Source organism: Sorangium sp. So ce1036, assembly GCF_051369805.1.
GTDB classification, from domain to species: domain Bacteria; phylum Myxococcota_A; class Polyangia; order Polyangiales; family Polyangiaceae; genus Sorangium; species Sorangium cellulosum_F.
Genome location: NZ_JBBMOX010000001.1, coordinates 8108917 through 8223311, shown reverse-complemented (window position 1 = coordinate 8223311; position 114395 = coordinate 8108917). Strand labels below are relative to the sequence as shown.

The following is a 114395-nucleotide window of genomic DNA, read 5'->3' as shown; positions in this document are numbered from 1 at the left end:
CGCCCGCCACGCGCGGATCGACGTGGCCGCGATCTTCAAGCGTGCGCACGAAGACGACCGACAGGATCCACGCGACCGCGAGCTGGGTCACGCGCTCGCGCCGCCAGGGGTCGAAGCCCAGGCCCGTCTGCCCGGCCTTCTGCTCGTCCTCCCATGTCTTCTTCAGGCCGGCCTCGACGCGCTCGGTCTTCGCGCGCGCAAGGAGGTCCTTCTCGAGCGCCTTGAGCGCGGGCTGAAGCAGCTTCGGCAAACCGGTCGGCGCGGTCACTTCGTCGCTCCCATCGCGTCGAGGAAGCGCTTGCCCCACGACAGCTTGCGGATCGCTTCGGGTGAGACCCTCCCGAGCACCTTGAAGGAATGCGAGCCCTTGGCGTACGCACCGGCCTTCGTGGGCCTGGCGGCCGCTGCGAGCGCCTCGTAAATCGCTTTCTTGTCCATGTTCTCGAGCCGATCGAGCGCCGGGAGCTTGCTGTCATCCAGCTTCGGTCCGAAGACGTCCTTCATCGCAGCGACGTCGGCGGCGAGCCACGTCTCCATGCAGACGGTCATCAGCTGGAGCTGGTCGTCGCTCGCGCTGGCTGGGCGATCCCAGCCATCGCCCGTTCGTGCCTTCACGTGGTCCCACGGCGACTGCGCCTTCGGGAGCTCCTCCGCGTCGACGAGCAGCCAGGTGTCGGCCTCCGACGACGCGTGCGCGTCACAGAACTGCTTGTAGGCGAGCCCGCGGCCGCCACACGCGATGACCCTCGGCCTCTGCGTGACGCCCGCGCGCTCGAAGAGCTTGCTGAAGGCCCTCCTGCACTCGCTCGCGAGGCTCGGGTTCTTGTCGCCGCCGCCTTCGACGTAAAGCTCGCGAGCGCGCCGCGGGGTGGGATGGCTGCTCTTCACCATCGCGTCCCTCCGATGCGCCCGGAAAGCCAGAGCGGACCGAGCGAGCCGAACTCCTTCCAGCGCGCGATCCGGTCGGCGTCGAGGCGAGTCATCTTCGAGGTGCTCCCGTCCTTTTCACAGACGACGACCGCGGCGGCGTGCTCCGTCATCGCGTCGACGAGCTGCGTGGAATGCGTGGTGACGATTAGCTGGAAGCGAGAGCTCGCCTCGACGAGCAGGTCACGCAGCGCCGGCAGCACGTCGGGGTGGAGGCCGAGCTCCGGCTCCTCGATGAGGACCAGGCGCGCGGGGCCAGGATCGATGAGGATCGCCAGCAGCGACAGGAACCGCAGCGTCCCGTCCGACAGCCGGTGCGCAGGCACGTTGCGCTCACCCTCGGTGAGGTAAAGCCGAAGCTGGCCGCCCTCGGGGATGACCTCCACGTCGGTGAAGCCGGGAGCCACCTCCGAGAGCAACTCCAGCAGTCGCCTCTTCGTCGCAGGGATGCGCTTCAGAACAGCCAGCCGGGCAGGCAGGTTCGAGAAGTCCTCCAGGAGCCGGTCGGTCTGCACGTCGGCACCGCACGCCGCGCGAATCGCGCTCTGCGGCCCGAAGCTCCAGGCTCGATAGATGAGGATCTGTTTGAGCCGATCTCCCGTCGCCGCGACCTCTGGAAAGATCTCGGGATCGCGACGCTGCGACAAGATCGACTGCGTACGGTCGATGTCGGCCCGCTCGAGGGCGCGCGCCTCCGTCTTCGTCTTCGCGCTGTTCAGCATGGGGCGTCCGTTCTCGTAGCCGAAGTAGAAGTAGGGCTTGGGCGACCCGTCGCGATTCTCGATACGCTCGTCGAGCACGACGAAGCTTCCTCCCTCGCTCCCGAACGCGACACGGTACCGGACGGCCCCGGACGCGATCGCCGTGGGCACGAAGACGATCTCGATGGCCGCGGAGTCAGCGTGCTCGTGCGCACCTCCACGCCAGAGCCACTCGTCGACACCGCCCCCCTGGCGGATCGGTAGCGGCAAGTCCTTCGGAACCGCGCGCAGCACCGAGAATGCCTCGATCAGGTTCGACTTGCCGGACCCGTTGGGGCCGATCAGCACGTTGAGGGGTTGCAGCTTCAGCGTGTGAGCACCGGGTCCGAACGAGAGGAAGTCGGTGAGAGTAATTTCTTCGATCATGGGGAGCTCTCGGCTCTGTGGGCGTTCGCCAGCCAGGCGTCGGGCATGACGAGCCGCTGGCTCGGCAGCGGCGCGGGAACGGGCAGCCGGCCGTTGATGGAGGGGGCGGCGCCGTCGGCGTGCGACGGCACCACGAGGAGGATCGCGGGCGCGTCACCGCGCTCGGCGCCGTCGACGATGCGCTGGAGCGCGCCGGCGAGGCCGTAGCGCGCGAGTGCGCCGGGCCACGTGAGCACCAGCGTCGGCTCGCGGCGCGAGAGGAGCTCGCCCACGACGCGATCCATCGCCTGGCGCACCAGCTCGACGAGCAGCGGCCAGTCCGGGCCGTCGGGGCCGTGGCGATCGGCGGCCTCGATGTTCGTCCACGCGACGCCGAGCTCCTCGGCGGCCTCGCGGACGGCGGCCGTGAGCGCGTGGTCGAGCGAGATCGCCTGCGTCTTCAGCGCAGCGGCCAGCGCGTCGGTCGCGTGGCTCGCGACGTCGGCGCGCACCTGCACCACCCGGAACCGGCCCGCCGCGACGCCGCGATCGAGCTGGTCCTGGAAGGCCGCCGCGCGCTGGGCCTCGGGGCTGCCCCGCTGCGGAAGGCCCGGCGCCGTGGGCTTTCGCGAGGGCAGCGACACGGTCATCGACGTGTGCGCGCTCTGGCCCGGGCGCGCATACTCGCCCGCGCCGACGTCGGCCATGAACACGAGCCCGTGCGGGGCGAGCAGCGCGTCGAGGGCCGGCCGCTCCGGGAGCGGCGCGGCCTCGGGGTAGCGCGCGGCGACGCGCTTCTTCACCACGTCGGGCGTGAGGCCCGCGCCCGAGAGCGCGGCGAGGCTGAGGGCGAGCGCGCGCGCCGCGTCCATGCCGCGCGGGTAGAGCTCGAGGCGCGCCGAGGCCGCGGCGTTCGTGCTGGCGCGCGCGGCGAGCGTGAGGCGCTGGTCCGCCGGCAGCGTGGCCAGCGGCGTGCCCTGGGCGACCTCGGCGAGCTTGCTGCGCACGACCTCGGAGGAGGGGAGCGGCTCGGTCGCGGCGAGGTGGTCGGCGGCCACGGCGAGCGCGGCGAGCGCGTCGAGCACCTCGGGATCGCGCGCCACCCACGGCGTGCTGCCGATGCGCCGCCACACCGCGGGCGGGCTCGGGCGCAGCTCCAGGGCCACGCGCACGAGCGCGGCGGCGGTGCGCACGTCGTCGTCGGTCGGCGCGCCGTCGGTGCGCGCCCTGGCCAGCGCCGTCGCGAGATCCAGGAAGGGCGTCGCGGGAGCGGCCGCGTCGAGCGCGGACGAGATGCTCTGCGCGAGCGCGCTCGCCGCCGCGTTGTCGGCCCACCGCTTGTTCCGTAGAAACTGGAGGCTCGAGTGGATCTGCGCCGGGTCGATGCCGAAGGCCCCTGCGACCTCGCTCACGGTGCGCGCCGCCGGCAGGCCCGTGTCGGGGCGCTCGTCGGGGAGCGGGTCGAGGCCCACCAGCACGCGAAGGCGACGGTTCGCCTCGCTCGCGCTGGCGCGTCCGATGAGCTCCCGCGACCAGTCCCCCAGCGAGCCCGGCGTGGGCTCGGCGGCGGCCATGGCGACGAGCCGGTCCCGCAGCGCCTCGGCGCGCGCTCTCCCGAGGAGCTTCTCGATGCGCACCGACGGCGCGAGCGCGGCGTCGACCGTGGTCTTGAGGCCCGCGGCGACCAGGCGATCCACCGTGCTGGCGTCGATCCCGGCCTCGGGCTCGTCGAGGACCAGCCGCGGGCGCGCGAAGCCAGGCACCAGGACCGGCCCGCTCTCGACCTCGAAGCGCGGCCGGAGCTCATCGGCGCACCGGATGATCTCGCGGGCGACGTGGGTGCCGACGCCGCGCACGACGGAGAGCTGGTTGCGCGGCAAGAGCAAGAGCTCGGCGACCGTCGACACGCCCGCGCGGTCGAGCGCGTTGCGCGCGCGGGCCGACAGCGGCAGCGCGTCGACGGGCGTCTCGGGGCGCACCTGGTCGAGCGCGATGGCCGAGGCGCCGTCGTCCGTCTCTGCCGGGGCGGAGAGCGCCTGGACCCACGCCTGGCGCATGACCTCCGCGCTGGCGAAGCGGGCCTTCGGGTCGCGGGCGAAGGCCTTGCGGAAGAACGCGGTCAGCCGGTCGCGCACGGCCGCGTCGAAGCGCTCGGCCTCGACCATGACCTCGGCGGTCGCGTCGCCCTGCGGGAGCGTGGGCCGGGCGCCGGTGAGCGCGTGGTAGAGCACGGCGGCGGCGGCGTAGCGGTCGGCCTCGGCGTCCCAGGCGCCGCGCAGGTAGAGCCACGGATCGCGCCACTCGGCCGTGCCCGCCGTGACGGCGGTGGCGTCGGCCGACGAGAGCGAGAAGTCGAGCAAGAGCAGGTGGCTCTGCTTCTTCGACAGGCTCGTGAAGCCGACGTTCGTCGGCTTGATGTCGCGGTGGGTGACGCCGGCCTCTTCGAGGTACTGGACGGCGGAGAGCAGGTCGTCGCCGTACCGGCGCGCCAGCTCGAGCGGCAGCGTCCCCTGCTCGCGCAGCACGTCGCCCAGGCTCCGGTCGCCCGCGAACTCGAGGAGCAAGCACGGGAGCCCGCCCAGCGTCACGACGTCGCGCAGCGCGACGATGTGCTCGTGGCGCAGCTCGCGCAGCGCCTTCGCCTCGGAGAGCAGGCGCTCGCCGCAGCCGGCGTCGTGCGGGACCTTGAGCGCGAAGTCACGCCCCTCCCGGCGCACGTGCAGCACGAGCGCCGTGCCGCCGGAGCCGAGGCGCCGCTCGACGCGGAAGCCGCCCTGGAGCGTGTCGCCCTTCTGCGCCTCGCGCGGATCGGCGCCGGCGCCGATGTCGACGGTCGGGCGCGTGAGCGCTTCGAGGACGAAGGTGTTGAACCAGTCGGAGACGTCGTCGGGGCGCGCGTGGAGGTTCGGCTGCGTCGCGAACGCGATGGCGTCGTCGAGGATCGCGAGGTCGGCGCGGACCGCCGAGGGGCGCAGGCCGCCCTCGCCGTCCCTCACGCCCTGGATACGTTGCTCTCGCTCGGGGAGCGTCGTGGCCGGGTGCTGCCCGGTGAGCACGAGCCACGCGAGGCAACCCACCGAGAACACGTCGCTCTCGTAGGTGGCCTTCTCCGGGTCGGCGAGGACCTCGGGCGCCTGGTACAGGCGGTCGACGGCTTGCGCCAGGTCGTGGAAGTGGCGCGTGCCGACGCTCGAGTGCTCGATCCACGCGGCGGTCTGGAAACGATGGAGGCGCACGTGAACGCGGCCGTCGCTGGCGCGCCGGACGAGCACGGACGCGGGCGACAGGTTGCGGTGCAGGACACCCGCGCGGTGGCAGTGCGCGACCGCCTCGACGATCTGCTGCAGGAGCCCGAGCCGCTCGTCGAAGGTGAGGTTCGGCTCCTGACGGAGGAAGGCGTGCAGCGGCAGCGAGTCCTCGAACGCCTCGAAGAGCACCGCCGGTCCGAGCGGCGCGTCGTCGATGAACGAGCGATACGCGAGGATGCCCGGGTGCTGGCCGATCTGCGCGAGCGTCTGGGCCTCGCGGCGGGCGGCGCGGTGGAGCTGCGCGCGCCGGTCGGCCGAGCTTGCGGCGGGCACGAGGTAGCTGCGGACGCGCGCCTGGTCGCGCTCGACGGCGGCGTTCTTCGCGAGGTGCTCCTGGTAGCCGTCGCCGTCGTCGAGCAGCTCGCCGAGCTGGTAGCCGCCCACCACGCGTGCCGTGATGCTCGGGCGCAGGCCGAGCTTGTGCGCAGCCTGGAGGAGCTGCTTCATCATCGGGCGGTTCACGATACGCCCCGCGTCGCTCCCATCGAGCCCGTTCACGAGCTTGCTGCCCACGTCGTCGGGGAGCAAAAGCCACGGTGGCCGACCGCCGTCGAGGCGAACCTCGGTGACGTTGGAGAGGAAGACCGCCGCGTGAACGTAGGGGCGCTCTTGCCCGAGCTGCCGCCCGAGCAGAGCGCCGAGCACCTTCGCCTTGAGGTTCGCGCCGGGATACGGGCACTCGAGCGTGCGCCGCCGACCGCCCTCCGTGATGGTCCAGTCGACGATGTCGCCGGTGAGCACGCCGGGGTGGCTCTTGATCTCGACGAGGAACAGGCCCTGGCGCGAGAGGAAGAGCAGGTCGATCTCGTAGAGGCGACCCGACGACGGGTCGTAGAGCTCGTGCAGCTCCCACGCCTGGTGCGGGTCGGTGTCCGAGAGGGATGCGTGCTCGTAGATGAGGTCGAGCGCCCGCCGCTCCCACGGATACGGGGTCGCGCGACCGCGATGGATGCGTCCCTCGGAGAGCGCCACTACTTGCCTCCCACCTTCCGCGCGAGCTCGGCGGCCAGAGGCTCGGCGTCGGGCGAGACGACCGCGGCGTCGAGGTGTGCGAAGCCCAGAGCGCGCAGGGCGCTGTCGGCGCCCTCGCTCGGGCGGACGAGGGCGGTGCGGCCGCGCGCGCCGAGGAGCACGGCGGCGAGCCCGGCGAGCTGGCGCCACGCCGCCTTGTCGGCGACGACCACGACCTGATCGGTCCACGAGAGCGCGCGGTCCTCGGCGAACACCCTGGCGACCGAGGCGATCGCCGTGCCGCCCGCGACGGCGAGCTTGGTCGACGGCGTGATCGGGGGAACGGGGACCCCCGCTGTCTTCACGCCGAGCCCGTAGGCGATGTGCTCGAGCGTCGCCGGAGCGTCGGGTTCGGCCAGCAAGCGCTTCGCGGCGTGGTCGTCGATGCCGCCCCAGTCGGGCCCGAACGGCTCGTCGTCGGCGAGGCCGAAGAAGCCGAAGCACTCGGAGGGCGAGAACGCGGCGCCCCACGTTCCGGCGGCGTCGCGCAGCAGGATGTCGATGCGGTCGCCGGCGCCGAGCGCTCCGGCGAACTGCGTCCAGCGCGCCTCGGCATCGGGGCCGAAGCGGCGCGGCGTGGTCTCGCGGGCGTCGAGCGCGCGGAGGCCGAGCACCGCAGCGCCGTAGAAGGCAGCGCGGTCCTGTGGGGTGAGGGGGCTCGTCACGTCGACGCCTCCTCGCCAGCGGCGCGGCGGGTCTTCGCGTCGATCCAGGCGTCCAGGTCCGTGCGGCGGAAGCGCCACGGCCCTCCCACCTCGAACGCTGGCGGCTCCCCCTTTCGGGTCGTCGTGTTGACGGTCTTCTCCGCGACCTTCAGCAGTTGTGTGACCTCAGGCAGGGTGAGGATCTCGTCCGTCATCGAGCGAAGCTCCGGCAGCAGTTGGCAGGATTGGCCAGCCTCCGCGAGAGGTACACCAGGCGCGCACTGGGTCGCAACGGACGCGAGTGTCCCGGCTGCAACAGTGCGGATCGAGGCGGCCGAGCTGATCCACCGAGGCCTGGCGCGATGCGCAGGTGCGCCGCCCGCTGCTCGGCCCACGTCCCGGCGTGGGCCACCGCCGGAGCGTCCGCTCAGCCAGGGGCCCCACGCCGTCGACGGCCTCGAGCTCAAGGACCCGCGCCCGCAGGTCGGGAGCGAGGAGCAGCAGGCGACGAGGGCGCGCAGCAGGCGCCCACGGTTCTCGGGGCCATCTGGACATGGGGAGGGCTCATCTGGACATCCCCCCCGGCCATCTGGACATGGGGAGGGCTCATCTGGACATCCCCCCGGCCATCTGGACATGGGGAGGGCTCATCTGGACATCCCCCCACCCATCTGGACAGGGGAGGGCCCATCCGGACATCCCCCCCCGCCCATCCGGACATCCCACCCCGCCCCCACGCCTCCCAGATCGCCCCACCCGCGTCCAGATCCTGCTCCGTGCTGGACGCCCCGCCGACCAAGCTCATCCTTGCCGCTTTGCGTCGTGCCCCTACGGGCGCGGATCGCAAGAGGAGGGGTCAACGTCATCATGGCAAAGCAAGCAAAGGACTTCGAGCGCTGGGTCAAGGTCGCCGCCGGGTCGGAGCGGACCGACAACCCGCTGAACATTCCGTACGACATCGCCGTGCGCGAGGCGGTCGCCGCCGTGGCGTTCGTGAAGAAGTACTGGGAGCCCGACGGCGATCGCCCGGGCCTCAAGCGGGTCAAGAGCCGCCTGCCCGCCTCGAGCAGCGAGGAGCTGCTCTCCATCGTGCACGCCGTGCAGGAAGCGCAGACGCGGCTGCTCCTCATCGTCGATCCGGCCGTGACCGATCTCGGCGAGCGCGCCCGGTTCGTCGTCGATGAGCTCGAGTCGGCGCTCGAGTTCCTGCTCGACGACGACGTCGACGAGCCCGCCGACGCGCAGCTCGCGCGCATCAAGGAGTTCCACGCGCAGGATGGCCAGCGCTCGAGCGCGCTCTCGCAGGCGCTCCTCGACTACGCGGGGCTCGCGGAGTCGCTCCAGGACCGCCTGGTCGAGGCGGACGAGGCGTTCGACGTGCGCCTGATCGCCGAGGCCCGGAAGCTCGCGGAGGACCTGCAACGGCGCGCGCTGGAGGCGGCCCCCGAGGCCGGCGCCTCGGCCGCCGCGGCCACGACCCGCAACCAGCTCCTGCGCCTGATGGTCGAGCGGGTCGGCACCATCCGGAAGACCGCGGCCCACGTCTTCCGGCGCCACCCCGAGATCGCCCGCGAGGTGACGAGCGCCTACGAGCGGCGCCGGCGCGCGGCGGCGCGGCGCGAGAAGGCCCGCAAGGCCGCCGAGGCCGGCCAGGCCAGCGGCAAGCCGGCGGCGGCCAGCGGCAAGCCGGCGGCAGCGCCCGCGCCCGGGACCCCCGCGGCCGCGCCCACCGCGCCCGCCGCGCCCGCGCCTGGGACTGCCGCGCCCGCGGCCGCGACCACCGCGCCCGCGACCTCCTAGCCAGCGACCCTCGATGGCCCCCCCGGGGGTGACAGGGGGGCCTCCTCGACGCCGTGGCCGCTCCACCCCCGGCCAGGTGGACATCGACGTCCCCAGGCTCGCCGGCGTCCACCTCGACCCCGCGGCCGCTCCCCCACCTGCCCACCTGACGCCGCCTTGAGCGAGCGGCGCCCCCTGCGGGGCACAGCCGGCCTACCGGGTCAGCGACGGCGCCGGAAACGGAGGACGAGCGCGGCGCCCATGCCGACGAGCACGAGCAGCGTCACGCCGACCCACACCCAGTCCCGGGGATCCGAGCTGAAGGAGACGGCCATCGCGCCGCAGCCGGGAGACCCTGCTCTTCTCATCAGGCAGCCCATCCTCTCATGAGCCGCCCCGTCCGGTCCGCCGGAAGGTGCGGACCTCGCCGTGGCGCTCCTCGACGCCGCGGCCCTGCTATCTGCTCGGGCGTCCTGTACGCCAGCGCGGTCGCGAGCCCGCCGGCGCCCATGCCGCGCCTGGGCCGAGCTCGACCAGGTTGACGGCGACGGCCCTGTGCTCGCGCGGCGCTTCTACCCGGAGGAGATGATCCCCTGCCGACGGGCGAGCCGTCCGAGCTCACCCCGGCTCGTACCGCCACGGCCGAGCCGCCGCAGGGGGGCGCCGCCGAGCTCGCCTCGAGCTCCTCGCCGTCCACGCGCCCGACCCGGCCACGTGGACGGCGGCCGCCAGGGAAGGGCTACACCGGATCTACCCAAGTCCACACGACCGAGAAGAGGCACACGTAAATCGTCGCCTCGCCCATCGATACCCCGTCCATGTCCACATCCGGCACCACCTCGTTTCCGATCTCCGGGGGGATGGGTCGGTAGCCGGGATACGTGGCCTCGATCTCCTGAGCGATCTCGCGCGCCACCGGCTCTTCCTCGGGGATGCCGGGGAGGTGGATCCCGTAGTATGGCCCGAGCAGGGACACGTGGAAGCTGAGCGCCGTTTCGTCGGTGAGCCAGATGCGGGCCGAGTACGCCGGGTCGATTCCCCCCGCAAACAGGTTGAGCGACTCGTTTTGAAGGCCGTATCGATCCCCCAGTCGGCGGATCATCGCTTTCCACGTCGGGTACTCCGCTCGCCCGCGGTTTGCGGCTTCCACCAGGCGGCGGTGCTCCTCCGTGTCCTCGTAGACGGGCTCGCCCGGAGGTACATAGATACGCATGATCTTCTGCACGCCCCGCGGGTAGAAGCGGTAGATGACATCGAGCAGATCGGGGCGAGTTATTTTCATGGGTTCGTCACCCTGGCGCCGAGCCCCTCATACTTGGTCTTGAACGCGACGTCTACCGCGTCGGCAAATCTTTTGCAAAAGATCCCCGGCGGGAGGTTGTAGTTCATGACATTGGCAACCTCCTCCGTGATCTCTTCACTGTGCTTGGCTGCGCGGAGTGGATCGATTTGCCCCATTTTCTCGGTCCGGAGCGGCATTTTGATGGTGATGGCGCAGTGCCACTCGGTGGTGCCGCCAGGAAATTTATGTGTGAACTTCAGATTTGCCTTGGCCTGTTGCCACCCTCCGCCTTTGTCCGTTCCGTCGTCCTTGACAATGGTGACAAATGGAAAGTCCGACGGATCGAAATCTGCGTATGTGAAGGAGGCCATTCCAGGCTGCGGACACTTCGAGCTGCATTCGTCGCGACAGCTCAAGAAGGTCGCTCCGTCTCCGGCCATGTCGCCGAATCCGGGGCACGGGTCTCGCGGGCTCTCCGGGCGATATGTATATGTCGGGCTCTCCGAGCTGTCGCTCGATCTATCCTCTTCGTCTTCGAGCTCCCACTCGTTGCACGCGATCTTGCGCTCGCCACCACCTTGCGGGTCCGCCCCGTAGTCACCGGTTGCGGAGGAGGTGAAGATGGGGCGGGGCTCCGAGCCTGGACCGGCACCTGCACCCGTGGTTCCTTCCCCGACGGGATAGCAGTCTCCTATCGTCCAGTTGCACGCCGCCAGCGTCCAGACCGACATGGCCACGATCGACAACAGAGCTCTTGTCGCGTTCATTGTGCACGCCATCGAAGCACAGGACCAGCAACAACGACGACGGACACGTAGCCCGGGAGCACCAGACTGCCCCGACCGACCCAATCCACGTTGACGCTCACCGACACCCCCAGCGGTCCGGCAACGTACGCGTTGGTCTGCGCGTGGCCGCCTACGGCCAAGCCACCGACGAGGCCGCACAGGGAGACGCCGCACGCCGGCACGACGTAGAACGCGGCCGAGGGCCCCGCGCTGACGTTGCCGTCCTTCCACGCGTACCCGATGTCCACCGAGGTCTGGTTGTAGACCCCGGGTCCGCCCTCCTGGGTCGGGGGTAGGATCGTGCACAGGTCGTGCACCGTGAACAGGATGTCTCGCTGGATGAGCCACGCTATGCCCGCGTGCGGCCCCACCGCGAGGCGCGGAACGGTACCGGCCTGGAGCCACCCGAGGCTCACACCGGCGCTCAGCTCGTACGCTTCCACGGGCGTCGGAACAAGGAGCGGGAGGACAACCCCTGCTGCCCATGAGATCCGTCGCCGTGACGCCCTCACCGTCTCCCCCCGGTTGGAAGCCCTTGGCCGCTGCGCGCGCAGCGCGCCGAGAACCGCGGGCCATTGTTCTGGTCGCGGGTTGGGCGTCAAAGAGAAACGCTACGGTGAATCGCAATGGATGGGGGCGACCCGTCCCGGGCGTGCGCTTGCGTGGCTGGAGCGTTCGTCAACCCACCGGGACGTACGTCCTCGCTGCGTACAACGCTGCAACACGAGCGCCGACGACATCGTCATCCATGGCTTGCTCCGCGGCTGCGCCCGGAGCGCTCGCCTCTCCGGCATCCCCTCGTTCCACCCGCCGTCCTTGCAGAGCTCGATGCAGGGCTTCGCCTGGGCAGGGATCTCCGCTCGAGCGGCGCGGCGCCCATGCCGACGAGCACGCGGCCGCGGTCTTCACCGATCGGACGCGGGACGCGATGAGCACCGACAGCGGGCGCCCCGCGAGGTCAGGCTCGCATCGAGCGCGCGAACCCGCTCGGAGAGCATCCGACGTGACGCGAGAACGCGACGCTGAAGGCGCTCGCCGACTGGTAGCCGATCCTCTCTGCCACCTCGGAGAGAGGCGTGTGCTCGCGAAGGAGGACGTCCTTCGCGATCGCGATGCGCCACTCGAGGAGGTACTCCATCGGCGGCATCCCGACCGTTCGCGTGAACCGCTCGGCGAACACCGCACGTGACATGCCGGCGGCGCGCGCGAGCTCGGCGACGGTCCATCGGTACGCGACGTCCGCGTGCAGCCTTCGAAGTGCGCGCGCGATGTCGGGATCGGCGAGGCCCGCCAGCAACCCTCTCTCGCGACTTCCGGCTTCTGCGGGCCGAACACGCAGCGCCTCGATGAAGAGGACCTCGACGAGCCGCTCGAGGATCAGCTCACGACCGGCGCGACGTGTGGTCGCCTCCTCGCCGATGAGCTCGACGAGTCGCCGCAGGCGTGCTGCGCCGGGGTCGTCTCGCCGGACGAGGATCATCGCGGGCAAAAACCTCTCGAGGAGCTGCGCGTTCGCTCGATCCACGTGAAAATAGCCCCCGAGCTGGCGCATCGCGGGCGGGCCGGATTGCGTGCCGTGCCGTAGCTCGTTGCCGTCCGCAGCCGTGATGAGCTTCGGCTTCAGCCCGCGGTCACTCGACATCATGAAGCTCGGGGTCGAGGGCAGGAGCACGAAGTCGCCCTCTTCGAGCTTCACCTCACCCACGCCGTCGACGTCGAGGAAGCATGTCCCCTCGAGCATGATGCAGTACCCGGGCTCCCCGTGCGCGGCGTACCGCACGCTCCATGGCCCCGCGCCGCTGATCACCTTGGGAAGGACTGTCTGCGGACGGAGGAGCGAGATGACGGCCGCGAGCGGGTCCGACGGCTCGCGCGTGGACCTCGACGACTCGGACGACTGCGCATTCATGGCGGTTATTCTATTATAGATCGTCTGCAGCCCTCGGGACGATCATCCATGATCTCGGGCGGCGCCCCGAGGCGCGCACCAGGTCGCCCGTGATGGCCACGGCGTCGGGCGCGAGGTCGTTCCCCCGCGCTCACAGCGTCCGTGGCCCTCCGCTCGCCCGTGCCAGCGCGACCGCGTCGGGACCGGCAGGGAAGCGGAGCGTCTCGGACGCGTCGTTGGCGGCGAGCCACACCGCCTCGGCCACGTCGGACTCCTTCGTCGTCAGCGCCGGTTGCGCGAAGGCCGCGAAGATGGGCTGCGCGAACGGCTCGTAGGCCTTCGGAATCAACCCTTGCATGCGCTCGCCGCCGTTCGCCGTGAACCGCGTGCTGGGGCCGTAGCCGGGCTCGACGAGCTTCACGCGCACGTCGAAGGCGCCCAGCTCGTGGGCGAGCGAAGCGGTGAAGCCCTCGATGGCGATCTTGCTGGCCGTGTACACGGCCGCCAGCGGCATCGCCGCGAGCGTCGCGCTCGACGTCACGTTCACGATCACACCCCCCCGGCGCTCGCGGAAGCGCGGCACGACGGCCTGGAGCACCGCCATGACGCCGAAGGTGTTCGTCTCGAAGACCTCACGAATCGTCGTCATGGGCGTGGCCTCGAAGGCGCCGACGACGCCGATGCCGGCGTTGTTGACCACCACGTCCATGGGACCGGCTGCCTCGAGCGCCGCGGCGATGCTCTCGGGCTTCGTCACGTCCAGCGCCAGCACGCGGAGCCGCTCGGACTTCGGCAGATCGCCGAGCCGGGGGGTGCGCATGGTCGCGATCACGTTCCAGCCCTGGTCGTGGAAGTAGCGGGCCGTCGCTGCGCCGTAGCCAGATGAGCAACCGGTGATCAGAACCGTCTTGATGGTCTTCATGGGGGATCTCCTTCTTCCGTCGGTTTCGAGCTCGGGCTCGGGTTCACTTCAGCCGCGCGACGCGCCGCCCAGCGGGACGACGCCGTGGTGCTGGGCGTCATCCGCCACGAGCGGCGCGAGCTTCGCGACCAGCGCTGCGCCTGCGCGCTCGCGAAGCTCTCGGCGTGGGCCTCCCTGGTGGTGCAGCCCTCGGTGACTTGATAAGCCCTCCCAGCAAGACGATCCATGGCTCACCGTCTTAGAAGTTTTAGAGATCGTCTTGGGCGGCCTGCCTCTTCGGCAAGAGATCAAGGAGCGCCCGCGTTCGTCGGGGCGTGGTCCCAGCGGGCGTTTCGCGGAAAGCGATGAGAGGTCGAGGCTGGTCGCCGGCCGGGCAGCGGTACGCCCGCCCGGCGCTCAGGCCACCAGCATCGTGAGGAGCGCCATCACGCGCGTGGCCTCGGCGGGCGTCGCGTCGGAGAGCTCGATGTACACGCGGCCGGCGTCGCGCCCACGTTTGCTCCGTGGCGCGCGCGTGGCCCTCACGGCGAGCAGGGTGAGGCGCGCGAGAGCGACATCGAAGGGCAAGGCCTACAGCTTCTGTCGTTGTAGACGGCCGCCATGGCGGCGTCCAGGTGCGAATGGCTGCAGGATCTCCTTGTGCCTCCTGGCCCCTGTGAGTAATATTTTACTCACCAGGAGGTCGTCATGTCCCGCTTTCAGGCCCTGACCAACAGCGTGCTCGACGCCGAGCTGGAGATGCTGCGGGACCGGCTCGGGCTCGAGCCCAACCAGAGAGCCGACCTCCTGCGCGAGGTCGCCGCGCTCGCCGGATGGGTCGTGCGGCAGGCCGAGCAGGGGCGGGCCATCGAGGCGCGTCGTGGCGACGAGGTGGAGCCGCTCGTTCATCCGGCGATCGAGCGCCTCCGCGCCAGACGGCAGAAGCCGGCGGGCGAGCGCCTCACGCTGAGCGACGCCGAGGCGATGCGCCTGGCCAGCGTCCTCGATCAAGGCTTCGAGCCGCCTCCTGCGCTCCGCGAGGCGCTGGCGAACCTGGCGAGCCCGAAGCGCCGCCCGCCGAGGCTTCGCTGGAAGAAGCCGGCTGTCTGAATCATGGCGCTCCGCATCGAGGCGCTCAGCCGCTCGCATCGTGCGCTGAACGCCGATTTCCAGAACCAGCACGCGTCGCTCGTCGAGTACCTCAAGCGGTTCGCGCTCCGGCATGCCGAGAAGGACATGCTCGCGCGGACGTACCTGGCGATCGATGAGGTCTCGGGTGGAACGCGCCTCGGAGGCTACTTCAGCCTGTCGGTCGTGAGCGTCGAGCGCGCCACGGTCACAGCGCTGCCGGAGCTGGATCGGCTCCCGCGTTTCCCTATTCCCGGGGTGCTCCTGGCGCGGCTCGCGGTCGACGCCCGTGTTCAGGGGCAGGGGCTCGGCCGATATCTCTTCGAGGAGGCGCTCGGCCTGACGCTCCAGCTCGCCCACACGGGGCCGGTGGCGTTCCGCCTGTTCGTCACCGACGCCATCGACCCACGCGCCGCACGCTTCTATGAGCGGTTCGGTCTCGCCCGGCTGGGGGACGAGTATCCCTGCCGCATGGTGCTCGATCTGAGCTCCCTCTTGACCATCAGGGCACCGCGCTGAGGGGCATCCTCCGCTGTCGACCAGGAGTCACCAGCAGCGGCGCAAGCCGGCCTTCGATCGCCATGAGCGACGCAGCAACGTACTGGTTCTCTCCCGCGCCGAGCGAGGTGTCGTCCTCGCGGCTCTCGCTCGACTTCGAGCTGCGCGCGGCCGACCTGTTCTTCCGCGAGCTCGTGGTGCCCGGGCTCGGCCGTATCTGGTTCGCACGGCAGCTCTCGTGGCCCCTGGCCGCGCTCGCGCTCCACGAGGAGCTGGCGAGCCACGGCGCGAACGCGCCGAAGCCGACGGCCATCTGCCACGGCATCGAAGCGCTCGCATGCAAGCTGGAGTACCTCGTCGATCCGCAGGACCCGTCGCGGCGCATCCTCGGACGGCGCGCGTTCGGTCGCGACGCCGAGCGGGAGGTGTGGTCGTTCCGCCGGCTGCGCCAGGCGACGAGCTACGTGCGGAACACGCACCGTCAGGCCGCCACGCGCGCCATCCGGGTCGACGGTGGGCTCGGCTTCGCGCGCGGCGCGCGTTTCGATCTCCTCGAGCTGGAACCGGTCGGGCGCGCCCTGGCCAATGCCTTCCTCGAACAGCGCGTCGGCCGAGGCGGGACGAGCCTCCGCAAGTGGCTGCTCGGATGGATCGACGAGGACCGCGAGATCTCCCGTAGGCCCACCACGCTCCTGCGAGCGCTCTCGCCCGAGCACGCCACCGATGAAGAGCGCGCGCTGGTCCGCTCGCGGCTCCTCGGAACGTCGACGCCGGCGAGTGAGAAGCGGCAGCGCCTGGCTGGCGCGGTCGGGCGCGCAGCGGACGTGCCGGACATCGAGAGGGTCGTCGTCGCTCGTCTTCGCGATGCGGGGCATCGTGCGCAGGCCAGCGAGGTCGTCGCCGCGCGCGCGTTCGGCGCGGTGCTCGACCGAGCCCGCGACGCCGTCGCCAGCCTGACCCGCGCGGTGGAGCCGGGACGCGGCGGCGTGAAGCTCTCGACCCTCGCCAGCGACTCGGCGCTCAGGAAGGCCATCTCGGACGTCCGAGCGGCCGCGAAGAGCTATGTGAACAAGGCGAACACGGCCAGCGTGAGGGAGACCGCGAGCCGGTCGTTCGCAGACGCCGTCGTCGCGGCGGATGACGCGGAGGCCATCCGACTCCTCGTCCGGCGCGCAGGAGAGGTGCTCGGGCTCGCCGATGGCTCCGTCGTCCGTGGTCCACGGTTCCGCGTCGTCGGCGGCACCGACGAGACCGGCGACCTCGAAGACGGCGCGCGGAGCATCGAGCCCGATCGGACGGGCCGGACGTTTCGCATCGCGAACCTGCACTCGCTCCTGCGTGACGTCGACCCGCGAGGTGCCCGATGAGCGACGAGACGCTGCTCGACATCTTCGTGCCGCCCGAGGGCATGTTTGGCCACAGCGCGGCCCTCGTCGCCATGACCGGCGCCGAGGACTTCCTCGAGGACGCCGTGGAGCGGTTCACGGGGCTCCGGCCACGACAGCGCGCTGAGCTGGGGAACGTGCTCGTGTACCTGATGCTCGACGGACATGCGTCATCGTCGCGGCAGGCGGTCTTCCCACCGGGGCGCATCCCCGGTCTTCACGAGTTTCAGCCGCGCGCGGTCGATGCCGGCTCGCTCCTGCACGCGAAGGTCGCGCTGCTCGCGTTCGCGCCGAACCGGATGGGGGCGCCGGTCCACCTTCGCCTCGCCGTGCTCACGGCGAACCTCACGTACGCCTCGGCGCGGCAGCAGCTCGAGCTGGTGTGGGTCGTCGATCTCCCGCTCGATGGCACCGCCCGCGTCGAGGACCGCGCGGACGTGGCAGCGGCCGGCGCGTTCGTGGAGACGCTCCTCGCGCGGCGCTTCCACCGTGACGAGCTGAATCTCCCGACGAAGGCGCGCAAGCTGACCGCGCGGCTCGACGCGCTCCTTACTGCCGCGTCGTCGGTCGCGCCCGCGAACCGCAAGCCACGCTTCATCCACTCGCTCGACCGCCCGCTGTACGACCAGATCCGAGAGCGCTTCCGCAGCGCGATCGACAAGCCGAGAAACCTCCTGCTGTGTGGCTCGGGCTTCTACGAGGAGCCGTCCGCGAAGCCGCGCAAGCCCGCCGTCCTCGGCAAGCTCGAGGACCTCGGCGTGTTCACCGCGAACGTGAAACGTGTGGCGCTCGTCGAGCCCGGCGAAGCCGGCGCCGTGGCAACGTGGGCCAAGGGGCGCGAGACCGAGGGCTGGGAGATCGCTCGGCCCTTCGATGCGCTGGACCATCCCCGGAGGCTGCACGCGAAGTTCGTGTACGCCGGCTATCTCCGCGATGGTCACGCGAGCAACGGCTGGCTCTATCTCGGCTCCGGCAACCTCTCGCGCCGGGGCCTCCTCACGCACGGTGGGATGGTGGAGGGAAACGTGGAGACCGGCGTGGTCTTCGCGGTCGACGAGCGGCTCGACAGCGAGGCGATGGAGCGCCGGCTGTTCTGGACCGACGAAGCTCGGACGGTCGACGACGACGAGTGGAAGGTGGGTCAGGTGGGCGACGCGCCGGACGCACAGCCCATCTTGGAAGCGCCGCCAGTCCTCTCGGCGATCGTCGAGCCGGCGCCGTCCCGACGTCTGCGCCTGCTCTGGCGCGAGGACGTCACGACCGGGGCGCGCGTGCGCATCTCGTGGACGGGGCGCGACTGGTTCGATGTGCGGCGAGCGGACGACGTCCTGCTGAAGGAGGACGAGAGTCCGACGGCCCTCAACGTGCGCGGCGAGAACGACCGCAGGTGGGACGACCGCAGGTGGGTCGTGCCTGTCGTGGACGCAGCCGGGCGCGTCGGCTGGCAGCCGCCACGCTTCGACACCTACGCAGAGGCGCTCGCGGCGCTCCTCGACTTTCCGATCCGTCCAGCGGACGCGATCGACGACGGTGATGACGGCGACGGCGACGGCGGTGGCGCCAGGGGCGCAGGCACAGGGGAGGCGATCGAGCAGGAGAAGAGCTACGCGCTGCACGCAGCCGCCCAGCTCGTCGAGGAGGTCGCCGCGCTCCAGGCGGCGCTCCCGGGGTCGATGCTCGACGACTGGCTCGATCACCTCGACCGGATGTTCCGCGCGTCGTTCCCCGAGGCGCTCATCGCGGCATGGCGAACGCACCGGCTCGACATCTTCGCGCACCTGCGAGAGCCGGAGCTACGTTCCCCGCATCTGACCGACAAGCAGCGAGCCCGGTACTTCGGAATCCTCGACGGCGCGGCGCGCGCATGGGGGCTGCGATGAGCTTCTCCTGGGCCCGTGCTGCCAGCGCGCTTCGGAAGCTCGTCGCGGAGATCGCTTCCAGGCCGCGTGAGGAGCAGCATCTGGACGACGGTCAGCGCGCGTCGCTCACATGGACGGCCGAGCGGCTGCCGCAGGGCGGTGTCGTGCTCGCCGACGAGGTGGGCACCGGCAAGACGCGCATCGCGTGCGCCGTGGTCCACGCGGTCCTCGAAGCAGGCGGGCGCGCGGCCGTCGTCGTTCCGCACGGCCTCATGCACCAGTGGAACGCCGAGTCGCGGAAGCTCCGCGCGAACAGCCCGGCGCCGAAGGAGCTCACGACCTTCACGGAGTTCCTGCGCAAGGTGTCGCCGAACGAGGCGTCGTGGAAGGACCTCAGCCCGCGCCCCGACGAGCCCGAGTGGTGGCTCATCTCCCACGGGTTCCGCGCGCCGCTGGTGCGCAGCAACTCCTATCTCTGGCGTGCGGCGCTGCCCGCGTTCGTCGAGCTGCATCTCGCCTCGCGTGCCGAACGCGAGGACGGGCGGACGAGGATCGGCAAGCTCCAGCGCGAGATCGAGGACGCGCGAGCGTCGTGGTCGGGCTGGAACGGGATGGCTCGGATCGCGAGCGAGGTCGCCCCGCGAGTGCGCGGGCGTCGCGACCTCCGCAAGCGCATCGAGGCCCTGCCACCGCTCAACGTATCGAGCTGGAACAACGACGCGCTCCTCGCCCAGTTCGGCAGCAGCGGCGACGGCCGGCCGCTGACCGAGGAGTTGCTGGGCCTGTGGCTCGGCGAGTTCGACCTCCTCGTCATCGACGAGGCCCACAAGAGCCGTGGCGAGGTGGACGTCGAAGGCGCTGCGCTCGGTGCGGCTTCGGGCACGGTGCTCGCGCGGCTGGTCGATGCGCTGTTGAAGCAGCCCGAGGGCGGGCGTCGGCTCTGCCTCACGGCGACGCCGATGGAGCTTGAGCTGTCGCAGTGGCTCGACCTCTTGGGGCGCGCGCGCAGCGGCCTCGATCAGGAGCGCGGGCGGCAGGTCGTCGAGCGCCTGCACGACGCGGCGGGTCGCGCCGCCGTGGCGCCGGACGAAGGGAGCCGCCTCGACGAGCTGTGCGCGGCAGCGAGGGAGTTCACCAAGACGCTGGCCCCGTACGTGACGCGGCGTCGACGTGACGAGGACCCGCTCGTCACGCGCTTCCGCGCGGGCGCGGCGCTGCCCGATGGACTGCCTCATCCGCACCGACGGGTCCAGCGCGTGCAGATCGGGTGGACCGAGACGGTGGGCCAGAGCTCGCCCTGGCTCGACGTGCTCTTCGCCGCCGAGTGCATGAGCCAGAGCGCTCGCGGGCTGACGCTCCAGGACACCGCGGACTGGCCCCGCGCGGTGCGCGACGCGTACACCAAGCTGTCAGCGGGGCATGTCAGCATCGACCTGTCGGAGACGAGCGAGCCGCTCCGTGTGCCCGAGCCCGGCGTCGTCGACGATCACACGCGCGGGAAGATCGCGCGCGCAGCCTACTGGTATCGACGGCTCCGCGACGGCCGCAAGCGCGTGCTCGAAGACTTCCCCACCATGAACGGCGCCGAGCTCGATCCCGACGCCGAGCACCCGCGCCTCCTCGCCGCCGTGAAGGAGATTGAGCGCTGGACAGTGAAGAACGAGAAGGTGCTCGTCTTCGGCGTCTTCCTGCGCCCGCTCCGGTTTCTTCGTGACGTGCTCAACGTGCGGCACGCGCTGCGCGCGGCCGACGCGGGCAGGCCGATCGCTCACGCGGTTCACACCGACGCCGCGTTGCTCGGGATTGCCCTCCGCCAGCTCGAGCGCCTGCGCGCGGAGGGCGCGCTCTCGAGCCGCCTGGCAACGGGCAATGGCGCCGAGATGCGCCGCGGGCTGACCGACAGCCACAAGGCCTACGAGCGCCTGCGCCGGCGGATCCGTGAGCGCGCGAAGAAGTCGGTCGTTGCTTGGCGCACCGACCCGACACTGCTCGGCGGCGCGCCCGTCGATCGCGAGCTGGAGGGCGCGCTCGAGGACCACCTGGTGTCGTTCATCCTCGACGACTTCCTGGCAACGCCCACCGAGTCTAACGAGGTTTCCGACGAGCGCTTCGACGCGCTGAGCACCGAGTTCGTTGAAAAGCAGCTGCGGCCGCTCCTCGGTGAACACGGCGGCGAGGACGTCGACGAGGAGCAGGCCGTGCTCCGGCAGGAGGCGCTCCGGGCGCTCCTCGAGGACGACGACGGCCGCCAGAGCTTCCACGCGCGCCTGCTCCAGGGCGCGACGCGCTGGGAGACACGGCGCTACCTCCAGGCCGCGTTCAACCGCCCCGGGGCCTCGCCGTGGGTGCTCATCGCGCAGAGCCAGGTCGGGCGCGAGGGGCTCAACCTGCACGAGTCCTGTCGGGTGGTCGTCCAGTTCCACGCCGAGTGGAACCCGGCGGTCCTCGAGCAGCAGATCGGCCGCGTCGACCGCAAGGGCAGTCTCTGGGAGCGGCGAGCGCAGAAGTGGCTCGCCGATGGATCCCGGGATGAGCTGCCCTTCATCGAGGTCCGGCAGCTCATCTTCGAGGGGACCTACGATGCATTTCAGTGGGACCGGGTGATGCGCCGGCAGCACGTCTTCGACGCCAGCCTCTTCGGCTCGCTGCTCCCTGCCGAGGCGTGGGACCGGGTCCCGAAGGCCCGGCTGAAGGAGCTCCTGGCAGCGGCGCCGTCGTTCCGGCCCCCTCGGGTCGAATAGCCGGTTCCAGTAGAAAGCGGCTATTGGAGCCGCAGGGGCTCACCGGTAGATGGCGCGAAACCGGCGAGCCGTCCGGCCCACCGCTCCTCAATTCATGAACAACTCAGGCGTTTGCTCTTGGCTGGACGGTGTATCCTCTCATGAACCGCCCGCTCCGGTCCGCTGGAAGATGCGGATCCCGCCATCGTGCGCCGATCGCCGATTTTCAGAACCAGCATGCGTCGCTCATCGAGTACCTCGAGCGGTCCGCGCTCCGGCATGCCGAGAAGGACATACCCGCTCCTTCGCCGTGCCCGGAGGACCGGTGGCGTGATAGCTTGTGCGGGTGCGAGAGCCAGCCGCCAGGGGCCGAACCGACACCGCGTCGCTCGTCGTCGCAGCCCGGCCCGACGCGATCTACCGTGCCTTCGCCGAGCCCGACGCGCTGATGGCGTGGCTCCCGCCTGACAGCATGACCGGTCGCGTCCTCGACTACGAGTTCCGCGAGGGCGGTCGCTACCGCATCGAGCTGACCTACGATGAGGCGGCGCCCGTCGGCGTCGGCAAGACCACCGGGCGGACCGATGTCAGCGCCGGGCGCTTCCTCTCGCTGGAGCCGGGCAAGCGCATCGTCCAGTCGGTCGCGTTCGAGTCGTCGGACGCTTCGTTTGCGGGCGAGATGGTGATGACGTGGTCGTTCGAGCCGCTGCCCGCGGGGACCCGCATCACCATCACCGCGGAGAACGTCCCGCCCGGCATCAGCCAGGCCGACCACGATGCCGGTCTTCGAGCGTCCCTGGAGAACCTCGCGCGCTACCTGGGGTGACGCCTGCCTCTTGCGCGGAGCGACCGGGCCGCCGTGGCGCGGCGCCCTGGAGGGCGCGCCCGGGCAGGGGAGGCGGGGCAGGGGGGCGCGCCGACCCGATGGGCCAGGACGTGGGCAGGTTCGTCCGCGAGGTGTTCGACTCGCACCGCGGCCCTTCACCGGGCCGGTGGCGGCCTCCTGGCATGGCGGCGGCGGGGCTCCGTGCCGGTGACTCGGACGTGGCGAGGCGCCCTGGGGATGGAACCTGCCGCAAGCCGCAACGGGGCAGGTCGGGCAAAGAGGCCCTTGAGGCGGGGACGCTGACGACGGCCGGGACGAGCGAAGTGCGCTTGCGCGAAACGCGGATCTGTGCGAGGTTCCGCGAAATTCTCAAGATGGGTGCAGGGCCTGGAGGCGCTGCAGGCGCAGAGGGATGGTCGGGCCGCCATCCTACCGGGTATGACCCCCGGCAGGATGATCATGTCAGCCACAGCGACCCCATCGCGATCCAGCCGCGCTCCGCTTGACGTCGCGGGAGCTCTGCCGCGCTCCGCCCGGTTCACGAGGAGCCGGCCGACGTGAAGACCCTCCTTCTCCTCCTCCTCTTCAGCCCGTTCATCTCCGCGCCTCTGCTCCTGGCGCTGGGGCGCCGCTGGGGGGCTCGCGTCGGCTGGGCAGCGCTGCCCGCGCCGCTGATCAGCCTCGGAGCTTGCCTGGCCCTCTACCTCCTTCCGGAGGCCCAGCGCACCACGATCGGCTGGGAATGGATACCGCGTCTGGGGGTGCAGCTCTCCTTTACGCCGGACGGGCTCGCGCTGTTCTTCGGGCTGCTCGTGACCGGCGTCGGTAGCCTGGTCACGTTCTACGCGGCTTGTTACCTCGACGATCACTACAGGCGCCACGGACAGTTCTACTGCACCTTGCAGCTGTTCATGGGCGCGATGCTGGTCACCGTCTTTTCCAGCAACTTGCTCGTCTTGTTCACCGCCTGGGAGCTGACCGGCATCACCTCGTTCTTCTTGATCGGATTCCTGCACGATCGACCGGAGTCTCGACGGGGCGCCCGGATGGCGCTCCTGACCACCAGCCTCACCGGCCTGGCGTTGCTCGTCGGGATCGTGCTGCTCCAGCAGGTCTTCGGCACCCTCGAGCTCCCCCGGATGCTCGAGGCGCCTGTGCCTCCAGGGAGCGAAGGGCTGCTCGCCGCCGCCTTTCTCTTCTGCTTCGTGGGCATCTGCGGCAAGTCGGCCCTCGTTCCCTTTCAGTACTGGCTGCCGAACGCCATGGCGGCGCCGACGCCCGTCAGCGCGTACCTCCACTCGGCCACCATGGTGAAGCTCGGCGTCTTCCTCACCGCGCGTCTCCTGCCGGTGTTCGTCGGGCTCGAGAGCTGGACGCCGGTCTTGATCACGATCGGGTTCCTCACCTTCCTCCTCGGCGCGGGCCTCGCGTGGCTGTCCCACGATCTGAAGGCAGTGCTCGCCTACACGACCGTGGCCCAGCTGGGCCTGCTCGTCGGTCAGTACGGCTGGGCCTCGCAGGCAGGGCCCGCATTCGGGGACCTCCTCCATATCCTGAATCACACCCTGTACAAGGCGTGCCTCTTCATGGTGGTCGGCGTCATCGACCACAGCACGGGCACCCGCGATCTCCGGCAGCTCGGCGGGTTGTTCAAGAAGATGCCGCTCACGGGCGCCACGGCGCTCGTGGGGCTCGCGGCCATGGCGGGGGTGCCTCTCACCAGCGGGTTCATCAGCAAGGAGCTCCTGCTGGAGAGCGGGCTCGCCTTCCAGAGCGGCCATCCGGGGAGCCTCGGTCTCTGGCCGCTGCTCAGCATGGTGGGCGGCTCGGTCCTCCACGCGCTCATCGCCCTCCACATCGCGAAGCGCGTGTTCTTCGGGGCGGTGCCCGACAAGGTCGGCGCGCACTTTCACGCGCCCTCCCTCGGCATTCAGCTACCGGCGCTCCTCCTCGCGCTGGGGGTCCTGTACTTCGGCGTCCAGCCCGCGGTCTTCGGGCATTTCATCGCGTCCTTCGGCCCTCCTGGGCTCGCCGCGCCCCACCTCGCGCTCTGGCACGGCTGGACCCCCGCCGCGCTCCTCAGCCTCGGCGTCTTTTCGACGGCTGGCGCCTCCTTCTGGTTGAGTGAGCGACGGCGCTGGACCCAGCGCTCCGTGCCGCGCCTGCTCCAGCTCGATCGGGGGTTCGAGCGAGCCGTCGAGGCGATCCCGTCGTTCGGCAAATGGCTCGATCGCAGGCTCGGCTTCCCGCGGCCCTCCATCTACCTGTTCATCCTCGTCGCCTTCATCGTGACGGTCTTCCTGGCGATCTTCGTCCAGGCCCGAGACAGTCTGGCGACCCTCCTGGCGCGCACGGAGATCAGGCCTGCGAGCCTCGAAGGATGGATTCGCTGGGGGGTGGTGATGCTCATCTCGACGGGCGCGCTCCTCGCGGCGGCCTGCAAGCGTCCTATCCCCCAGCTGTTCGCGGTCTCTCTCGTGGGATCCGGCGTCGCCTTCTACTACGTGCTGTATCGGGCCCCCGACCTCGCGCTCACGCAGCTCCTCGTCGAGGCCGCCACGCTGATCCTGATCTTGCTCGTGGTGCTCCGCTTCAAGCGCGACCGAGCCGAGTATCAGCCGCTCGCTGTCACGAGGCCGGGCTCGCGTCTGGTGCGTGTCGGGTTCTCCGCTGGCGCGGGGCTGCTCCTGGGCCTGTGTGTCCTGATCTTCCCGAACGACGGGGTCGACCGCGCCGGCTCGTTTTACCTCGTGCACACCCTCCCGCTCGCGAAGGGCGCCAACGCGGTGAACACGGTCGTCGTCGATTTCCGCGGCTTCGACACGATGCTCGAGATCACCGTCCTGCTCATCGCCGCGCTCGGCTGCCTGGGCCTCCTGTCGCGCGCGAGCTCTGCCCCCCGACCCGACGCCGCCCTCCCCGCGACGGATCTCTTCCCTGTCCCTCGGGACTTCATCTTGAAGGCGGTCGCGCTCGGCGCTTTCCTCCCGCTCAACCTCTTCTCGCTCTACGTCTTCCTCCGGGGCCACAACGCGCCGGGCGGCGGCTTCGTCGCGGGGCTCATCACCGCCCTCTCTCTGCTCCTCTTGAGCTTCGTGCTCGGCGTCGAAGGGTTCCGTCGTCGCTTCCGTGTGAGGCCGATGCTGGTCGCCGTCACGGGCATCGCCCTCGCCCTGGGCGCGGCGTTGCTCCCGCTCTGCTTCGGCTTCTCCCCGCTGCACCACCTGCACACCACGGTGGGGCCCCTGGCCATCGGGACCCCGATGCTCTTCGACGCCGGCGTGTTCCTCACCGTCGTGGGGGTGACCTTGAAGTTGATGCTGCCCTTGATGAAGTCCGTGCATGGCCTGCCTGCCTTCGTTCGTGAAGAAGAAGGCAATTTCGCCGCGCTGGCGAGCGAGCCCATCGACATCGATCCGGCGCGCCACGTGGCCGAGGCGCCGAGGAGCGAGCCATGACAGGCCAGCTCGACACCGCCGTGCTCGTCGCCGTGCTCGCCGGCGGGGCCATCTACCTGTGCCTCTCTCGCCGCTTCCTGCGGGTTCTGCTCGGCTTCTTGCTGCTCTCGAACGCGGCCAACCTGGTCGTGCTCTCCATGTCGGGCGATCCGACGGGTCGACGAGCGGCCATGGCGGGCTCGGAGACCACGTCGACGTCGGCGGTCGATCCGGTCCCCCAGGCGCTCATCCTGACGGCGATCGTCATTGGCTTCTCGGTCGCCGCGTACCTCACGGTGCTGCTCTACCGGATCTACGTCGACTCTGGCTCGGCCACGACGACCGGCCTCGACGAGGCGGACGACGCGCCCGGCGAACAGGCTGCCCGATGAACTCGCTCGCTGCAGCTCCCATCGTCGTCCCGCTCGCGGCGGCTCTGCTCGCGCTGCTCGTCCCGCGCCCGTCGGCCGGACGACGCATCGCCATCAGCCTCGTGCTCCTCGCGCTCCTCGGGTTCTCCCTGTGGCTCGTCGGCCATGCGCGGACCACGGGGCCCCTCGTGGTCAGCTTGGGTGGCTGGGTCGTGCCCTACGGCATCGTGCTCGTGGCCGACACCCTCGCGGCCATCATGCTCTGCCTCTCCTCGCTGGCGGGGCTCGCATGCGTGATCTACGGCTTCGCCGAGACGCCGCGGCGCGAGGAGCATCCCCTGCGGCTCCCTCTGCTCCTGCTCCTGATCACCGGCATCCACCTCTCGTTCCTCACGGGCGACCTGTTCAACCTCTTCGTCGCGTTCGAGGTCTTCCTGCTCGCGTCCTACGCGCTCATGACGCTCGAGGCCGACGCGCGCCGTTCCCGTCGAGCGTTGCCCTACGTGACGATCAACCTGCTCGGCAGCGCGCTCTTCCTCTGCGTCTGCGCCTTCGCGTACGGCCTCTTCGGCACGCTGAGCTTCGCGGAGATCGCCGTCCGGAGCTCGGCGATGGTCGGCGACGTCCGCCTCGATCTTCTCGGGCTGCTGTTTCTGCTGGTCTTCGCGATCAAGGCCGGGCTCTTCCCGCTCTACTACTGGCTGCCCATCAGCTACCCCGCGCTCCCGCCTCCCATCGCCGCCTTCTACGCGGGCATGCTGACCAAGGTCGGCGTCTACGTCCTGATCCGGATCTTCGGGACGGTCCTCCCCCCGGAGCTCACGTGGCTCCACGCGGCGATCGCCTGGGGCGCGGGGCTCACGATGGTGATCGGCGTGCTCGGCGCGGTCGCGCAGAGCCGCGTTCAAGCCATCCTGTCCTATCACATCGTGAGCCAGGTCGGATACATGGCCCTGGCCGTCGGCCTGTTCTCGCCCTATGCGTTCATGGCGGCGATTTTCTACATCATCCACCACATCGTCGTGAAGGCGGCGTTGTTCCTGGTGGGCGGCATCATCCTGCGCGTGCAGGGCACCGATCACCTGGACAGGACGGGAGGCCTCTGGGCAGCGGCCCCCGGCCTGAGCGTCGTCTTCCTCCTGCAAGCGCTGTCCCTGGCCGGCCTGCCGCCGCTCAGCGGCTTCTGGGGCAAGTTCATGATCGTCAAGGAAGGCCTCGCTCAGGGCCAATGGACGCTCGTCCTCCTCTCCCTGATCGCCAGCATCCTGACGTTGCTCAGCATGCTCAAGATCTGGCTCGGCGCCTTCTGGAGGACGAAGCCCGAGGGCGCTCCCCTCGCGCTCACGCCCTCGAGCCGTCGCATGACGGCCGTCGTGGGGCTGCTCGCCGCGGTGTCCCTCGGCATAGGCCTGGGAGCGAGCCACTTCGTCACGATCGCCGAGCACGCGGCCCGGGAGACCCTCGACCGCACCGCCTACGTGAACAGCGTCCGAGCGCTGAACGACCAGCCAGAGGAAGGCAAGCACCCATGAAAGCTCCGGCACCCCCTCCTCGAAGACGGCCCTTTCCGCTGCGCGTCCTGGGGTTCTTTCTGTTCCTTCTTTGCTTCCTGCGCGCGCTCGTCCTCGCCAACCTCCAGCTCGCCAGGTCTATCTTGTTCGAGAGGCGCGAGGACCTCGCGCCCGGGTTTCTCACGTATCCAGTCGAGCGGCTGTCGAAGCTGGAGATCCTCGTGCTCTCTCATTGCATCACGCTCACCCCCGGCACGACGACCGTGGAGATCTCTCCCGACTTCACTCGGCTGGTCCTGCACGCCCTCGACGCTCGAGACGCAGAGGCCACGCTGCGCGGCATCAGGGACGAGCTCGAGGCCCCCATCCTCAGGTGGACCCGATGATGTTCGCGGACGTCGGCATGCTCGTCATCTGGGTGGCGCTGTTCGCGGCCATCGGCGCCGGTCTCTGGCGTCTGGGTAGGGGGCCCACCACGCTCGATCGCATGCTCGGGTTCGACATGATCACGATCACGGTCGTGGCCCTCGTGCTCGTCTTCTCGGCCGCGACGGGCTCCGCGGACTACATCGAGTTCGTGTTGATCCTGAGCGGGCTCGGCTTCCTGACGACGGTCGCCTACTTCTATTACTTGATGCACCTCAGCCCCGACGACGACGATTTCGATGCGCGGGAGCGGTCATGAGCTGGACGGAAGCTCTGGGCACGGTGGTCATGTTCGGCGGCTGCTTCTTCGTGGTTGTCGCGGCGGTGGGGACGGTGAAGCTGCCCGACGTCTACTGTCGCGCTCACGCCCTCGGCAAGGCGATGACGCTCGGCATCATGCTGCTCTTGATCGGCTACGGCCTGCGCGTCCCCGGGGCCTCCTGGCTCAAGCTCTCTCTCGTTCTGCTCTTCCAGCTCGTGACGATCCCGGTGGCGAGCCACCTCTTCTGCCTCGTCGCCTACCGGAAGGGCGTGCGTCGGTGGACGAGCTGAAAGCCGGTTGAGCCCAGCGGTGGAGCACTCCACGCGCTCGGCGCCGCGGCTCCGCGCGCAAGGCTCACGCGGGCGCGGACGTCACTCCTCCTCCGCCGCGCCGTGCGCCAGCACCGTCTCTCCACCTCTCTTGCCAAGCTCGATGAGCCGGCAGGGCGTCGCCTTCCGGATCCGCTCCGCCAGTGGGCGGGAGTGCGTCGTGATCCAGAGCTGGCTCCGGGATGCCGCGTGCACGAGCAGATCCCCGAGCGGCCCGAGCAGATCCGGATGCAGGCTCGTCTCCGGCTCGTTCAGCGCCATCAGCAGCGGAGGCCTCGGGCTCAGCAGCGCCGCCAGGAGGCAGAGGTAGCGCGCCGTGCCGTCCGAGAACTCGCGGGCGTCGAGCGGCCGCGACATCCCCGGCAACCCGAGCTCGACCCGGAACCGCCCCCGCGTCGAGGAGACCTCGAGCGACGCGCCCGGGAACGCGCTGGCGACGGCCTCCTTCAAGGCGCCCCGGTCGCCGATGTCGAGGATCGTCGCCAGCGCCGCGGCCAGATCGTGGCCATCGGTGCTGAGCACCGGCGTCCGCACCCCGACCTGCTCGACCCGCAACGGCGCGCCGGGGTCGGTCCGGAAGTGGTGATAGAACCGGAAGTTCATGAGCTGCTGCCGCACGGCCGAGAGCAACGGAAAGCGATGCGGCTCCACCACCTGCGACAGCACCGACTCCGAGCCCCAGAGCGAGAAGGGAAAGGTCACGCGCTGGCCTTCCGCGTCGCGCGCGAAGGCCGAGCCCGCGGCCCGCTCCAGCATCGGCAGGCGGCGGCGCTTGTCGAGCAGCCAGAGCGTCTCTTCCTTGATGTCCGGGTCCAGCTCGAACGGCCCGCCAGGCGGCGGCGTCAGCCCGCACTGGAGCTCGTACACGAGCTCGTCGAGCCGCACCCGCAGCGTCATCCGCACCGGGCCCTTGCTGCGCTGGCCGGCCCAGAGCACCGACGGCATCCCGCCCTCCTCGGCCAGGGTGCGCGCGAAGCTCCCGCTCGCCGCGGCGCCGAGCAGCACCATGGTGCGGTAGAGGTTGGTCTTGCCGACGCCGTTCGGCCCGACGATGACATTGACCTGCGCGAGGGGGAGGGTCATCTCGCGGATCGAGCGATACCCGGCGACGTGGAGCTCCTGGACCGTCATCCCGCCCAGGATAGCCCATCGTGGCCACCCGCCACCCGCGCCGCGATCAGGGGTCGCGGCATCCTGTACGACGCCAACGCAATCGCGCGCCCGCCGGCGCCCCCACCTCGACGCCCGCGGCCGCCGCGGGCCGCGGCGCCGAGCCCGCGCTCGGCCGCCTGCGCCCGTCGCTCGATGCTCAGGTGTCCGCGAACGCGCGTGTCGGGCTCGCGGCGACCGAGCCTCGCCCGGCTCAGCGCATCATCAGGACATCCGACATGTCATCGACGATCCTGCGGGCGTCGCCGACCTCGAGGTTGACGAGCACGGTGATGGAAGCGTCGCTGTCGACCGCGTGATAGGACGAGGACGTGAACCCCCAGATCCCGCCGTCATGCCCGTACTGGGGGCCGAGCTGGGAGCCACGGCGCGACAGCCCGAGCCCGTATCCGGTGACGTCGCCCAGCCTCGCGTCCATCCAGGTGGTCATCTCGGCGAGCTCGGCTGGGCCGAGCAGCTCGCCGTCGAGCACCTTGCGGTAGAAGCGCGTGAGGTCCTCGGCCGTCGAGACCAGGGCGCCCGCGGTGCCGGCCGCCGACGGATCCGCCGCGGAGGTCGTATCGACGAGCTTCCCCCGGTCAATCCCGTAGCCGCGCACGAGGCCCGGCAGGGCCGCCTCGGCGCCGTCGAGGTAGGTGCGCGCGAGCCCTGCCGGCTCGAGGATCCGGGCGCGGAGCAGCTCGCCGACGGGCTCCCCCGACGCGGCTTCGAGGATCAGACCCGCGATGATGTAGTTGGTGTTGGAGTAAGCGAAGCCCTGCCCAGGCGCGAAATACGGCGGATGCGACGCGGCGACCTCGATGAGCTCCCGGGGCGTCCACGCGCGCTCTGGATCGGAGAGGGCCGCGGACCAGAACTCGTCGCTCTGCGTGAAGTCGTAGATACCGCTCGTGTGGTTCAGGATCTGCCGGACGGAGGTCCGCTCGCCGTCGGGGACGCCCTCCACGTACCTGGAGACGCCATCGTCGAGCGACAGGCGGCCTTCGGCGCGCAGCATCAGCGCCAGCGTCGCCATGAAGGTCTTGGTGATGCTCCCTACCCGGAAGAGGTCATCGGGTCGCATGGGGACCTTCGTCGCTGCGTCCGCGATCCCGGAGGCGCCGCGCCAGCTGCACGCGCCGAGGCGCACGGCGGCGGCGGCGCCGGGGAGCCCCTGATCCGCCACGGCCGCGTCGAGCGCGGCCTGGAGCTCGGCCGAGACCTCGTCGCAATCGACGCTCGTCCCGCCGCCAGCGCCTCCGGCGCCGGCGGCCCTTGCTTCACCGCGCTCGATTCCATCGCTCCTGCCGCCCTCACCAATCGAGGTGGCCTCTGCCTGAAGCGACGCGAGCGAGGAGCTGCCGCACCCGGCGAGCAGAGCGGCCCCGGCGCAGGCGAACAAAGCGGTCCGCTGCAAAACACGGCTCATCGATCCGATCTCCACGATCCCCAATGAAGTTCACTGCTGCGCTCCGCCGTGCTGCTCCAGAGAGCGTCGCAGGGCGGCGCTGCGAAGGCGCGCATCAACGCGCAGGTGGTCTGAGGGTGTCAAGACGCGCGGACGATGACGGTGCTCTCCCCGACACGATCACAGCAATGCCAGCCGCGAGCGGCTCCGCCGCGGTAGGCCGCGTCACCTCGATCCCCCTCGTCCCCGGCATCGGCCACATCATGCCAAGAGAGGCCGGCAGCGGAGCCGAGCGCATGGACGGTAGACCCGAGCTGGGTGACCGTGCGGCGCTGGTCGACGACCCGGCGGCGCGTCGGAGCGCCCAGCGTCCGAGAGACATCGAGTTGCACGGTGGCGCCCGTGGCGCACATCAAGCAAGCGTGGCCAGGCGGCTCGCCATGTACCGCGCGGGCGACGCCCCGAGCGCTTTGCGAAACATGGTCACGAAGCTGCTCGCGCTCTCGTAGCCGAGGTCCCGCGCCACGCTCTGCACGGTCGCGCCGCGGGAGAGCTTCTGGATGGCCAGGATGATGTGGAGCTGCTGGCGCCAGCGGCCGAAGCTCAAGCCCGTCTCCTCGACCAGGAGACGGTTCAAGGTGCGCTCGCTGACGCCGATTCGCCTCGCCCACGCCTTCGTCGTCGCGCCGCTCGCCGGATCGGCGGTCATCGCATCCACCAGACGACGGAGCCGCGGATCGATCGGCATCGGCAACCGATGCTTCTCGATCGAGACCGTCGCGAGCTCGTCGAGGAGCACGCTCATGAGGCGCGCGTCCGGTCCCTCGAGATCGTAGAGCGCGGGGCGCGTCGCGAGGCGCAGCAAGAGCTCGCGGAAGAGCGGCGTCACCGACACCGCGCAGCAATCCTGCGGCAGGTTCGGCGCCGCGCCGGGCTCGACGAAGACGCAGTAGCCCTCGAGCGGCGCGCGCGCGCGGATCCGGTGCGTCACCGACGCGGGGATCCACAGCGCCGATCGCGGCGGCACGATCCAGAGAGCGCTCGACGCCTCGCAGATCATCTCTCCGCGCACCAGGTACACGAGCTGCGATTCGCGGTGCGCGTGAGGCTCGCTCTCGAGCCCACCGCTCGCCATGCTGAGCCCGATCGCGTTCGCCGGCCGCGCGACCGCGGTCCTCCAGCGCCCACGCGCATCGAGCACGAAACGGCTCGCGAGCGACTCGAACGACGCCGCCGCGCCGCGGGGCTCGTTCGCCACCTGGACGTCTCCGTGAACCGTCCAGCCCGTCGGATGCGCAATCCGGGGCGCCCTCGAGCCCCGCCGCCTCGCTGCCATGTCCGTTTTGATAAATAAATTGTCCTGATTGCGCAATGCGGTCGACGGCGTCGACTGCTACGTTCTCCTCGACGCCGCCGCCCTCACCAATGCTCCGGTGTTCCGCGCTGGAGGCAATGCCTGCGAGGAGGGCGAGTGAACGCTCCGAGAACGTGTGTCCTTGACCCGAGGCCGACCATGAAGTCCGATCCCATCGCCGTCCTGCCCGATGAACGGGTGCGCGCCGTGCTGCGGCGCCTCCACGACGAGGCCGACCGGCAGGTGCCGGGTGTCCTCCTCCACTTGCTGCCGAAGCTGCCGCGGATGCTCCTCGGCCGCCGCGTCGACGCTGCGGGCACGGAGCTCGACTTCGCCGACAAGTACCTCGCGCTCGGGCGCGACCAGGGCGCCTTCTGCTACCTGACGGCGCGGGCGCTCCGCGCCAGGACGATCGTCGAGTTCGGCACGTCCTTCGGCGTCTCGACGCTGTGGCTGGCGGCGGCGGTGCGCGACAACGGAGGCGGCCGCGTCATCGGCACCGAGCTCGTGCCGGAGAAGGCGCGGCGCGCGCAGGCGAACCTGGAGGAGGCGGGGCTCGCGTCCTTCGCCGAGATCCGCGTGGGGGACGCGACGGAGACGCTGCGGGCGGACCTCGGCGAGGTGGACTTCATGCTCAACGATGGGTTTCCCCTGCGGGCGCTCGACGTGCTGAAGCTCGTCGCCTCGGCCCTGCGTCCGGGCGCCGTGGTGGTGACCGACAACGTCGGTGTCTTCAAGGCCGATTATCGCGACTACGTCGCCTACGTGCGTGATCCGCGCCACGGCTTCGCGTCGATGACGGTGCCCTTCCGCTCGGGCACCGAGTACTCGGTTCGACAGCCGGCGCGCCCGGGCGAGCGCGGCGTCAGGCCGACAGCGCCTCGGCCATGTGATCCATGAACGCGCGGATGCGGTTCACGTTCTTCAGCTCGGGGAGCGTGAGCAGCCAGAGGTCGCGGTCGTATGCCGGGTCGATCGGGCCGATGCGCGCGCCCGGCACGTTCGCCGCCAGCCACGCGTCGAGCCGCTCATCGTGGTCCTGGCCACCCGGTGGAAGCCGCGCCCCGCGAGCGAGGCGCGGGCCCGAGGCCCCGGCGCCCCGCGGACGAGCGGCGCCACATAGCCTGTTGATTTTACTGCAAGTTCGCCAAGAATGGCGACCCGGCCGGAGAGCACTTCCTCGGCCGGATCGATCTCGTAAAACGTCACACGTCGCCTGTGTGAACAACCCCACCGGCGTCCCCGGCGCCCCAGCGAAAGGACACGACGATGAAGGTCATGGTGATCGTGAAGGCAACGAAGAACAGCGAGGCGGGCGTCATGCCGAGCGAGGAGCTCCTGACCGCGATGGGCAGGTACAACGAGGAGCTCGTCAAGGCCGGCGTCATGGTCGCGGGCGACGGCCTCCACCCGAGCGCGAAGGGCAAGCGCGTCCGGTTCTCCGGGAACCAGCGCAGCGTCATCGACGGTCCGTTCACCGAGACGAAGGAGCTCATCGCCGGCTACTGGATCTGGCAGGTCCGGTCGATGGAGGAGGCCGTCGCGTGGGCGCGTCGCTGCCCCGATCCGATGCCGGGCGAGGAGGCCGAGCTCGAGCTCCGCCCGATCTTCGAGGCGGACGACTTCGGCGAGGCGCTCACCCCGGAGCTCCGCGCGCAGGAGGAGCGCCTCCGCGCAGAGGTCGAGCGGCAGCAGAAGGCGTAGGCCGCGCGCGCGGCGTCGAGGACCGCGGCCAGCGAGCGCGGGCCGAACGCTCCGAGGCCATGGGTCGATGACCCGACTCACGCCTCGCCGTCCTGCGCACCCTGCCTCTTGACCACGCTGATCTCGCCGTCCGCCTCGAGGCAGGCAGAGCGCACCATGGCGAGGTCCGTGATCCCTTGCCTGCGGAGGGCCGCCTGCAATTCCTCCTCGGTGACCATCTCCCGGCGCATGTTCCCCCACTGCGGGCAGCCGTCTCGGACGAGGGTCGTCTGCCTGTCGCGCAGGCAACGCCGAAAGAAGGGGACGCGGAACTCCAGGAGGTCGATCACGTAGCCCCAGCCGACGATGAGCGCGATCATGAGCAAGATGTCCGCGGGCGAGGTCGATCCGCTCATGATGCCGTCGGCGGCCAGACCGCCGATGAGAATGAGGGCGAGCATGTCGTTCGGTGAGAGATGTCCGGTGCGTCGCTTGGGGATGAGGCGGATCACGACGACGAGGGCGAAATAGATGAGCGTCGTGCGCGAGGCGATCTCCCAGAGAGGCTTGGAGAAACCAAAGATCCCTTCCATGGGCGTCCTCCCGCCGGTACGGCCACGCGCGTCAGCGCGCGGCGTGGAAGCGCCGGTGCAGATGGCGAACCTCGTCCGCGAGGCTCTCGACGGGCCCTTCCACGGGCAGCCCCGGAACGATGTCGGGGATCGGCAGGCATCGCACCGGAGGAGCCGGTAGGCCCCACCCGGCGAGCCAGCCGGCCAGCTGGGCCGAAGAGCTCGCGTACACGATGCGGCCGAGCTGGACCCAGCCATGGGCCGCGGCGCACATGGGACAGTGCTCGGTCGAGGTGAAGACCGTCGCCGCGGCGCGCTCGTCGGGAGCGAGGTTCGCGGCCGCCCAGCGCGCCAGCGCGAGCTCCGGATGGCTGGTCGGATCGCCGCCGCCCACGCGGTTGTGATCCTCGGCGAGGACCGTCCCATCCGCCGCGACCAGCACGGAGCCGAACGGCTCGTTGCCGGTCTCCAGCGCCAGCGCCGCGAGCTCGACGCAGCGGCGCAGGTGTCGCATCTCGGTATCGCTCGGCATGGTCGTCTCCTTCGGGGGCACGGGAGTCCCGCTTCGTTCGCGCTGGCGGGGCCCTCGCAAGAAAGGGACCGACCAGGAGCCCTCGGTGATCGCGTGCTCGGCCTTGACCCCGCTCGCCTTCCTCCGCACCAGCAGGGGCGGAGGAAGGCACCCAGGGCGCCCCTGGCGTGCCCGATCGCCGGCGTCCTTGACCGAGCGGCACGGAACGCATATCGTCAATCTACGATGAAGCCAGCCTCCCAGGCCGCCGGCCCCTGCTGTCCGCCCGCGGACGAGCAGGCGGATCTGCGACCCATCGAGGGCGACGAGGCCGACGAGGAGCTCGCCGGCCTTGCGAAGGCCCTCGGGCACCCGGCGCGCGTGAAGATCCTCCGCATCCTGGCGCGCAAGGACGCGTGCATCTGCGGCGACCTCGTGGACGAGCTGCCGCTCGCCCAGTCCACCGTCTCGCAGCACCTGAAGGTGCTCAAGGACGCCGGCCTCATCCGGGGCCAGGTCGACGGGCCCCGCGTCTGCTACTGCATCGAGCCCCGCGCGCTCCGGCGCCTGAAGGCGCTGGTCGGGGGGCTCTGAGGGGCCTCGCTCGCCCGGGTTATCGTTTATCTACGATTTGCGATTGGATCCAAGGACCATGACCAGAAGGACCGGCGTCGCCGGCAAGCTCTCGTTTCTCGACCGCTACCTCACGCTGTGGATCTTCGCGGCGATGGGGCTCGGCGTCGCGCTCGGCTCCCTCTCGCCGGGGTTCACGGCGGCGTTCGACCGGATGAGCGTCGGCACGACCTCCATCCCCATCGCGCTCGGTCTCATCCTCATGATGTATCCGCCGCTCGCGAAGGTGCGTTACGAGGAGCTGGGGCAGGTCTTCCGCAACCCGCGCGTGCTGGCCCTCTCCCTCGTCCAGAACTGGGTCATCGGCCCTGTCTTGATGTTCGGGCTCGCCGTCGTCTTCCTGCGCGACAGGCCCGAGTACATGCTCGGCCTCATCCTCATCGGGCTCGCCCGCTGCATCGCGATGGTCATCGTCTGGAACGACCTCGCGAAGGGGGACACCGAGTACTGCGCGGGGCTCGTCGCGTTCAACTCGATCTTCCAGGTGCTGTTCTTCTCGGTCTACGCGTACTTCTTCGCGACGCTCCTGCCGACCTGGCTCGGGCTCGAGGGCGCCGTCGTGAACATCACGATCGGCGAGATCGCGCAGAGCGTCGCCATTTACCTCGGAGTCCCGTTCGCGGCCGGCTTCCTCACGCGCCGCGCCCTCGTCCGCCTGAGGGGGCGAGACTGGTACGAGCGGCGCTTTCTGCCGCGCATCGGCCCCATCACGCTCGTCTCGCTGCTCTTCACGATCGTGGTGATGTTCTCGCTGAAGGGCGAGGCCATCGTCGAGCTGCCGCTCGACGTGCTCCGCATCGCCGCCCCGCTGCTCGTCTACTTCGTGGTGATGTTCGCGGTCTCGTTGTTCATGAGCAAGCGCGTGGGCGCCGGCTACAAGCAGTCCGCCACGCTCTCGTTCACGGCCGCCTCCAACAACTTCGAGCTCGCCATCGCCGTGGCCATCGCGAGCTTCGGCATCCACAGCGGGGCCGCCTTCGCCGCGGTGATCGGGCCGCTCGTCGAGGTGCCGGTCCTCATCGGCCTCGTGCACGTCGCGCTGTGGGCGCAGAAGCGCTTTTTCCCGGACACCCCGCTCGAGGTCGCCGCGCCCGCGTGCGCGGCCGAGGGCGCCTCACCGTCCGCATCGAAGGGTTGAATTCCATGAGCAACGAGCTCAAGAGCATTCTTTTCCTTTGCGTCGCGAACTCCGCGCGCAGCCAGATGGCCGAGGGGCTCGGCCGCATGATCTTCGGCGACCGGGTCCCCGTGCAGAGCGCCGGCAGCGAGCCCTCGGTGGTCAACCCGTACGCGATCGAGGTGATGCGCGAGCTGGGCGTGGACCTCACGACGCACCGCTCGAAGTCGGTGCACACGGTCGACCCCGCGGCGGTGGGCACGGTCATCACGCTGTGCGCCGAGGAGGTCTGCCCGGTGTTCCTCGGGGAGGCGCGGCGCCTCCACTGGCCGATCCCGGACCCCGCGAGCAAGGACCCCTCGATCCCGCGCGAGGAGATGCTCCGGCGCTTCCGCGCGGCGCGCGATACGATCCGCGGCATGCTGGAGCGCTTCGCGCGGGAGTATCTCGTGAAATCGCTCCGGTGACCTGCGTCCATCTCGCGAGGTCCCCGTCTTGATCGGCAGGAGGTTGCCAGGATGAACGAACAGACGAAGGATGACGTCCGCGCCGCCGTGCGCGAGCAGTACGGGAACATCGCGCGGTCCACCGCCGGCGCGGGCTGCGCGCCGGGGTGTTGCGGCCCGCGCGCGGAGGCGAGCCTCAAGCTCGGGTACTCGGCCGACGAGCTCGCGGCGGTCCCGGAGGGCGCGAACCTGGGGCTCGGCTGCGGCAACCCGCAGGCGATCGCCGCGCTCAAGGAGGGTGAGACGGTCCTCGACCTCGGCGCGGGAGGCGGCTTCGACTGCTTCCTCGCGGCGAAGCAGGTGGGCCCCACGGGGCGCGTCATCGGCGTCGACATGACGGCCGACATGGTCGCGAAGGCGCGGGCGAACGCGCAGAAGATCGAGGCGAGGAACGTCGAGTTCAGGCTCGGGGAGATCGAGCACCTGCCGGTCGCCGACGGCACCGTCGACGTCATCCTGTCCAACTGCGTGATCAACCTGAGCCCCGACAAGGGCGCCGTCTTCCAGGAGGCGTTCCGCGTGCTGAAGCCGGGCGGCCGACTCGCCATCTCGGACGTGGTGTGCACGAAGCCGCTCCCGGAGGCGCTCGCCAGCGACGTCGCCGCGCTCACCGGCTGCGTGTCGGGCGCCGCCAGCGTCGAGACCCTCCGCGCGCTCCTCCGCGCGGCGGGGTTCGAGGGCATCCAGGTCCATGTGAAGGAAGAGAGCCGCGAGTTCATCCGCGACTGGTTGCCCGGGTCGGGCGTCGAGGACCACGTCGCGTCGGCGACGATCGAGGCGGTGAAGCCGGGCGGGGAGCCGTGCTGTGGACCCGCCTGCTGCGCGCCGGAGGCCTAGGCGTGATCACAGCCGGGCTCGCGACGGCGTCGCCCGGCTGTCGTCCCGCGGTCGCTCGGCTCAGCGAATCCAGCGGTTGACGATGTTCTCGTACAGCTCCTGCTGACCGCTCGTGAGCTTGACCTCGCCGCCGGCGTTGCCGATCTCGGCGAGCTGCTCCAGCGTCAGCTTGCCCTGCTCGAACTCCGCGCCCTTGCCGCTGTCGAACGACGCGTAACGCGCCTTGCGCATCGACTCGAGCGGCGACTTGCGGAGCAGGTCATCGGCGATGAGGAGCGAGCGAGCGAACACGTCCATCCCGCCGATGTGTCCGTGGAAGGTGTCGATGAGATCCGTCGAGTTGCGGCGGCGCTTGGCGTCGAAGTTGACGCCGCCGCCCTGGAGCCCGCCGCTGCGGAGCAGGATGAGCATCATCTCCACCGTCTCGTTGATGCTGTAGGGGAACTGATCGGTGTCCCACGCGTTCTGGTAGTCGCCGCGGTTCGCGTCGATGCTGCCGAGCATGCCGGCGTCCGCGGCCACCTGCATCTCGTGATCCATGGTGTGGCCGGCGAGCGTCGCGTGGTTCGTCTCCAGGTTGAGCTTGAAGTCCTTGTCCAGGCCGTGCTGACGCAAGAACCCGATCACGGTCTCGGCGTCGAAGTCGTACTGGTGCTTGGACGGCTCCATCGGCTTGGGCTCGATGAAGAAGGTGCCCTTGAAGCCGCGCGCTCGCGCGTAGTCGCGGGCCATGGTCAAGAAGCGAGCGAAATGCTCCTTCTCGCGCTTCATGTCCGTGTTCAGCAGGCTCATGTACCCCTCGCGGCCGCCCCAGAACACGTAGTTCTCACCGTTCAGCGCGATGGTCGCGTCGAGGGCGTCCTTGAGCTGGGCGCCGGCGTAGGCCACCACGGAGAAGTCCGGGTTCGTGGAGGCGCCGTTCATGTAGCGCGGGTTGGAGAACAGGTTCGCCGTGCCCCACAGCAGCTTGACGCCCGACTGGGCCTGCTTCTGCTTGGCGTACTCGACGATGCTCTGGAGACGGCGCGACGTCTCGGCGCGGCTCTCGCCCTCTTCCACCAGGTCGATGTCATGGAAGCAGTAGTGCGTCGCGCCCAGCTTGGTGATGAACTCGAAGCTCGCGTCCATCTTCATGCGAGCACGGGTGAGCGGGTCCTTGCCCTCGTCCCAGGGGAAGTTGATCGTCCCCGGGCCGAACGGATCGTGCCCACGACCGCAGAAGGTGTGCCAGTAACACACGGCAAACTTGAAGTGGTCCTTCATGGGCTTGCCAGCCACGACGCGGTTGGCGTCGTACCACTTGAAGGCGAGGGGGTTGTCGGACTCAGGCCCCTCGTAGGGAATCTTGCCAACACCGGGGAAGTACTCTTTGTCTCCAGTTACGACGGTCATGAGCGAATCTCCAGCTCGTGGTTTGCGTGTGCCTTAGTTCGGAGGGCGCCTTCGACAGTGTCCGCGAGGTGAACCCCAGGGGTCAGGCGTCGGGGTCAGGGCGGAGTCAGCCTCTCCACGTCCAGGTTGTGGGCCTTTGAGGACGCTGAGGTTCTTGTGGCTTCGACTCTCGTTATGTAAGACATCTTACTAAGGTGGCCAGCTGCACGCATGGTGGAATTGGCCGGATAGCAATATCATGTAGACGGGTCGGAGGCTAGGCAGTCAGCTGGCAAGGCGCCCTGCCGCTCGCTGTACCTGGCTGCGCCGCGTCGACATCCCCGCATGGACGCTCCGCGCGGCCCGACCGCGGCTGCCTGCGCTGTCCTCGCTGAACCGCCGCGCTGAATCCGCTGAGGTGCTCGTGCTGTCGCACCCTTATACAGCAACGTGGTACTTCAGCGTACGCTCGCGCAGGCGCCGCGCTCGCTTACCAGGTCAGCGCGTTCGTGTCAACGCTCGTCAGGGACCGCGTGAGTGGCTCCGCGAGGCGCTCGATGACTGCTGCCGCGTCGCCCTCGGTGCGGGCGGGTGGGTCGTGTCGTGCGAGCCGCGCGCGGCCGGCAAGCTCCCCGATGGGGGCTGCGGGGAGCTGAGCGCTCGGGCGCGGCAGGCCTGGCGAGCTGGACTCCACCTCGAGCGGCGCTCGTCCCGACCGATGTTCCTTCCGGGGCCCCGGTCGGCGGTCCATCGTCGGGCGACCCGTCGCCTCGGCGAGCGACGGAGCTGGAGCGGACATTCACGATGACGATCCCGGTGACGATGGGGCCGAGTCCAGACACCGCGGCGAGATCCAGGGAACGCCGAATCACCACGTGACCCACCATCGAGTTGCCGTCGATGCCGAATCCGCTCCAGGCGGGAGAGCACGACTGCGGGAAGTTGCCCCGGATCAGCAGAAGGACCGCCATGGCGCCAACGACGCCAAGGAGAGCGGGGAAGGGTTGTCGCTCCATTTTCCCTTCTACTTCCCTGGCTTCCTGGTGCCCTTGGCGTCACGGCGGTTCGCCTCTCGGCCCGACTTCCCGGAGCGGCGATAGGCGATCACGACGGCAAGGATCTTCGTCGAGGATCTCCTCTGAGGATCTCCTCGAGGAGGCGCCCTGCGGCGCGCGGCCCCGATGGCCGCGCGATCGCCGTCCCCGCGAGGAGCTCCAGGCGAAGGTCTGGGTCGAGCCGATGACCGGGAGCGGGCCGTGGTGCGGCGCCCGTCGAGCCTCCTCGCGCGCAGCTGCGAACGGCTGAACGCGCCCGGCCCTCGCGGGCCCCTGGGCCAGCGCGAGATCGAGGCGCAGAAGGCGAGAGGGCTCGCGGGCCGCTGCTCACCAGCCCGCCGATCCAGCGATTCGTCGACCCGGAGGACATCGCGGCGCTCGCGGTGTCTCCGACGTCGGGTGCCGCGAGACCGCGCTCCGGCCAGCCCTTCGCCGTCGGCGGCGCCTCGCCGCCGCCGCGCGGGACCTGGGCGCCCTCGTTCACGGAAGGACCGTGGGGGTCGGCACAAAAAGCGCGGCGCGCGCGAGCAACTCCGGCGAGGAAGGCGCGGAGCTGACGCGAAATCTCGCTCTTCCACAACTTTTGCGCCATAGAGGGCGGCAATGGCCGCCATCATCCTGACGACCCTGGCATTGTGCCCGGTCGCCGCCTGGCTCGGACGGCGACGCGCCCGCTGGGCCCGGCTCCTGGCGCTCTGGCCGCTCGCCGTGACGATCTGGCTCGCGCTCGCCTTCGGCTCGGTGCTCGACGGCGACATTCGCGTCGAGACGCTCGAGTGGATCCCGCGGCTCGGGCTCTCGCCGTCGTTCCGGCTCGACGGGCTGAGTGGCCTGTTCGCGCTGCTGATCAGCGGCATCGGGACAGGCATCGTCTTCTACGCGGCGCACTACTTCGACGATCATCCGTACAGCGGGCGATTCCAGGCGACGCTCTTCGCCTTCATGGCGGCCATGCTCGGGGTCGTCCTGACCGACAACGGGCTCGCGCTCTTCGTCTTTTGGGAGCTCACCGGGTTCACGTCGTACCTGCTCATCGGCTTCGAGCACGAGAAGCCCGAGGCGCGCCGCGCCGCGCTCCAGGCGCTGCTCGTGACGGGCGCCGGCGGGCTCGCGCTCCTCGCCGGCGCGGTCCTCCTGGCAAACGCGACCGGGAGCCCGTCGCTCCTCGCCGGCGCGGGGGACCCGGCCCGCCTGCGCGAGCACGATCTGTATCTCCCCATCGTGCTTTGCTTCCTGCTCGCCGCGTTCACGAAGTCGGCGCAGTTCCCGTTCCAGTTCTGGCTCCCGAACGCGATGGCCGCGCCGACGCCGGTCAGCGCGTACCTGCACTCGGCGGCGATGGTGAACGCGGGCGTCTACCTCGTGGCGCGGATGACGCCGGCGCTCGGCGGCACCCCGTGGTGGACCACGCCGATCGTCGTCGTCGCGGGCCTGACGATGCTCGGCGGCGCCGCGCGCGCGGTGCGCGAGATCGATCTGAAGAAGATCCTGGCTTTCACGACCATCAGCGCGCTCGGCACGATGATGCTCCTCCTCGCTCTCGGCACGCCGGCGTGCATCGCCGCGGGCCTCCTCTATCTCGTCTCGCACGCCCTCTACAAAGGCACGCTGTTCCTCGTGACGGGCATCGTCGATCACGAGGCGGGGACGCGCGACGTGACGAGGCTCTCGGGGCTCGGCCGCGCCATGCCGTTCACGGCCGCGGCGGGGGCGCTCGCGGCCGCCTCCATGGCCGGGCTCCCTCCCTTCCTCGGCTTCCTCGCCAAGGAGCAGGCGTACACGGCGGTGCTCGATCAGCCGCTGCTCCCCCCCGCGCTCCTCGCCGTGCTCGTCGTCACGAGCGCGCTGCTCGGCGCGGGGGGCCTCCTGGCCGGCTTCGGCCCCTTCTTCGCGGGCGCGCGCGGCGTGCCGCCCGGCGTGCACGAGGCGCCGCCCGGGCTCTGGCTCGCCCCGCTCGTGCTCGGCGCCCTCTCGCTCTCGGGCGTCGCCGGCGCGTGGGGGGCCGGGCCGCTCCGCGCCGCCGCCACGGCGGCCGCGGGCGCGCCGGTCTCGGTCGAGCCGTCGCTCTGGCACGGCTTCACGCTCCCGCTCCTCGCGAGCGCCGTGACGCTGGCGGCGACGCTGCTCGCCTACCGGCTCCGCGAGCGGTGGCGGCGCGTGGCCTGGCCCGAGCGCCTCGGGACCGAGCGCCTCTACGACGGCGCGCTCCGGATCCTCGACGCGATCAGCGAGCGCCTGGCGCCGCCCCTGCAGGACGCCTCGCTCCCGGCCTACGTGCTGAACTTCATCGTGACGACGACCGTGCTTGTCGGCGGGACCCTCGCGCTGACGGTGGGCGGCCTCGAGCCGCGCGGCCTGCTCGCGCCCCGGATCCACGAGGTGCTCGTCGTCGTGCTCATCGTGGTGGCCGCGCTCTCGGCGGTCCGCGCGAAGACCACGATGACCGCCGTGCTCTCGCTCGGCACGGCGGGCTACGGCGTCGCGCTCACCTTCGCGCTGTACGGCGCGCCCGATCTCGCCATGACGCAGTTCGCGGTGGAGACGCTGACCGCCGTCATCTTCGTCTACGTGTTCTGGCAGTTCCCGCAGGTCGTCGAGCGGAGCACCCGGCGCATCCGGGTGCGCGACGGCCTGATCTCGCTCGCGTGCGGGACGATGGTCGCCGTCCTCACGTTCGGCGCCGCGGTGAACCCGACGAGCTCCCGGCTGCGCGACTTCTACGCCGAGGCGGCGCCGGCGCTCGCGCACGGTCGCAACGTGGTCAACGTGATCCTGGTCGATTTCCGGGCGCTCGACACGCTCGGGGAGATCACGGTGCTCGTGACGGCGGCCGTCGGCGTGGGCGCGCTCCTCCGCATCGCGGCGGCCGAGAGGGCGGCGCGATGAGCTCGCTCATCTTCCGGGCCGCCGCGCGCGTGCTCATGCCGCTCCTGCTCGTCTTCGCGATGTTCCTGCTGCTGCGCGGGCACAACGAGCCGGGCGGGGGCTTCGTGGCGGGGCTGGTCGTCGCCGTGGCCTTCGTGCTGCGCGTGCTCGCCGAGGGCACGCCGGCGGCGGAGGCGGCGCTGCTCGTGCACCCGAGGAGGCTGCTCGCCGCGGGCCTCTTGCTCGCGCTCGGGAGCGGCCTCGTGCCGGTCGCGCTGGGGCGCGCGTTCCTGACCGCGTGCTGGACCGAGATCGGGCCGCCCGAGTGGCGGCTGCTCGTCGGCACGCCGCTCACCTTCGACGTCGGTGTCTGCTTCGTGGTCATCGGCGTGGTGCTGACCATGACCTTCGACCTCTCAAAGGACTGATCATGGAGTTGCTGCTCGCCGTCACCGCCGGCTCGCTCTACGCCGCGGGGCTCTATCTCCTGCTGCGCCGCCGGCTGGCGCAGCTCATCGTCGGCCTCGGCCTCCTGACGAACGGCACGAACATCCTGATCTTCACCTCGGGCGGGCTGACGCGCGCGATCCCGCCCGTGGTGCCGGAGGGCGCGGACGCGCTCCACCCGCCGTTCGCCGATCCGGTCCCGCAGTCGCTCATCCTCACGGCGATCGTGATCGGCTTCGGCGTCCTCGCGTTCGCGCTCGTGCTCGCGCACCAGGTCCACCGGACGAGCGGCAGCGACGACATCGGAGACGCGGGTTGATGGCCTCGAGCCTGATCCTCCCGATCGCCACGCCCATGTTCACGGGCGCGGTGCTGCTCCTCGTCTCCGACACGCGGCGGCAGCGCTGGCTCGCGCTCCTCGGCGCTCTGGGCCTCCTCGCCTCCGCGATCGCCGTCGCGGCCCGGGTGGCCACGGGGGGCATCCAGGTGCTCCGGGCCGGGTCGTGGGCCGCGCCCTTCGGCATCACGCTCGTGGCCGATCGCCTCACGGCCGTGCTGCTCGTGGCCGTCGGCGTCGTGGGCGTCGCCACGACCGCGTACGCGTTCGCGGGGCTCGATCCTCGTCGCGAGTCGGTGGGGTACCACCCCGTGATGATGGTGCTGCTGATGGGCGTCTCCGGCGCCTTCCTCACCGGCGATCTCTTCAACCTGTACGTGTGGTTCGAGGTGATGCTCGTCGCCTCGTTCGTGCTGATGGCGCTGTATCGCAACCGGATGCAGGTGCGCGCGGCGTTCACCTACGTGACGCTGAACCTGCTCGCCTCGACGATCCTCCTCACGGCGCTCGGGCTGCTCTACGGCAGCGCCGGCACCCTGAACATGGCGGATCTCTCGCAGCGGTGGTCGACCGGGGCGCTGCCGAAGCTGCACATCTCCATGGCCGCGCTCTTCTTCACGGCGTTCGGCATCAAGGCCGCGCTCTTCCCCTGGTTCTCCTGGCTGCCGGCGTCGTACCACGCGCCGCCGGCCGCCGTGAGCGCCATCTTCGCCGGGCTCCTGACGAAGGTGGGCGTGTACTCGATGTTCCGGGTGTTCACGCTCCTGTTCCGGGACGTGCACCCCGCGGGCCCCACGCTCGTGCTGGCGCTGTCCCTCGTGACCATGGTGATCGGCGTCACCTGCGCGCTCACGCAGCGCGACCTCCGGCGCGTGCTGTCCTTCAACCTCGTCGGCCACATCGGCTACACGACGATGGGGCTCGGCCTCGCGACGCCGCTCGGGCTCTCGGGGGCCTTGCTCTACGTGATCCATCACATCCTGGCGATCACGAACCTCTACCTCATCGCCGGCATCTTCCTGCGCGTGCGGCGCTCGAGCGAGCTCGATCGGCTGGGCTCGCTGTACCGCGCGCACCCGTACGCCGCGATGCTCGCCCTCGTGCCGATGTTCGCGCTCGCGGGCGTGCCGCCGCTCTCCGGATCGATCGCGAAGATCGCGCTCGTGCAGGCCGCGTTCGAGGCCGGGGCGTACTGGGCCGGCGCCATCGCGCTGTTCGTCGGGCTCCTCAGCGTGCTCTCCATCGCGCGCGCGTGGGGCGAGGCGTTCTGGAAGCCCGCGCCCGAGGAGCCGGCGCCCGCGAGGCCCATCTGGCAGCAGCTGCTGCCGATCGGCGGGCTCACGGCGCTCACCCTGGCGTTCACCGTGGCGGCCGACCCGCTGGTCGCGCTCACGTCGGCCATCGCGATGGACCTGCTCGAGCCCGACGCCTACGTGCGCGCGGTGCTGGACGGAGGCTGAAGGATGCTCGTCGCCAACCTCCTCCTCGCGATGACCTGGGCGGCGCTCCAGGGCGAGTTCTCGCTCACGAACCTCGTCATCGGCTACCTGCTCGGCTACGTCGTGCTGGCGGCGCTCGCGCGCGGCGGCGTGCTCCCCTCGACGTACCGGAAGAAGGTGCGCGCCGTCCTCTCGCTCGCCGGCTTCCTCTTCTGGGCCTTCATCGCCGCGAACATCCGGATGGCGATCGACGTCGTCCGCTCGCGGAGCCACCTCTCGCCGGGCATCGTCCGCGTGCCGCTCGACGCCCGCAACGACTACGAGATCCTCATGCTCGTCACGATCATCAACCTCACGCCGGGGACGATCGCGGTGGACGTCACCAGCGACCGGACCGCCCTCTTCCTGCACGTCATGCACGTCACCTCGCCGGACGCCGTGCGCGCGGAGATCAAGGAGTCGTTCGAGCGGCGCGTCCTCGAGATCATGCGCTGAAAGGAGGCACGACGTGCTCTACACCGTGATGCAGATCGTCCTCGTCATCCTCGCCATCTCGCTCCTCATCACGTTCGTGCGCCTGTGGCGCGGCCCCACCTTGCCGGACCGCATCGTCGCGATGGATCTCGTCGCCGTGCTGACGGTCGGCATCATCGTGGCGACGACGGCGGGCACGGGGCAACGCGGGCTGCTCGACGCCGCCAGCCTGATCGCGCTCGTCGGGTTCATGGGGACGGTCGCCTACACATGGTACGTGCTGAAGGCGGGGTCGCGGTGATCGTCCTCCAGTGGCTCACGGCGCTCCTCTTGCTCCTGGGCGCGATCCTCGGCTTCCTCGCGGCCGTGGGCGTCCTGCGCTTCCCCGACACGCTCGTCCGCATGCAGGCCTCCTCCAAGGCATCGACGCTCGGCCTCGCGTGCCTGCTCGCCGGCACGGCGCTCCAGTTCCCGGAGGTCTCCGTCATCATCCGGCTCGGCAGCATCGCGGCCTTCGTCATGCTCACCGCGCCGCTCACGGCGCACATCATCGCGCGCGTCACCTTGCACCGCAGGACGCCGCTCTGGGAGCACACGGTCCTCAACGAGCACGAGCCGGATCAGTGCGCCTCGGAGGACGAGGGCGCGAACGCCCGAGGCTGAGCGCGGAGATCCAGGAGGGGGGCCGGCTCGCCCGGACGCGGCTGAGCCTCGACCAGGCCCACGGACGAGCGGCCCTCGCCGCGCCACGCTGTGCCGAACCAGCACAGAGCGCGCGCTGCCTGGCCTGGTTCTTGAATGGCTCTCGCGGGTGGACATCCAGCGAGGAGCGAGATGCCGCGCGAGATCCGCCACGTGAGCACCCCCGTATCCGGGGCGCCGCACGAGCTCGATCGACAGGTCGTCCGCGCGCTCCGGCGGTCCGACGCGCGCGCCGCGCGCGCCGCCGAGGGCGCTCCGCTGGAGCCCGGGGCGCCTTTGACCCTGTGGAGATGACGTGGAAGCGCTTCGAACCGACGTCGCCATCATCGGGGGGGGACTGGGCGCCTGCGCGGCGGCGCTCGCCGCCGCGCGGCTGGGGTACCGCGTCCTCCTCACGGAAGAGACCCACTGGATCGGCGGGCAGCTCACGAACCAGGCGGTCCCGCCGGACGAGCACCGGTGGATCGAGGACTTCGGCGCCACGGCCAGCTACCGGGCCCTGAGGAGGGGGATCCGCGACTACTACCGCGCTCACCTGCCGCTCACGGCCGAGGCCCGCGCGCGCGAGGCGCTGAACCCCGGCAACGGATGGGTGAGCCGGCTGTGCCACGATCCGAGAGTCGCGGTCGCGGTGCTGCACCAGATGATGATTCCACACCAGCTCAGCGGCCGCCTGGTCGTGATGCTCCCGCACCGGCCGATCGCGGCCTGGACGCATGGGGACCGGATCACCGGGATCGTGGTGAGAGGCATCGAGTCGGGGCGCGATGTCCTGATCGAGGCCCCGTTCTTCATCGACGCGACGCCGTACGGCGACCTGCTCGATCTGGCCAGCGTGGAGCACGTGCTGGGCGCCGAGTCACGCGCCGAGACGGGGGAGCCGCACGCGGCCGAACGGGCGGACCCGAAGGCCCAGCAGGCCATCACGGTGTGCTTCGCGATGGAGCACCTGCCCGGCGAGGACCGCACCATCGACAGGCCCCGGCAGTACGCGCTGTGGCGCGATCTCCGCCCGCCGGGCTGGCCGGGGCCCCTCTTGAGCTGGACCACGATGCGGCCCGAGACGCACGAGCCGCTGACGCGCTTCCTGTTCGAGGCCGAGGACGGCCACCCCTGGTGGCCGTTTCGCCGGATCCTCGACCGCACGAACTTCGAGGAGGGGTTCGCTCGGAGCGACATCACCGTGGTGAACTGGCCGCAGAACGATTACTGGTTCGGCCCCATCGTCGGCGTCGAGCCGGCCGAGCGCGCGCACAACCTGGACGCGGCCAGGCAGCTCAGCCTCAGCCTGCTCTACTGGCTCCAGACGGAGGCGCCCCGCCCCGACGGGGGCGTCGGCTACCCCGGGCTCCAGCTCCGCGGCGACGTCGTCGGCGGCACGCCCGACGGGCTCGCGCCGGCGCCCTACGTGAGAGAGTCGCGACGGCTGCGGGCGGAGCTCACGGTGCTCGAGCAGCACATCGCCTACCCGCTCCGGCCGGACGGCCCGGAGCTGTTCGAGGACTCGGTGGGGATTGGCAGCTACCGGATCGATCTCCACCCGCGGGTCGGCGGCGCGGGCTACCTCGACACGGGCTGCTGGCCCTTCCAGATCCCGCTCGGGGCGATGATCCCGGTGCGCGTGGAGAACTTGCTGCCGGGCGGGAAGAACCTCGGCGTAACGCACATCACCAACGGCGCCTACCGCCTGCATCCGGTCGAGTGGACCGTGGGAGAGGTCGCTGGAGCCCTCGCGGCGTTCTGCCTCGAGAGGAAGCTGACGCCGAGGGCCGTCCGGAATCGCCGAGCGTCTCTCGAGGCGTTTCAATCGTTGCTGCGGCGAGAGGGCGTCGAGCTCTCCTGGCCATCCCTCGCGCCCGTGTGAGGTGCTCATGGAAAACAGGCGGTTGCGGATCGGAATCTCGGGCTCCTACGGCGGCATGAACCTCGGCGACGAGGCGATCCTCGAGGGCATCCTGACCCAGCTCAGGGCGACGGTCCCCGCGGACATCACCGTCTATTCCAAGAACCCCGCGGACACGCTCGCCCGACACCGGGTCGAGCGCTCCATCTGCGCGGGCGCGCTGACCCGGAGGGAGATGGTCCCGGAGATCCAGCAGCTCGACCTCCTGATCCTCGGCGGGGGCGGCATCCTCTACGACCGCGACGCCGAGGACTACCTGCGGGAGGTGGTGATCGCGAACGAGCTCGACGTGCCGGTCATCCTCTACGCGATCAGCGCGGGCCCCCTCACGATGGGGTCGTCCAGGCGAGCCGTGCAGGAGGCGCTGAACGCCGCGCCCTCGATGGTCATCACGGTGCGCGACCGGCTCGGCTACCGGCTCCTCGAGGACGTGGGGGTGACGCAGGAGATCCACCTCACCGCCGACCCCGCGCTCCTCCTCGAGCCGGCCGAGCTGCCCATCGACGCCCTGAAGGCGGAAGGGGTCGAGCTCGATCTACCCCTGGTCGGCTTCTCGGTCCGGGAGCCTGGCCCCGCGGCGCCCGAGATCAACCCCGAGGAGTACTACGCGCTGCTCGCGAACGCGGCGGACTTCATCGTCGAGCGCTACGACGCCGAGGTCCTGTTCGTCCCCATGGAGAAGACCGATGTGCAGCACAGCCACGCGGTCGTCGCCCACATGCAGAACGCGGAGCGCGCCGAGATCCTGAGGCGTCGGTACTCGCCACGTCAGATCCTGGACCTCATGGGCCGCCTCGAGTTCGCGGTCGGCATGCGCCTCCACTTCCTGATTTTCGCGGCGCTGCGCGGCACCCCGTTCGCTGCGCTGCCGTACGCGTCGAAGGTGACCGGCCTGCTCGAGGATCTGAAGATGGCCACGCCGCCGCTCGGGAGCATCGGTATCGGCCAGCTCATCGCGCGGATCGACCGCTCCTGGGACACGCGCGCCGAGATCCGGGCGAGGATCGGCGAGCGGCTGTCCACGCTGCGCGCGAGGGCGCGTCGAACGAACGACCTCCTCCTCGATCTCCTCGAGACGCGCGCCGCGGGGAGGACCGGCGTGGCGGAGCCGGCCGGAGCCGCCGGCCCCCACTGAGGGCGCGGAGGAGCTCCGATGGAAGCCAGGTATGGGCGCCGGGCTGGGGCTCTACATCGCGAAGGAGGACTGGAGGAGCGCTGGAGGGTGGGGGACAATGCGGCATGGAAGACGACACGCCCGTGATCCGGACCAAGCGCGTCTACGATCCTCCGGCGCCCGGCGACGGCCGGCGCTTCCTGGTGGAGCGCCTGTGGCCGCGAGGCATCAAGAAGGAGGCCCTCGCGGCCGACGCGTGGATGAAGGACGTCGCGCCCAGCACCGAGCTCAGGAAATGGTTCGACCATCAGGTCGAGCGGTGGGAGGAGTTCGAGCGCAGGTACCGAGAGGAGCTGGACGCGAACCCGGGCGCGTGGGCGCCGATCCTCGAGGCCTGCGAGCGCGGCGCGGTGACCCTCCTCTACAGCGCACACGACACGGCCCACAACAGCGCGCTGGTCCTCCGCGACTACCTGGCCGAGCGAAGGACCGCGCGCCGCGCTGGCCGGCGCGCGGAGCGCGGCCATGATGTGCCGCGTTGATGCGACGCCGGCGCTGTGCGAAGGACGGTGAATGCGAAAGATCCATGTTGCTCTGGGCGTGAGCTCGTTGACGGACTCCATCGCGGATTACACGCAGCGCCTCTCGGCCCAGCCGCAAGTGATCGTGCCGGATCAATACGCGCTCTGGCGCACGGACGCGGTGAACTTCTCCATTCGTCAGGTCCCCGCCGGCGAGGCGCCGGGGCTGCGCCACCTGGGGTGGGAGGACGACGCCGCCGGCGCCTTCTCGGAGGCGCGGGACTGCAACGGCATCGTCTGGGAGGAGTTCGGTCCCGAGCAGCAGATGCAAGAGATCCTCGGGCTCTGGCCTCACGCCCAGATCAAGCGCTGACGCCGGGGTCGCCGCGAATCGCCCGGAGGAGCTCCCGACGCCCTCGCGCCCGAGGTGCCGGCCTGCTCGTCGAGGTTCGACGGAGCCGGCGCCTACTCGCCCGGAGAGGCGTCCTCCCGGACGCGGGCGTAGAGCAGGACGTCGCCCACCCGGCCTTCCTTGACCGCGTGGCGGCGCAACCGCCCCTCGAGGGTGTAGCCCGCCTTGACGAGCACCCGGGCGGAGGCGTCGTTCCAGTGGAAGACCCCCGCCTGGATGCGCTCGAGGCCGAGGTGCGCGAGGCCGTACCGCGTCATCGCGACGACCGCCTCGGTCGCGAGGCCGCGGCCCCGGAACGGCGCGCCGATCCAGTAGCCGAGCTCCGCGGTGTTCCGGTGCACGTCGTCGAACCGCTCGAGCCCGATCGCCCCGACCACCTCGCCGGTGACCTCGATCGCCAGGTTCCGCGCGGGGTCGTCCTGCTCCTCGCAGAACGCGATCCACGCCTCGGCGTCGGCGCGCGTGTACGGGTGCGGGAAGCGATCCCGGACGTTCTCCCAGATGCGGCGATCGTTCGCGTGCTTCGCGAGCGCGCCGGCGTCGGCCGGCGCCCAGGGGCGGATCGTGAGCGAGGGCAACTCGAGGATCATGGGCCCGTCTCCTCCGGTCGAGCCGCGTCGGCTCGATCCATGGATCGATCGAACAGCTTCACGAGCAGCTCCGAGCCGACGCCGGTCGCGATCATGCGCTCGCGGCGATCCGAGAGCAGCGCGCCGAGCCAGGGCAGGGCGCCGCCGTCGCCGGCCGGCAGCTCGAGGCCGTCGTCCCTGCGGAGGACGAGCTGGATGAACGGCCCGGCGTAGTACCCGAGCCCCTGCAGCCGCGCGAGGTCGTACACGATCTCGACCTCGGGCCGCGCGCGCGCGAGCGGCTCGGCCACCTCGGCGACCCAGCGCTCGGCGCGCGCGACGAGCCCAGGACCCAGGCCGAGCGCGCGCGCGGTCCCCACGAGATCCGCCGCGGCGCGCGGCAGCGCGACGCCGGCCTCGCGGAGGGCCGCCTCCTGGGAGCCGGGCTCGTGCGCCTTCGCCCGCCGCGCCATCGCGTCCGCGTCGAGGCCGCGCGCGCCGAGGCAGGCCCGGATCATGGACGTGTCGGACAGGACCACGCGCAGCCCCGCCGTCCGGAACCCCGAAGCCGGCAGCGCGCGGACCACGTCGGCCCAGACGAGCAGGTGCTCTAGCAGGGCCGCGCGCTCGCACGCCTCGTCGTCGCCCCGGCCCCGCGCGCGGACCGCCGTCAATAGGGCGAACAGCCGGAAGTGCGGCGTGAAGCCCGGCTGGGTGAGCGGCTGCATCCGCACGACGCGCTGGCTCGCGCAGAGCCGCAGCGGCTCGCCGCCCCGGGCCTCGCGCCGGCGCCGCGCCGCGTGGAGCCAGAGCCCCGTCGTCGGGTCCGCGGCGACCTCGGCGAAGCGCACCGCGGCGAGCACGTTGTTCGGCTCGATGCCCGCGCATGCCGTGGCGCCGAGCGGCACGACCGGCGCGAGGTCCACCGCCTCGAAGCGCGCCGCCGCCGCGAGCGCCGCCCCGTCGAACGCGTGCAGCCGCCGGGCGTCCGCGGTCGAGGCGTGGGTCAGAGGCGCCCGCTCGGCGTGCTCGAGCACGTCGGCCGGGCTCCTCCGCAGCGCGCGCTGTCGCAGGACGTGGAGCAGGAGCGTGGTCAGCGCGTTGCCCGGGAGGTCCTCCGCGAGCAGCCGATCGAGCGGCTGCCCCGCGTGCGCCGCGGCCACGCGGCGCGCGATGCGGGCCGAGAGCTCGTCCGTCTTGCTTCCTGCACCGGCCTGCCCCTGGCGGGCGATGGCCGGCGTCGCGCCATCATCGGTGGAAGGCATGTGGGGCCCCTCTTCGACAGGTACCGTGCCCTGGATCGGGCGCGCTGAAAAGCGCAGAACAGCGAGGCCGCCGCAGCATACCGCGGCTCGCCCAAGGGGTGACCCCTTGCTGGAGGAACGGGGCGAGGGGAGCCCCGGACGCGCGGAGCGCGCGGCGGATGCCACGGCGAAAAGTCGGTCGCCACCGAGCCCCTGTGCTGTATCTCGTGGGCCTGCGCGCCGGACGAGGCCGGAGGCTCCTGCCCCTCGCCGCGCCGGGCGCGCGCCGAGCCCGCTCTCCGATGGATCCGATCCGCCCGTGCACCGCCGCAGCCCTCGCCGTCCTGTCCGCCGCGTGCGCCGGTCCAGCCAGGACCGCGCTGCCGGCCGACTCGGCCCCTTCGCCGGCCGACTCGACCCTTCCCCCTCCCGACTCGCCCCCTCCGCCGGCGGACTCGGCCCCTCCGCCGGCCGACGCGCCCGCCCCCCCGGGGCGCCCCGCGGGAGCGCATGTCGCCGGGCCGCTCCCGCCCGCCGCGCCGGGGAGCGCCGGGCCGTCGTGGGCGCCGCCGATCCTGCACTCGCTCGCCGTGTTCACCGTCACCCGCAGCGTGGAGGCGGTGCTGTGGCCCGAGCCGTTCGCCGATCTCCGCCTGGAGCGCTGGGCCCATCACTACGGCGAGGCGGTCACGAAGCCGCCGCTCTTCGACGCCTCGCAGCCCGCCTTCCAGTGGGATCACGACCCGTGGCCGATCAACGTCGTCGGCCACGGCCTGCTCGGGAGCGAGATCTACTTCCGTGCCCGGGTGTGCCGCTTCAGCGCCCCGGCGGCCCTGGCCTTCGCCGTCGCCGGCACCCACCTCTGGGAGTACGGCTACGAGGCCAACGGCGTCCGCCCCTCGGCTCTGGATCTCGTCTACACGCCGCTCGCCGGGGTGCTCCTGGGCGAGCTCCGCCTCGCTGCCTTCCGCGCGGCGGAGGGCATGGGGAGCGCTCCTGCGCGCCTGCTCGTGCGCGCGCTCGTCGATCCGCTCGGCGAGATCGAGCGGGGCATCGGGGTCTCCGGCTGCTAGAACGCGGCGCATGGATCGCCCGCCGGCCGAGCGCCTCCGCGAGCTCTTCGCCAGGGTCGACGCGTTCTTCGCGGGCGCGAGCGCCCGCCACGGCGCGCGCATGGCGTGCCGCACGGGGTGCAGCGACTGCTGCCGGCGGCGGTTCTCCGTGACCTCGATCGAGGCCGACGCCCTCCGCGAGGCGGTCGCGGCGCTCCCGGAGGGCGAGCGCGCGGCGCTCGCGGCGCGCGCGCGGGCGGGCGACCCCGGCGTGTGCCCGGCGCTCGACGGCGACGGGAGGTGCGCCGTCTACGCCGCCCGGCCGCTCATCTGCCGGACGCACGGCCTGCCCATCCGCTTCGCGCCCGCCGGCGAGCGCGCGCTGCCCGTCATCGACGCCTGCCCGAAGAACTTCGTGGGCGAGGACCTCCGGGCCCTCGACGCGGCGTCGGTGCTCGACCAGACGACGCTCTCGACGGTGCTGGCCGCCCTCGACATGGCGCATGCCGACGCGGCGGGCCGGCCGCGCGGGCAGCGGGTCGCCCTCGCCGCGGTGCTCGCGGGCGAGGGCTGACGCGCGCGGCGCTCGTCCGCCGGAGCCCGCCCCGGCAGCGATCGCGGCCTCCGAGCGTCGAACTCCGATCCTTGTGGTCCGCGTCGCATCGCGGCGCGCATCTCCCCTCCAGCTCACAACCCAGCCCACTTTGTTAACACTCATGCCGTCTTGACAGGGTGGTCATCGACGGGATGTCATGGTTCAACGCCTGGTATGTATCCTGGGATGACCGCTGCTTCACATCGCCTGAGCGAACCCGCGTGGGGTCCGTTCATCGCGGTCACCCCGTGGTCAAGGCCCGAGAGGCGGTCGGCTGCCCGCCCCCGTCCCGTGCGACGCACGGCGACGATCTCGCTGCGACCTCGAGCCTCACGCAGGGGACCGCGCGACCGAACGAGCCACGGAAGAGGAGGGATCTCATGACGATGCCTGGACGACGCTGGGGAGCGGCCTTCGGGCTCGCGCTGATGATGACGACGGCGTGCGGGACGAGCGATACCGTCGACGCGGGCCGGGAGGCCACGGCCATCCGGCGGACGCCGACGCCGGACAACGAGTTCACCCCGAGGGAGCTCGAGGCGACGATCGACGACCTGATCGCCGAGATCAACAAGGGGTCGATCGAGCCCATGCAGATGGCGGTCCTGTTGAAGGAGCTCTACGGCTTCTTCGAGCCGATCGCCACGGGCGCGAACCGGGCCATGGGCGAGCTCGAGGTCACGGGGAACGTGCTCGGGCTCAACAACCGGTCGGGCGACGTCCTGGAATCGAGGAAGATGCAGAATCAACAGATCGAACAGATGGTGGCGGACGGCGCCGAAGCGATCGGCGTCTCGCCCGTCAGCGAGGACGACGCGGCCGTCGCCGTCATCAACGAGGCCGTCGCGAAGGGGGTCCACGTGGTGACGCTCGACTCCGACCTGCCGGCCTCGAACCGCGCGCTCTACGTCGGGACCCTCAACGAGGCTGCCGGCGCCACGGCGGCGGAGACCCTGCTCCCGATGCTCCCCCCGGGGCCGGGCACGGTGATGATCCACGGCAACGTCGGACCGGAGTGGCGCGATGGATACGATCGGACGCAGGGGGCCAAGGCGGTGCTCGAGGAGGCCGGTTACACGGCCCTGGTGACCCAGGTCATGTTCGTCGGCGACAGCGACGCCTTCGACGTCGACTGGATGAAGTCCCAGATCGAGACCGCGGACCCGCCCGTCGTGGGCATGCTCGGCCTGTTCAACCTCTCGTACCGGTGCGTGATGGCCGCGGACGCCGCGGGCAAGCCCGATCTCCCCATCGTCGCGTTCGACTTCGATCCGAAGACCGTCGACTACATGCGACAGGGGCGCATCCAGGCGACGCACACGCAGCGGCAGTACTACGAGGGGTACCTCGTGCCCTACATCCTCTACGGCATCAAGACCATCGGCCTCGACGCGACGAGGGAGATCCTCTCTCCGCTGATGGACGAGGGCGACCTGGAGCGCGTCAACATCGGCATCGACGTCATCCCGGCGGACAAGATTGACGCCTACAACGCCTTCCTCGACACGATCGGCGCGATTCAGTAGCGGCGCCGGGGGCCGGGCAGCGCGCCGAGGCCTGCCCCCGTGCCTCGCTCACTTGCCGAGCGCGGCCATCTTCTCGTTCACCCAGTCGTCTCCCACGAGCGGGTGCACGCCGGCCCCGTCCTCCGCGAGATCGATCCCCACGGAGAGCGGCCCGCTCTTCACGAGGAACGCCCCCCGCGCCTCGCGCCCGTCGGATTTCGTGAGCCGCCCGCGGAGCGCGAGATTGTCCCCCTGCGCCTCAAGCAGCCTGAAATCCACGTCGCTCGCCTCCCGCCGGACCGTCGCTGACGCCTTGAGCCCCTCCATCGTCAAGAGGCCCGCCGCCCACCCGGGGAGGGCGTCCTCGGCGTCGAGCAGCGCCACGGCGGGCCGCGCGTCCTTGCACTCGAGCCGTATCGCGGCCTCCAGCAGCCCTCGCGCCACCCTGGCCTCGTCGATGTCGATGCGCGCCCACCAGCCGGGCCACGCCTCGCCCCCGTGCTCGACCGCGAGGTCCTCGATCTCGATACGGCTCTTCCGGACGCGGGCCGACGGGCTCCAGACGTCGGCGGCGTCGAGCGCGAGGCGCGCCGCCGCGTCGCCCTTCACGCGGGTCTCCTTCCACCGGAGGGCGCCGTCCTCCAGCCGCAGGCTCAGCGCGCCCGTCGCGCGCCCTCGCCGGTCGACGTCGACGCTGGCCCGCAGGGACGCGGCGCCGCCCGTGAACCTCGGCGCCTCCGGATCGGGGCTGTCCCCGTTGAGCCAGCGCAGATCCGGGATCGCCGCGGCGACGACCTCCGCCCTCGACGCGAACGCCGGCGGGAGCCGCAGCAGGTGGAGCTCCGGCGCGTCGAGGACCGCGCTCGCCCCCTCCACCACGACGCGCGGCAGCCCCTCCCCGGGGCGCGCGAGCGCGGCGCGGGGCACGCGGAGCGCGAGGCGCGCCTCCCCGCGCGCGCCGACGCGGACGTCCACCTCGCCCTCGACGGTCGCCCGGAGCGCCGGGGCGCCGAGCGCGAGGTGGCGCGTCGCGTACGAGAGCGCGCTCCCCGGCTCGACGCGCCCCTTGTTCACGACGAGGCGCGCCCGGAGCTCCCCGCTCCCGTCCTCGAGCCGCGGCCCGGCGCCCTCGCCCGCGTAGAAATGGACGACATCGAGCCCCGGGAGCTGCGCGTCCACGCGGACGCGCGCGGAGGTGCTCTCGAGGATGTCGAGCCCCTCGATGTCCCGTGGATCGAACGTCGTCATCGTCACGTCGGCGCCGCCGTCGAGCCGCGCGATCACGCGATCGGCGAGGTGGACCTCGCCCTCCCGGAGCTCCAGCGCGACCGGACCGACGCGGACCTCGCGGAGCGGCTTGTAATAGAACCCGCCCCGCACGCGTCCTCCGCCGGCGTACCGGATCTGCTGGATCCAGATCTCCTCGAGCGTCGTGTCCACGCCCTCGAGGTGCACCGTCCAGAGGTCGTAGCCCTCGTCCGAGCGCTCGAGATCCCGCTCCGGGGGCAGCGCCGGCTTGAGCGGTGGATTCGTGAACTCCGGGATGGGCGGCAGCGCCTGGATGTGCGGGGCCTCCAGATCGCGCTCGTTCGTCGGATCCACGAGCAGCCGCACCCGGAACACGAAGCCCCGGGCGCGGATGTCCTCCGCGTAGAACTTCCGGCGGAGGAGCTCCGTGAGGTGGATATCGGCGTCCACCTCGTCGAGCTCCACCGCCCATTGCAGCGTGCTGTCCGAGCCGCTGAGCCGGAATTCCTTGGCATGCACGACCCCTGGCCAGAGGCTCCACGCCGAGCCGTAGTACAGCGTCGCATCGACCGGGTCGTAGCTGACGAGCCTCGCCACGAGGCCCGCGCTCAGCAGGACGTTCACGACCACGACGTAGCCGATCCAGAGCGCGACCGGCGCGATCCCCAGCACCTTGAGCGCCTTGAGGGCGCCTCGGCCGGGCCACCTCCGAGGCACAGGCGGTGACTCCAGCGCTCCCGGTGCATGCATGATCGTCGTCGATGGCACGTGTCATGCCGAGGCCGCCCGGAGGCCGCGAGCGGGCCTGTCGCGCGGCGCGCAGGGCGAGCGCCGTGGCGAACTGCCCCGTTTGTGGCGAACGTCGCCAGGCGCGCGGCGCGACGCACGCGCGAGCTCGTCCTGGATTTCCCGGGAGATCTGCCGCGCCCGCGCGCGGTGTCCTCGCGGCAAGGCGGGGCACCATGCTTGCTTGCGGGCTCTGCTTCGTCGGGGCAGTCGGCCGCTGGCTCCCGCTGGATCCAGCCCTGCAGCGCCCGCCCGAGGTCATCATGAAGCACACGGTCCACCACGATCTGAACGACGATGCGGCGAGGAGGGCCGTTCCGCGGGCGCTTCAGCGATACGCGATGGGGCCTGTCATGCCGAGCGAGAGCGCCACCCCCCGATCCAGGCGTCGCGTGCGGCGCGCCCCGCGCGGTGAGCGGCGCTCCTCTGCGGTCGTCGTCCGGCGGCGCCGCGTCGACCTGTCGGTCGAGTCGGTCACGTCGGTCGAGCTCGCCCCCGGGCCGGGCGCCGGGGACGTGGCCTCGGCGCTCACCCCATCTCCTTTCGAGTCCGCCAGGTCGGCCGGCCTCCGGTACGTGAACGACGGCGAGCCTGGCATCACCCGGCGCAAGGCGGGCAAGGGCTTCAGGTACCTCGACCCCGAGGGGCGCGCCGTCACGGACGAGGGGACCCTCGCGCGCATTCGCCGCCTGGCCATCCCGCCGGCGTGGACGGGGGTGTGGATCTGCCGGAGCGAGCGCGGGCACATCCAGGCCACGGGCCGGGACGCGCGCGGCAGGAAGCAGTACCGGTATCACCCGCGCTGGCGCGAGGTCCGGGACGAGACCAAGTACGATCGCATGCTCGCGTTCGGCGCGGCGCTCCCGGCGATCCGCGCGGCGACCGAGCGCGATCTCGCGCTCCCGGGGCTGCCCCGCGAGAAGGTGCTGGCCACCGTGGTGCGCCTGCTCGACGAGACCTCGATCCGCATCGGGAACGACGAGTACGCGCGCGACAACGACTCCTACGGTCTGACCACGCTGCACGACGAGCACGTGGAGATCGAGGGGGATCGCATCCGCTTCCATTTCAGGGGCAAGAGCGGCAAGGAGCACGAGCTCACGGTGCGGGATCGTCGGCTCGCGCGCGTCGTGAAGCGGTGCCAGGACGTGCCGGGTCACGAGCTGTTCCAGTACATCGACGACAGCGGCGAGCGGCAGCGGATCCACTCGGACGACGTGAACGAGTACCTCCGCGCGATCGCGGGTCAGGAGTTCACGGCGAAGGATTTCCGCACCTGGACCGGCACGGTGCTGTGCGCGTCGTTCCTGTGCGAGGTGGAGATCGAGCGCTCGGTCACCCGCGTGAAGAAGCGCGTCGCGCAGGTGATCGACAGGGTGTCTGCCCGCCTGGGCAACACGCGCGCGGTCTGCCAGCGCTGTTATATCCATCCTGCGGTGATCCGCGCCTACACGGAGGGCGCGCTGCACGCCCTGATCGCGGCGGAGCAGGCCGCCGAGGACGCGGCGCTCGCGGCGCTCCGGCCCGAGGAGGCCAGGATGCTCCGGATCGTGCGCGGCTTCAGCGAGCGCGAGGCCGCGCCGCTCGCGGGCCAGCTCCGCGAGAGCGTGCGCGCGGCCGCGCCGCGGCGCGGCGGCGAGCGCGTGCCGGCGCGGCGACGCGGTGCGCGGGGGCAGGCTCGGCCAGGGAGATCGTCATGGCAGACCGTCGGCTGATCAGCGAGGTGGTGCGGACGCGCGTGGCGGCGGAGGACGCGGTGCTGCGGATCATGGACCGCGGCCACCCGCGGGCCGATCTCTGCGTGATCGTGAGCGAGGCGGCCCGGCGGCGGCGCTTCGCGCCCTCGCGCGTGCACGGCGCGGCCGTGAGCGGTCACGCGCTCGACGCGATCCTCGCCTCGGCGGGCGCCGGCGTGGTCGCCCCCGGCCTGCGGCTCTCGGTGGCCGGCCCCATCGCGGCGCGGCTCGCGGACGCGAGCTCGGGGGCCGCCTCGTTCACCCTGACCAGCCTCCTCGTGAGCGCGGGAGTCCCGGCGCACCGCGCGCGCGCCCACGAGGCCGCCCTGAAGGAAGGCGGGATGTTCCTCGGCGTGCACGCGCGCGACGCCGCGGACGCCGCGGCGCTCGGCGCCATCCTGCGCGACGCCGGCGGCGGTCAGCCCCGCAGCATGGACCGGGGATCGCGCGTGTTCGACGGCCTCGGGGAGGGCGCGGCGGGCCTCGCCGAGCGAGCGGGACGGGCGGACAGGACGTCGAGTGAGATGGAAGAGGGGCTGCCCAGCTCGACCCGGGCGATGGTCTGTCCCTGAGGCGCGATGTCGCGCGCGTCGCTGCGCCCCCGCCGCCGGGGGAGCGGCTCACCCCGTCACGTCGTACTCCGCCTGGACCAGCTTCGCGATCGTCGAGAGCTGCATGTTCGACGTGCCCTCGTAGATCTTCCCGATCTTCGCGTCGCGGTAGAGCTTCTCCACCGGATATTCCTTGGTGAAGCCGACGCCGCCCATGAACTCGACGCAGAGCGACGCGGTCCGCTCGGCCACCTCGGACGCGAACAGCTTCGCCATCGCCGCCTCCTTCACGAACGGCAGGCCCGCGTCCTTCCGCCGCGCCGCGTTGTAGACGAGCAGGCGCGCGGCCTCGATCTCCATCGCCACGCGCGCGTACTGGTATTGCACGCCCTGGAAGCTCGCGATCGTCTGGCCGAACTGCTTCCGTTCGCCCATGTAGCGCATCGCGTGCTCGAACGCCCCGGCCGCGAGGCCCAGCATCTGCGCTCCGATGCCGATGCGGCCCTCGTTCAGCGTCTCGATCGCGATCTTGTACCCCTTGCCGACCTCGCCGAGCACGTTGCCCGCCGGCACCTCGCAGTCCTCCAGGACGAGCTCGCACGTGCTGGAGGCGCGGATCCCGAGCTTGTTCTCCTTCTTGCCGACCGAGAACCCGGGGAACGAGCGCTCGACCACGAACGCCGTGATGCCCTTGTAGCCCTTCGACGGGTCGACGCTGGCGAACACCAGGAACACCGAGCTCTCGTTCGCGTTCGTGATCCACAGCTTTCGGCCGTTCAGGATCCAGCGGTCGCCGCGGCGCTCCGCCCGCGCCGCGAGCGCGAAGGCGTCCGAGCCGGAGCCCGCCTCGCTCAGCGCATACGAGCCGACCCACTCCCGGCCGAGCCGCGGCAGGTATTGCTCCTTCTGCGCGTCCGTCCCCCAGCGGAGGAACGCGTTCGCCACCAGCGTGTTCTGCACGTCGACGAGCACGCTGACGCTCGGGTCGGCCACGGCGAGCGCCTCGATCGCCAGGATCGCGCTGAAGAAGCTCGCGCCAGAGCCCCCGTACGCCTCCGGGATCTCGATGCCCATGAGGCCGAGCTCGAACAGCGAGGGGAGGAGATCGCGGTCGAGCGCGCCCTGTTCGTCCATCGCGGCCGCGCGCGGCGCGACACGCTTCCTCGCGAAATCGAGCACCGAGTCGCGGAAGAGGCGCTCCTCGTCGGATAGCTGGGTGAGCGGGGGGTGAGACACGGCGGTTTCTCCTTGTGAGCTCATGGCGCGGCGCGCCGTCGGGCCGCCACTATGCTACCCGAAGGCCGCGGGCGAAAGCCTTTCCGTCGCCCACCCGGCGGCCGCCGCGAGCGGCCTCAGCCGGCGCGCCGCCCAGGCGCGGCCGCGTCGCGCTTGCGGCACCGGAGCAGCGTGTGGGCGAGGCCGAGCTGGTCGCGCTCCGCCTCGACGATGAGCCCCGCCTCCTCGATGCAGCGCTTGATGTCCGCGGCGCTGTACATGCGGCTGTTCCCGTTGGCGAGGCACGTGAAATACAGGGAAGACCCGTGCAGGCAGTGGACCGCGACCCCGTTCGTCTGCCGATCCCAGAACGTGTCGAGGATCCAGAGCACCGCGTCGTCCGCCATGGCGGCGTGGGCCCGCCGGAGGATCTGCAGGATGTCCGCCTCGGAGAAGCACACGAGGAACTGGCTCATCCAGAGCGCGTCGTAGCCTGTCGGGAACGCCTGGGTGTGATCCAGGATGTCGATGGGCGTGCCCGTGATCCGGCCGAGCAGGCCGTGCCGCGTGACGTTCTCGCGGGCGTCCTCGAGCTGGCCGGGCAGGTCCAGGAGGGTGACGTGCACGTCGGGGTCGTGCGCGCAGCACTGGATGGCCCACCGCCCGGTGTTGCCCCCGATGTCGAGGAGCCGCCTCGGCCTCCGCTCGAACACGAGCGGCAGCGCCACGGGAAAGGCCGAGTCGGAGTAGAGGTGATCGAACGCGAACCAGCTCTCTCTCACCTTCGGCGGGAGCGTGGCCAGCGCCTCGTACACGGTGGGCCACTCGCCGAAGACCTTGAGCCCCGCCGGCTTGCCGCCCTCGATCGCCTCGTCGAGGAAGCGCATGCCCTCGTAGCAGACGTCATGGATGAAATCCATGTTGATGCGGGTCATCCTGTCGTTCTCGATGATGAGCCCCGTCCTCGTGATCCGGTATTGCTCGCGGCCCTCGCCCGCGTGCTCCACCAGGCCGAAGCTCAGGCTCGCCTCCAGCAACGTCTTCGTCGCGTAGGTCGAGAGGCCGGTGTCGTTCGCCACGTCCGCCGCGGTCTTGCCGTGCCGGCCGGCGCGCTGCAGCGACCTCAGGACACCGCGGTTCCGCATCACCCGCGCCACCTGGAACATGACGGGCGCAAACGCGATGCGCTGGGCGGCGAGCATGGCGTCGAGGGTCGAATTCGGGGCGGGTTCGTTCATCATCGAGCTCCGGTCGTCGTCGTCGGGAATCGGGGAATCGGGGATCGGGACATGAAGCGGGGAAGCTAGCGAGCGCCCTCGCGCTTGAGGAGCAGGGCGAAGCCGCCCAGGCCCGTCAGGAGCGCGCACTCGGACCGCCCCTCGTCGGCGAGGGAGATCCCCATCACGGCGCACAGGAAGCCGAACGCGAGGGTCGATACGCCGAGCCGCCGCTCATCGGTCGGGCGGGCAGGCGGGGAGGGCGGTCTCGTCCGGTAGGGGCTTGCCACCGCGGGATGATACCACCGGCGCCGCGATCACACCGATCGGGCCGCGATCTCGGTGAGCTCGTCGTCGGTCAGCGGCAGCGGGTTCGCCTTCATGCTGCTCGCCGCCCTGGCCTTGGCGACGAGCGCGGGGACGTCGGCCGGGCTCATGCCGTAGCGCCCGAGGCCCGGGATCGCGAGGTCGCGGCAGAGCTCCCGGACCCACGCGATGCCCTCCTCGGCGGAGGCCCCGGCCCGCCCGGTGACGAGCGCCGCGAGCTCGTCGAAGCGCGGCAGGGCGGGGTGAGCCGGGCCACGCGCGCGGAGCGCCCGCAGGTTGACCTCGAGGACCGCCGGCAGGAGCGCGGCGCACACGGCGCCGTGGGGCGCGTCGAACATGCCCCCCACGGGCGCGGCGAAGCCGTGCACGGCGCCGAGGCCCGCGTTCGCCAGGCACAGGCCGCCGAGCAGGCTGGCCACGGCGAGGTCGTCCCGCGCCGGGGCGTCTCCGCCCTCGAGGACGGCGCGGCGGAGCGAGCGCGCCGACCTCCGGATGCCCTCGCGCGCGAGGGCGTCCGTGATCGGGTTGCTGCGGCTCGACAGGAGCGGCTCGATGAGCTGCGAGAGCGCGTCGAGGCCGCTCGAGGCGAGCACCTCGGGCGGCGCGCCCGCGAGCAGATCGGGGTCGATCACCGCGAGGCGCGGCAGCATCAGCGGGCTGCGCAGGCTGGCCTTCACGCGCGCCTCCTTCGAGGCGAGCACCGCGTTGCGCGTCACCTCCGAGCCGGTGCCCGCGGTCGTGGGGATCGCCACGAACGGCGCGGACGGGCGCGTGAGCGCCCCGCCGCGGCCGACGACCTCCAGGTAGTCGAGCGGATCGCCCCCGTTCGCGAGCAGCGCGGCGATCGCCTTGCCGGCGTCGATCGCGCTGCCGCCGCCGAGCGCCACCACGACGTCGCACCGCTCGGCCGCGGCCCGCGCCGCGCCCTCGCGCGCGATCTCCACCGTGGGCTCGCCCGCGACGGCGAAGCGCGCCGCGGAGACGTTCGCCCGCTCGAGCGCCGCGAGGAGCGGCGCGGCGCGGGCGGGGCTCTGCCCGGTGACGACGAGCGCCCGCGTCCCGCCGAGGCCCCGCACGGCCGCGGGCACCTCCGAGAGCTTGCCGGCGCCGAAGAGGATGCGCGTCGCGGTGGCGAACTCGAAGGCGAGCGCCTCACCCGGGGCCGTCACGTCAATACCCCGCGTCGTCCGGGAAGACATTGACGTATTTCCGGCTGGTCCGCGGCTCGGCCATCATGTCGGCCACGGTGTCCCGCCATCGCTGGTAATGCGCCGTTTCCTTGTGCTGGGCCGGAGCGTCCTTGGTCCGGTAGATCTCGACGAGCACGAAGCGCGTGGGATCCTCGGTGTCCTGGACGACGTCGAACCGGGCGATCCCGGGCTCCTTGACGCTCTCGCGCGCGTTCTCGAGCGTCGCCGCGCGGAAGGCGTCGACGAGCTCGGGTTTGACATGCACGTGGACATGCACGACGAACAGGCTGTTGGACATGCCCGGGATCTAGCCCGGATGCGCGGCGTCCGGAACCCGGCTCGTGGCCCGCGCCGGCCCGAGCCCGGGCGTCCGCGTCGTCGCGGCGCGGCGCGGAGCGGAGCGGAGCGCGCCAATGGGCGGGTGCGCCCGGAGGGCTCACCTCCGGGGCCTCTCGCTCCGGCGAGCCCCTTTTGTGGCTCGCCTGCACGAAAGCCCCTCCGGTGAGCCCCCCGGGCGCACCCGCCCACTGGCGCCGTTGCAGCGACCACCCGACTTGGCCCGGCCGGCTCGGGCGTTACGATCCCGGTGAGTCGGCGCGTGGCTCGGCCGGTGTCGAGTCCATGAGCGCCGGCGACGAGGAGGGTCGCTATGGCGGATCCGACCAGGGAGGGCCCGCGCCCCGAGGAAGCGGCGGAGGAGGCGCCGACCATCGCGCTTCGTTCCATCGAGTTCCGATCCGATCACGGTCTCCTGAAGGACTGCAAAGGACAGAGCAGGTGGAAGAACGCGGGAGATCCGTGCCCGGTGCCCGAGTGGACGCCCGAGGCCTCGGCCCCCGTGTCGATCTCGATGGGGAGGAACGTCGTCATCCGGCTCGGCCTCGAGTCGCGCGGCGACGCGCGCGCCGCCGCCCCGCGCGAGATCCGCGCCGCCGGGCCGATGGGGCTGTCGTTCGCGAGCCGGAACCTCGTGGCCGGCGGCGGGCCGCTCGATCTCTCCTCCGCGCGGAAGCTCGAGCGGAAGATCCAGAAGATCGACCTCACCCTGACCTGGTCGGCCTCCGGAGCCGCGATGTCGCCCAGGACGACATCGAACGTCGTGTACGTCACGATGGGCCGGCCCCAGACCGACAGACAGCATGTCTGGCAGGAAGACGGGGTGACCTTGAAACGGATGGACACGGCGGTCTCCTGGATCGGGCGGCTCGACACCCTGGATCCCCACGAGATCGTGAGCGGTCTCCTGTCCAGGTTCCCGACGTACACGCTCAAGCCGAGCCCCAGGGTGCCGCGGGAATACCACCATCCGACGTACCTGAACAACGCGGGGGGCGCCTGGGCGATGACCGAGTACGTCGAGGAGACGGGCGAGTGTCAGGCGATCGTCCGCCTCGTCCGCGCCATGCTGCGCCAGCTCGGGATCCCGGGGCGCACCCGCATGATCGTGGTCTGGGGCGACCCCAACGTGGGCGGCGGGCGGCGGGCGCTGTCGGCCGATCTGGAGGAGAAGCCGTGGGCGGGGCTGGACGTGACGACGACCTCGGGCGGCCGCCTGTGGCGCGCGGCGCTCGTCGACGGCCCGGTCGAGGAGGGGAAGACCTATCCCGCCTCCCACACCCGCATGCCCGACGGGCGCTACAGCCCGGGGCTCAACCGGTACGAGGCGTGCCTGGAGTTCTCGCACGGCGGCCTGACCCGGTACTACGCGGGGGGCGCCGGGGTCTTCGGCGACCTCCAGCAGGTCCTGAGCGTCTTCTGGGGCCTCATCTGGTTCAGCGCGGCGGAGAACGACGGGTACCGTGTCGAGAAGATCGTGGCGGTCTACAGGCCTTTCGGAGGTGCGTGATGAACGCTGAGGGGTGTCTCGAGCAGGACGTCGCCGCGAGGATCACCGCGTGGCTCTCGGCGGTGGGGAGCGTGCCCCCGGACGGCTTCACGCCGGTCGAGCGCGTCGAGGACTTGCCGCCTCAGGCGCGCGCCGACTCGTTCTTCTGGTGCGACTCCATCTTCAGGAGCGAGCTCAACCCGTACAACGAGCGCCTCTCGGCGCGGCACGCGCTCCACGCCGCCACGGACGACACGCCCGATCTGCTGCGGCACGAGTACGCGGCGGGCGGGCTCTCGCTCACCGTGACCGAGGGGCGCAATTTCATCCTCATCCAGGTGGATCGCGCCTGCCTCGATATCCTCTCTCTCGGCGGCCCCGATCGCGTCGCCGCGATGCGGCGGGTGGCCGAGGCGCTGTTCAACCCGGGCGGCGACGCGCTCGAGAACCCGGGCAGGCAGGCCACGCCGGCCCGCGCCGCCCCGGTGGGCTGCCCCCCGCCCGGCGTGACGCCGGTCGTCGAGGAGGGCGCCTCGTTCTCCAGCAACCCGGCGGCGGATCCGGCGCTCCTCGCCTACTGGACAGACCGCACCGAATGCGGCGTGCAGGGGGGACGGCTCTACTTCCTCTGTTACAAAAAATCATCACAGCTCGCCGGGTACGCGAACGCCTCGCAGTGGTTCGACGACTGGCGGTCCGGGCAGGGCGCCGGGTGACGACGGGCTGGACGAAAAAGAACGTTTCGCCAGTATTGCGTCTGCGCGCCGCGCGCGGGATCTTGCGAGGGTGGCGGGAGCACCGGAACCCAGGATCTTGATCTTCCCCGGCGCCGCCGCGGGCGCCGTCCTGGCGCTCGCGGCGGCGCGGGGCTACGTCCCGGTGCCGGCGCGGGATACCGAGGCGGGCCTGGATCTCCTGGCGATCCAGCCGTTCGACGTGGTGGTGCTGGGGGCAGGCGGGCCGCTCGACGAGGCGCTCGCGCTGTGCCGCAGGCTGCGCGCCGCGCCCGGCGGCGACCGCGTGGCCGTGCTCGCGGTCGCCGGGGGCTCCGGCGCCGGCGCGACCGCGGCGCTGCTCGAGGCGGGCGCGACGGTCGTGGCGGCGGCGGACGAGGCGTCGATCGGCATCCAGCTCGACGCGGCGGTGTGGTGGGGGCGGCGGTCCGCCGCGCACGCGGCCGACCGGGCGCCCGCGGAGCGCGCGCTGCTCGAGCGCGCGGCGCGGCCGTTCCGCGGCGCGTTCGCGGAGGTGATCGGCCTGCTCGTCTGGGACGCGGCCGGGAACATCCTCGACGCGAACGACGCCTTCCTCGGCATCACCGGCTACGCGCGCGAGGAGGTCGAGGCCGGGCGCCTGAGCTGGGTGGCGATCACGCCGCCCGAGCACCGGCCCACGGACGAGCGGGCGCTCTCCGAGGTCCTGAAGCACGGCATCTGCGCGCCGTTCGAGAAGGAGTTCCTCCACAGGGACGGGCGGCGCGTGCCCGTCCTCATGGCCCCGGCCTTGGTCGAGGGGGCCCGCGATCGCGGCGTCTGCTTCGTCCTCGACATGACGGCGCGCAAGGCCGCCGAGGACGCGCTCCGCGCGAGCGAGGAGCGCATGCGCCTCGTGGTGCGCGCCACGAGCGACGCGTTCTGGGACTGGGACCTCTCGTCCGGGCGCGTCACCGGCAGCGAGCGGATGCGGAGCTTCTACGGCACGGGCGGCGGCGACATCGAGGAGGACGCGGCGTGGTGGTTCGAGCGGGTGCACCCCGACGACCGCGACCGCGTGATGAACGGGCTGCGGCGCGCGATGGAGGGGCGCGACAGCACGTTCGAGCTCTGGTACCGGTGCGCGCTCGCGGACGGCAGCTACGCCGACGTCCACGATCGGGGCATCATCCTGCGCGACGGGGGCGGCAGGGCGTACCGGATGCTCGGGGCGGTCGCCGACGTCACCGAGCGCCGGCGGATCGAGGCGCGGCTCCTGCTCGCCGACCGCATGGCCTCGCTCGGCACGCTCGCCGCCGGGGTGGCGCACGAGATCAACAACCCCCTCGCGTACATGATCGCGAACCTCGATTACGCGCGGAAGGAGCTCCGGTCGCGGGGGGCTGCCGCGCGGATCGACGCGCTGCTGTCGGCGCTCGACGAGGCCGCGGAGGGCGGGGCGCGCGTCCGGCACATCGTGGGCGGCCTGAAGACGTTCTCGCGCGCCGACGACGGCGCGCTCGGCCCCGTCGAGGTCGACCGCGTGATCCAGCTCGTGCTCCGCATGGCGCAGCGGCAGATCCAGAGCAAGGCGCGGCTCGCGCTGGATCTCGGCCCGGTGCCGCAGGTCCACGCAAACGAGGCCCAGCTCGGCCAGGTGATCCTGAACCTGCTCGTGAACGCCGCCCAGGCGCTGCCGGAGGGGAGGGACGCGGAGAACGAGATCCGGATCGCGACCGCCCTGGAGCCGCCCGGCCGCGTGCGCATCGACGTGAGCGACACCGGCCCTGGGATCGCGCCGGAGCTCCGGAGCCGCATCTTCGACCCGTTCTTCACGACCAAGCCCATCGGGGAGGGGACGGGGCTCGGCCTCGCGATCTGCCACGGCATCGTGTCGAGCTTCCGGGGGGAGATCCGGGTCGAGAGCGAGGTCGGCAAGGGCGCGTGCTTCCGCGTGCTCCTGCCCGTCTGGCCGGCGCAGGCGGGCGCGCACGAGCGCGACGCGCCCCCGGGCGCGGGCCTCGACGACTGCCCCGGCGAGGCGGCGCAGTAGGGCGGGGGAGCGCCGCGCGCCGGCCGTCCGGTGACGGCGGGCGCTTGCGAGGACGGCCGCGCGCGTTCAAGTTGCCTCACCGGCCCGCTGCAACGCCCGATCGGTCAGGGCCGCTGCAAGCTGTTCAGCCGCCTGAAGAGCGCTGCGCCGCGCGACGCGGCCCGGTCGAGGGGTCCGAGCATGGTCGAGAACACAGGCCGCATCCTGATTGTCGAGGACGACCTGGATATCAGGAGCATTCTGTCTCAGCTCCTCCTCTTCGAGGGCTATGACGTCGAGGAGGCGGCGGACGGCGCCGAGGCGCTCGCGCTGCTGCGAAAGAGCCGGCCGCCGGCGCTGATCCTCCTCGATCTGATGATGCCCGTCATGGACGGGTGGCAGCTCCGCGCCGAGCTCCAGCGCGATCCGAAGCTCGCGTCGGTCCCGGTGGTGATCGTCTCCGCCGACGTGCGGGCCGAGCAGGAGGCCTCGCGGCTCCGCGTCGCGGGGCTCTTGAAGAAGCCGCTCCAGATCGAGCCCCTGCTCGAGCTGGTCCGCCGCATCTGCGGCGCGCCGGCGCGGTGAGCCGCCGGGCGGCCGGAGAGCGCCGCTCGACTCCCCCCGTCGCCGGGCAGCCGAGGGCGGGCGCGGCACGTCCTCGTCCCTCGTTGCCCTGTTTCAAGGAAACCACGAACCACGGCCAAGCATCGCCGCTCCCTGGGCCTGGACGCTGGTTTATGTGATCTGGGTCGCATGGTTGCGTGGTTTCGGCCTTGGCTCTCCTGTTCAGATGTCTTTACTAATCCTCATGCCATCTTGACAGCTCACTCGTCGTTGCGATGTCATCGTCTCCAAGGCCAATCATGTCCCTTGATCTCGGGATACCTGTCGCTCTGCATCGCTCCGGCCGAGCCCCCATGGGGCTCGCTGGACGCGCGCGACGCGCGCGCCGCGTGACGGCCGGGCTGCTCGCGGGGCTCGTGTCCCTGCTCTCGGCGTCCTGCGCGTCGGAGGCGCCCGGCACCCCCGAGGACGCCGTCGTCATCGGGGGCCTCTTGCCCTTCACCGGCGGCGAGTCGGCCATCGGCCGCAACCTCGAGCAAGCCATGTTGCTCGCGGTCGAGGACGTGAACGCCGCGGGGGGGCTCGACGGGAGGCCGTTCGCTCTCCTGAGCCGAGACAGCCACTCGAGCTCGGAGCGTGGGTTCAACCAGCTGCTCGAGCTCCTGTATACCGACCGGGTCGCCTACCTGATCGGGCCCGAGGAGAACGATCTCGCCCGCGAGATCGCGCAGGACGTGAAGGCGCTCGACCGGCTGCACATGCTGCCGGGGTACGCCGCGCCCTCGGTCGAGCGCAGCGAGACGAGGGGCGGCTGGATACGGCTCGCTCCATCCCCGTTCGCCCTCGGCTGCGCGCTGGCGAAGATCGCGGTCCGCGAGGGCGTCGACTCCGCGAACAGCCTCACCGCGCGGGACGACTACAACGCCAGCGTCAGCAGCGAGTTCACGACGCACATCGCGGCGCTCGGGGGCAGGGTGCTCCCCTCCGTGACGTTCACGTCGGGCCAGTCGACATACAGGGAGAAGATCGGGGTCGCCTTCGGGGCGCACGCCGAGGGCACGCTGCTGGCGGCCTATCCCGCCACCGCCTCGACCATCGTGACCGAGTGGGCCGTCTCCGGGCGCCCGGGCACCTGGCTCCTCGGCCCCGCGCTGCGCACCGAGGTGCTCCTCGCCAATATCCCGGAGGGCTCGCTCGACGGATATTCCGGGGTCTCGCCCTCGCTCAGCCTGCGGAGCGAGTGCCGTGTCGTGGACGACGTCCAGGAGACGGTCGACTGCGCGACCGGGAACGCCGCCGCCTTCATCCGGCGCTTCTCCCGCCGGTGGAGCGGCGAGGTGCCGTTCCCCGCAGCGCACTTCTATTACGACGGTGTCGTCCTCATCGCGATGGGCCTCGTGTACGCGCAGGCGACGAGCGGGGACATCCCGACCTCCGGGCGCGCGCTGCAGGAGATCATCCGCGAGCTCAACAGCCCCGACCACGAGGTGGCCTCGTGGCGAGACCTGAAGACGGCGATGGAACGGCTCCGCGCGGGGACCCCTCTCCGGTACGTCGGGGCGGCCGCCGAGTACGAGCTCGACGAGTACGGGGCGAGCAAGCATCACTTCCTCCAGGAGTGGACCATCGACGGCGACGCGTTCGTCGATCTCGCCCCCATCGCCGTCTCCTGCCAGGCCTGGAGATGATCCCGCGGCGAGCGTGAGCTCGCGCAGGACGCCACGCACGGACGACTGGACGGATCACAAGAGGAGGGATCTCATGACGAGGATTGGACGATGCCGCGCGGCGGCCCTCGGGCTCGCGCTGACGACGGCGGCGTGCGGAGCGCGCGATCTACGTCGGCACCCTCAACCACGCTGCCGGCGCCACGGGAGGGGAGACCCTCGTGCGGATGCTACCCCCGGGCCCGGGTACGGTGGTGATCCATGGCAGCCTCGACCCCACGTGGGCCGACGGGTTGCGTCGAACGCAGGGGGCCCAGGGCGCGATCGAGAGAGCCGGTTACGAGGTCGTGGTGCGTTCCGCCGACTGGTCCCACGAGGGCGAGGCCAATGACGTCGCGTGGATGAAGGACCTGATCGAGACCGCCGACCCGCCCGTGGTGGGCATGATCGGCCTGTTCAACGTCGCGTACCGCTGCGCGATGGCCGCGGAGGCCGCGGGCGAGCGGGACCTCCCCGTCGTCGCCTTCGACTTCGATCCGAAGACCGTCGACTACATGCGAGAGGGGCTCATCAGGGCCACCCACGTCCAGCGGCAATACTACGAGGGGTACCTCGTGCCCTACATCCTGTACGGCATCAAGACGATCGGCCTCGATGCGACCAGGCAGATCCTCGCCCCGCAGATGGTCGACGGCGAACGGTTCAACCTCGGCCTCGACGTGGTCCCGGCGGACAAGGTCGACGCCTACAACGACTTCCTCGCCTCCATCGGCGCGAGTCAGTAGCGGTGTCGTAGCTCGAGGAAGATCTCCCGCGGCGCCAGCGGGTACTCGAACCCCGAGAATCCGGGGTCCGGACCGGTGGCGCCGAGGAGGTTCTTGGCGCGGAGCGCCACGGTCGTCTCGTGACCCGGAATGACCCACAGGTTGCGCGCGACCAGGCTGGCGTTCCACCAGAAGTACGGCGGCAGGTCGAAGCTGCCGCCGTGCTCCAGGATGCTCGAGTCCGCGGCCCGCCGGGGCCCGACGACGATCCCCTGGGTCGAGAGCTCCAGCGGGACGGAGCGCGGCGACGGCAGCTTCACGTAGGCCCCGGCCCGGGCGATCCAGCGCGGGTAGGCGACCATCTCCGGACCGACCAGGTCCGCCTGGTACCCCACCTGGCCGGAGTCCCGCGTGGAGTACACGGTCTCGAAGGAGCCGTAGCCGCCGAGGTCGTCGCCGCGCCGCACATCGGCGCGCGTCGCCCAGATCACGGACGTCTGGCTGGCGAGGTTATCGGCCGTCTCGTTGATGCCGCGCGGGACGAACTCTGCCTTGTCGTTCAGGCGGCTGTAGGATACCCCGGTGCTCGCGGAGAGCCAGGCAGCGGGCCTCCACGTCACCTCGGCGTCCACGGTGTGGATGAACTGAGGCTCCAGGTCCTCGTTCCCGATCACGTCGCCCGGCACGAGCGGCTCGGCGTAGAGCAGGTACGGGGACGGCGCCTTGAAGGCGCTGCCGTACAGCAGCTTGGCCACGACCGTCTTCCCCAGGCGCGAGGTCGCCCCGAAGCGACCGGTCAGCTGACTGCCGTACTTGTTGTGGTGGTCGTAGCGGACGCCGCCCGTCAGCTTCAACCACGGATCGAGCACCTTCAGGTTGGCGCTGAGCAGCGAGCCGATGTCGACCGACTCGAACGTGCGCTCGTCCCGCCGCGGCGAGCCGAAGATCTGGCCGGTGCTCTTGCCGATTCGACGGAAGGTCGGCAGGTCCTCGTTGTCGTAGATGGACTCCAGGTTCAAGATCAGGTTGAAGCGGCTCGACGGGACCCACCGGAGCTCGACGTTCGCGTCCACGCCGCGATACGCCATGTGCCGGTCGATGTAGTACCAGCCGGCGGGGACGTCGACGCGGTCGCCCGGGAGCACGCCGCCGTGGAAGTACATGCCCTGCACCGCGAGCGCGAGCTCCGGGTTGAGCTGAAGGAGCCCGTCGATCGACACGCGGCGCTGGTGCAGGGCGATCACGGTCCCGCTGGCCGGGACACCGGCAGGACCCCCGGCCGTGTCCGCGTTGCCGGTGAGCTGCGCCCATTGCGCGAAGTCTCCGCCTCGCTGGAAGCCCGACCAGAAGGCGCTCAGCACGAGGTGGTGACCGTGCGCCGGATCGCGGAACGCGATGCGCGAGCCGAGGACCGCCGACCTGCGCTCGAGGTTCTGGGCGTCCCGGCGCCCCGCGTTGTACCCGGGGACGCGGGGGGCGGGCGACTCGCGAGGCATCTCCAGCCCGCTCCGGTCGTCGAGCTCCGCCGCGGCCATCAACATCATGTCGAAATAGCCGGTGGACATGCCGCCCAGCACGTCGAGGCGGCCGCTCGGGTGGCTCCTCGTCACGCCGGCCTGCAGCGTGCCGTCGACGTAGGGGATGTCCTCGCCCGACAGCGTGATGATGTTGACGACCCCGAGGAACGCGTCCGCCCCGTAGAGCGCCGACGCCGGGCCGCGGATGACCTCGATCTGCTTGATGGCCGACAGCGGGATCAGCTCCGTCCCGAGCCAGTTGCCGCTGGTGGTCCGGAACGCCACCGAGCGCCCGTCGATCATCACCTTGATCCCGCCGCTCTCGGCGCCCAGCCCGCCCGTCACGCCCTGCACGCTGGCGTTCGGCAGGATGTGGTCGTCGATGAGGTAGAACCCGACGACGTGCTGGAGCACCTCGCCGACGCTCTTGTATCCCCAGCGCCGGATCTCCTCCGCCGTGATCGCCGTGACGAGGGCGGGCGCGTCGTCCAGGGTCTCGAGCGTCTTCGTGGCGGTGGACACCTCGACGGCGAGCAGCCGCAAGAGATCCACGTCCTCGAGCGCGTCGTTCTGGTGCTCACCCCCCGCCGCGCCCGGCGCTCCGGGCGCCGGCGCGGCCTGCGGCTGAGCCCACGCGAACCCCGGCATCGCGGCGATCGCCAGGGCAACAATCCACTTGGTTTCGAGCGAGGCAGATGTCATGCGGATACGGGGGGTCCTGAGATCTCGATTACGGTGAAGTGGGCGCAATGGTCACGTCGCCTTGGCCGTCGCGGCGAGCTCCTCCTTCAGGGCGACGCTGACGGCGTCGAACTCCTGCCGTATCCGCGCCAGGTCGCCGTTCTGCGGCAGCTCGCCCTTGGCGGCGGCGAGCTGCATCTTCTCCGCCAGCTCCGCGACGCGCGCCGCGCCGATCGAGAGCATGCTGCCCTTCAGCTTGTGCGCGCTCGCCATCACCTCGGGGGCGACGGCCCCCTGGATGCAGTCATCCAGGCTGTCGAGCTGGGCCGGGACGTTCTTGAGGACCAGCTCGATCAGCTTCCGCGAGCGCGGGACCTCGGGGTCGAGCACGGGCCGGACCGCCGGATCCTTGGCGGCGCTGGCGAGCGCGGGATCCTGGTCCGGCTCGCCGCGGTGCAGGACGACGTGCCGCCACAGGGTCTTCTGCAGCGACTGAGGGCGCACCGGCTTGGCCAGGTAGTCGTCCATCCCCGCGGCGAGCACCCGGTCCCGCTCGCCGACCAGCGCGTGCGCCGTCAGCGCGATGATCACCGTGTGGCGGTTCCTCCCGCGCTCCCACTCGCGGATCTTCTGGGTGGCCGTGTACCCGTCCATGACAGGCATCTGGCAGTCCATGAGGACGGCGACGTACTGCCGCTTCTTGACGCACTCCAGCGCTTCCAGGCCGTTGCTGGCGGTCTCCACGCGCAGGCCGAGCTGCTCCACCTGCTCCATCGCCACGTAACGGTTGATCTCGTTGTCGTCGACGACCAGGACGGGCAGCTTGCTCGCGATCTTGCCCGGCTCCGCGCCGGGCTTGACGACGGGAGCGACCTTGGCGCCCGTGAGCGCGCTCTGCAGCGTGTTGTAGAGCTCGGACACGCGCAGCGGCTTGGGGAGCTGCGTGACGAGGCTGGAGTCGAGCCCGCTCAAGGCCACGCTCGAGCCCATGTGGTAGAGCGCCACCACGGGCAACGTCTGCAGCTCCGGCACCGACTGGATGGTCCGCACGAACTCCTCGAGATCGAGATCGTCCATCTGCACGCCGACGACGGCGGCGCTGAACGGCCGCTTCTCGAGCAACGCGAGCTCCAGCCGGTTGATGGCGTCTCTCCCGGAGGCCGTGGACTCGGCGTCGAAGCCCCAGGCCACGAGGTGCTCCACGACGACGTCACGCCAGCTCTTGCTGATCTCCACCACCAGCGCGCGGCGCCCGCTCGCCCACTCGGCGGACCGGATCTGCTCGGCCCCGGCCGTGACGCCGACCTTGATCGTGAACCAGAACTTGCTGCCCTGTCCCGGCGTGCTCTCGAGGCCGATCTCGCCGCCCATGACCTCCACCAGGCGCTTGCTGATCGCGAGCCCCAGGCCCGTGCCGCCGTGCTTGCGGACCAGCGAGCCGTCCACCTGCGTGAACGCGGCGAAGAGCTTCTGCTGGTCCTCGTGGGCGATGCCGGGGCCGGTGTCCACGACGACGAGCTTGACGAGCGCCGAGGTCTTGTCCTGCTGGGGCGCCGTGGCGTCGATCAGCACCTCTCCTTGCTCGGTGAACTTGATCGCGTTGCCCACCAGGTTGGTGAGCACCTGGCGGAACCGGTCGGGGTCGCCCACGACGCCGGTGGGGACGTGGCGCTCCACGCGGTACACGAGCTCGAGCCCCTTCTCGTGCGCCTGGCTCGCCATCAGCTCCGCGACCTCCTGGATGACGAGGCGCAGATCGTAGGCGACGTGCTGCGCCACGTACTTGCCGGCCTCCAGCTTCGAGAAGTCGAGGACGTCGTTGATGATCGCCATCAACGTGTTCGCGGAGGCGTCGACGGTCTCCACGTAACGCCGCATCTTGCCGCCCAGCGTCTGGTTCTGCATGAGCCGGATGACCCCGAGGATCCCGTTCATCGGCGTCCGGATCTCGTGGCTCATGTTGGCGAGGAACTCGCTCTTCATCCGGGACGCCTCGAGGGCCTGCTCGGTCTTGACGCGCAGCTCCTCGAACGCCTGCTCGTTCGCCTCGACCATGCTGTTGAACGCCGCGCCGAGCAGCTCGATCTCGTCGCCGCTCTCGATGTTCACGCGCTCCCACTTCCGCCGCGCGACGCCGGTCGTCTGCTCCAGCGGCGCGTCCGAGCGGAGCCCGGCGGCGATGGCGCCCGCCGCGGTGCGCAGCGCGAGCAGCGGCTCCGTGATGTGGACCGCGAGCCGCTTGACGACGACGTAGCTCGCCGCGAAGCTGCCGAGGACCAGCGCCCCGATCAGCCCGAGCGTGGTCATGAGCCGGCTGGAGGCGAGCTTTCTGGCCTGGACCATGCGCTCGACGACGTTCCTCGTGCTGATGCCGTAGATCACGGTCCCGGCGTGGGTCCCCTCCAGGACGACCGGGGCCGCGACCTCCAGGACGTCGTCCCCGCCCATGGGGTTCTCCCGCCGCCGCAGCACGGACCGGGGCGGGTGGTCCGTGCTGATGCCGAGGGCGTGCAGGTCCTTCGTCGTGAGGTTCGGCGCGTCCTTCGCGCCGTCCGCCGGCCGGAGCCCGCTCGCCGCCCAGACCCGGTCCTCCGCGTCGAAGAAGAGCCCGTAGGCGATGTCCTTGTTCTCCGAGACGGTCTGGTGAATGAGCGCCTTGACGTCCCCGAAGAGGTTGTCCGTCACCAGGCTGCGCAGCGCCAGCGCCTGATTGAAGCCGAGCAGGCGAGCCTTCTCTTCGAGGCTCCCCAGGAGCTCCTGCTCGCGCTGGGCCTGGACTTCGCGATCCGTGGAGTAGATGAGCGCGCCGCTCGAGAGGAGCGTGGTCCCGCCGAGGAGCAGCAGCGCGCCGAGGATCAGGCGCAGCAGCTTGATGCGGAGCGATCCCTGGATATTCGGGGTAGCCATCGTTGGTCGATTATCTTGGACGCCTTGTCGACGAAGGGGGGCCGGCGGTGGGGAACGTTGAGGACGACGGCGAGGCCGCGCCGCCCCGCGCGGCGCGCAGCGCCACCGCGCGCTCGACGGCCGGCGCGAGGGCGACGTGCAGCTTGGATTTCGAGACGATGCCGTCGGCGCCGACCCTCTTGCCGATGGCGCTCAGCTGCTCGATGTCACAGCCGGAGACGAGGACGATCCCCAGGTTCGATAGCTGAGAATTGTCCCGGAGCAGCTTGGCTAATTTGTCGCCGTTGATGGTCGGCATGTTGATGTCGAGCGCGACCACGGTGATCCCGTCGCGCTTGATCACCGAGGTCGCGCCGATGGGCGTGGCCAGCTCGGAGACGTCGAAGCCGGCCCTGACCAGGACGGTGCGCATCGCCTCGCGGGCGATGTCGTCGTCATCGATCACGAGCACCCGGATCACGAGCGCATCCTCCTGGTCAGGCCGCGACACGCGCGGGATCCACGGCCCGGCGGGGGGGGCGGAGCCAGGCCCGGGCGTTCCATGGCGCGAGGCGACCCGTAGCTTCGTGACCATGTGTCCGGTGGAAGAGGTATTCGCATGGCTTCTCCATTCCCCCCCGCTACGCGCTCACCGCCCGACGAGGTGATCGACTTGCCCGAACTGGCTCGAATCGAGCCCGAAGCGCCGCGCGAGCCTCACGTCGACCAGCCGCTTCACGGAGATGGGCAGGCGCACGTCGGCCGCGCGGAGCTTCCAGTCGGCGTCCGCGAGCTCGTACAGGAGATCGGCCGCCTGCACCGCGAGCGCCTGGGTGTCCGGGATGGCCGCGAACGTCCCGAACTCCGCGTGCTCGTTCACGAGCGAACGCACGGCCACGACCACCGGCGCGTCGAGCCGATCCACGTAGGGGAGCCATACGTTGGTCAGGAGCCCCGGGCTCAGCAGGCCGTTGTCGTTCGGCAGCCAGATCGCGTCCACGTCCGCGCGCTGGAGGTTCACCAGCGCGGCGCGGAGGTCCTGGACGCGCGGCCTGTTCGAGAGCTCTTGCCTCACGAAGGTCAGCTCCTCGACCTGCATGAGGGCCTCCTGCCGCGCGATGTGACGGGCGAAGCCCTGGCGGTACACGACGCCGACGCGGCGGACGTCGAGGCCGAGCGTGCGGAGCCCCACCATGGCCGTGACCGTCGGCACCTCGTAGGAGATCGCCACCGAGTTGGGGACGGTGCGCTGGAGCTCCTCGGCGAAGGACGCCATCAGGATCAGCGCGACCGGCGGCGCCTCCGCCGTGCGCGCCCAGCTGCGGTAAAGGAGCACGGTGGAGTTGTTGACCAGCACCACCGCCCGCGGGCGATCTCGCGCCATGAGCCGCGCCACGAGCTCGGGGCTCGAGTCCTCGACGCGGATCGGCGAGATGGTGACACGGTATTCGTCAGCGAGCTCGACGCGGAGCGATTTCAGCATGTCGTCGAGCTGCGAGTCCGATGGCGCGATGATGGAGATGACGGGCCTGCCGTCCGGAGGCGGCGCCTCGGGCAGCGGACCCGGATCTCGGGGGCTCTGGGAGGCCGGGCCCGACGAGCAGCTCAGCGTCAGCAAGAGGCCGGCGAGGGCGGAGGCTCGCCGCAGCAGGCGAAGGGCGCGGGGGCGCGTCCACCTCATTTCCATTCGTCCACCCCCAGATCGGCCAGCACGTCCTTGGGGAGCCTCCGGAGCGCGCCCTCGACAGACTGACGCTCGCCGAGGAACGAGACGGCCACCAGCCCGACCTTGGCCGTCGAGAGACTGAGGATAGTGAAGTTCATCTTGCTCTTGGACTCGAAATCGGCGCGAAAGCGCTCCGGGAGGAGCACCGCGTCAGCCGTCTGAAACTGAAGGAGCTGCAGCAGATCTTCGATCTTCGTGACGCGCTGGACCTCCGGCGCGGCGCTCACGCCCAGGAGCCCGGCGACGAACCTCGGGAGCGCTCTCCGCTCCACGAGGTCGATGATCCCGTACCTGAAGGACGAGAGCATGTCCCTGTTCAGCGTCCTCGTAGAGACCAGGAGATACTGCTCCGCGTCGCTCCCCGCCCTCATGCCCTGGAGGTCCGCGGCCCGATTGAGCGAGGCCAGGACCGGCTTCGGCGACAGCGCCGCGTCGGGCGGGTTCGCCTCGAGCGCGACCTTGAAATCGCTCAGCTTCCCGAACACCGTGACATCGACGCCGGGCATCGCGTCCTCGATCTTCTGTTCGAGGGCCCGGGCCCGGAGCGGTGTCACCGCATAAACGTAGAGCGTGGTGTCGGGGCGCGCCGTGGTCGGGGGGCTGAGCAGCAAAAGGCCGCTCCCGACGAGCAGCGCCGCCGCGATGAGGACCGCCGGCACGCGCGCGGGCTGGAGCGCTCGCCGGAGCCACGCGCGGGCTGTGCCGAGGCGAACATGCGCGGCGAGAATCCCGATAATGGAGCGAAATGTTCCGGGCCGAACAGCGGCGGCCAGGCGGTTGTTCTGCGGCCCACACGACAGCATCAGACGGTATGCAAATCGCGCCAGATTGGCGACGTGGCCCGAGGGCATCCTGTCCGCTGATCGCCGTCCCCGCATGGATCGCCTGCGTATTTTCTCCACCCCCGTCATGCCCTCCCGGTCATCCTGAGTAGTTAGCGTAGCCGACGATTAACCCTCCTTGTCAAGCGCCCCATACGAGACGAGCCCGCGATTCGATCGAGCCTGGTGAAAGGGGGATGCTGGAGAGGGCCGTAACACAGGGGAGCCGCTCGCGCGTCACCTCCGGGCCGAGAGGGCCCCGCCGGCGCCGCCGCGCGCGCAGGAAAACCGCATGCGTGCTTGACATGTCCTCCTCTCTCAGGGCCCAATATCGCGCCCCGGGCGTCATGCCCCCCCGCTCGCGCTGCGCCCGTGGGTCGCGGTGTCCCTCTCCGGCGGGAGCAGCGGATCGCAACCGCGAATTCTCGCGGCACATCATGCCTCGTTGTCCCACATGTGGAGCGATGGTGTAGGGGATGCGTGATGATTTCACCTTATCACGCACGAGCAGCGGAGTCGGTGGGTGCGCGCACGCTCTCCATCGCAGCGCTCGAGAGGGGCGCTCCGAGATGCGCTCTTGATACCACCTTGTGATCCAGAGGCCGCGCGGGTCACGCGGCGGGGGCGCGCGCGGCCTCCGCTCGCCGGGCCCGGCGAGCGCTGATCAGACCCCGCGACGCGGCGTCACTCGACCGGCGGCGCCGCGACGGGCGCCGCGCCCTCCGCGGGCGCCCTCTCGCCGGGCTGCTCGAAGTACTCCGCGAGCCGCTGGTCGGCCTCGTCCCCGAACAGGATCCGGCACGCCTCCCGGAGGCCGGGCGATCTCGCGAGCTCCTCGCGGCGGAGCAGCAGCGCGATCCTCGTGCGCCGCCGCAGGAAATCCTCGAGCTTCGCGATCATCTCGGTCCGGGCGGCGTGCGCGACCTCGCACCGGAGGTCGTCCACCCCCTCGATCAGGGCGTCGGCCATCCGCCGGTCGCGCCGGATCTCCTCGAGCATCCCGAGCGCGTGCGCGCCGTACCGGCGCCACAGGCGCTCGCTGAGCTTCTCCGTGGCGCGCGGCGGCGCCAGCGCGTCGAGGTCGAGGGCGCGCGCCCTCTCGAGGAACGCGCGGCGGACCTCCTCGCCCGGCTCGCCGTACCAGCGCTCTCCCGGCCGGGGCAGCGCGACGCCGAGCTCCTCGGCGGCGGCGCAGATCTCCTCGCCCACATTGATGCAATCGGTGAGCTTGCCGCCGAAGATGCTCACGTGGCGCTCTGTCCGGTCGATCTCGATGGCGTGCTTGCGCGAGAGCTGCAGCCAGTCCTCGCCGCCGCCGCCGTCCCGGACCGCGAGGGGGCGCACCCCGCAGCGCTCGGCGATGATGTCCGCCTCGGTCAGCGGCCGGGGCAGGGCGAGCCGCTTGTTGATGTTGGAGAGCACGAAGCGCCGGTCCTCGGGCGTCACCTCGGCGCGCGGGCTCTCGACGCGGGTGTCGGTCGTGCCGACGCACGTCCGCGGGCCCATCGGGATCACGAAGAACAGCCGGCCGTCGTCCGCGAAGAACGTGAGCACCCGCCGGCTCGGCGTGAGCCGATCCACGATGAGGTGGATGCCCTTCGAGAAGATGTGACGGTGGCCCGTCCGCTGGCCCGTGAGCGCGTTGTGCGCGTCCACGAACGGCCCGCACGCGTTCACGAGCACGCGCGACCGGATGGCGAGCTCCCGGCCCGACAGGACGTCGCGGGCGCGCGTGACCCACGCGCCCCCCTCGCGCCGCGCCCCCAGCGACTCGACGTAGTTGGCCGCCCGGGCGCCGCGGTCGAGCGCGGCGCGGACGAAGCCCCACACGAACCGCGCGTCGTTGTCGACCAGGTACGCGTCGGAGTACTCGATGCCGCCGTCGCAGCCGTCGAGGTTGATGAGGGGCTCCTCCCGCGCCATCACCCGGCGGGAGAGCAGGCGCGGGATCCGCGTGAAGAAGCTGCCGATGATCCAGTAGAGCCAGGTGCCCAGGAAGAGCTTGAACAGGCCGTGACGGAAGCCCCGCTCGTGCGCGGTGTAAAACCGGATCTCCCGCACCGACGAGGGATAGCTCCTGAGGAGGAGATTCCTCGATTTGCAGAGCTTGCGCACGAGCCAGAGCTCGAAGCTCTCCATGTACTTGATGCCGCCCCAGGCCAGGTTCGACGACTCCTGGCTGGTGAAGCCGGCGAAGTCGCCCCGGTCGATCAGGGCGACCTTCGCCCCCTTCGCGGCGAGGGCGGCGGCCGAGACGGCGCCGTTGATGCCGGCGCCGAGGACGAGGACGTCGAACGTCTCTCGGCTCAAACTGTCGATGTTCGTGGCCCGCAGCATCGGTGATCCGGCGTCCATCGCGGCGTACGCGCGCACCGGACCTCTATCACGTCCGCGGCGCGCCGTGATGGCGCGCCGCGGCGAAAAGCGATCGGGCGGGCTCGTGGGGACGCTGTCCGAATCGTCCCTCGCCGCGCCCGCCGCCCCCTGCGCCCGCCGGCGGCCCAGCGCGCTGCGGCCGCCGGCCCTGGCGGGGGCCCGGATTCAGCTCATCACCGCGTCGTCGGCGCGAAAGGGCTCCGCCGAGATCGGGTGAGCGCGACGGGCCGCGCTCCGCTGCGTCTGCGGCGCGCCCTCGCCCCCGTGCGCGACGTGGTCGGGGTGCAGGAGCTGCCAGCGCGCCATCCGGGTGTACACGCCGCCTCGCCGGAGCAGCTCCGCGTGCGCGCCGCGCTCGACGATGCGGCCGCGCTCCATCACGAAGACCTGATCGCAGTCGACCACCGTGCTCAGGCGGTGGCTCAAGAGGATGATCGTCCTCTGGCCCTTGAGCGCGCGCAGCGCCTTGCCGAGCGTCCGCTCGTGCTCGGCGTCGAGCCCGTCCGTCGGCTCGTCGAGCACCAGGATCGGCGCGTCGGTGAGCAGCGCGCGCGCGATCGCGATGCGCTGCCGCTGGCCGGCGGACAGGTTCAGCCCGCCGTCCGCGATCTGCGTGTCGTAGCCGTCCGGCAGCGCCTCGATGAAGCCGGCGGCCCCGGCCCGCTGGGCCGCCTCCCGGATCTCCGCGTCCGTCGCGGTGGGCCGGCCATAGGCGATGTTCTCCGCGATCGTGGTCGGCAGGAGGACGCTGTCCTGGAGGACGAGCGCGACGTGCTTGCGCAGGTCGGAGAGGCGGATCGTGCCGATGTCGATGCCGTCGAGCCGGAGCGCCCCGCGCGTGGGGTTGTGGAAGCGAGGCAGCAGGCTGAACAGCGTCGTCTTGCCCGCGCCGGCCGAGCCCAGGAAGGCCACCATCTCCCCCGGCCGGATGGTCGCGTCGATCCCGCGCAGGACCGGGTGCCCGGCGCGGTACTCGAACTCGACGCCCTCGATATCGAGCGTGCGCGGCTGCTGGGGGAGGTGGATCGCGGCGTGCCCGTCGGTCACGGCCTGGTCGCGATCCAAGACGTCGAACACGCGCTGCGCGCCCGCCACGCCGCCCTGCACCGCGGCGCCCGCGCCCGTCAGCTTGCAGAGCGGGTCGTAGAGCATGCCCAGGTAGCCGAGGAACGCCGTCAGCGCGCCCAGCGTCATGCCCGACGAGCCCCCGCTCGTCCGGGCCTCGACGACGAGGTAGCCGCCGTAGCCGAGCACGAGCGCGATCCCCAGCCCGAGGATCGAGCCCATGGTCAGCACGTGGCGGAGCTCGTCCTGGTGGAGCCGGAGCCAGGCCCTCACGCTGTTGCGCAGCGTGGCGTGGAACCGCGCCTCCTCGTCCGCCTCGCGCCCGCACGCCTGCACCAGGCCGATCGACGCCATGGAGCGCTGCACGGACGTCGTGAGCTGGCTCTCGACCTCCTTCGCCTCGGTGCACTTCCGGCGCAGCACGCTGCCGAACCTGGCGTTGGCGAGGAGGAGCGGCGGCACGACCGCGAGCGCGAGCAGCGTGAGCGTCGCGCTGCGCGAGGCCATGATGCAGATCATGACGACGAGCGTCAGCGCGCTCCCCATCACCGCCACGGCCACGTTGAGGATGCCGTGGAACCCGGCGGCGTCCTGGTTGAGGCGGTAGATGGCGTCGCCCTGCGGCTGGGCCCGGTGATAGCCGAGGTGGAGCGCCTGGAGCTTCCGGTACAGGTCGCCGCGCACGCGCATGAGGCCGCCGTAGCCGATGCGGAAGTTGAGCAGGGCGCGGCCCATGCCCACGCACTCCTGCGCGACGCGGAGGACGAGCGTGATCACGGCGAGCCCGATGACGCGGCCGAGCAGGCTGTCCGGCAGCGGCGCCAGCAGGATGCGATGGACGAGGTCGTCCTCGCGCGGCCCCGACGAGATGAGGTCCACGATCACGGCGACGGGCCACACCTGGAGCAGGCTGATCACGATGGAGACGGCGACCAGCGCGAAGAGCGCCCCGAGGCGCGCCCACTCGTCCTTGAAATACGCGCCTACCCGGAGGAAGAACCGGAGTCGCTCCGAGCCCGCCGGGCGGCTGGGTGCGACGAGCCGGAGCGCGATCCTCCCCTGGAGGATGCTCGAGGTGCGGCCTGCCCACCGCGGCAGCGGGGACTTCTGGTACGTGCGCTGGGCGAATGCGCTCATGGGTTGACGAGCTCCCTTGTCCTCTGCGGCTCTCAGGTTCACGGGGGCCCGGGGTCAGGTGGTGCCTGATCGACCATCGGTGCCGGCCCGTATCGAAGTGCGCACAGGTGTATCAGCCCTTCGCGCCGGCGCCTACGGCATGTGCATGAAAGGCGGTGAGTTCCTGCTGATTTCCTGCACGCTCCTCCGGGACTCCAGGGTGGCGGCGCGGGCCGCCGGCGACGCGCGGATACGGCACAGGCTGACAGCGCGGCGCGCTCTCCGCGCCTGCCCGCGACTCCGCCTCTCGCGCACGGCGAGACCGCAGCCGAGCGCGCACGCCGGCGTGCGCGCGGCGCTCGGCCCGTCGCGCTCGCGCCCGCCGGGGCGCCGAGCAGCTCTGTTGAGCCCGCCTTCACCGTGTCTCGGCACGATCGATCTCGCCATCGCGAACGGGCGCGAGGGCCGCGCGGCGGGATTCAAATTGCGCGTCGCAAAGGGGCGCTTTATGGGTACCGCCGATGGGCACCGACGAACGGCGCGGGGACGGCGTCGCCGACGTCCAGCGCGACACCTCGCAGGCGCTCGATGGGGCCGAGGACGACGCTCCCGCCGCGCCGCTCCCGCTGCGCCCGACCGGGCTCGGCGGCGTGCGGCGTGAGCCCCGGCGACCCGGCACGATCTTCATCGTCGAGGACGACCGAGGCGTCAGCGACGCGCTCGCGGGCGTCCTGTCGGACGAGGGGTATGACGTGACGGTGGCCGCGAATGGCGCCGAGGCCCTGGCCAGGCTCCGCGATGCGCCGACTCCGGCGCTCATCGTGCTCGACCTGATGATGCCGGTGATGGACGGGTACGAGTTCCGCGCCGAGCAGCTCCGGACACCCGCGATCGCCGACGTCCCCGTGGTCGTCCTCACGGCGGGGACGGCGCCGCGGGCGAGCGAGCTCGGTGCCGTCGACATCCTCAAGAAGCCCATCGATCTCGTCCTCCTGCTCGACGTGGTCGGACGCTACGCCTGACAGCGCCCCCCGGGGTTTTCATCCGGGAGCGGAAGCGATAGGGTGTATCCTGCGTCATGCCAGGAAGTTCCCGACCACCGCTCTTCACCAATCTCTTGCTTGCCATCGCCGCGATCGGTTGCGCGGAAGCGTCCTCCGAGCGATCCCAGCCCGAAGGGTGGGACAGCGCGGTTCAGCTGCGCCCGGCGCGCGACCTCGACGCGAGCCCGGGGGTGGTCGAGGTCGAGCTGACGGCGCGGGTCGAGGAGGTGGAGATCGTGCCCGGCAAGAGGACGCCTGTCTGGACCTACGACGGCGGCATTCCCGGGCCGCTGCTCCGGGCGAGGGTCGGCGATCGCGTGATCGTCCACTTCCGCAACGACCTCCCCGCGCCCACGACCATCCACTGGCACGGCGTGCGCCTGCTCGCGGAGATGGACGGCGCGCCCGGGCACAGCCAGGACGAGACGCCGCCCGGCGGCAGCTTCACCTACGACTTCGTCGTGCCCGACGCGGGGCTCTTCTGGTACCACCCGCACGTCGACTCCGCCGCGCAGCAGGGCAACGGCCTCTATGGCGCGCTGCTGGTCGACGATCCGGACGAGCCCGCGGAGCTCGGCGACGAGCTCGTCCTCGTGCTGAGCGACATCATGGTGCACGAGGACGGCGCGCTCGGGGACCCGCGAGCAGGCGGCAACTTCGGCACGCTGTTCGGGCGCGAGGGCGACCAGCTGCTCGTCAACGGGCGGCTCAACCCGGTGATCGAGGCGCGCGCCGGGCTCAGGCAGCGGTGGCGCATCGTGAACGCGGCGAAGAGCCGCTATTACCAGCTCGCGCTCGCCGGCCACCGCTTCACCCGCATCGGCGGCGACGGCGGGCTCATGGAGCGCCCGGTCGAGACGGAGATGCTCGTCCTCACGCCGGGCGAGCGCGCGGACGTGCTCGTGACGCCGCGGGGGGCGCCGGGCTCGACGCTCCCGGTGCGCTGGGTGCCGTACGACCGCGGCTACGGCACCACCTTCCAGCGGCCGGAGGTCGAGGTCTTCCGCGTCCGCCTCGCCGACGCGCCCGAGGTGGAGGACGCGCCGGTCCCGGCCATCGCGCGCGCCATCCCGGCCCTCGATCCGGCGGCGGCGGTGAGGCGCGTGGACCTGAAGCTGACGCTGGAGGAGGGCGAGGGCGACCTCGTGATGGGCATCAACGACGTGCCCTTCTGGGAGGCGGAGCCGCTCATGGCGACCGTGGGCGACACCGAGGTGTGGACCGTCGAGAACACGTTTGATTTCGACCACCCGTTCCACCTGCACGGCTTCTTCTTCCAGGTGCTCGGCGAGGACGGGCGGCCGGCCAGGCCGATGGAGTGGAAGGACACGGTGAACGTGCCAGTGGGCGGCGCGGCGCGCTTCGTCGTTCGCTATGACAACCGGCCCGGCATGTGGATGTTCCACTGTCATATCCTGGATCACGCCGACGCCGGCATGATGGGGATGCTGCACCTCGTGCGCTGAGGCTGGGGCTGTCGTCCAGGCTCGCTCCCGACGGCGCGCGCGGGGGCGGCGGGCGGCCGCGATCGGGCGCTATGCGCCGCCCGCCTGGGTCACGGGCGACCTGCTCCAGGCCGCGCGGTGAGCGGCGCCGCCGCTACCAGACCGCGCACGTCTTCGCCGGCCTCATCGGCGTGCCGGGCGCGCACTGGAACGCCTCGCCGAACTCCGGGAGGTTCGCGAGCGGCCCGTTCACCCGGAACCGGGGCGGCGCGTGCGGGTCCACCTGCACCATCATCCTGAGCGCCTCGTCGCGGATCTTGCCGCACCAGGCCTGCCCGTGCGCCAGGAAGAACTGCTGATCTTCCGTGAAGCCGCCCGCGATCGTCTGCTCGGCCGCGCCCCTCCGCATCGCGCGGTAAGCCCGGAACGCGAGCTTCACGCCCCCGAGATCCGCGATGTTCTCGCCCAGCGTCAGCTTGCCGTTCAGCGTGACGCCCGGCAGCGCCTCGTAGGCCGAGTACTGCGCCTCGACGCAGCCGGTCTTGTCCTTGAACGCCGCCGCGACCTCCTTCGACCACCAGTCCTCCAGGTTGCCCTTCTCGTCGAACTGCGACCCCTGGTCGTCGTACCCGTGCGTGAGCTCGTGCCCGACCACCATGCCGATGCCGCCCAGGTTCACTGGCACGCTCGATTTCACGCTGTAGAACGGCGGCTGCAGGATCCCGGCGGGGAACACCATGTGGTTCCGCTGCAGATCGTAATACGCGTTCACGGTGGGCGGGCTCATCTGCCACTCGTCGCGATCGAGCGGCTCGTCGATCTTCCCGAGATCCCAGCTCGTGTGGAACGCGCGCGCCGCGAGCGCGCTCTTCGCGTACGACCTCGGATCGATCTCGAAATCGTACGTCCTCCACCTGTCCGGATAGCCGATGAGGTACGCCATCGCGTCGAGCTTCGCGAGCGCGCGCCGCTTCGTGCCCTCGTCCATCCAGGCGAGCGACCGGACGTCGCGCCGGAACGCCTCGCTGACCTCGCGCACCATCGCCTCGGCCGCCGGCTTGCTCGCGCCGGGGAAGCTCGTCTTGACGAACGGCTGCGCGAGGAGCTCGCCGAGCGCGCCGTCGGTCGCGTCCACGCAGCGCTTCCAGCGCGCCTCCACCTCCCGCTTCCCGGTGAGCGCCGCCTCCAGCGTGAGGCTCTCGTCGACGAACGCCCTGGGCAAGAGCGGCGCCGTGGAGCGCACGACGTGCCACGCGAGGTAGCTCTGCCACGCCGCGGGCTTCACCGCCGTGAGCAGCCGGGAGAGCCCCTCGAAGAAGCGGACGGAGGTCACGTTCACCTCCTTGATGTCCGGACGGCCGATCCCCTGGAAGTACGCGTCCCACGGGAAACTGGGCGCCGCCTTCGCGAGCGCCGCCCGGTCCAGCTTGTTGTAAAGCCCCTTCGGATCCCGCCGCTCGACCCGCGTCTTCGAGATCTTCGCGAGCTCGGTCTCGATCTGCATCACCGCCGCCGCCGCCGCCGTCGCCGCGGCCCCCTTCGCCCCCGCGAGCCGCATCATCCGCGCGACGTGCTCTTCATACGTCCTGCGGAGCGCCTTCGACTTGTCGTCCTCGTTGAGATAGTAGTCGCGGTCCGGCAAGCCGAGGCCGTTCTGGTCGAGCATCGCGATGACGCGCGTCGCGTCCTTCATGTCCTGCGCTGACGAGATGTCGAAGAGCGCCCAGATGCGGCGGCGGTGCAGCTCGGTGATCAGCGCCCCGAGGCCCTTCGGATCCCGCACCTTCTGCGCCCTTTCGAGCAGGTCCGCGATGGGCGCCACGCCGGCGGCCTCGATCGCGGGCTCGTCCATGCACGCGCCGTAGAACGCCCCGATCTTCTGGCTCACCGGATCCCGCCCGCCGGCGCTGGCGGCGTCCTCGAGGATGCGCCGGAGCTCTGCCTTGTTGCGCTTCTCGATCTCGTGAAAGCTCCGGTACCAGGCGCGCTCGTCCCCCGGGATCTCGGCCTTCGCGAGCCAGCCGCCGCAGGCGAACTGGTAGAAGTCGTCGCAGGGGCTCACCGACCGGTCGAGCGCGGCCCCGTCGAGCCCCACCGCCTCGAGCGTCGTCTCGACGACCGGCAGCCCCTGCGGCGCCGGCTGGGGCGACGGCAGCGCGGCGCCGGCGGGGGGGAGCGGCGGCGGGCTCGCGGCGGGGCCGCAGCCCAGCAGCGCAGAGAGGGCCAGGGGGATCGCGAGGGGGGCAGCAAGCTGTCGCTTCGTGCGCATGAGGCGCTCTACCACGGGGCGGCCGCGGCGCCGATCCGGGGGGCGTCTACCGCTGTCCGGCCCGGAGCGAGGTTCGCCCGGAGCGCGCAGCGCCGCCGAGGGAGCGGCCGCGTCACTCCCGGTCGAGCTTGCCCATCAGGCTGAGGGTGAAATAGGCCCCCATGTACTTGAGGTGCGGGCGCACCTCGAGGTGCACCCGATACCAGCCCGCGCTCCCCTCGACCTCGGTCACCGTCGTCCGCGCCTTGCGGAGCGGCCTGCGGGCGCGCACCGTCGGCGACACGACGTCCATGTCGGCGACGAACTGGCCAAGCCAGGTGTTCAGCTCCCGCTCGAGGTCGCCGCGCTCCTTCCACGTGCCGATCTGCTCGCGCTGCATCACCTTGAGATAGTGGGCGAGCCGGCTGACGAGGAAGATGTAGGGCAGCTGCGCGCCGAGGCGGTAGTTGACCTCCGCGGCGCGCCCCTCCTCGGTCTGGGCGAAGGCCTTGGGCTTCTGCACCGAGTTGGCGGAGAAGAAGCAGGCGTTGTCCGTGTCCTTGCGGAACGTGAGCCCGATGAAGCCCTCCTCGCTGAGCTCGAACTCGCGGCGCTCCGTCAGCATGATCTCGGTCGGGATCTTCGTCTGGATGGCGCCCATCGCCTCGTACTCGTGCAGCGTGAGCCCCTCGACCGTGCCGCCTGATTGAGGCCCGATGATGTGCAGGCACCACCGGTACCGGGCGAAGCTCTCGGCGAGCCGCGTCGCGAACGCGTAGGTCGGGGCGCCCCAGCAGTAGGCCGCGTGGTCGCCGACGACGTCCTCCTCGTAGGAGAACGCCTTGACCGGGACGGTGGCCGCGCCATAGGGCAGGCGCAGGAGGAAGCGGGGGAGGAGCAGGCCCACGTAGCGCGCGTCCTCGGTCTCGCGGAACGCGTTGTACTTGATGTACTGCGGCCCCTCGAAGAGCGCCTTGACGTCGCCGAGGTGCGGCACCTTCCGGTAGTCCGTGAGCCCGAAGAACTGCGGGCCCGCGACGGCGAGGAACGGCGCGTGCGCCATCGTCGCCACCGCCGCGCATTTCTGGAGGAGCGCGATGTCCTGTGGCACCGGGCCAAACTCGTAATGCGAGATGATGGCCGCGAACGGCTTGCCGCCGAAGGAGCCGAACTCCGAGGAGTAGACGATCTTGTAGAGACCGCTCCGCACCACCTCCGACGAGTCCTCGAAATCCGCGAGCAGGTCGTCCTTGGAGCAGCTCAGGATCTCGACCCGGATGTTCTCGCGGAAATCGATGTGGTCGACCGCGAACTTGAGCCCGCGCCACGCGGCCTCGAGCCGCTGGAACACCGGGTGATGCAGGATCTCGTCTATCTGGCGGGACAGCCGGCGGTCGATCTCGGCGATCCACAGGTCGACCAGGGCGTTGTCGAGCGCCGCGCCGTCCGGCCGGTGCGCCGCCCTGCCCAGGGCCGCCTCCATGCCCTCCTTCACGTCCTGGTAGGTCGGGTCGGCCGGCGCGAGCCCCGTCTCCGCCAGGAGCTCGGTGAGGAGAGATCCTCCGCTGTCCCTTCCGGGCTCGTCGTGCTGCTGCCCCGCTTGCATGACGGGAAATTTACCACGGTCGCTCGCGCGCTGGAAGCGACGGACACGCGGGCGTCGCCGCGCGCCCGCGGCCCTCGCCGCCCGCGCGAGGCTCGCCCGCGACGCGCGGCGCGGCGGGCGGCGCGCGCCCCGGGCGCCCGGACAGGACGCTCCGCCAGCACGCAAGTCAGGTGTCGATTGGACATGAAAAGCACGTGGCGAGCGGGCGACACCGATGTTACAAACCGCTTGTGGGGACTCTCGCGGAAGTTGCAAAGACGGAGTCTTTCGTTCGAAGGTGCCCTCCCACGTTCCCGGATCGGGCGCTCTCGCCCGCGCGGCGGCGCCCGTCCTGGTCGTGGCCGCGGCGGGACGGCGCCGCGCGGCGCGGCGCCGTTGCGCCGGACCGATCGAGATATTGAAGAGCTGACCCCAGAGGCACAGAGCGCGCAGAGGAAGGATGTCCTGGTTCTGACCCTCTCTGCGACTCTGTGCCTTTGTGGTCCATGAGTCTCTGTCTTGCAGCGGATTGACGTGCTCGGCGCCGGCGCGCGCGGGGGTGCGAGGAGGGGAGGGGGCGATGGAACGCATCGGGCTCGGCATCATCATCGGCGTGGGGCTCGCCAGCCTGGCGAGGATCACCCGCCCGACCGCCAAGAAGGCGTTGAAGCTCGGCTTGACCGCGATCGAGGCGGTCAAGGGGGCGCTCGGCGAAGGCAGGGAGAGGGTCGCCGACCTCGTCGCCGAGGTGAAGGACGAGATGGCCCGGGAGCCGGAGGGCGCCGGGGGAGCCGGGGTGCGCGCCCGGGTCGAGCCGCCCGCGGGCTGACGGGGGACGCGTTCTGGACGACCCGGCCCCGCCGGCCGGGAGGTGAGCCATGCCGACCGATCGAGAGGTCTTCATCATCCATCGCATCCCGGGGCGCGTGCGCATCGGCGTCGGCGCGCTCCGCCGAGACCCGGCGAGGGCGGAGCAGATCGCGGAGATGGCGCGCGAGTGCCCGTCGGTCGTCGACGCGCGGGTGAGCCCGTGGGCGGCCTGCCTCGTGGTCGAGCACGAGCCCGACGCGCCGATCGGGGCCGTCCTCGACGAGCTCGCGCGGATCCCGGAGCTCGCGTGCTGCGGCGGCTCGTCGATCGACGATCTCGCGCCGCCCTGCGCCGCGCCGGCGGAGCCGCCGAGCCCGGGCCGGACCGCGCGCCTCGTGCGCGACGCCGCGGTCCGGCTGAACGCGGCGTCGCAGGTGATCCCGCCGCCCCAGGTCGACCTCACGATCCTGGTCCCGTGCGTGCTCGTCGGCTCCGGGCTGCTCCAGGCGCTGATGCGGCGCGCTCCGGACGCGCCCCACTGGATCACGCTCATCAAGTATGGAGTCGACGCCTTCGTGCTGCTCAACCACGATCGCCTCCAGAGCCTCCTCGCGAGCCCGGGGGCGCCCGAGGGCGGCGAGACGGGGCGATGACGGCGGCGCTCCCGTCGAGCGAGGCCGAGCCCGTCTCGGTGGTCCACGCGATCCCCGGCAGGGTCCGCCTGCGGCTCGCGCGCCTGCGGCGCGACGCGGCGTTCGGCCCGCAGCTCGAGGCGGGGCTCGCCGCCGTGCCCGGGGTCGTGTCCGTGCGCGTCGCCGAGGCGGCGTCGAGCGTCGTGGTCGAGCACGACCCACGGCAGGCGGACGTCGCCGCGATCGTGCGCGCCGCCCAGGTCGCCGCGGCGACCCCGGCCCCGCGGGGCGCGCTGCGGCTCGCGCGCCGGGCCCGCGAGGCGCGCCGGACGTCCGCCCTCGCGAGGGGCCCGCTCTACCTCTCGAGCGCCGGCATGGCCCTGTCGCTCGGCGGCGTCGTCAGCCCGCTGCTCGCGTATCCGTTCATCTTCGTGACGTCGGTCCCGATCCTCAGGCGGGCGTGGGACGCGGTGGTGCGGCGGCGCGAGCTGAACGTCGACCTGCTCGACAGCCTGGCGATCGCCTCGGCCGTGGCCACGGGGGACGCCGTCAACGCGGCCGGCATCATCTGGCTGGTCACGCTCGGCGACCACATCCGCGATCTCACCCAGGCGCGCGCCCGGCGCGCGATCCGCGGCCTGCTCGGCTACCAGCTGGACCTCGCGTGGGTGGTCCGGGGCGACGCGAAGGTGCAGATCCCGGTGGCCGAGCTCGCGGTGGGGGACGTGCTCGTCGTCTATACCGGCTCGGTGATCCCGGTCGACGGGACGGTGACGGACGGCGAGGGGCTCGTCGATCAACAGACGCTGACCGGCGAGTCGATGCCGGTGCTCAAGGGCCCTGGCGACCGCTGCTTCGCCGCGACCGTCCTCCGGGACGGCAAGCTGTACATCCGCGCCGAGCGGGTGGGCGGTGACACGACGGCCGCGAGCACGGCGCGGCTGATCGAGAACGCGCCCGCGCTGGAGACGCGCGCGCAGAACTACGCCGAGGTGGTGGCGAACCGGCTGGTCCCGCCGGCGCTCGCCTGCTCGGCCGTCGTGCTCGCGGCCACGCGGGATCTCGGCCGCGTGTCGGCGATCCTCACGATCGACTTCGGCACCGGCCCGCGCGTCTCGGCGCCGACGACGGTGCTCGCCTCGATGAACGCCGCGGCGCGGCGCGGCATCCTCATCAAGGGGGGCGCCCACATCGAGAGGCTCGCGAGGGTGTCGACCGTGGTGTTCGACAAGACAGGCACGCTGACGTCCGGCGTCCCGGAGGTGACGGACTTCCTCGTCCACGACGCGCTGTCGGAGCGCGAGGCGGCGGCGCTGGCCGCCGCGGTGTCGGCGCGGCAGACCCACCCTGTCTCCCAGGCCGTGCTCCGCCTGGCCGAGGCGTGGCGGCTGCCGATCCCGGAGCGGGAGGAGTCCCGTTATCTCGTCGGCAAGGGGGTGCAGGCGCGGGTCCACGGCCACGTCGTGCAGCTCGGCAGCCCGCGCTTCATGGAGGAGCTCGGCGTCGCCTGCCGCACCGAGGCGGCGGCGAGGGAGGCGCTCGAGGGCGCGGCGAAGTCGCTCCTCTTCCTCGCGGTCGACGGCCGGCACGTGGCCACGCTCGCGTGCCGCGACGCGATCCGGGCCGAGAGCCGCGCGACCATCCGGAGCCTGCGCGAGCGCGGGATCGACGATATCGTCATGCTGACGGGCGACAGCCGCGAGGTGGCCCGGCAGGTCGCCCAGGAGCTCGGCATCACGCGTTTCTTCGCGGAGATGCTGCCCGAGGACAAGGCCGAGATCACGCGCCGGCTGACGCAGGAGGGCCGCACGGTCGCGGTGGTGGGGGACGGCATCAACGACTCACCCGCGCTGTCGTACGCGGACATCGGCATCTCCGTGTCCGCGGGCGCGGAGATCGCCCGGGAGACGGCGGGCGTCGTCCTCGTCGAGGACGATCTGTCCAAGCTCGTCGAGGCGATCGACATCTCGCGCAGCGCGATGCGCCTCATTCACCAGAACTTCTCGATGATCCTCGGCGTGAACGCGGTCGCGTATGCGCTGTCGATCCCGGGGTTCCTGAACCCGGTGATGGCGACGCTCATGAACAACGGCTCGGCGGTCCTCGCCTGCGTCAACGGGCTGCGACCGCTCATGGCGGCGCCGGACGGGGGGCGCGAGCGCAGGCGGTAGGCGGTGGGCGGCGGCGGGTCGTCGGCCAGGTCTTGCCGGGTTGCCCGGCCCCCGCGCCGCCCCACGACACGAACACCCTCTCCGGGGGCCTCCGGCTGTTCCGTGGAGAGCGAGCCTCGGCAATCGGCGGTGAGCGCTCTCTCGGGGGAGCTGGGGAGATATCTCAGCCGCCGCCGGGTTGCTGGGGGACCATCAGGATGTAGGGGGTCCGGGGCTCCTGTCCCGGGGGCACGGGCTGCGGCGCGGGGACGCCCTTCTCTCCGAGGCTCCGGATGAACCGGTACATGGCCACGAGATCGCGCTCGTGCATGGTCGTGTAGTTGAGCCACGGCATGGGCGGGAGGCCGACGCCGGCGCGGAACATCGCCACCCAGGCCTCCTCGCTGAGGCGCTGGGCGGAGAGCCGGAGGTTCGCCGCATAGCTCGTCCCCCACGGCCCCCGGTAACCGATGTCATTGCCAGTGAGCCACTCCGAGGTCGGGAGCCGGCCGCTCGATCGATCCCAGCCGGGCGTATGGCAGTCGTTGCAGCCGCCGACGAGGATCAGGTATCGACCTGCCTCCTCCGGGCTGGACGCGCTCACGTGGGGAGAGCCCCCCGGCTGCGCACCGAGCGCACAGCCGATCATCGCCGCGAGCGCCGCGCCCGGCAGCGTGCGCACAGCCCAGCGCGCCGCGCGCGCAGGCGCCCGCGCCGCGGCCGGCGAGGACAGGTCAGGTTGCGGTCCGGTGCTCATGCGAAGCATGCTACCCGGATTGCAGCGCGCATGCCGGAACACCGCGCGCCGTCGTGCAAAACGGGTCCGCTCACGTCAAAACCGTGGTGAGCGCCCTCTCGCCACGACCGCATCGCCCGGATTCGTCGTGCAACGATGGATCTCTTCGGAACGGCCGTGGCTCCCCGGAGTGAGCGTTCGTGGGACGGACAGATGTCCGTGTGGGTATCCATCGAGAGATCCGCGGGCCCCCGGAGAGGGCGCTCGTGGGGCGGCGCGGGGGACGGACCGAGGCTGGCGTTGTCGAGCAGGCTCGAGCTCACCTGCTCCGGCCTGCTCCTCGCGGCGGCCTCGACGTCGCGTTCGACCCGGGCGACCTCCGCGTCCACGAGCAGGCGCCGCGGGCGGAAGTTCTCCGCGCCGCCCGACCCCCACCGCGCGAGGACCCGCCCCGCTCCGGCCACGTTCCGGTCCGCGAAAGGTGGTCTCGCTGCTCCGCGCCGGGCCGCGCGGCGACGCGCGCTGCACCACCCGGGCCGCCCGGCGCGCGGGCGCGCGGGCGCGCGAGCCGCGCGGCGCCGGCGCCCTCGCCGCCGCGCCCCCGTTCGCCTGTCCCCGGTCGTCAACGCGCGTTGCTTCTGGCGATCTCATCAGGTAGCGCGCGTGGTGTCTGGCAACATGACGAATTCACTGCCTCTCTCGCCGCCACCGCCGGCGCGAGGCGGCCGGAGCGCCCGTGGCGGCGCGCGATGGCAGCCAATCGGCGCACATGCGTGGTAAGATGCTGGACACGCAGGCGCGGGGGTGGGCGGCGCGAGCTCCCACGCCGGGGCGCGCCGCAGGGAGCCTCGATGAACGTGCCTGTCGTCGCAGGGGACGTGATCGCTGAGAAATACCGGATCGATCGGGTGCTGGGCAGCGGCGGCACGGGGGTGGTGGTCGGCGCGAGCCACCTCGTCCTCCCGCAGCGCGTCGCCATCAAGCTCCTGCTCGACGGCTCCAGCAAGGACGTCGCCGAGCGGCTGCTCCGCGAGGCGCGCGCGGCGATGCAGCTCCGGGGCGAGCACGTCGTGCGCGTGCTCGACGTGGGCCAGCTCGGGTCGGGCGTCCCCTACGTCGTGATGGAGCAGCTCGAAGGGCAGAGCCTCTCCGAGCTGCTCCGCGACCGGGGCCAGCTCGATCTGCCGGAGGCCCTCGACCACGTGATGCAGGCCTGCGTGGCGCTGGCCGAGGCGCACGCCGCGGGGATCGTGCACCGCGGCCTCGAGCCGGCGAGCCTGTTCCTCGCGCGGACGCCCGGCGGGACATCGCTCCTCAAGGTGCTCGACTTCGGCGTCTCCAGGCCGCTGCCCGGCGCGGGCGGCGGCGGCTCGCCGGTGCAAGCGTGGCAGATGCCCGGCGCCGCCCCCTACATGGCGCCCGAGCAGCTGCGGTCGCCCGCTGACGCCGACGCCCGCGCCGATCTCTGGTCGCTCGGCGCGATCCTCTACCGGCTCCTGACGGGGCAGCCGCCGTTCGACGCGAGCTCGCCCGCCGACCTCGCGGCGCGCATCGCGGGCGCGGAGCCGGAGCTCCCGAGCGCGCTCCGCAGCGACATTCCCCCCGAGGTCGAGCGCGTCGTCCTCGGCTGCCTCGCGAAGGATCCGGCGCGGCGGCCCGCGAACGTGGCCGAGCTCGCGATCGCGCTCGCCCCGTTCGCGTCGGAGGCGAGCCAGGGGCACGCGGAGCGCGCCGCGCGGATCCTCGGGGCGACGCTCCCGCCCCGCCACCGCGCCTCGCTCCCGACGATCGGGCTCGGGCTGAAGGCGGCGCCGGGCGCCGCGCTGCTCCCGCCGGACAGCGTCGGGCCGAGCTCGCGCGCGCTCGCGCGGGCCGCCCCCCTCGACGCGCCGGCGAGGGGGAGCGCGAGGGCGCGCTTCGGCGCGATCGTGGCCATTGCGTCGCTGATCGCGCTCGCGGCCCTGGTCGCATCGCGCTCCGGGAGCTCCGGCGAGCCAGAGGCGGAGCGCTCGCAGGAGCCCGCGGCGCCCGCCGCGCGGGGCGACGCGCCGGAGTAGGCCGCCCGAGCGCCGGAGAGACCGTGCCCGACGGGCCCCACCGCCGGCAGGCATGGAGAAGCCGGAGACCTGTCGTGGCGCCGTAGGCGCGCGGCGCGGTCCCGGGCGCGGGGCCTCGCGGCGTCGAGAAAACGTGACATCGGCGTACACCGACTGTCGTAGTATCCGCCGCATGCCGCATTCCCTCCCACATTCCGGGGGCGGTTCCGCTCCGCCCGCGCGCATTGGCAAGGTCGCATTCCTCGGGTATGGCCGCTTCGGCGCGGCGCTTGGATCGCTCCTTCGGGATGAGGGGATCGCGGTGCGCGCGCTCGACCCGGGCGCCGACATCCCGGAGGCCACGCGCGCCGCCTCGCTGCCGGAGCTCGTGGACGGCGCGGACCTCGTCCTCGTCGCGGTCCCGGTCCCGGCGGTGCGCGAGGCGATCGTGTCGCTGCGCCCGCACCTCGCGCCGGGGCAGGTGGTGGCCGACGTGGGCAGCGTGAAGACGGTGCCGGCGCGCGCCATGGCCGAGGTGCTCGGCGATGCGCGGCCGTGGGTGGCGACGCACCCGCTCTTCGGTCCGGCGAGCCTCGCCCGCGGCGAGCGCCCGCTGCGCGCCGTCGTCTGCCCGAACCCCGCGCACCCGGACGCGGTGCGCCGCGTCGTCGCGCTGTTCGAGCGGATCGGGTGCCAGGTGCTCGAGCAGGGCCCGGAGGAGCACGATCGGGTGATGGCCTTCACGCACGCGCTCGCGTTCTTCATGGCGAAGGGCATGATGGACGCGGGCGTGCCCGCGGGCGCGCCGTACGCGCCGCCGTCGTTCCAGGGGATCGCCCGCACGATCGAGACGGTGCGCGCGGACGCGGGGCACCTGTTCGCGGCGCTGCACCGCGAGAACCCGTTCGCGGGCGAGGCGCGGCGCCGGCTCATCGACGCGCTCACCGCGGTCGATCGCAGCCTCGACGTCGCGGCGAAGGACGCCGCGCCCGAGGATCTCGCCGCGCTCGCGATCCCCGACCTCGGCGCGCTCTCCCCCGAGCTCCGCGAGACGCGGGAGCTCATCGACGAGGTGGACCTGGAGCTCGTCGGCCTGCTCGCGCGGCGCACCGAGCTCGTCCAGCGCGCCGCGCGCGCCAAGGCCACGATCGGCGCGGCGGTCCGGGATCCGGTGCGGGAAGCGCGGCTGATGGAGTCGCGCCGCCGCGCCGCCGCCGAGCTCGGGCTCGACCCGGACGGTGTGGCCGAGGTCTTCGAGGTGATCCTGCGGCACTCGCGGTCTTTGCAGGAGCGCCGCTAGTACGCTGTCCCCCGAGCTCGTCCCGGGGGCGTCGGCTCAACGGTCCTCCCCGCCGGAGGAACGTTGAGCTGCGGAAACACGGATGACACAGGGAGGATCGAGACGCGCCGCTGCGTCCTCACTGTCGTAATCGAGCGATGCAGTCAGGTCCTTCGGTGTCGCGGCGAGACATGCCGTATCCGGCGCTTCCATTCACGATGTATGTCTCGAAGTGCAACGTACCGCACGGCGCCTCCGCGCGGGCACGGGCCTCGGCGCGCCGGAATCCTCTTTTCAGGCGAGCGCGCTCCAGTGTAGGGTCCGAGTCCGGGGATCATGGAGCGCCGTCAGGAAACTACTTATTGGTACTGCAGGCCAGCCCTGGGTCGCGGGTAAGTTGGCGCATCGACTACGATACCACCTCGTCGGTGCAGTTCAGGGAGGGCTGGAATGGAACAGTCGTGCGGCCTTGCCAGGGGAGCCCAGCATTCCGGAGACGAACGCGAGCGGCATGAGCGCGGCGCGCCGGCGCTGCCCGGGAGGGCGGCGGAGCGCTCGTCCACCGCGGCCGCGGGGTGCGCTCCTCTGCGCGCAAGGAAGGCGTTGGGCCCCCTGGGCCTCCTCGAGCGAGCCCCCTGTCCGGGCAGGGCCGCCTGAAAGCGGTGAACAGAACAGCGTTCCTGATGGTGTTGATGTTGCGAGATCGGCGGTGTCGGTGACGCCGGAGGGGGTGGGGCAAGGAGACACGGGATGAGGGCAGAAGTAGGCAGGGTCAACATCCTGGTCGTGGACGACAGGTCCGAGCAGCTCCTCTCCCTGGGGGCTGTTCTCGAGCCGCTCGGCGAGAACATCATCAAGGCTGGGTCCGGGAGGGAGGCGCTCCGCTGCCTCCTTCAGGAGGAGTTCGCGGTCATCCTCCTGGACATCAACATGCCGGAGATCGACGGGTTCGAGACGGCGAGCCTCATCCGCAAGCGGAAGAGCACGCGGCACACGCCGATCATCTTCCTGACGGCGCACACCGAGCGCGTCTACGTCGAGCGCAGCTATTCGCTCGGGGCAGTGGACTACATCATGACGCCGTTCGCGCCCGAGGTCCTCCGCACCAAGGTGTCTGTCTTCGTCGACCTCTTCAAGAAGACGCAGAAGATCAAGCTCCAGGCCGAGTCGCTGCGCGCGCACGCGGAGCAGCTCCAGCGGCTCAACCGCGCCGCGGTCACCATCAACTCGGCCCGGTCGCTCGACGACATGGTCGCGGCGATCACGGAGGCGGCGCGCGACGTCGCCGGCGCCCATCAGGCCATGACGCTCGTGAAGGTGGAGAGGCCCGGCGAGCCGGCGCGGACGGCGGTGTCGATCTCGGAGCGGTACGCGACGTTCCAGCAGGAGTCGCCGACGCCCATCGCGGGCAGGCTGGGCGCGTTCGTCTACGGCCGGAACAGGCCCCTCCGGATGACGCAGCGAGAGCTCTCCCAGCACCCGGAGTGGCTGGACGACGGCGGGCAGACGCCGCCGCGGGGGTACCTCGCCGTGCCCCTCACGGCGCCGGACGGCCGGAACATGGGGACCATCCAGCTCTCGGACCGTCACGACGGCGAGTTCTCGGACGACGACGAGACCGTCCTCGTGCAGCTCGCGCAGCTCGCCTCCATCGCCATCCAGAACTGCATGTACGCCGAGGCGCGCGAGGCGACCCGCGTGAAGGACGAGCTCCTCGCGACGCTCTCGCACGAGCTGCGCAGCCCGCTCAGCGCGATCCTCGGCTGGACGCACCTCCTGCGCAGCGAGCCGCTCGACGAGCGGCGGGTGGCCCACGGGCTCGAGGTGATCGAGCGCAACGTGGTCGCGCAGACGAAGCTCATCGAGGACCTGCTCGACGTCTCCCGGATCACCGCGGGCAAGCTGCGCATCAGCGCGGCCCCGATGGCGCTCGCGCCCGTCGTGGAGACCGCCCTCGACGCGATCCGCCCCGCCGCCGAGGCCAGGCAGCTCGCGCTCGACGCCTCGCTCGACCCCTCCCTCGAGGTGAACGGCGACGCGGATCGGATCCTCCAGGTCGCCTCGAACCTCCTCTCCAACGCGCTCAAGTTCACGCGCCCGGGAGGCCGCGTCGACGTCTCGCTCCGGCGGGCCGGCGCCCACGCCGAGCTCGCGGTGCGTGACACGGGGGAGGGGATCGCGCCCGACTTCCTGCCGTTCGTCTTCGAGTGCTTCCGCCAGGCGGACAGCTCGAGCCGCAGGGCGCACGGGGGCCTTGGCATCGGGCTGTCGCTCGTGCGCACCATCGTCGAGGCCCACGGCGGCTCGGTCGCCGCCGAGAGCCCGGGGCTACAGCAGGGGTCGACGTTCGTGGTCCGGCTCCCGCTCCTCGGCGCCGAGCGCGGCCGCTCCGCGGGGCCGCTCCGGGAGGCGGGGGCGCGCGCGCGCGTGGCCTGCGCCGGGGCCGCGTGCGATCTCGGGGGGCTCCGCGTCCTGCTCGTCGAGGACGACGCGGACGCCAGGGAGCTGCTCCAGGAGGTGCTGTGTCAGCACCACGCCGAGGTGACCGCCGTGGCGTCGGTGCGCGAGGCGCTCGCGGCGTTCGGCGCGGCGCGCCCGCACGTGCTCGTGAGCGACATCGCGATGCCGGGCGAGGACGGATACGAGCTCATCCGCCGCATCCGCCAGCGCCCGGCGCACGCCGGCGGCGACCTGCCCGCGCTGGCGCTGACGGCCTATGCCCGCAAGGAGGATCAGAGACGCGCGCTCGACGCCGGCTTCCACATGCACGCCGCCAAGCCGATCGAGCCCGCCGCCCTCGTCGCGGCGGTGGCGAGCCTCGCGGCCAGCGCCCGCGCCGGCGAGCTCTCCGGCGACAGGAGCGGGGCTCGGACGAGCCGATAGCGGCCTGAGCGCCTCTCAGCCCTCCCGTCGCCCGGGGGAGGGCACATTCTTCTCCTCGTGGCAACGGGAGAGCAGGATTGTTTACGCCTTCAGCACGTTTTCGTCGGAGGCCGTCTTTCCTGGAAAGTTGTTTGTTGCGGCGGATACGACTCAAGTCCAATTGCCCCCGTTCCTGGCGGGCACAGCCAGAGGATGGGCTTGACGCAGCGAGTGTTCGCGGCTCGTGGGCCATCCGCAACGATGATGCAGCGAGACAAAACGCTTGCCTTGTCCAGTATGGTGGCCTATTGTCCACAATAACGGAATTGCCGTGGTGCTGACACCGAATCATTGCATGCGGAGCGTTCGTGAGGTCCGCGGACGCGGATCTCGCGCAATTTTCTTCGCAAACAGGTCGCATGCGGGGCGGCTGTCGGCACAGGGCGTACCGAGCCATTCTTTGGGAAACAACCCGACGGAGAGAATGAGACCATGAAAGCTTCCATGAGCATCCTTGCCAGCGCGCTTCTCCTTGGTGCGACCGTGATGATCGGCGCCGGATGCGGCGACGATGAGGAGGGCGATACGACCTCCACGTCGGCCACCACGGGTGGCGGCGAGGGCGGCAGCACGGGTGAGGGCGGCAGCACGGGTGAGGGCGGCAGCACCGGCGAGGGCGGCAGCACCGGTGAGGGCGGCAGCACCGGCGAGGGCGGCAGCACCGGCGAGGGCGGCAGCACCGGCGAGGGCGGCAGCACGGGTGAGGGCGGCAGCACCGGTGAGGGCGGCAGCACCGGTGAGGGCGGTAGCACCGGCGAGGGCGGCAGCACCGGCGAGGGCGGCGGGGATGGCGCCTGAGATCAGCTCGCCTGATGCGTTCCTCCCTGGATGGGCCCGCGGTGCGGGGTAGTCCGGGGAGGCGCCCCGCATCAGCTCGATAGGCAATCACCGGAAGGTGGGGAGTGGGCAGGGCGCTTTGCGCCTTCGACTTCCCAGCCTCCGGTGAGGGCCGACCGGTTCACCTCGGATCCTGTGCGCGCCGGTGCCGGCTCATCCCGGCACGGAGGGACTGCGCACCGGGCTGCGTCCGCGCTGCCACGCGTCTTCTGCGGCGCCGCGCGCCTCGCGCGAGCTCCAGCGCGCAGGCGAGCCCGCTCTGGAGCGTCCGGCGCGTGACGAGACCGGACAGATCGACGCCGAGCTCGGCGAGCGCCTGCGCGGTCTCGGGGCAGATGCCGGTGGCGACCACCTGCGCCCCGAGCGGGCGCAGCGCTGCGGCCGCTTGCGTCAACGCGATGGCCAGGCCGGCCTCGACGCGCCTCGCGCCGCTGACGTCGATGACGACGACCCTGGCGCGGCGCGCCGCAGCGCCCGTCACGATCCTCTCGAGCGCCCGCGCCACGCGCGCCGGGGTCATCTCCCCGGCGAGGGGCAACACCAGGATGCGGCCGGGGATCGGGAGGAGCGTCGCGGTGGGCTCTGGCCGCGGCTCACGCCGCGCCTGGGAGAGCTCCTCCATGCTGGCCGGCGGCGGCGCCACGCTGGCCGGAGATGCCACGCGGGCTGGAGGCGTCACGTGGACTGGAAGCGCCACGGTGGCCGGATACGCCAAGGCTGGAGACGCCACGGTGGCCGGGGGCGCGATGGTGGCCGGGGGCGCCATGGTGGACGGGGGCGCCACGGTGGCCGGGGGCGCGATGGTGGCCGGAGGCGCCACGGTGGCCGGAGGCGCGATGGTGGCCGGAGGCGCCACGGTGGCCGGAGACGCCATGGTGGCCGGGGGCGGCACGCTGGCCGGGGGCGGCACGCTGGCCGGGAACACCGACGGTGGCCGGCTGGAGTGCCCGGCGAGCGCGGCCTGCGCGACGAGGTGCGGGTACCTTCGTGACAGCTGCCTCAGCTTGGCCGTGGCGCCCCACCGCAGGTAGCCGTCGTAGGCGTCGCTCATGTAGACGTGGGCGATCCGCTCCCGCCCGCTCGCCAGGTGGAACTTCGCGCAGAGCTCGCTGGCGAGCGCCTCGTCACGGACGAACCCGTTCACCCTCGCCGCCTCGATCGCCTGATCGTAGAGCTTCATCGCCGCGAGCTCCTCGCCGGCGGCGCGCGCGGACTCCGCGCGGACCAGGAGGTGCTTGTGACGGTAGTTGTCGGGGCACTGCTCGGCCCACTCCGCGAGCCGGTCCCGGTAGCTCTGCAGCGAGATGGCGGTCAGCTGCCGGTCGCGCGGCCTCGCGGGCGAGAGCTGCGCGAGGCAGGTGTAGAAGACGACCTCCGTCGCGAGGTGGTCGCCGGCCCCGCCCTGCATCCTGGCCTCGGCGAGGGATCCCATCCGCAGCGCGCCCTCGGGGTCCTCGAACAGAAAGCAGAGCTGCTGCCGCAGCGCGTGGTGGATGAACGCGACGGCGCCGTAGCCCGGCCCCGAGATCGTCTCCTCGTAGGCCGCCTCGTCGGAGGCGCCGCTGCCCGGCGCGCGCCGGGCCGGCGAGGCGCCCGTCAGGACATCGAGCGCCCGGCGCACGCTGGTCAGCGCCGCGGCGGCGAGCTCGTCCCGCGCGCGCTGTACCACCGTGAGGAACCCGTCGACCTCGTCCCGCACCGCCTCGCACTCGTCCCCGAGGCCGAAGCGGACGAGGGAGGCGTGGACGCACGTGTGGGACAGGTAGGTCAGATCGCCCGTCCTGAGCCCGTCCTCGTGGGCCCGCGTGAAGAGATCGAGGCTCGAGAGCAGGTGCTTCGTGAAGACGCTGATGTGCGCGCCGAGCAGGAGCCGAAGCCGGCACGACAGCTCGCGCTGGTCGGAGCGCTCGCTCAGGTCGAGCGCGAGCGCGCCGAGCTCGTAGGCCTCCTCGTACCGCCGGAACATGCGCGCCACGACCCAGGCATAGGCCATGTAGCCGAACGGCGAGGCGCCGCCGTGCCCGCGCTCCAGCGCGAGGTTGACCTGCCTCGCCGCGATGAAGGCGCAGAGCGGCGGGCTCACCATCGCGGCGGGCATGAACAGGGACATCAGGAGCCGGAGCGCCGCGCGCGTCCGGTCGTCCGATGTCTCGGGCTCGTCGAGCAGATCCTTGATCCGACGCCTGCCCAGCGCCGCGCGCGCGGCCGCGAGCTCGGCGTCCACGGCCGCCTTCCGCGCCGGCCCGTCGTCGGGGAGGCTCTCGCCGAGCATCGCGAGCGCCGACCTCCCGGCCCGGAGCGCCTCGTCGAGCCGGCCTTGCGCGGTGAGGATCGCGATCCTGAGCTCGTGCGCCCGGACGCGCTCGAGATCCGAGCGCGCCGCCGCCCCGAGCGCTTCGAGCATCGACGCCGCGCGCTCGATCTGACCGCCGAGGTACGCGCGCTCGGCTGCCTCCGCACACCGCGAGAAGGCGAGGCCGTCGTCCCGGTCGAGGCCATCCGCCGGCGGCGCCGGGGACCTGGCCTCGAAGACGCCACTGGCCCCCTCGCCCGCATCGAGCTCCTTCGCGATCATGGTGGGGGAAGGGATCATGGGAGGGGCCGTCGCCCACGGAAGCGGGAATCTCCGGCGCGACGTTCGCCGGAGCCGTGTGATGGCATCCTACCGGAAGCGGCACGTGTGCGCCACGGTGCGCGCTCCGTCTTGTTCTTGCTCCGTGCGCGTCACGCATTCAGGCGCTCCGGCCGCGCGCATCACGCCCTCAGGCGCTCTGGCCGCGCGTCACGCATTCACAGGCGCTCCGGCCGCGCGCGCCACGCCTCAGGCGCTCGCGCCGCGCGCTCCGGTGAGAGGCCTTGCCTTTCGCGCCAGGGCAGGGTCTTCCACCGCGACTGCGTGTGCTCGCGTGTCCTGCGGTGGTGCCGTGGTTTGGGTGCTTACTGGAGGCGCTTGCGTTCCGGCGAGCCGCGAAAGGGGCGCACCGGAACGCAAGCCCCGGAGGTGAGCCAGCGTGCTGCACCACCGTCCTGTACGGGGCGTGACGAGGGCACGGCGCGGCCTCGTCGCGTCGAGGGTGCCACTCCCCGATGAACCCGCGACGGACGCGACATTCCAGCCCCTTCTGTGCCTCGTGGAACCTTGAAAGGACCTGGGCATCGCGCTGGTCCGCATCGTGCAGCGTTTCCAGTCTGCCCGCCTCGGAGCGGGCGAGGAGAAAGCTGTATGCAGTCTGTCTGGCGAGCGTCGAGCGCGCTCTGTGGGGTCCTCTGCTGGGGCGCTGGCTGTTGTTCAGGACCTGCGGAGGGCGTGATGGAAAGCGTGCCGGAGCGCGAGCGCGCCGAGACGTCACGGGCGAACACGGAGCACGGCGTGTCGCCGAGGATGTGCAGGACGGGATCAGCGGGGCTCGACGGCGTGTGTCAAGATGCCGCGATCCCGGCCGGCGATGGGGAGCGAGCCCAGCCGGCGTGTCAGCACGCGCCGTTCAGCCGGATGTTCCCGGGCAGCGGCGCGACCCTGCGCGGCTTCACGGTCGACCGCGCCGGGAACGCGCTCCTCGCCGGCGCCTTCGAGGGCGAGCTGGCGTTCGGCGCCGCCCGGCTGGAGAGCGCGGGGGACGCGGACGCGTTCGTGGCGAAGGTCGACGCGTGCGGCGTCCCGCTCTGGAGCCGGCGGTTCGGCGACGGGGCGGCGCAGGGCGCGCTCGACGTCGCCGCCGCCGGCGGTCACACGCTCGTGCTCGGCGATTTCGCGGGCACCCTCGATCTCGGGGTGCGCCGGCTCACGGCGTCGCGCGCGGGGGGGGATCTGTTCCTCGTGAAGCTGGGCCCGGACGGCAGCACGCGCTGGGCGGTGCAGCTCTCCGCCGAGGAGGGCAGCATCCTGAGCGGCACCGCGCTGGCCGCCGACGGCAGCGGCGGCGTGCTCCTGCTCGGCCGGCTCGAGGGCGCGGCCACGATCGACGGCGCGCGGATCGAGCGGCGGGCGATCGGCGCCTTCGTCGCGCGGCTCGACGCGGCCGGCCGCCTGCGCTGGGCGAGCATGCCGCCGAGCGGCTCCGACAGCGAGGAGATCGGCGTCGAGGCCGACGAGCGCGGCAACGTGCTCCTGGCGAGCCAGGACGCGCGGGGCACCGCGACGTCCGTGACCAAGCTGGACCCGTCGGGAGAGCTCCTCTGGCACAAGCGGTTCCGCGGCTCGCCGGAGCAGCTCGAGGAGGCGTACGATCTCGCCGTGGCGCCGGACGGCTCGGCGCTGCTCTCCGGCAGCGGCGTCTTCGGCGATCCGGCGCTGCGGGGCGGGCCGCGGACGTTCGTGGCCAGGCTCAGCCCGGAGGGCGACGTGCGCTGGGTGAAGGGGTTCGGCGAGCAGAGCCCCCGCCGGATCACGGCGGGCGACGAGCGCGTGGTGCTGGCGGGCGACGCGCTGTGCGCGGCCACGGACGAGTCGACGTCGTGCAGCGCCTGGACGGCCGAGCTCAGCCTCAGCGGCGAGGAGCGGTGGACCCAGCGCATCGGCGAGGACGTCCGCGTCGCCGGGTTGAAGATGGACCCGTGGGGGAGTCCGATCCTGGCCGGGTCCTTCCAGGGGACGCTCGCGCTGGGGGGCGACCCGCTCTCCAGCGCGGAGGGCGCGCTGTTCCTGAGCCGCCTGCCCGCGTCGCGCTGACGCCGGCGACCCGCGCCCGGTGCGCCGCCGCACGTACTGCGCGCGCCGCGCGGAGTGCGGTCGCGCCGGCGTCATCGGGTCCGGCGCGGTCGGGACCGGCGCCGTGGAGCCCGACTCAGAGGCCGATCGCGCGGCGGATGGCGGCGGTGATCTCGCCCGGGGTCCGGCCGATGTCCACGCGCACCGCGTCCTCGGGCGGCTCCAGCGCGGCGAGCTGCGTCGGGAGGAGGCCGGGGGGCATGAAGTGGTCCCTCCGCGCGGACAGGCGCGCCGCGATCAGCGCGGGATCGCCGGTCAGGTGCACCACGCGCATCCGCGCGGGGTCGACGAGCAGCCGCGCGCGGTGCGCCGCCTTGAGCGCCGAGCAGGCGATCACGGCGTCGCTCCCCTGGTCGAGGAGCTGGGCGACGCGGGCCGAGAGCGCGGCGATCCACGGCGCCCGGTCCTGCTCATCGAGCGGCTTGCCCGCGCGCATCTTCTCGATGTTCGCGGCGGGGTGGAGGTCGTCGGCGTCGACGAACGCCCATCCGAGCTCGCGCGCGAGGCGCGCGCCCACCGTCGTCTTCCCGGCGCCGCTCACGCCCATCACGAGCACGATCACGGGAGCCGCACCTCGGTCTCTCGCCCTCTCCGCACGATGCCATCCATCCTATCACGCGCGCCCGCCCTCCATCCCGCGCAGCGCCCGACCGCGCCGGCGCCTGCCCTCGCGGCCGGCCCCGGCCGCTGCGGGCCGCGCGTCCGGCGCGGTGGGACAGCGGCTCCCGGGGTCGGCCCCGCCCCGGGTCGGCCCCGCCCCGGCGCCCCGGCACAGCGCCTGCTCTGCACGGCGCCATGGGCATTCATCCGATCTCCGCATTCCTGTTGCCGCTGTCCCTCGTGCTGGCCGGCTGCGTCTCGGACAGCACCGATCCGGAGCCGCAGCCCTCGCCGCCCGAGTGCCGCGATCCCGACACCGCGGGCTGCGTCGTCGCCTCCGAAAAACCGCGGGTCCTCGAGCCGTCCGTGCCGGACGCGGACCGCAAGGAGCTCGCCGACGGAAACACGACGTTCGCGCTGGAGCTCTACCGGCGGCTCGGCGCCGAGCCGGGCAATCTCTTCTGTTCGCCCCACAGCGTGTCGAGCGCGCTGGCGATGACCTACGCGGGCGCGCGCGGGGAGACCGCGGCGCAGATGGCCGGCGCGCTGCGGTTCACGCTGCCCGGGGAGCGGCTGCACCCCGCGTTCAACGCGCTCGACCTCGCGCTCGCGAGCCGCGGCGAGGGCGCCGAGGGGCGGGACGGCGGCGGGTTCCGGCTCCACGTCGCCAACGCGATCTGGGGGCAGGTCGGTTATTCCTTCCAGCCCTCGTTCCTCGACGTGCTCGCCCAGAGCTACGGGGCCGGCCTGCGCGTCGTCGACTTCGTGGAGGCGCCCGAGGCGGCGCGGGGGATCATCAACGACTGGGTGGCGAGGCGCACCGAGGATCGGATCCGGGACATCCTGCCCGAGGGAGCGATAGGCCCGTCCACCCGGCTGGTGCTGACGAACGCCATCTATTTCAATGCAGCATGGCAGTTCCCGTTCAAGGAGGAGCAGACGACCCCGGGCGATTTCACGCTGGCGGACGGCTCCACCGTCTCCGTTCCGATGATGGCCGGCGTCGCGCAGCTGCGTTATGGCGAGGGCGACGGTTACCAGGCGCTGGAGATGCCCTACGAGGGCGGCGAGCTGTCGATGTTGCTCGTGCTCCCGTCGGCGCTCGGCGAGCTCGAGGCGGGCCTCGACAGGGCGCGCCTCGACGGGATCCTCGACGCGCTGGGGGAGCGGAGCGTCGCCATCACGCTGCCGCGGTTCGAGATCGAGTCGACCCTCGACCTCGTGCCGCCGCTCAGCGAGCTCGGCATGCCCATCGCCTTCAGCGGAGACGCGGACTTCTCGGGGATCAGCGGGCAGGGAGGGCTGTCCATCACCGACGTGATCCACGAGGCGCTCGTCTCCGTGGACGAGGCGGGCACCGAGGCCGCGGCGGCGACGGCCGTCGTCATCGGCGAGACCGCGGCGCCCGAGCCCGCGACCATCCGATTCGACCGTCCGTTCCTCTTCTTCATTCGCGATCACGCGACGGGCGCGATCCTGTTCGTCGGCCGCGTGGCCAACCCGTCCGGGTGAGGCGAGCGCCCCGTCAATAAACGCCAGGGACGAGCCGCGCGGGGGTCCGGCGCGCGTACTCGTCGTATTCGGGGAAGGTGTCGCGCAGCACGCGCTCCTCGTACCTCATGCGCATGATCTGCAGGATGAGCTCCACCGTGAACAGGAGCAGCGCCGCGAGCGACGGATAGAGCACGACCAGCGCGGCGGCCTGGATCGTCCCGGCGAGGTAGAGCGGATGGCGCACGAGCTGGTAAGGCCCGCCCGTGACGAGGCGGCGCGCCTCGGGCATGACGCTGAACGATTTGCCCAGCCATCCGAGGCAGACCAGGGAGAGCGTCAGGCCCGCGGCCATGATCAACGTGCCCGCCATCTGGCGGGCGGGCGTCGGCTCGACCCTGGGCAACCACGCCAGGCTCCCCGGCAGGAGACCGGCGGCGAGCGCGGTGATCCGCGGCACGACGCCCCCCAGCTTGCGTAGCGGGCGGAGGCGCACCAGCGTCAGCGTCGCGACGAGAAACAGATAGGCCTCCGTGGCCAGGAGCGCAGCCACCGTCGTCCCGTACGTGAGCCCCGTGGGCCCGCGCCACTCGAACAGGTGAACGTAGATATCCCTGCTGACGAACAGGGCGTTATAGAGCATCAGGGCGGCGAGCGGCAGCCGCATCGCGAGATCATAGAGCCGTGCCCCATCCATTGTGAGCCCCCTTACAGTTTAGCGTGAGAGCGGGCACGGGTGCGGTCAAGCCAGCTGCGCAGTTCGTCTTGGCGGTTCCCGATGGTCCATTGTTCATCCGGCGTGGGCGCAGCGCGCGGCGGTCCGGCGCGCCGCGGGCCTGTTCGCGACGGTCGATCCGGGCGAACAGCGCAGGATCAAGGCCTCCGCGACATGGCGGACACACACGCTGCGTTCTGTCGTGACCGCGCGAGAGCCCTTCACCGCCCGTGGCGAAAGGGCCTGTGTCGCTTCAGGACACAGGCGCTCGGGCGGCAGGGGCGTCGGGGCGTCCACGCGCGCATCGTGCCGCGCCCTGGCCGATTCGCCGCGCGCGCTGGGCGTGGCGCTGCACCTCGCCGTTCTCGAGCCGCTCGGCGACGGCGCGCTCCACCGCGTGATCGCCTTGCCGATCAACGAAGGTGCGGAGCGCGTCGCGCGCTCGACGACGGGCATGACCACACCGCCCAGGCGGAGCCCGGGCGGGTGAGGTGAGCGGGAACTCGTGAACTGGAGAAACCCTGCGCGCCACAGTGGATTCGAACCACTGGCCTTCGGCTCCGGAGGCCGACGCTCTATCCAGCTGAGCTAGTGGCGCACGCTCGCGGGGTTCGCGAGGGCCCCGAACCTAGCCGGGGTCGGGCCTCTGCGCAACCCTTTCCAGCAACATCGTGCACCTCCCGCCGCGGAGCATCGGGCCGGCGCGGAGCATCGGGCGAGGGCTGGCCAAAACTTGGCCACGCGCCTGGCTGTCCGGCATCCCCGGAGCATGCACGCCCGACAGCGAAGCTCTGCGCTCCCGGCGGTCTTCCCGCGCGCGGCCCTCCCGGTCGGCCTGGCGATCGCCGCCCTCTCCTTGCCGGCCTGTCAGGACGGCGAGAACGCCCTGCCCGAGGGCATCATCAGCCTCTCCTCGGGGGCAGCCCAGCCCCGGTCGCCCGCGGACGACCCCGCCACCATCCCGCGCGTCGACGGGCCCCGCATCGGGGCGGTGGAGATGGTGGCGCCCATCTACGAGAAGGCGGATCGCCGCTCGACGAAGCTCGGGTACCTCCGCGCGGGAGGCACGATCCCGCGCGGGGAGAAGCCCGTCGCCTTCGACGACTGCCAGGGCGGCTACTACCGCGTGCTGCCCGCCGGGTTCGTCTGCGCCGAAGGCGACGCCACGACCGACATGAAGCACCCGATCCTCCGGGCGCTCACGCGGCGGCCCGACCTGTCGAAGCCGATGCCGTACCCGTACGCCTTCGTCCGGGCGATCGCGCCGAACTACTACCGCATGCCGTCCGAGAAGGAGCAGCTCCGGTACGAGATGAGCCTGGAGCGGCACCTCCGCAGCTACAGGAAGCTCAAGAAGAAGTGGGACGCGATCAAGGTCGGGTCGAACGATGTGCCGCTCGACGAGCAGGGCAACGCCATCGGCGAGCCGCCCGAGGAGCCGCCGGAGCTCAGCGACAGCGAGCTCTACGGCGGCAACGGGAGCGACGAGATCCCCTGGTTCTTCAAGGGCGGGCGGCAGATCCCGAACATCTCGTCGTTCAAGGTGCCGGGCTACGCGGTCATCACGAACCGCATCGCGCGCAAGGCGGGGCTCGCGCTCATCGACACGTTCATGGGCGACGGGGAGCGGCGCTTCGCGATGACGACGGACGCGCGGCTCGTGCCGACCTCGAAGCTCAAGCCGGCGCGCGGCTCCACGTTCCACGGGGTCGACATGACGAAGGGCTGGGAGCTGCCGCTCGCGTTCGTGCACCGGCAGGGCGCGAAGCGCTACGATCTCTCGCGCCTCGCGCTCGACGAGGCCGGCGATCTGCCCTGGCACACGGCCGTGCAGCTCACGGGGCGCTCGAAGCGGCTGGGCGGCGCGCGCCTGGTCGAGGCGAAGGACGGGACGTGGGTGCGCGACGCCGACGTGGCCATCGCGGTGAAGCCGTCGGAGCTGCCGTGGTTCGCGAAGGGCGACGTGAAGTGGATCGACATCTCGATCTACAACCAGACGCTCATCCTGTACGAGGGGAGGAAGCCCGTATACGCGACCGCGGCCGCGACGGGCCGCGACGGGCTCGGCGACCCGAAGAAGACGTTCTCGACGGTGCGCGGGACGTTCCGGATCCGCGACAAGCACGTCACGACGACGATGGACTCGCACGAGGTCGGCAACCAGTTCGAGCTGCGCGACGTGCCGTGGGTGCAGTATTTCGAGGCGGGCTACGCGATCCACGCCTCGCCGTGGCACGACGACTACGGCAAGCCGCGCAGCCACGGCTGCATCAACCTCTCGCCCATCGACGCGCGCCGGGTGTTCCTCTGGACCGATCCGCCGGTGCCCGAAGGGTGGCACGGGGTCAGCGCGGGCGAGGCGACGGGCGAGGGGACCCTCGTCCACATCCACCCCTGAGGGGCAGGTCGGGCCGGGCCGCCCGGCCCTCGCCGAGGGCCCATCGCGGCGCGCGGTGGCCCTCGAGCCCTCGCCGCCGCCCGCCCGCCGCGCGAGGCGCCGCGTCAGTCCTCGTCCGCCTCGGCCTTGAACCCGCTCTCCTTGATCACCTTCTCCTGCACCGCCGGCGGGCAGATCTCGAGGTGCTCGACCTGCATCGTGAACGTGCCTTTCCCCTGGGTCATGCTCTTCAGCTTCGACTCGTACTCGAGCACCTCCGCGAGCGGCACGAACGCGTTCACGATCGTCTGATCGTCGACCGAGTCCGTGCCGACGATCCTCCCGCGGCGGCTGTTGATGTCGCCGATCACGTCGCCCATCGTCGCGCTCGGGACCGTCACCGAGAGCCGCACGATGGGCTCGAGCAGCACCGGCGCGCACTGCGCCGCGGCGGCCTTGAACGCCTTGCTGCCCGCCATCTGGAAGGCCGCGTCCGAGGAGTCGACGTCGTGGTACTTGCCGTCGAAGAGCCGCACCTTCACGTCGACCATCGGGAAGCCGGCCAGGAAGCCCTTCGACATCGCCTTGACGATGCCCTTCTCGACCGAGGGGATGAACTGCCGCGGCACGGCGCCGCCCACGACCGCGTCCTCGAAGACGAAGCCGCCGCCGCGCGGCAGCGGCTCCATGTCGATGTAGCAGACGCCGAACTGGCCGTGCCCGCCCGTCTGCTTCTTGTGCTTCCCCTCGACGTTCGTGGCCTTCCTCGTGATCGTCTCCTTGTACGCGATGTGCGGCGGGCCGAGCCGGCAGTCGACCCCGATGCGCCGGCGGATGCGCTCGACCGTGATCTCGAGGTGCAAGGCGCCGAGCCCCGAGACCACGAGCTCGCGCGTCGCCGGGTCCTGGTGCACGCTGAGCCCCGGGTCCTCCTCCGTGAGCCGGTAGAGCGCGTTGCCGACCTTGTCCTCGCCGCCCTTCGCGTCGAACCGCACGCCGCGCGAGAACAGCGCCGGCGGCAGCTCCGGCGCGCTGAGCAGGAACGGGTGCTTGTCGTCGCTGAGCGTGTGCCCGCTCAGCGTGGTCTTCAGCTTGTGCAGCGCGACGATGTCCCCCGCGCGCGCCTCGTCCACCTGCTTGTGGTCCTTGCCGACGACGTGGTGGATCTTGCCGAGGCGCTCGGCGTTGCCCGTGCTCGCGTTGAGCAGCGTGGCGTCGGGCCGCAGCGCGCCCGAGAGCACGCGCGCGAACGACGTGCGGCCGGCGTGCGGATCGATCGAGGTCTTGAAGACGAACGCCGCCGCCGGCGCGTCCGCCGACGCCGGCCGCTCCGCGGGCTGCGGCGCGGCCCCGGGCTTGCCGGACGGGGCGACGCCGCCCCACGCCGGGTGCTCGGTCGGGGGAGGCACGAGCTCGACGATGCCGTCGAGCAGCGCGGCGACGCCGCTCGGGCGCACCCCGGAGGCGTAATAGACCGGGAGGAGCGCGCCCCGCTGGACCGCGGCGCGCAGCCCCTGGTCGAGCTCCTCCTGGGTGAGATCGCCCTCGGTCAGGTACTTTTCGGTGAGGACGTCGTCGCTGCCCGCGACGTCGTCGACGAGCTTGCCCCGGGCCGCCTCGACGCGGCCGGCGACGTCGGCCGGCACCGGGGCGCCCGCGGCCGCGCTGGGCGCCTCGGGCTTGTCGAGCCAGGCCTTCTTCGTGCGGACCGCGACGACCCCCCGGTACGCCAGCCCCTCGTCGACGCGCTCCTCCATCACCGCGAGCGGCGCCTTGAGGCGGGCCCGGACCTCGGCGACCACCTCGTCCGGCCGCGCGTTCTCGGCGTCGATCTTGGTCACCACGATCATGCACGGGAGCTTCGCCTCCTTCACCCAGCCGAAGACGCGCTCGGTGATCGGCTGCACGCCGTCCTTGCCGCTCACGACGAGGATCGCCGCGTCCACCGCCGCGAGCGCGAGCCGCGTCTCGGCCAGGAAGCTCCCCTCTCCGGGCGTGTCGACGAGGTTGATCTTCTTCCCACCCCAGGCGAGGTGCGCGACGCTCGCCTCGAACGAGCAGCCGTGCTCTTTTTCCTCGGCGGCGTCGTCGAGGACACTCGACCTGTCGTCCACCTTGCCGAGCCTGGCCGTCGCCTTGGCGACGTACAGCATCGCCTCGGCCAGCGACGTCTTCCCAGCCCCCTTGTGCCCGATGATTGCAACGTTCCTGATGTCCCCTGCCTCAGTCGTTGTCATTCCTCGTTCGTATCAATCCCCGTCGAGGACGAGAAGGCCGGCAAGCGATTTTTGCGGCGCTCTCCTCGACGCAGGACGACGGCGACGGCGAGGGGCGGCGGTCGATCGCTCACCCGGGCTCTGCCGCAACGCGCTGCGGCGTGCGCGACGGACACACGCGTGTCCGGCGCCGCGGGGGAGGATCTCGCGCGCGGGCTGCACACGGCGTCGGGGCGCGACATGAGCGCGCTCCGCCTCGCGCTCCAGATGGCGCTCGGCGTCGCGCTGCCGCTCGCATTGCAGCTCTGGGATCGCCGCCGGCTCACGCCGGAGCAGCGCGCGGCCTGCTGGAACGGCGCCACGTGGGGCGCCGCCCTGTACGCGTTCGGGCCGCTGTCCATGCTCGGGTGGTGCTGGATCACGCGCGGCGTCCACCGCGGCCGACCGGGCGTGAGCGGGCGGCGATTCGGGCGCGCGCTCGGGGCGCTCGGGCTCGGCGCGGCGTCGTCCGCGGCGCTCGTCCTGGTCATGAGCGGCGTCGATGCCCTGGTCGCGCTCGCGCTGGGGCTCCCGCCCTGAGGCCTCCAGCCGGCGCCCGGCGGCGCATGTCATGGACAGGATTACCGCGCTATAAATCTGATATTCAGGGGACGGGTTTTGATTCCGCGACGGCGCTCGCGGACACCGAGGCAGTGCGTTGACGTCGCTGAAGCCCAGAGCAGAGGATCGCGTGGCCCCGGGGCAGCGGGCCGACGCCGAGCCCGCGCCGCGGGCGGCCGAGGGGAGCCCGGGGACGCAGGAG

The 114395-nt window shown here is 71.5% G+C and carries 98 protein-coding genes and 1 tRNA gene (2 of these 99 only partly in view); 56 read left to right on the top strand and 43 right to left on the bottom strand.

The annotated features are described in order from the left end of the window. The 6 genes in view from pglX to WMF31_RS30930 are tightly spaced (each overlapping or abutting the next) and all read right to left on the bottom strand, a layout consistent with a single transcriptional unit that may run on beyond the window. A protein-coding gene (pglX, locus tag WMF31_RS30955) for a BREX-2 system adenine-specific DNA-methyltransferase PglX (protein ID WP_436605390.1) crosses the window boundary here: on the bottom strand, window positions 1-268 show its 5' end (the start). 3569 nt of this gene lie to the left of the window's left edge; the window shows 268 of its 3837 coding nt (coding positions 1-268); it begins with the start codon at window positions 266-268; its stop codon lies off the left edge, out of view. Beyond that, the gene (locus WMF31_RS30950) at window positions 265-891 is read right to left on the bottom strand and encodes a DUF4276 family protein (protein WP_436605389.1); all 627 of its coding nucleotides are present in this window, start codon (window positions 889-891) and stop codon (window positions 265-267) included. Before WMF31_RS30950 ends, pglX begins: the two co-directional genes overlap by 4 nt. Next, window positions 885-2054 carry an AAA family ATPase gene (locus tag WMF31_RS30945; RefSeq protein WP_436605388.1) on the bottom strand — a complete coding sequence of 390 codons (1170 nt, stop codon included), beginning with the start codon at window positions 2052-2054 and terminating at the stop codon, window positions 885-887. Before WMF31_RS30945 ends, WMF31_RS30950 begins: the two co-directional genes overlap by 7 nt. Beyond that, window positions 2051-6313 (bottom strand): protein kinase domain-containing protein, encoded by a 4263-nt coding sequence (locus tag WMF31_RS30940; RefSeq protein ID WP_436605387.1) that lies wholly within the window; start codon window positions 6311-6313, stop codon window positions 2051-2053. Before WMF31_RS30940 ends, WMF31_RS30945 begins: the two co-directional genes overlap by 4 nt. Then, a complete protein-coding gene (locus WMF31_RS30935; protein ID WP_436605386.1) occupies window positions 6313-7017 on the bottom strand; it encodes a hypothetical protein in 705 nt (234 codons plus the stop codon). The genes WMF31_RS30940 and WMF31_RS30935 overlap by 1 nt, the downstream gene beginning before the upstream one ends. Then, on the bottom strand, window positions 7014-7211 hold the full coding sequence (locus tag WMF31_RS30930) for a helix-turn-helix domain-containing protein (RefSeq protein ID WP_129345947.1): 198 nt from the start codon (window positions 7209-7211) through the stop codon (window positions 7014-7016). Before WMF31_RS30930 ends, WMF31_RS30935 begins: the two co-directional genes overlap by 4 nt. A 652-nt stretch (window positions 7212-7863) precedes the next feature. Between WMF31_RS30930 and WMF31_RS30925 the strand changes: the two genes are divergently transcribed. Beyond that, entirely contained in the window at window positions 7864-8796 is a 933-nt protein-coding gene (locus WMF31_RS30925; protein ID WP_436605385.1) for a hypothetical protein, read from the top strand. 200 nt (window positions 8797-8996) lie between these two features. Here the strand turns inward: WMF31_RS30925 and WMF31_RS30920 are convergent, their stop codons facing one another. The 7 genes from WMF31_RS30920 to WMF31_RS30890 all read right to left on the bottom strand — a co-directional run bounded on the left by WMF31_RS30920 (window position 8997) and on the right by WMF31_RS30890 (window position 14222). Next, complete coding sequence (locus WMF31_RS30920) at window positions 8997-9143, bottom strand: hypothetical protein (RefSeq protein WP_165373046.1); 147 nt, start codon at window positions 9141-9143, stop codon at window positions 8997-8999. Between the two features lie 371 nt (window positions 9144-9514). Next, entirely contained in the window at window positions 9515-10057 is a 543-nt protein-coding gene (locus WMF31_RS30915; protein WP_129345949.1) for a hypothetical protein, read from the bottom strand. Next, window positions 10054-10794 (bottom strand): hypothetical protein, encoded by a 741-nt coding sequence (locus tag WMF31_RS30910; protein WP_436606623.1) that lies wholly within the window; start codon window positions 10792-10794, stop codon window positions 10054-10056. The genes WMF31_RS30915 and WMF31_RS30910 overlap by 4 nt, the downstream gene beginning before the upstream one ends. Before the next feature lie 26 nt (window positions 10795-10820). Beyond that, window positions 10821-11288 (bottom strand): hypothetical protein, encoded by a 468-nt coding sequence (locus WMF31_RS30905; protein ID WP_242515916.1) that lies wholly within the window; start codon window positions 11286-11288, stop codon window positions 10821-10823. A gap of 515 nt (window positions 11289-11803) precedes the next feature. Further along, entirely contained in the window at window positions 11804-12754 is a 951-nt protein-coding gene (locus WMF31_RS30900) for an AraC family transcriptional regulator (protein WP_129356478.1), read from the bottom strand. 130 nt (window positions 12755-12884) lie between these two features. Next, the gene (locus WMF31_RS30895) at window positions 12885-13646 is read right to left on the bottom strand and encodes an SDR family oxidoreductase (protein ID WP_436606622.1); all 762 of its coding nucleotides are present in this window, start codon (window positions 13644-13646) and stop codon (window positions 12885-12887) included. Window positions 13647-14051: 405 nt separating this feature from the next. Further along, window positions 14052-14222 (bottom strand): hypothetical protein, encoded by a 171-nt coding sequence (locus WMF31_RS30890; RefSeq protein ID WP_436605384.1) that lies wholly within the window; start codon window positions 14220-14222, stop codon window positions 14052-14054. 120 nt (window positions 14223-14342) lie between these two features. Here WMF31_RS30890 and WMF31_RS30885 point away from each other — a divergent pair, with 120 nt between their 5' ends. The 12 genes from WMF31_RS30885 to mnhG (WMF31_RS30830) all read left to right on the top strand — a co-directional run bounded on the left by WMF31_RS30885 (window position 14343) and on the right by mnhG (WMF31_RS30830) (window position 28347). Next, the gene (locus WMF31_RS30885) at window positions 14343-14744 is read left to right on the top strand and encodes a hypothetical protein (protein ID WP_436605383.1); all 402 of its coding nucleotides are present in this window, start codon (window positions 14343-14345) and stop codon (window positions 14742-14744) included. Between the two features lie 3 nt (window positions 14745-14747). Further along, window positions 14748-15281, top strand: coding sequence for a GNAT family N-acetyltransferase (locus WMF31_RS30880; protein ID WP_436605382.1), 534 nt, complete (start codon window positions 14748-14750; stop codon window positions 15279-15281). 62 nt (window positions 15282-15343) lie between these two features. Then, entirely contained in the window at window positions 15344-16627 is a 1284-nt protein-coding gene (locus WMF31_RS30875; protein WP_436605381.1) for a hypothetical protein, read from the top strand. Further along, window positions 16624-18525, top strand: coding sequence for a hypothetical protein (locus WMF31_RS30870; protein ID WP_436605380.1), 1902 nt, complete (start codon window positions 16624-16626; stop codon window positions 18523-18525). Before WMF31_RS30875 ends, WMF31_RS30870 begins: the two co-directional genes overlap by 4 nt. Next, on the top strand, window positions 18522-21245 hold the full coding sequence (locus WMF31_RS30865) for a helicase-related protein (RefSeq protein ID WP_436605379.1): 2724 nt from the start codon (window positions 18522-18524) through the stop codon (window positions 21243-21245). Before WMF31_RS30870 ends, WMF31_RS30865 begins: the two co-directional genes overlap by 4 nt. A 325-nt stretch (window positions 21246-21570) precedes the next feature. Beyond that, window positions 21571-22050, top strand: coding sequence for an SRPBCC domain-containing protein (locus WMF31_RS30860; protein WP_436605378.1), 480 nt, complete (start codon window positions 21571-21573; stop codon window positions 22048-22050). A 557-nt stretch (window positions 22051-22607) separates the two neighbouring features. After that, the gene (gene mbhE / locus WMF31_RS30855; protein ID WP_436605377.1) at window positions 22608-25508 is read left to right on the top strand and encodes a hydrogen gas-evolving membrane-bound hydrogenase subunit E; all 2901 of its coding nucleotides are present in this window, start codon (window positions 22608-22610) and stop codon (window positions 25506-25508) included. After that, complete coding sequence (locus tag WMF31_RS30850; RefSeq protein WP_436605376.1) at window positions 25505-25879, top strand: sodium:proton antiporter; 375 nt, start codon at window positions 25505-25507, stop codon at window positions 25877-25879. Before mbhE (WMF31_RS30855) ends, WMF31_RS30850 begins: the two co-directional genes overlap by 4 nt. Next, on the top strand, window positions 25876-27390 hold the full coding sequence (locus WMF31_RS30845) for a proton-conducting transporter transmembrane domain-containing protein (RefSeq protein WP_436605375.1): 1515 nt from the start codon (window positions 25876-25878) through the stop codon (window positions 27388-27390). Before WMF31_RS30850 ends, WMF31_RS30845 begins: the two co-directional genes overlap by 4 nt. Then, window positions 27387-27755, top strand: coding sequence for a Na+/H+ antiporter subunit E (locus WMF31_RS30840; protein ID WP_165373048.1), 369 nt, complete (start codon window positions 27387-27389; stop codon window positions 27753-27755). The genes WMF31_RS30845 and WMF31_RS30840 overlap by 4 nt, the downstream gene beginning before the upstream one ends. Further along, window positions 27752-28054, top strand: coding sequence for a monovalent cation/H+ antiporter complex subunit F (locus WMF31_RS30835; RefSeq protein ID WP_436605374.1), 303 nt, complete (start codon window positions 27752-27754; stop codon window positions 28052-28054). The genes WMF31_RS30840 and WMF31_RS30835 overlap by 4 nt, the downstream gene beginning before the upstream one ends. Then, the gene (gene mnhG, locus WMF31_RS30830) at window positions 28051-28347 is read left to right on the top strand and encodes a monovalent cation/H(+) antiporter subunit G (protein WP_436605373.1); all 297 of its coding nucleotides are present in this window, start codon (window positions 28051-28053) and stop codon (window positions 28345-28347) included. The genes WMF31_RS30835 and mnhG (WMF31_RS30830) overlap by 4 nt, the downstream gene beginning before the upstream one ends. Before the next feature lie 81 nt (window positions 28348-28428). Here mnhG (WMF31_RS30830) and WMF31_RS30825 read toward each other — a convergent pair whose 3' ends face one another. The 3 genes from WMF31_RS30825 to WMF31_RS30815 form a co-directional block, all read right to left on the bottom strand. Beyond that, complete coding sequence (locus tag WMF31_RS30825; RefSeq protein ID WP_129345969.1) at window positions 28429-29517, bottom strand: AAA family ATPase; 1089 nt, start codon at window positions 29515-29517, stop codon at window positions 28429-28431. Between the two features lie 232 nt (window positions 29518-29749). Next, window positions 29750-30964 (bottom strand): serine hydrolase domain-containing protein, encoded by a 1215-nt coding sequence (locus WMF31_RS30820; RefSeq protein ID WP_436605372.1) that lies wholly within the window; start codon window positions 30962-30964, stop codon window positions 29750-29752. Window positions 30965-31355: 391 nt separating this feature from the next. After that, complete coding sequence (locus WMF31_RS30815; protein ID WP_436605371.1) at window positions 31356-32201, bottom strand: AraC family transcriptional regulator; 846 nt, start codon at window positions 32199-32201, stop codon at window positions 31356-31358. Between the two features lie 255 nt (window positions 32202-32456). Between WMF31_RS30815 and WMF31_RS30810 the strand changes: the two genes are divergently transcribed. Then, window positions 32457-33197, top strand: coding sequence for an O-methyltransferase (locus WMF31_RS30810; protein ID WP_129345973.1), 741 nt, complete (start codon window positions 32457-32459; stop codon window positions 33195-33197). On the opposite strand, the gene WMF31_RS30805 is transcribed toward WMF31_RS30810, so the two are convergent. Then, window positions 33163-33297, bottom strand: a complete 135-nt coding sequence (locus tag WMF31_RS30805) for a hypothetical protein (protein WP_275938703.1) — start codon at window positions 33295-33297, stop codon at window positions 33163-33165. The two genes, WMF31_RS30810 and WMF31_RS30805, sit on opposite strands and share 35 nt — an antisense overlap. A 269-nt stretch (window positions 33298-33566) precedes the next feature. Here WMF31_RS30805 and WMF31_RS30800 point away from each other — a divergent pair, with 269 nt between their 5' ends. Next, window positions 33567-34001 carry a YciI family protein gene (locus WMF31_RS30800; RefSeq protein ID WP_129345975.1) on the top strand — a complete coding sequence of 145 codons (435 nt, stop codon included), beginning with the start codon at window positions 33567-33569 and terminating at the stop codon, window positions 33999-34001. 77 nt (window positions 34002-34078) lie between these two features. On the opposite strand, the gene WMF31_RS30795 is transcribed toward WMF31_RS30800, so the two are convergent. Together WMF31_RS30795 and WMF31_RS30790 are read right to left on the bottom strand one after the other, a co-directional pair. Next, complete coding sequence (locus WMF31_RS30795) at window positions 34079-34573, bottom strand: DUF421 domain-containing protein (protein ID WP_436605370.1); 495 nt, start codon at window positions 34571-34573, stop codon at window positions 34079-34081. Between the two features lie 31 nt (window positions 34574-34604). Continuing rightward, window positions 34605-35084, bottom strand: coding sequence for a nucleoside deaminase (locus tag WMF31_RS30790; RefSeq protein WP_436605369.1), 480 nt, complete (start codon window positions 35082-35084; stop codon window positions 34605-34607). A gap of 225 nt (window positions 35085-35309) precedes the next feature. Here WMF31_RS30790 and WMF31_RS30785 point away from each other — a divergent pair, with 225 nt between their 5' ends. Genes WMF31_RS30785 through WMF31_RS30770 form a run of 4 tightly spaced genes read left to right on the top strand, consistent with a single transcriptional unit; the run spans window position 35310 to window position 38156 of the window. Continuing rightward, window positions 35310-35657, top strand: coding sequence for an ArsR/SmtB family transcription factor (locus tag WMF31_RS30785; RefSeq protein ID WP_436605368.1), 348 nt, complete (start codon window positions 35310-35312; stop codon window positions 35655-35657). A gap of 58 nt (window positions 35658-35715) precedes the next feature. Then, window positions 35716-36834 (top strand): ACR3 family arsenite efflux transporter, encoded by a 1119-nt coding sequence (arsB, locus tag WMF31_RS30780; RefSeq protein WP_436605367.1) that lies wholly within the window; start codon window positions 35716-35718, stop codon window positions 36832-36834. Between the two features lie 5 nt (window positions 36835-36839). After that, window positions 36840-37280, top strand: coding sequence for an arsenate reductase ArsC (locus WMF31_RS30775; protein ID WP_436605366.1), 441 nt, complete (start codon window positions 36840-36842; stop codon window positions 37278-37280). Window positions 37281-37331: 51 nt separating this feature from the next. Further along, window positions 37332-38156: an arsenite methyltransferase gene (locus WMF31_RS30770; protein ID WP_436605365.1), complete on the top strand. Its 825-nt coding sequence runs from the start codon at window positions 37332-37334 to the stop codon at window positions 38154-38156. 60 nt (window positions 38157-38216) lie between these two features. Here WMF31_RS30770 and xylA read toward each other — a convergent pair whose 3' ends face one another. Beyond that, complete coding sequence (xylA, locus tag WMF31_RS30765; protein WP_436605364.1) at window positions 38217-39548, bottom strand: xylose isomerase; 1332 nt, start codon at window positions 39546-39548, stop codon at window positions 38217-38219. Between the two features lie 1637 nt (window positions 39549-41185). On the opposite strand from xylA, the gene mbhE (WMF31_RS30760) reads away from it, so the two are divergent. The 12 genes from mbhE (WMF31_RS30760) (at window position 41186) to WMF31_RS30705 (ending at window position 50757) form a co-directional block, all read left to right on the top strand. Next, window positions 41186-43468 (top strand): hydrogen gas-evolving membrane-bound hydrogenase subunit E, encoded by a 2283-nt coding sequence (gene mbhE, locus WMF31_RS30760; protein ID WP_436605363.1) that lies wholly within the window; start codon window positions 41186-41188, stop codon window positions 43466-43468. Then, complete coding sequence (locus tag WMF31_RS30755) at window positions 43465-43875, top strand: Na+/H+ antiporter subunit B (protein ID WP_129345993.1); 411 nt, start codon at window positions 43465-43467, stop codon at window positions 43873-43875. Before mbhE (WMF31_RS30760) ends, WMF31_RS30755 begins: the two co-directional genes overlap by 4 nt. Before the next feature lie 2 nt (window positions 43876-43877). Continuing rightward, window positions 43878-44213, top strand: coding sequence for an NADH-quinone oxidoreductase subunit K (locus tag WMF31_RS30750; protein WP_129345995.1), 336 nt, complete (start codon window positions 43878-43880; stop codon window positions 44211-44213). Continuing rightward, window positions 44213-45691 carry a proton-conducting transporter transmembrane domain-containing protein gene (locus tag WMF31_RS30745; RefSeq protein WP_436605362.1) on the top strand — a complete coding sequence of 493 codons (1479 nt, stop codon included), beginning with the start codon at window positions 44213-44215 and terminating at the stop codon, window positions 45689-45691. Before WMF31_RS30750 ends, WMF31_RS30745 begins: the two co-directional genes overlap by 1 nt. A 3-nt stretch (window positions 45692-45694) precedes the next feature. Further along, window positions 45695-46165, top strand: a complete 471-nt coding sequence (locus WMF31_RS30740) for a Na+/H+ antiporter subunit E (RefSeq protein ID WP_129345999.1) — start codon at window positions 45695-45697, stop codon at window positions 46163-46165. A 13-nt stretch (window positions 46166-46178) separates the two neighbouring features. Next, the gene (locus tag WMF31_RS30735; protein WP_436605361.1) at window positions 46179-46445 is read left to right on the top strand and encodes a monovalent cation/H+ antiporter complex subunit F; all 267 of its coding nucleotides are present in this window, start codon (window positions 46179-46181) and stop codon (window positions 46443-46445) included. Then, complete coding sequence (gene mnhG / locus WMF31_RS30730; protein ID WP_436605360.1) at window positions 46415-46807, top strand: monovalent cation/H(+) antiporter subunit G; 393 nt, start codon at window positions 46415-46417, stop codon at window positions 46805-46807. The genes WMF31_RS30735 and mnhG (WMF31_RS30730) overlap by 31 nt, the downstream gene beginning before the upstream one ends. A gap of 171 nt (window positions 46808-46978) precedes the next feature. After that, window positions 46979-47140, top strand: a complete 162-nt coding sequence (locus WMF31_RS30725; RefSeq protein ID WP_436605359.1) for a hypothetical protein — start codon at window positions 46979-46981, stop codon at window positions 47138-47140. A 1-nt stretch (window position 47141) separates the two neighbouring features. After that, complete coding sequence (locus WMF31_RS30720; RefSeq protein WP_436605358.1) at window positions 47142-48710, top strand: FAD-dependent oxidoreductase; 1569 nt, start codon at window positions 47142-47144, stop codon at window positions 48708-48710. Between the two features lie 7 nt (window positions 48711-48717). Then, window positions 48718-49884 (top strand): polysaccharide pyruvyl transferase family protein, encoded by a 1167-nt coding sequence (locus tag WMF31_RS30715; protein WP_436605357.1) that lies wholly within the window; start codon window positions 48718-48720, stop codon window positions 49882-49884. Between the two features lie 104 nt (window positions 49885-49988). Beyond that, entirely contained in the window at window positions 49989-50405 is a 417-nt protein-coding gene (locus WMF31_RS30710) for a DUF488 domain-containing protein (RefSeq protein ID WP_436605356.1), read from the top strand. A gap of 31 nt (window positions 50406-50436) precedes the next feature. Next, window positions 50437-50757: a hypothetical protein gene (locus tag WMF31_RS30705; protein ID WP_436605355.1), complete on the top strand. Its 321-nt coding sequence runs from the start codon at window positions 50437-50439 to the stop codon at window positions 50755-50757. Window positions 50758-50849: 92 nt separating this feature from the next. Here the strand turns inward: WMF31_RS30705 and WMF31_RS30700 are convergent, their stop codons facing one another. Further along, window positions 50850-51386 (bottom strand): GNAT family N-acetyltransferase, encoded by a 537-nt coding sequence (locus WMF31_RS30700; RefSeq protein WP_436605354.1) that lies wholly within the window; start codon window positions 51384-51386, stop codon window positions 50850-50852. Then, the gene (locus WMF31_RS30695; protein WP_436605353.1) at window positions 51383-52630 is read right to left on the bottom strand and encodes a hypothetical protein; all 1248 of its coding nucleotides are present in this window, start codon (window positions 52628-52630) and stop codon (window positions 51383-51385) included. The genes WMF31_RS30700 and WMF31_RS30695 overlap by 4 nt, the downstream gene beginning before the upstream one ends. A 281-nt stretch (window positions 52631-52911) precedes the next feature. Between WMF31_RS30695 and WMF31_RS30690 the strand changes: the two genes are divergently transcribed. From WMF31_RS30690 to WMF31_RS30680, 3 genes are all read left to right on the top strand, one after another. Further along, complete coding sequence (locus WMF31_RS30690; RefSeq protein ID WP_436605352.1) at window positions 52912-53682, top strand: DUF3943 domain-containing protein; 771 nt, start codon at window positions 52912-52914, stop codon at window positions 53680-53682. A gap of 10 nt (window positions 53683-53692) precedes the next feature. Then, window positions 53693-54235: a YkgJ family cysteine cluster protein gene (locus WMF31_RS30685; protein ID WP_436605351.1), complete on the top strand. Its 543-nt coding sequence runs from the start codon at window positions 53693-53695 to the stop codon at window positions 54233-54235. Window positions 54236-54636: 401 nt separating this feature from the next. Further along, on the top strand, window positions 54637-55782 hold the full coding sequence (locus WMF31_RS30680) for a substrate-binding domain-containing protein (RefSeq protein ID WP_436605350.1): 1146 nt from the start codon (window positions 54637-54639) through the stop codon (window positions 55780-55782). A 48-nt stretch (window positions 55783-55830) separates the two neighbouring features. On the opposite strand, the gene WMF31_RS30675 is transcribed toward WMF31_RS30680, so the two are convergent. Further along, window positions 55831-57726, bottom strand: a complete 1896-nt coding sequence (locus WMF31_RS30675; RefSeq protein WP_436605349.1) for a hypothetical protein — start codon at window positions 57724-57726, stop codon at window positions 55831-55833. A gap of 422 nt (window positions 57727-58148) precedes the next feature. Here WMF31_RS30675 and WMF31_RS30670 point away from each other — a divergent pair, with 422 nt between their 5' ends. Both WMF31_RS30670 and WMF31_RS30665 read left to right on the top strand, forming a co-directional pair. Further along, window positions 58149-59510, top strand: coding sequence for a DNA topoisomerase IB (locus tag WMF31_RS30670; RefSeq protein WP_436606621.1), 1362 nt, complete (start codon window positions 58149-58151; stop codon window positions 59508-59510). After that, window positions 59492-60103, top strand: a complete 612-nt coding sequence (locus WMF31_RS30665; protein WP_436605348.1) for a hypothetical protein — start codon at window positions 59492-59494, stop codon at window positions 60101-60103. Before WMF31_RS30670 ends, WMF31_RS30665 begins: the two co-directional genes overlap by 19 nt. A 48-nt stretch (window positions 60104-60151) precedes the next feature. On the opposite strand, the gene WMF31_RS30660 is transcribed toward WMF31_RS30665, so the two are convergent. The 5 genes from WMF31_RS30660 to WMF31_RS30640 all read right to left on the bottom strand — a co-directional run bounded on the left by WMF31_RS30660 (window position 60152) and on the right by WMF31_RS30640 (window position 64329). Continuing rightward, on the bottom strand, window positions 60152-61318 hold the full coding sequence (locus WMF31_RS30660; RefSeq protein ID WP_436605347.1) for an acyl-CoA dehydrogenase: 1167 nt from the start codon (window positions 61316-61318) through the stop codon (window positions 60152-60154). A 116-nt stretch (window positions 61319-61434) separates the two neighbouring features. Then, window positions 61435-62538, bottom strand: a complete 1104-nt coding sequence (locus tag WMF31_RS30655) for a class I SAM-dependent methyltransferase (protein ID WP_436605346.1) — start codon at window positions 62536-62538, stop codon at window positions 61435-61437. A 62-nt stretch (window positions 62539-62600) separates the two neighbouring features. Next, window positions 62601-62804, bottom strand: coding sequence for a hypothetical protein (locus tag WMF31_RS30650; RefSeq protein WP_436605345.1), 204 nt, complete (start codon window positions 62802-62804; stop codon window positions 62601-62603). Between the two features lie 27 nt (window positions 62805-62831). Then, a complete protein-coding gene (locus tag WMF31_RS30645; protein ID WP_436605344.1) occupies window positions 62832-64040 on the bottom strand; it encodes an iron-containing alcohol dehydrogenase in 1209 nt (402 codons plus the stop codon). Further along, on the bottom strand, window positions 64012-64329 hold the full coding sequence (locus WMF31_RS30640; protein WP_436605343.1) for a putative quinol monooxygenase: 318 nt from the start codon (window positions 64327-64329) through the stop codon (window positions 64012-64014). Before WMF31_RS30640 ends, WMF31_RS30645 begins: the two co-directional genes overlap by 29 nt. A gap of 351 nt (window positions 64330-64680) precedes the next feature. Here WMF31_RS30640 and WMF31_RS30635 point away from each other — a divergent pair, with 351 nt between their 5' ends. The 6 genes from WMF31_RS30635 (at window position 64681) to WMF31_RS30610 (ending at window position 71596) form a co-directional block, all read left to right on the top strand. Continuing rightward, window positions 64681-65877: a hypothetical protein gene (locus tag WMF31_RS30635; protein WP_436605342.1), complete on the top strand. Its 1197-nt coding sequence runs from the start codon at window positions 64681-64683 to the stop codon at window positions 65875-65877. Beyond that, window positions 65877-66572: a hypothetical protein gene (locus tag WMF31_RS30630; protein ID WP_436605341.1), complete on the top strand. Its 696-nt coding sequence runs from the start codon at window positions 65877-65879 to the stop codon at window positions 66570-66572. Before WMF31_RS30635 ends, WMF31_RS30630 begins: the two co-directional genes overlap by 1 nt. 97 nt (window positions 66573-66669) lie before the next feature. Further along, window positions 66670-68601, top strand: coding sequence for an ATP-binding protein (locus WMF31_RS30625; protein ID WP_436605340.1), 1932 nt, complete (start codon window positions 66670-66672; stop codon window positions 68599-68601). A 180-nt stretch (window positions 68602-68781) separates the two neighbouring features. Beyond that, window positions 68782-69165, top strand: coding sequence for a response regulator (locus WMF31_RS30620; protein WP_436605339.1), 384 nt, complete (start codon window positions 68782-68784; stop codon window positions 69163-69165). A gap of 368 nt (window positions 69166-69533) precedes the next feature. Continuing rightward, entirely contained in the window at window positions 69534-70832 is a 1299-nt protein-coding gene (locus WMF31_RS30615) for an ABC transporter substrate-binding protein (RefSeq protein ID WP_436605338.1), read from the top strand. 146 nt (window positions 70833-70978) lie between these two features. Then, complete coding sequence (locus WMF31_RS30610) at window positions 70979-71596, top strand: substrate-binding domain-containing protein (RefSeq protein WP_436606620.1); 618 nt, start codon at window positions 70979-70981, stop codon at window positions 71594-71596. On the opposite strand, the gene WMF31_RS30605 is transcribed toward WMF31_RS30610, so the two are convergent. The 7 genes from WMF31_RS30605 to WMF31_RS30575 form a co-directional block, all read right to left on the bottom strand. Next, a complete protein-coding gene (locus WMF31_RS30605) occupies window positions 71590-73794 on the bottom strand; it encodes a TonB-dependent receptor plug domain-containing protein (RefSeq protein ID WP_436605337.1) in 2205 nt (734 codons plus the stop codon). The genes WMF31_RS30610 and WMF31_RS30605 overlap by 7 nt on opposite strands. Before the next feature lie 51 nt (window positions 73795-73845). Next, window positions 73846-76680 carry a response regulator gene (locus WMF31_RS30600; RefSeq protein ID WP_436605336.1) on the bottom strand — a complete coding sequence of 945 codons (2835 nt, stop codon included), beginning with the start codon at window positions 76678-76680 and terminating at the stop codon, window positions 73846-73848. Between the two features lie 10 nt (window positions 76681-76690). Further along, complete coding sequence (locus WMF31_RS30595) at window positions 76691-77170, bottom strand: response regulator (RefSeq protein WP_436605335.1); 480 nt, start codon at window positions 77168-77170, stop codon at window positions 76691-76693. A gap of 138 nt (window positions 77171-77308) precedes the next feature. After that, entirely contained in the window at window positions 77309-78346 is a 1038-nt protein-coding gene (locus tag WMF31_RS30590) for a hypothetical protein (protein ID WP_436605334.1), read from the bottom strand. Then, window positions 78337-79044, bottom strand: a complete 708-nt coding sequence (locus WMF31_RS30585) for a hypothetical protein (protein WP_436605333.1) — start codon at window positions 79042-79044, stop codon at window positions 78337-78339. Before WMF31_RS30585 ends, WMF31_RS30590 begins: the two co-directional genes overlap by 10 nt. 846 nt (window positions 79045-79890) lie before the next feature. After that, window positions 79891-81543 carry a glycerol-3-phosphate dehydrogenase/oxidase gene (locus WMF31_RS30580; protein WP_436606619.1) on the bottom strand — a complete coding sequence of 551 codons (1653 nt, stop codon included), beginning with the start codon at window positions 81541-81543 and terminating at the stop codon, window positions 79891-79893. Window positions 81544-81747: 204 nt separating this feature from the next. Further along, on the bottom strand, window positions 81748-83784 hold the full coding sequence (locus WMF31_RS30575) for an ABC transporter ATP-binding protein (RefSeq protein WP_436605332.1): 2037 nt from the start codon (window positions 83782-83784) through the stop codon (window positions 81748-81750). A 500-nt stretch (window positions 83785-84284) separates the two neighbouring features. Between WMF31_RS30575 and WMF31_RS30570 the strand changes: the two genes are divergently transcribed. Together WMF31_RS30570 and WMF31_RS30565 are read left to right on the top strand one after the other, a co-directional pair. Beyond that, window positions 84285-84785: a response regulator gene (locus WMF31_RS30570; protein WP_436605331.1), complete on the top strand. Its 501-nt coding sequence runs from the start codon at window positions 84285-84287 to the stop codon at window positions 84783-84785. Window positions 84786-84841: 56 nt separating this feature from the next. Next, the gene (locus WMF31_RS30565; RefSeq protein WP_436605330.1) at window positions 84842-86272 is read left to right on the top strand and encodes a multicopper oxidase family protein; all 1431 of its coding nucleotides are present in this window, start codon (window positions 84842-84844) and stop codon (window positions 86270-86272) included. A 133-nt stretch (window positions 86273-86405) separates the two neighbouring features. On the opposite strand, the gene WMF31_RS30560 is transcribed toward WMF31_RS30565, so the two are convergent. Both WMF31_RS30560 and tssC read right to left on the bottom strand, forming a co-directional pair. After that, the gene (locus tag WMF31_RS30560) at window positions 86406-88520 is read right to left on the bottom strand and encodes a M13 family metallopeptidase (RefSeq protein WP_436605329.1); all 2115 of its coding nucleotides are present in this window, start codon (window positions 88518-88520) and stop codon (window positions 86406-86408) included. 112 nt (window positions 88521-88632) lie between these two features. Beyond that, window positions 88633-90105: a type VI secretion system contractile sheath large subunit gene (tssC, locus tag WMF31_RS30555; RefSeq protein WP_436605328.1), complete on the bottom strand. Its 1473-nt coding sequence runs from the start codon at window positions 90103-90105 to the stop codon at window positions 88633-88635. A gap of 559 nt (window positions 90106-90664) precedes the next feature. Here tssC and WMF31_RS30550 point away from each other — a divergent pair. The 3 genes from WMF31_RS30550 to WMF31_RS30540 are packed head-to-tail and all read left to right on the top strand — an operon-like array spanning window position 90665 to window position 93697. Beyond that, the gene (locus WMF31_RS30550) at window positions 90665-90913 is read left to right on the top strand and encodes a hypothetical protein (protein WP_436605327.1); all 249 of its coding nucleotides are present in this window, start codon (window positions 90665-90667) and stop codon (window positions 90911-90913) included. 49 nt (window positions 90914-90962) lie between these two features. Continuing rightward, window positions 90963-91547: a hypothetical protein gene (locus WMF31_RS30545; protein ID WP_436605326.1), complete on the top strand. Its 585-nt coding sequence runs from the start codon at window positions 90963-90965 to the stop codon at window positions 91545-91547. Further along, entirely contained in the window at window positions 91544-93697 is a 2154-nt protein-coding gene (locus WMF31_RS30540; RefSeq protein WP_436605325.1) for a heavy metal translocating P-type ATPase, read from the top strand. The genes WMF31_RS30545 and WMF31_RS30540 overlap by 4 nt, the downstream gene beginning before the upstream one ends. A gap of 163 nt (window positions 93698-93860) precedes the next feature. Here WMF31_RS30540 and WMF31_RS30535 read toward each other — a convergent pair whose 3' ends face one another. Then, the gene (locus WMF31_RS30535; protein ID WP_436605324.1) at window positions 93861-94433 is read right to left on the bottom strand and encodes a cytochrome C; all 573 of its coding nucleotides are present in this window, start codon (window positions 94431-94433) and stop codon (window positions 93861-93863) included. A gap of 830 nt (window positions 94434-95263) precedes the next feature. Between WMF31_RS30535 and WMF31_RS30530 the strand changes: the two genes are divergently transcribed. From WMF31_RS30530 to WMF31_RS30515, 4 genes are all read left to right on the top strand, one after another. After that, window positions 95264-96469, top strand: coding sequence for a serine/threonine-protein kinase (locus WMF31_RS30530; RefSeq protein ID WP_436605323.1), 1206 nt, complete (start codon window positions 95264-95266; stop codon window positions 96467-96469). A gap of 172 nt (window positions 96470-96641) precedes the next feature. Continuing rightward, on the top strand, window positions 96642-97748 hold the full coding sequence (locus tag WMF31_RS30525; protein ID WP_436605322.1) for a prephenate dehydrogenase/arogenate dehydrogenase family protein: 1107 nt from the start codon (window positions 96642-96644) through the stop codon (window positions 97746-97748). Window positions 97749-98477: 729 nt separating this feature from the next. Further along, a complete protein-coding gene (locus tag WMF31_RS30520; protein ID WP_436605321.1) occupies window positions 98478-100610 on the top strand; it encodes a response regulator in 2133 nt (710 codons plus the stop codon). A gap of 471 nt (window positions 100611-101081) precedes the next feature. Then, complete coding sequence (locus WMF31_RS30515) at window positions 101082-101447, top strand: hypothetical protein (protein WP_436605320.1); 366 nt, start codon at window positions 101082-101084, stop codon at window positions 101445-101447. 160 nt (window positions 101448-101607) lie between these two features. Here the strand turns inward: WMF31_RS30515 and WMF31_RS30510 are convergent, their stop codons facing one another. Further along, window positions 101608-104079: an STAS domain-containing protein gene (locus WMF31_RS30510; protein ID WP_436605319.1), complete on the bottom strand. Its 2472-nt coding sequence runs from the start codon at window positions 104077-104079 to the stop codon at window positions 101608-101610. Window positions 104080-104796: 717 nt separating this feature from the next. On the opposite strand from WMF31_RS30510, the gene WMF31_RS30505 reads away from it, so the two are divergent. Then, on the top strand, window positions 104797-106155 hold the full coding sequence (locus WMF31_RS30505) for a hypothetical protein (protein WP_436605318.1): 1359 nt from the start codon (window positions 104797-104799) through the stop codon (window positions 106153-106155). A gap of 115 nt (window positions 106156-106270) precedes the next feature. On the opposite strand, the gene WMF31_RS30500 is transcribed toward WMF31_RS30505, so the two are convergent. Next, entirely contained in the window at window positions 106271-106756 is a 486-nt protein-coding gene (locus tag WMF31_RS30500; RefSeq protein ID WP_436605317.1) for a gluconokinase, read from the bottom strand. Between the two features lie 233 nt (window positions 106757-106989). Here WMF31_RS30500 and WMF31_RS30495 point away from each other — a divergent pair, with 233 nt between their 5' ends. After that, window positions 106990-108306 carry a serpin family protein gene (locus WMF31_RS30495; RefSeq protein ID WP_436605316.1) on the top strand — a complete coding sequence of 439 codons (1317 nt, stop codon included), beginning with the start codon at window positions 106990-106992 and terminating at the stop codon, window positions 108304-108306. 13 nt (window positions 108307-108319) lie between these two features. Here WMF31_RS30495 and WMF31_RS30490 read toward each other — a convergent pair whose 3' ends face one another. Both WMF31_RS30490 and WMF31_RS30485 read right to left on the bottom strand, forming a co-directional pair. Next, entirely contained in the window at window positions 108320-108982 is a 663-nt protein-coding gene (locus WMF31_RS30490; protein WP_436605315.1) for a methyltransferase family protein, read from the bottom strand. A gap of 542 nt (window positions 108983-109524) precedes the next feature. Further along, window positions 109525-109598, bottom strand: a tRNA-Arg gene (locus WMF31_RS30485). Window positions 109599-109769: 171 nt separating this feature from the next. Here WMF31_RS30485 and WMF31_RS30480 point away from each other — a divergent pair. Next, the gene (locus tag WMF31_RS30480) at window positions 109770-111398 is read left to right on the top strand and encodes a L,D-transpeptidase (protein ID WP_436605314.1); all 1629 of its coding nucleotides are present in this window, start codon (window positions 109770-109772) and stop codon (window positions 111396-111398) included. 104 nt (window positions 111399-111502) lie between these two features. Here WMF31_RS30480 and fusA read toward each other — a convergent pair whose 3' ends face one another. Continuing rightward, window positions 111503-113614, bottom strand: coding sequence for an elongation factor G (gene fusA / locus WMF31_RS30475; protein ID WP_436605313.1), 2112 nt, complete (start codon window positions 113612-113614; stop codon window positions 111503-111505). Window positions 113615-113773: 159 nt separating this feature from the next. On the opposite strand from fusA, the gene WMF31_RS30470 reads away from it, so the two are divergent. Together WMF31_RS30470 and WMF31_RS30465 are read left to right on the top strand one after the other, a co-directional pair. Further along, the gene (locus WMF31_RS30470) at window positions 113774-114172 is read left to right on the top strand and encodes a transcriptional regulator (protein WP_436605312.1); all 399 of its coding nucleotides are present in this window, start codon (window positions 113774-113776) and stop codon (window positions 114170-114172) included. 151 nt (window positions 114173-114323) lie between these two features. Continuing rightward, window positions 114324-114395, top strand: the 5' end (the start) of a protein-coding gene (locus WMF31_RS30465) for a protein kinase domain-containing protein (RefSeq protein WP_436605311.1). Its footprint extends 2004 nt past the window's final position; only the first 72 of its 2076 coding nucleotides appear in the window; its start codon is at window positions 114324-114326; its stop codon lies beyond the right edge, outside the window.

Coding starts and splice junctions, on each gene's coding strand:
- WMF31_RS30525 (WP_436605322.1), top strand. CDS start 96,642: ATGCCGCATTCCCTCCCACATTCCGGGGGCGGTTCCGCTCCGCCCGCG.
- fusA (WP_436605313.1), bottom strand. CDS start 113,614: ATGACAACGACTGAGGCAGGGGACATCAGGAACGTTGCAATCATCGGG.
- WMF31_RS30690 (WP_436605352.1), top strand. CDS start 52,912: ATGGATCCGATCCGCCCGTGCACCGCCGCAGCCCTCGCCGTCCTGTCC.
- WMF31_RS30790 (WP_436605369.1), bottom strand. CDS start 35,084: ATGCCGAGCGATACCGAGATGCGACACCTGCGCCGCTGCGTCGAGCTC.
- WMF31_RS30915 (WP_129345949.1), bottom strand. CDS start 10,057: ATGAAAATAACTCGCCCCGATCTGCTCGATGTCATCTACCGCTTCTAC.
- WMF31_RS30880 (WP_436605382.1), top strand. CDS start 14,748: ATGGCGCTCCGCATCGAGGCGCTCAGCCGCTCGCATCGTGCGCTGAAC.
- WMF31_RS30845 (WP_436605375.1), top strand. CDS start 25,876: ATGAACTCGCTCGCTGCAGCTCCCATCGTCGTCCCGCTCGCGGCGGCT.
- WMF31_RS30835 (WP_436605374.1), top strand. CDS start 27,752: ATGATGTTCGCGGACGTCGGCATGCTCGTCATCTGGGTGGCGCTGTTC.
- WMF31_RS30560 (WP_436605329.1), bottom strand. CDS start 88,520: ATGCGCACGAAGCGACAGCTTGCTGCCCCCCTCGCGATCCCCCTGGCC.
- WMF31_RS30710 (WP_436605356.1), top strand. CDS start 49,989: ATGGAAGACGACACGCCCGTGATCCGGACCAAGCGCGTCTACGATCCT.
- WMF31_RS30795 (WP_436605370.1), bottom strand. CDS start 34,573: ATGGAAGGGATCTTTGGTTTCTCCAAGCCTCTCTGGGAGATCGCCTCG.
- mnhG (WP_436605360.1), top strand. CDS start 46,415: ATGGTACGTGCTGAAGGCGGGGTCGCGGTGATCGTCCTCCAGTGGCTC.
- WMF31_RS30635 (WP_436605342.1), top strand. CDS start 64,681: ATGGCGGATCCGACCAGGGAGGGCCCGCGCCCCGAGGAAGCGGCGGAG.
- WMF31_RS30645 (WP_436605344.1), bottom strand. CDS start 64,040: ATGTCTTCCCGGACGACGCGGGGTATTGACGTGACGGCCCCGGGTGAG.
- WMF31_RS30900 (WP_129356478.1), bottom strand. CDS start 12,754: ATGAATGCGCAGTCGTCCGAGTCGTCGAGGTCCACGCGCGAGCCGTCG.
- WMF31_RS30480 (WP_436605314.1), top strand. CDS start 109,770: ATGCACGCCCGACAGCGAAGCTCTGCGCTCCCGGCGGTCTTCCCGCGC.
- WMF31_RS30820 (WP_436605372.1), bottom strand. CDS start 30,964: ATGAGCCGTGTTTTGCAGCGGACCGCTTTGTTCGCCTGCGCCGGGGCC.
- WMF31_RS30865 (WP_436605379.1), top strand. CDS start 18,522: ATGAGCTTCTCCTGGGCCCGTGCTGCCAGCGCGCTTCGGAAGCTCGTC.
- WMF31_RS30580 (WP_436606619.1), bottom strand. CDS start 81,543: ATGCTGCGGGCCACGAACATCGACAGTTTGAGCCGAGAGACGTTCGAC.
- WMF31_RS30570 (WP_436605331.1), top strand. CDS start 84,285: ATGGGCACCGACGAACGGCGCGGGGACGGCGTCGCCGACGTCCAGCGC.
- WMF31_RS30565 (WP_436605330.1), top strand. CDS start 84,842: ATGCCAGGAAGTTCCCGACCACCGCTCTTCACCAATCTCTTGCTTGCC.
- WMF31_RS30685 (WP_436605351.1), top strand. CDS start 53,693: ATGGATCGCCCGCCGGCCGAGCGCCTCCGCGAGCTCTTCGCCAGGGTC.
- WMF31_RS30665 (WP_436605348.1), top strand. CDS start 59,492: ATGGCAGACCGTCGGCTGATCAGCGAGGTGGTGCGGACGCGCGTGGCG.
- arsB (WP_436605367.1), top strand. CDS start 35,716: ATGACCAGAAGGACCGGCGTCGCCGGCAAGCTCTCGTTTCTCGACCGC.
- mbhE (WP_436605363.1), top strand. CDS start 41,186: ATGGCCGCCATCATCCTGACGACCCTGGCATTGTGCCCGGTCGCCGCC.
- WMF31_RS30925 (WP_436605385.1), top strand. CDS start 7,864: ATGGCAAAGCAAGCAAAGGACTTCGAGCGCTGGGTCAAGGTCGCCGCC.
- WMF31_RS30600 (WP_436605336.1), bottom strand. CDS start 76,680: ATGGCTACCCCGAATATCCAGGGATCGCTCCGCATCAAGCTGCTGCGC.
- WMF31_RS30510 (WP_436605319.1), bottom strand. CDS start 104,079: ATGATCCCTTCCCCCACCATGATCGCGAAGGAGCTCGATGCGGGCGAG.
- WMF31_RS30875 (WP_436605381.1), top strand. CDS start 15,344: ATGAGCGACGCAGCAACGTACTGGTTCTCTCCCGCGCCGAGCGAGGTG.
- WMF31_RS30775 (WP_436605366.1), top strand. CDS start 36,840: ATGAGCAACGAGCTCAAGAGCATTCTTTTCCTTTGCGTCGCGAACTCC.
- mnhG (WP_436605373.1), top strand. CDS start 28,051: ATGAGCTGGACGGAAGCTCTGGGCACGGTGGTCATGTTCGGCGGCTGC.
- WMF31_RS30750 (WP_129345995.1), top strand. CDS start 43,878: ATGGAGTTGCTGCTCGCCGTCACCGCCGGCTCGCTCTACGCCGCGGGG.
- WMF31_RS30740 (WP_129345999.1), top strand. CDS start 45,695: ATGCTCGTCGCCAACCTCCTCCTCGCGATGACCTGGGCGGCGCTCCAG.
- WMF31_RS30575 (WP_436605332.1), bottom strand. CDS start 83,784: ATGAGCGCATTCGCCCAGCGCACGTACCAGAAGTCCCCGCTGCCGCGG.
- WMF31_RS30520 (WP_436605321.1), top strand. CDS start 98,478: ATGAGGGCAGAAGTAGGCAGGGTCAACATCCTGGTCGTGGACGACAGG.
- WMF31_RS30530 (WP_436605323.1), top strand. CDS start 95,264: ATGAACGTGCCTGTCGTCGCAGGGGACGTGATCGCTGAGAAATACCGG.
- WMF31_RS30930 (WP_129345947.1), bottom strand. CDS start 7,211: ATGACGGACGAGATCCTCACCCTGCCTGAGGTCACACAACTGCTGAAG.
- WMF31_RS30945 (WP_436605388.1), bottom strand. CDS start 2,054: ATGATCGAAGAAATTACTCTCACCGACTTCCTCTCGTTCGGACCCGGT.
- WMF31_RS30920 (WP_165373046.1), bottom strand. CDS start 9,143: ATGAGAAGAGCAGGGTCTCCCGGCTGCGGCGCGATGGCCGTCTCCTTC.
- WMF31_RS30745 (WP_436605362.1), top strand. CDS start 44,213: ATGGCCTCGAGCCTGATCCTCCCGATCGCCACGCCCATGTTCACGGGC.
- WMF31_RS30785 (WP_436605368.1), top strand. CDS start 35,310: ATGAAGCCAGCCTCCCAGGCCGCCGGCCCCTGCTGTCCGCCCGCGGAC.
- WMF31_RS30850 (WP_436605376.1), top strand. CDS start 25,505: ATGACAGGCCAGCTCGACACCGCCGTGCTCGTCGCCGTGCTCGCCGGC.
- WMF31_RS30490 (WP_436605315.1), bottom strand. CDS start 108,982: ATGGATGGGGCACGGCTCTATGATCTCGCGATGCGGCTGCCGCTCGCC.
- WMF31_RS30640 (WP_436605343.1), bottom strand. CDS start 64,329: ATGTCCAACAGCCTGTTCGTCGTGCATGTCCACGTGCATGTCAAACCC.
- WMF31_RS30755 (WP_129345993.1), top strand. CDS start 43,465: ATGAGCTCGCTCATCTTCCGGGCCGCCGCGCGCGTGCTCATGCCGCTC.
- WMF31_RS30680 (WP_436605350.1), top strand. CDS start 54,637: ATGACGATGCCTGGACGACGCTGGGGAGCGGCCTTCGGGCTCGCGCTG.
- WMF31_RS30550 (WP_436605327.1), top strand. CDS start 90,665: ATGGAACGCATCGGGCTCGGCATCATCATCGGCGTGGGGCTCGCCAGC.
- WMF31_RS30605 (WP_436605337.1), bottom strand. CDS start 73,794: ATGACATCTGCCTCGCTCGAAACCAAGTGGATTGTTGCCCTGGCGATC.
- WMF31_RS30505 (WP_436605318.1), top strand. CDS start 104,797: ATGGAAAGCGTGCCGGAGCGCGAGCGCGCCGAGACGTCACGGGCGAAC.
- WMF31_RS30515 (WP_436605320.1), top strand. CDS start 101,082: ATGAAAGCTTCCATGAGCATCCTTGCCAGCGCGCTTCTCCTTGGTGCG.
- tssC (WP_436605328.1), bottom strand. CDS start 90,105: ATGCAAGCGGGGCAGCAGCACGACGAGCCCGGAAGGGACAGCGGAGGA.
- WMF31_RS30810 (WP_129345973.1), top strand. CDS start 32,457: ATGAAGTCCGATCCCATCGCCGTCCTGCCCGATGAACGGGTGCGCGCC.
- xylA (WP_436605364.1), bottom strand. CDS start 39,548: ATGACCGTCGTAACTGGAGACAAAGAGTACTTCCCCGGTGTTGGCAAG.
- WMF31_RS30655 (WP_436605346.1), bottom strand. CDS start 62,538: ATGATGAACGAACCCGCCCCGAATTCGACCCTCGACGCCATGCTCGCC.
- WMF31_RS30725 (WP_436605359.1), top strand. CDS start 46,979: ATGCCGCGCGAGATCCGCCACGTGAGCACCCCCGTATCCGGGGCGCCG.
- WMF31_RS30700 (WP_436605354.1), bottom strand. CDS start 51,386: ATGATCCTCGAGTTGCCCTCGCTCACGATCCGCCCCTGGGCGCCGGCC.
- WMF31_RS30840 (WP_165373048.1), top strand. CDS start 27,387: ATGAAAGCTCCGGCACCCCCTCCTCGAAGACGGCCCTTTCCGCTGCGC.
- WMF31_RS30950 (WP_436605389.1), bottom strand. CDS start 891: ATGGTGAAGAGCAGCCATCCCACCCCGCGGCGCGCTCGCGAGCTTTAC.
- WMF31_RS30705 (WP_436605355.1), top strand. CDS start 50,437: ATGCGAAAGATCCATGTTGCTCTGGGCGTGAGCTCGTTGACGGACTCC.
- WMF31_RS30825 (WP_129345969.1), bottom strand. CDS start 29,517: ATGACGGTCCAGGAGCTCCACGTCGCCGGGTATCGCTCGATCCGCGAG.
- WMF31_RS30695 (WP_436605353.1), bottom strand. CDS start 52,630: ATGCCTTCCACCGATGATGGCGCGACGCCGGCCATCGCCCGCCAGGGG.
- WMF31_RS30670 (WP_436606621.1), top strand. CDS start 58,149: ATGCCGAGCGAGAGCGCCACCCCCCGATCCAGGCGTCGCGTGCGGCGC.
- WMF31_RS30590 (WP_436605334.1), bottom strand. CDS start 78,346: ATGGAAATGAGGTGGACGCGCCCCCGCGCCCTTCGCCTGCTGCGGCGA.
- WMF31_RS30770 (WP_436605365.1), top strand. CDS start 37,332: ATGAACGAACAGACGAAGGATGACGTCCGCGCCGCCGTGCGCGAGCAG.
- WMF31_RS30495 (WP_436605316.1), top strand. CDS start 106,990: ATGGGCATTCATCCGATCTCCGCATTCCTGTTGCCGCTGTCCCTCGTG.
- WMF31_RS30870 (WP_436605380.1), top strand. CDS start 16,624: ATGAGCGACGAGACGCTGCTCGACATCTTCGTGCCGCCCGAGGGCATG.
- WMF31_RS30620 (WP_436605339.1), top strand. CDS start 68,782: ATGGTCGAGAACACAGGCCGCATCCTGATTGTCGAGGACGACCTGGAT.
- WMF31_RS30715 (WP_436605357.1), top strand. CDS start 48,718: ATGGAAAACAGGCGGTTGCGGATCGGAATCTCGGGCTCCTACGGCGGC.
- WMF31_RS30630 (WP_436605341.1), top strand. CDS start 65,877: ATGAACGCTGAGGGGTGTCTCGAGCAGGACGTCGCCGCGAGGATCACC.
- WMF31_RS30885 (WP_436605383.1), top strand. CDS start 14,343: ATGTCCCGCTTTCAGGCCCTGACCAACAGCGTGCTCGACGCCGAGCTG.
- WMF31_RS30540 (WP_436605325.1), top strand. CDS start 91,544: ATGACGGCGGCGCTCCCGTCGAGCGAGGCCGAGCCCGTCTCGGTGGTC.
- WMF31_RS30545 (WP_436605326.1), top strand. CDS start 90,963: ATGCCGACCGATCGAGAGGTCTTCATCATCCATCGCATCCCGGGGCGC.
- WMF31_RS30535 (WP_436605324.1), bottom strand. CDS start 94,433: ATGAGCACCGGACCGCAACCTGACCTGTCCTCGCCGGCCGCGGCGCGG.
- WMF31_RS30800 (WP_129345975.1), top strand. CDS start 33,567: ATGAAGGTCATGGTGATCGTGAAGGCAACGAAGAACAGCGAGGCGGGC.